The sequence below is a fragment of the Streptomyces sp. NBC_00080 genome (assembly GCF_045041255.1).
Lineage (GTDB): Bacteria > Actinomycetota > Actinomycetes > Streptomycetales > Streptomycetaceae > Streptomyces > Streptomyces coriariae.
In genome coordinates this window covers 400,015-515,357 of sequence record NZ_CP108235.1, presented here as the reverse complement: position 1 = coordinate 515,357, position 115,343 = coordinate 400,015, and the positions used below count along the sequence as shown (strand labels likewise).

The 115,343-nt window shown below is 71.2% G+C and carries 95 protein-coding genes, 1 tRNA gene and 1 pseudogene (2 of these 97 only partly in view); 45 read left to right on the top strand and 52 right to left on the bottom strand.

The genetic code is table 11. The features are described 5' to 3' along the window. From OHU34_RS02290 to OHU34_RS02265, 6 genes are all read right to left on the bottom strand, one after another. Positions 1-57 carry the 5' end (the start) of an SDR family oxidoreductase gene (locus OHU34_RS02290; protein ID WP_142270433.1) on the bottom strand. Its footprint begins 693 nt before the window's first position, so only the first 57 of its 750 coding nucleotides appear in the window; the start codon lies at positions 55-57; its stop codon lies off the left edge, out of view. Positions 58-111: 54 nt separating this feature from the next. Then, entirely contained in the window at positions 112-531 is a 420-nt protein-coding gene (locus tag OHU34_RS02285; protein WP_142270434.1) for a CBS domain-containing protein, read from the bottom strand. Positions 532-664: 133 nt separating this feature from the next. Beyond that, on the bottom strand, positions 665-3,325 hold the full coding sequence (locus OHU34_RS02280) for a cation-translocating P-type ATPase (protein ID WP_405764305.1): 2,661 nt from the start codon (positions 3,323-3,325) through the stop codon (positions 665-667). A gap of 123 nt (positions 3,326-3,448) precedes the next feature. After that, positions 3,449-4,327: a potassium channel family protein gene (locus tag OHU34_RS02275; RefSeq protein ID WP_142270436.1), complete on the bottom strand. Its 879-nt coding sequence runs from the start codon at positions 4,325-4,327 to the stop codon at positions 3,449-3,451. 308 nt (positions 4,328-4,635) lie between these two features. Beyond that, positions 4,636-5,535, bottom strand: a complete 900-nt coding sequence (locus tag OHU34_RS02270; RefSeq protein WP_230193781.1) for a universal stress protein — start codon at positions 5,533-5,535, stop codon at positions 4,636-4,638. Between the two features lie 527 nt (positions 5,536-6,062). Beyond that, positions 6,063-6,971: a DUF1918 domain-containing protein gene (locus OHU34_RS02265; protein ID WP_230193780.1), complete on the bottom strand. Its 909-nt coding sequence runs from the start codon at positions 6,969-6,971 to the stop codon at positions 6,063-6,065. A gap of 297 nt (positions 6,972-7,268) precedes the next feature. Between OHU34_RS02265 and OHU34_RS02260 the strand changes: the two genes are divergently transcribed. The 6 genes from OHU34_RS02260 to OHU34_RS02235 all read left to right on the top strand — a co-directional run bounded on the left by OHU34_RS02260 (position 7,269) and on the right by OHU34_RS02235 (position 13,863). Next, the gene (locus OHU34_RS02260; protein WP_142270439.1) at positions 7,269-8,297 is read left to right on the top strand and encodes an alcohol dehydrogenase catalytic domain-containing protein; all 1,029 of its coding nucleotides are present in this window, start codon (positions 7,269-7,271) and stop codon (positions 8,295-8,297) included. A 68-nt stretch (positions 8,298-8,365) separates the two neighbouring features. Beyond that, a complete protein-coding gene (acsA, locus tag OHU34_RS02255) occupies positions 8,366-10,156 on the top strand; it encodes an acetate--CoA ligase (RefSeq protein WP_142270440.1) in 1,791 nt (596 codons plus the stop codon). Beyond that, the gene (gene pdhA / locus OHU34_RS02250) at positions 10,153-11,235 is read left to right on the top strand and encodes a pyruvate dehydrogenase (acetyl-transferring) E1 component subunit alpha (RefSeq protein ID WP_142270441.1); all 1,083 of its coding nucleotides are present in this window, start codon (positions 10,153-10,155) and stop codon (positions 11,233-11,235) included. The genes acsA and pdhA overlap by 4 nt, the downstream gene beginning before the upstream one ends. Positions 11,236-11,237: 2 nt before the next feature. Beyond that, positions 11,238-12,236 (top strand): alpha-ketoacid dehydrogenase subunit beta, encoded by a 999-nt coding sequence (locus OHU34_RS02245; RefSeq protein WP_142270442.1) that lies wholly within the window; start codon positions 11,238-11,240, stop codon positions 12,234-12,236. Positions 12,237-12,238: 2 nt separating this feature from the next. Continuing rightward, positions 12,239-13,615 (top strand): dihydrolipoamide acetyltransferase family protein, encoded by a 1,377-nt coding sequence (locus OHU34_RS02240; RefSeq protein WP_142270443.1) that lies wholly within the window; start codon positions 12,239-12,241, stop codon positions 13,613-13,615. Continuing rightward, the gene (locus OHU34_RS02235) at positions 13,612-13,863 is read left to right on the top strand and encodes an acyl carrier protein (protein WP_230193775.1); all 252 of its coding nucleotides are present in this window, start codon (positions 13,612-13,614) and stop codon (positions 13,861-13,863) included. Before OHU34_RS02240 ends, OHU34_RS02235 begins: the two co-directional genes overlap by 4 nt. A 21-nt stretch (positions 13,864-13,884) precedes the next feature. Here the strand turns inward: OHU34_RS02235 and OHU34_RS02230 are convergent, their stop codons facing one another. Further along, positions 13,885-14,745, bottom strand: coding sequence for a CBS domain-containing protein (locus OHU34_RS02230; protein ID WP_142270444.1), 861 nt, complete (start codon positions 14,743-14,745; stop codon positions 13,885-13,887). A 175-nt stretch (positions 14,746-14,920) separates the two neighbouring features. Between OHU34_RS02230 and OHU34_RS02225 the strand changes: the two genes are divergently transcribed. The 9 genes from OHU34_RS02225 to OHU34_RS02185 are packed head-to-tail and all read left to right on the top strand — an operon-like array spanning position 14,921 to position 22,813. Beyond that, complete coding sequence (locus OHU34_RS02225) at positions 14,921-15,424, top strand: hypothetical protein (protein WP_142270445.1); 504 nt, start codon at positions 14,921-14,923, stop codon at positions 15,422-15,424. Then, a complete protein-coding gene (locus tag OHU34_RS02220) occupies positions 15,424-16,383 on the top strand; it encodes a hypothetical protein (protein WP_405764295.1) in 960 nt (319 codons plus the stop codon). The genes OHU34_RS02225 and OHU34_RS02220 overlap by 1 nt, the downstream gene beginning before the upstream one ends. Positions 16,384-16,402: 19 nt before the next feature. Further along, positions 16,403-17,869 carry a V-type ATPase 116kDa subunit family protein gene (locus OHU34_RS02215; protein ID WP_405764292.1) on the top strand — a complete coding sequence of 489 codons (1,467 nt, stop codon included), beginning with the start codon at positions 16,403-16,405 and terminating at the stop codon, positions 17,867-17,869. Further along, positions 17,866-18,282: an ATP synthase subunit C gene (locus OHU34_RS02210; RefSeq protein ID WP_142270448.1), complete on the top strand. Its 417-nt coding sequence runs from the start codon at positions 17,866-17,868 to the stop codon at positions 18,280-18,282. Before OHU34_RS02215 ends, OHU34_RS02210 begins: the two co-directional genes overlap by 4 nt. Beyond that, on the top strand, positions 18,279-18,512 hold the full coding sequence (locus OHU34_RS02205) for a hypothetical protein (protein ID WP_142270449.1): 234 nt from the start codon (positions 18,279-18,281) through the stop codon (positions 18,510-18,512). Before OHU34_RS02210 ends, OHU34_RS02205 begins: the two co-directional genes overlap by 4 nt. Then, on the top strand, positions 18,509-19,036 hold the full coding sequence (locus OHU34_RS02200) for a hypothetical protein (protein WP_405764289.1): 528 nt from the start codon (positions 18,509-18,511) through the stop codon (positions 19,034-19,036). The genes OHU34_RS02205 and OHU34_RS02200 overlap by 4 nt, the downstream gene beginning before the upstream one ends. Further along, positions 19,033-20,796 carry a V-type ATP synthase subunit A gene (locus tag OHU34_RS02195; RefSeq protein ID WP_405764286.1) on the top strand — a complete coding sequence of 588 codons (1,764 nt, stop codon included), beginning with the start codon at positions 19,033-19,035 and terminating at the stop codon, positions 20,794-20,796. Before OHU34_RS02200 ends, OHU34_RS02195 begins: the two co-directional genes overlap by 4 nt. Beyond that, complete coding sequence (locus tag OHU34_RS02190; protein ID WP_142270452.1) at positions 20,793-22,196, top strand: V-type ATP synthase subunit B; 1,404 nt, start codon at positions 20,793-20,795, stop codon at positions 22,194-22,196. The genes OHU34_RS02195 and OHU34_RS02190 overlap by 4 nt, the downstream gene beginning before the upstream one ends. Beyond that, the gene (locus OHU34_RS02185; protein ID WP_405764284.1) at positions 22,193-22,813 is read left to right on the top strand and encodes a V-type ATP synthase subunit D; all 621 of its coding nucleotides are present in this window, start codon (positions 22,193-22,195) and stop codon (positions 22,811-22,813) included. The genes OHU34_RS02190 and OHU34_RS02185 overlap by 4 nt, the downstream gene beginning before the upstream one ends. 4 nt (positions 22,814-22,817) lie before the next feature. Here the strand turns inward: OHU34_RS02185 and OHU34_RS02180 are convergent, their stop codons facing one another. From OHU34_RS02180 to OHU34_RS02165, 4 genes are all read right to left on the bottom strand, one after another. Then, positions 22,818-23,474, bottom strand: a complete 657-nt coding sequence (locus OHU34_RS02180; protein WP_142270453.1) for a TrkA family potassium uptake protein — start codon at positions 23,472-23,474, stop codon at positions 22,818-22,820. Then, on the bottom strand, positions 23,471-24,130 hold the full coding sequence (locus OHU34_RS02175) for a TrkA family potassium uptake protein (RefSeq protein WP_230196759.1): 660 nt from the start codon (positions 24,128-24,130) through the stop codon (positions 23,471-23,473). Before OHU34_RS02175 ends, OHU34_RS02180 begins: the two co-directional genes overlap by 4 nt. After that, on the bottom strand, positions 24,127-26,946 hold the full coding sequence (locus tag OHU34_RS02170) for a cation-transporting P-type ATPase (protein WP_308285942.1): 2,820 nt from the start codon (positions 26,944-26,946) through the stop codon (positions 24,127-24,129). Before OHU34_RS02170 ends, OHU34_RS02175 begins: the two co-directional genes overlap by 4 nt. A 215-nt stretch (positions 26,947-27,161) precedes the next feature. After that, positions 27,162-28,034, bottom strand: coding sequence for a universal stress protein (locus tag OHU34_RS02165; RefSeq protein WP_142270456.1), 873 nt, complete (start codon positions 28,032-28,034; stop codon positions 27,162-27,164). A gap of 267 nt (positions 28,035-28,301) precedes the next feature. Between OHU34_RS02165 and OHU34_RS02160 the strand changes: the two genes are divergently transcribed. Beyond that, positions 28,302-29,189, top strand: a complete 888-nt coding sequence (locus OHU34_RS02160; RefSeq protein ID WP_405764280.1) for a universal stress protein — start codon at positions 28,302-28,304, stop codon at positions 29,187-29,189. 389 nt (positions 29,190-29,578) lie between these two features. After that, on the top strand, positions 29,579-30,451 hold the full coding sequence (locus OHU34_RS02155; RefSeq protein WP_405764277.1) for a universal stress protein: 873 nt from the start codon (positions 29,579-29,581) through the stop codon (positions 30,449-30,451). 150 nt (positions 30,452-30,601) lie between these two features. Here OHU34_RS02155 and OHU34_RS02150 read toward each other — a convergent pair whose 3' ends face one another. Then, positions 30,602-31,477 (bottom strand): universal stress protein, encoded by an 876-nt coding sequence (locus tag OHU34_RS02150; protein ID WP_142270459.1) that lies wholly within the window; start codon positions 31,475-31,477, stop codon positions 30,602-30,604. Between the two features lie 265 nt (positions 31,478-31,742). Between OHU34_RS02150 and OHU34_RS02145 the strand changes: the two genes are divergently transcribed. Next, positions 31,743-32,561: a universal stress protein gene (locus tag OHU34_RS02145; protein WP_142270460.1), complete on the top strand. Its 819-nt coding sequence runs from the start codon at positions 31,743-31,745 to the stop codon at positions 32,559-32,561. Positions 32,562-32,693: 132 nt separating this feature from the next. On the opposite strand, the gene OHU34_RS02140 is transcribed toward OHU34_RS02145, so the two are convergent. Both OHU34_RS02140 and OHU34_RS02135 read right to left on the bottom strand, forming a co-directional pair. Next, positions 32,694-33,371, bottom strand: coding sequence for a CBS domain-containing protein (locus OHU34_RS02140; RefSeq protein WP_142270461.1), 678 nt, complete (start codon positions 33,369-33,371; stop codon positions 32,694-32,696). Between the two features lie 24 nt (positions 33,372-33,395). After that, entirely contained in the window at positions 33,396-33,797 is a 402-nt protein-coding gene (locus OHU34_RS02135; protein ID WP_142270600.1) for a Crp/Fnr family transcriptional regulator, read from the bottom strand. Between the two features lie 889 nt (positions 33,798-34,686). On the opposite strand from OHU34_RS02135, the gene OHU34_RS02130 reads away from it, so the two are divergent. Beyond that, positions 34,687-35,556 carry a universal stress protein gene (locus OHU34_RS02130; protein ID WP_142270463.1) on the top strand — a complete coding sequence of 290 codons (870 nt, stop codon included), beginning with the start codon at positions 34,687-34,689 and terminating at the stop codon, positions 35,554-35,556. Between the two features lie 312 nt (positions 35,557-35,868). Here the strand turns inward: OHU34_RS02130 and OHU34_RS02125 are convergent, their stop codons facing one another. The 4 genes from OHU34_RS02125 to OHU34_RS02110 form a co-directional block, all read right to left on the bottom strand. Then, positions 35,869-37,098: a right-handed parallel beta-helix repeat-containing protein gene (locus OHU34_RS02125; protein WP_142270464.1), complete on the bottom strand. Its 1,230-nt coding sequence runs from the start codon at positions 37,096-37,098 to the stop codon at positions 35,869-35,871. A 387-nt stretch (positions 37,099-37,485) separates the two neighbouring features. After that, on the bottom strand, positions 37,486-39,186 hold the full coding sequence (locus tag OHU34_RS02120) for a carboxylesterase/lipase family protein (RefSeq protein WP_405764271.1): 1,701 nt from the start codon (positions 39,184-39,186) through the stop codon (positions 37,486-37,488). A 640-nt stretch (positions 39,187-39,826) separates the two neighbouring features. After that, complete coding sequence (locus tag OHU34_RS02115) at positions 39,827-41,845, bottom strand: non-reducing end alpha-L-arabinofuranosidase family hydrolase (protein ID WP_405764269.1); 2,019 nt, start codon at positions 41,843-41,845, stop codon at positions 39,827-39,829. Between the two features lie 52 nt (positions 41,846-41,897). Further along, the gene (locus OHU34_RS02110) at positions 41,898-43,532 is read right to left on the bottom strand and encodes a glycoside hydrolase 43 family protein (RefSeq protein ID WP_405772125.1); all 1,635 of its coding nucleotides are present in this window, start codon (positions 43,530-43,532) and stop codon (positions 41,898-41,900) included. A gap of 647 nt (positions 43,533-44,179) precedes the next feature. On the opposite strand from OHU34_RS02110, the gene OHU34_RS02105 reads away from it, so the two are divergent. Together OHU34_RS02105 and OHU34_RS02100 are read left to right on the top strand one after the other, a co-directional pair. Then, complete coding sequence (locus OHU34_RS02105) at positions 44,180-44,326, top strand: hypothetical protein (RefSeq protein WP_160160079.1); 147 nt, start codon at positions 44,180-44,182, stop codon at positions 44,324-44,326. Further along, positions 44,323-45,033 (top strand): phosphatase PAP2 family protein, encoded by a 711-nt coding sequence (locus tag OHU34_RS02100; RefSeq protein ID WP_230196770.1) that lies wholly within the window; start codon positions 44,323-44,325, stop codon positions 45,031-45,033. Before OHU34_RS02105 ends, OHU34_RS02100 begins: the two co-directional genes overlap by 4 nt. A 12-nt stretch (positions 45,034-45,045) precedes the next feature. On the opposite strand, the gene OHU34_RS02095 is transcribed toward OHU34_RS02100, so the two are convergent. From OHU34_RS02095 to OHU34_RS01990, 22 genes are all read right to left on the bottom strand, one after another. After that, positions 45,046-46,380 carry a glutamate-1-semialdehyde 2,1-aminomutase gene (locus tag OHU34_RS02095; RefSeq protein ID WP_405764264.1) on the bottom strand — a complete coding sequence of 445 codons (1,335 nt, stop codon included), beginning with the start codon at positions 46,378-46,380 and terminating at the stop codon, positions 45,046-45,048. A 17-nt stretch (positions 46,381-46,397) separates the two neighbouring features. Further along, the gene (locus OHU34_RS02090; RefSeq protein ID WP_230196771.1) at positions 46,398-46,949 is read right to left on the bottom strand and encodes a dTDP-4-dehydrorhamnose 3,5-epimerase family protein; all 552 of its coding nucleotides are present in this window, start codon (positions 46,947-46,949) and stop codon (positions 46,398-46,400) included. After that, entirely contained in the window at positions 46,946-48,187 is a 1,242-nt protein-coding gene (locus OHU34_RS02085) for a polysaccharide pyruvyl transferase family protein (RefSeq protein WP_230196772.1), read from the bottom strand. Before OHU34_RS02085 ends, OHU34_RS02090 begins: the two co-directional genes overlap by 4 nt. Then, positions 48,184-49,131: a glycosyltransferase family 2 protein gene (locus OHU34_RS02080; RefSeq protein WP_142270470.1), complete on the bottom strand. Its 948-nt coding sequence runs from the start codon at positions 49,129-49,131 to the stop codon at positions 48,184-48,186. The genes OHU34_RS02085 and OHU34_RS02080 overlap by 4 nt, the downstream gene beginning before the upstream one ends. After that, positions 49,128-50,426, bottom strand: a complete 1,299-nt coding sequence (locus tag OHU34_RS02075; protein ID WP_230196773.1) for a hypothetical protein — start codon at positions 50,424-50,426, stop codon at positions 49,128-49,130. Before OHU34_RS02075 ends, OHU34_RS02080 begins: the two co-directional genes overlap by 4 nt. Beyond that, entirely contained in the window at positions 50,423-51,706 is a 1,284-nt protein-coding gene (locus OHU34_RS02070) for a DUF4910 domain-containing protein (RefSeq protein WP_230196774.1), read from the bottom strand. Before OHU34_RS02070 ends, OHU34_RS02075 begins: the two co-directional genes overlap by 4 nt. Continuing rightward, a complete protein-coding gene (locus OHU34_RS02065; protein WP_142270472.1) occupies positions 51,694-52,719 on the bottom strand; it encodes an NAD(P)-dependent oxidoreductase in 1,026 nt (341 codons plus the stop codon). The genes OHU34_RS02070 and OHU34_RS02065 overlap by 13 nt, the downstream gene beginning before the upstream one ends. Positions 52,720-52,722: 3 nt before the next feature. After that, positions 52,723-53,370 (bottom strand): PIG-L deacetylase family protein, encoded by a 648-nt coding sequence (locus OHU34_RS02060; protein WP_142270473.1) that lies wholly within the window; start codon positions 53,368-53,370, stop codon positions 52,723-52,725. Then, positions 53,367-54,185 carry a glucose-1-phosphate cytidylyltransferase gene (locus tag OHU34_RS02055; protein ID WP_142270474.1) on the bottom strand — a complete coding sequence of 273 codons (819 nt, stop codon included), beginning with the start codon at positions 54,183-54,185 and terminating at the stop codon, positions 53,367-53,369. The genes OHU34_RS02060 and OHU34_RS02055 overlap by 4 nt, the downstream gene beginning before the upstream one ends. Then, positions 54,182-55,417 (bottom strand): class I SAM-dependent methyltransferase, encoded by a 1,236-nt coding sequence (locus tag OHU34_RS02050; protein ID WP_230196775.1) that lies wholly within the window; start codon positions 55,415-55,417, stop codon positions 54,182-54,184. The genes OHU34_RS02055 and OHU34_RS02050 overlap by 4 nt, the downstream gene beginning before the upstream one ends. Beyond that, positions 55,414-56,688: a glycosyltransferase gene (locus tag OHU34_RS02045; protein ID WP_142270476.1), complete on the bottom strand. Its 1,275-nt coding sequence runs from the start codon at positions 56,686-56,688 to the stop codon at positions 55,414-55,416. The genes OHU34_RS02050 and OHU34_RS02045 overlap by 4 nt, the downstream gene beginning before the upstream one ends. A gap of 2 nt (positions 56,689-56,690) precedes the next feature. Next, a complete protein-coding gene (locus OHU34_RS02040) occupies positions 56,691-57,941 on the bottom strand; it encodes an O-antigen ligase domain-containing protein (RefSeq protein WP_142270477.1) in 1,251 nt (416 codons plus the stop codon). Between the two features lies 1 nt (position 57,942). Next, a complete protein-coding gene (locus tag OHU34_RS02035) occupies positions 57,943-59,463 on the bottom strand; it encodes a right-handed parallel beta-helix repeat-containing protein (RefSeq protein ID WP_405764258.1) in 1,521 nt (506 codons plus the stop codon). Positions 59,464-59,471: 8 nt separating this feature from the next. Further along, complete coding sequence (locus OHU34_RS02030; protein ID WP_405764256.1) at positions 59,472-61,475, bottom strand: alginate lyase family protein; 2,004 nt, start codon at positions 61,473-61,475, stop codon at positions 59,472-59,474. Further along, positions 61,472-63,667 carry a bi-domain-containing oxidoreductase gene (locus tag OHU34_RS02025; RefSeq protein ID WP_405764255.1) on the bottom strand — a complete coding sequence of 732 codons (2,196 nt, stop codon included), beginning with the start codon at positions 63,665-63,667 and terminating at the stop codon, positions 61,472-61,474. The genes OHU34_RS02030 and OHU34_RS02025 overlap by 4 nt, the downstream gene beginning before the upstream one ends. A gap of 33 nt (positions 63,668-63,700) precedes the next feature. Continuing rightward, the gene (asnB, locus tag OHU34_RS02020) at positions 63,701-65,626 is read right to left on the bottom strand and encodes an asparagine synthase (glutamine-hydrolyzing) (RefSeq protein ID WP_230196778.1); all 1,926 of its coding nucleotides are present in this window, start codon (positions 65,624-65,626) and stop codon (positions 63,701-63,703) included. 2 nt (positions 65,627-65,628) lie between these two features. After that, positions 65,629-67,182, bottom strand: coding sequence for a Wzz/FepE/Etk N-terminal domain-containing protein (locus OHU34_RS02015; protein WP_142270482.1), 1,554 nt, complete (start codon positions 67,180-67,182; stop codon positions 65,629-65,631). Further along, positions 67,179-68,543: a Wzz/FepE/Etk N-terminal domain-containing protein gene (locus OHU34_RS02010; protein ID WP_142270483.1), complete on the bottom strand. Its 1,365-nt coding sequence runs from the start codon at positions 68,541-68,543 to the stop codon at positions 67,179-67,181. Before OHU34_RS02010 ends, OHU34_RS02015 begins: the two co-directional genes overlap by 4 nt. After that, positions 68,540-69,820, bottom strand: a complete 1,281-nt coding sequence (locus OHU34_RS02005) for a glycosyltransferase family 4 protein (RefSeq protein ID WP_405764252.1) — start codon at positions 69,818-69,820, stop codon at positions 68,540-68,542. Before OHU34_RS02005 ends, OHU34_RS02010 begins: the two co-directional genes overlap by 4 nt. Continuing rightward, positions 69,810-71,126, bottom strand: a complete 1,317-nt coding sequence (locus tag OHU34_RS02000; RefSeq protein WP_142270485.1) for a nucleotide sugar dehydrogenase — start codon at positions 71,124-71,126, stop codon at positions 69,810-69,812. Before OHU34_RS02000 ends, OHU34_RS02005 begins: the two co-directional genes overlap by 11 nt. 82 nt (positions 71,127-71,208) lie before the next feature. After that, complete coding sequence (locus tag OHU34_RS01995) at positions 71,209-72,687, bottom strand: sugar transferase (protein WP_372481802.1); 1,479 nt, start codon at positions 72,685-72,687, stop codon at positions 71,209-71,211. 601 nt (positions 72,688-73,288) lie between these two features. Then, the gene (locus tag OHU34_RS01990; protein ID WP_405764249.1) at positions 73,289-74,752 is read right to left on the bottom strand and encodes an aldehyde dehydrogenase family protein; all 1,464 of its coding nucleotides are present in this window, start codon (positions 74,750-74,752) and stop codon (positions 73,289-73,291) included. A gap of 170 nt (positions 74,753-74,922) precedes the next feature. Between OHU34_RS01990 and OHU34_RS01985 the strand changes: the two genes are divergently transcribed. Then, positions 74,923-77,352: a SpoIIE family protein phosphatase gene (locus OHU34_RS01985; RefSeq protein ID WP_405764248.1), complete on the top strand. Its 2,430-nt coding sequence runs from the start codon at positions 74,923-74,925 to the stop codon at positions 77,350-77,352. Positions 77,353-77,498: 146 nt separating this feature from the next. Here the strand turns inward: OHU34_RS01985 and OHU34_RS01980 are convergent, their stop codons facing one another. From OHU34_RS01980 to OHU34_RS01970, 3 genes are all read right to left on the bottom strand, one after another. Further along, entirely contained in the window at positions 77,499-77,933 is a 435-nt protein-coding gene (locus OHU34_RS01980; RefSeq protein WP_142270489.1) for a VOC family protein, read from the bottom strand. Positions 77,934-77,963: 30 nt separating this feature from the next. Continuing rightward, on the bottom strand, positions 77,964-79,322 hold the full coding sequence (locus OHU34_RS01975; protein WP_405764246.1) for an MFS transporter: 1,359 nt from the start codon (positions 79,320-79,322) through the stop codon (positions 77,964-77,966). A gap of 593 nt (positions 79,323-79,915) precedes the next feature. Next, entirely contained in the window at positions 79,916-80,284 is a 369-nt protein-coding gene (locus OHU34_RS01970) for an STAS domain-containing protein (RefSeq protein WP_230196785.1), read from the bottom strand. 220 nt (positions 80,285-80,504) lie between these two features. On the opposite strand from OHU34_RS01970, the gene OHU34_RS01965 reads away from it, so the two are divergent. From OHU34_RS01965 to OHU34_RS01945, 5 genes are all read left to right on the top strand, one after another. Next, positions 80,505-80,927: an ATP-binding protein gene (locus OHU34_RS01965; RefSeq protein ID WP_230196786.1), complete on the top strand. Its 423-nt coding sequence runs from the start codon at positions 80,505-80,507 to the stop codon at positions 80,925-80,927. Between the two features lie 245 nt (positions 80,928-81,172). Continuing rightward, positions 81,173-81,508, top strand: coding sequence for a hypothetical protein (locus tag OHU34_RS01960; RefSeq protein ID WP_405764244.1), 336 nt, complete (start codon positions 81,173-81,175; stop codon positions 81,506-81,508). A 113-nt stretch (positions 81,509-81,621) separates the two neighbouring features. Beyond that, positions 81,622-82,905: an MFS transporter gene (locus OHU34_RS01955; protein WP_405764243.1), complete on the top strand. Its 1,284-nt coding sequence runs from the start codon at positions 81,622-81,624 to the stop codon at positions 82,903-82,905. Between the two features lie 226 nt (positions 82,906-83,131). Beyond that, positions 83,132-83,758 carry a bifunctional 2-polyprenyl-6-hydroxyphenol methylase/3-demethylubiquinol 3-O-methyltransferase UbiG gene (locus OHU34_RS01950; RefSeq protein ID WP_142270495.1) on the top strand — a complete coding sequence of 209 codons (627 nt, stop codon included), beginning with the start codon at positions 83,132-83,134 and terminating at the stop codon, positions 83,756-83,758. Positions 83,759-84,145: 387 nt separating this feature from the next. Then, positions 84,146-85,432 carry a phosphatase PAP2 family protein gene (locus tag OHU34_RS01945; protein ID WP_405772123.1) on the top strand — a complete coding sequence of 429 codons (1,287 nt, stop codon included), beginning with the start codon at positions 84,146-84,148 and terminating at the stop codon, positions 85,430-85,432. Positions 85,433-85,595: 163 nt separating this feature from the next. On the opposite strand, the gene OHU34_RS01940 is transcribed toward OHU34_RS01945, so the two are convergent. The 5 genes from OHU34_RS01940 to OHU34_RS01920 form a co-directional block, all read right to left on the bottom strand. Beyond that, positions 85,596-86,063, bottom strand: a complete 468-nt coding sequence (locus OHU34_RS01940) for an SRPBCC family protein (RefSeq protein WP_405764241.1) — start codon at positions 86,061-86,063, stop codon at positions 85,596-85,598. Between the two features lie 129 nt (positions 86,064-86,192). Next, a complete protein-coding gene (locus tag OHU34_RS01935; RefSeq protein WP_160160080.1) occupies positions 86,193-86,615 on the bottom strand; it encodes an SsgA family sporulation/cell division regulator in 423 nt (140 codons plus the stop codon). A 154-nt stretch (positions 86,616-86,769) separates the two neighbouring features. Beyond that, entirely contained in the window at positions 86,770-87,612 is an 843-nt protein-coding gene (locus OHU34_RS01930) for a hypothetical protein (RefSeq protein ID WP_405764239.1), read from the bottom strand. A 204-nt stretch (positions 87,613-87,816) separates the two neighbouring features. After that, on the bottom strand, positions 87,817-88,185 hold the full coding sequence (locus OHU34_RS01925; RefSeq protein WP_142270500.1) for a helix-turn-helix transcriptional regulator: 369 nt from the start codon (positions 88,183-88,185) through the stop codon (positions 87,817-87,819). After that, positions 88,182-88,628: an SRPBCC domain-containing protein gene (locus tag OHU34_RS01920; RefSeq protein ID WP_142270501.1), complete on the bottom strand. Its 447-nt coding sequence runs from the start codon at positions 88,626-88,628 to the stop codon at positions 88,182-88,184. Before OHU34_RS01920 ends, OHU34_RS01925 begins: the two co-directional genes overlap by 4 nt. 1,258 nt (positions 88,629-89,886) lie before the next feature. Between OHU34_RS01920 and OHU34_RS01915 the strand changes: the two genes are divergently transcribed. The 5 genes from OHU34_RS01915 to OHU34_RS01895 all read left to right on the top strand — a co-directional run bounded on the left by OHU34_RS01915 (position 89,887) and on the right by OHU34_RS01895 (position 97,776). Beyond that, positions 89,887-91,632, top strand: a complete 1,746-nt coding sequence (locus tag OHU34_RS01915; RefSeq protein WP_230196791.1) for a glycoside hydrolase family 6 protein — start codon at positions 89,887-89,889, stop codon at positions 91,630-91,632. Between the two features lie 511 nt (positions 91,633-92,143). Further along, positions 92,144-93,166 carry a LacI family DNA-binding transcriptional regulator gene (locus OHU34_RS01910; protein ID WP_405764237.1) on the top strand — a complete coding sequence of 341 codons (1,023 nt, stop codon included), beginning with the start codon at positions 92,144-92,146 and terminating at the stop codon, positions 93,164-93,166. A gap of 399 nt (positions 93,167-93,565) precedes the next feature. Continuing rightward, positions 93,566-94,699 (top strand): GH12 family glycosyl hydrolase domain-containing protein, encoded by a 1,134-nt coding sequence (locus OHU34_RS01905; RefSeq protein ID WP_405764235.1) that lies wholly within the window; start codon positions 93,566-93,568, stop codon positions 94,697-94,699. A 118-nt stretch (positions 94,700-94,817) separates the two neighbouring features. After that, the gene (locus OHU34_RS01900) at positions 94,818-97,025 is read left to right on the top strand and encodes a glycoside hydrolase family 3 N-terminal domain-containing protein (RefSeq protein WP_405764233.1); all 2,208 of its coding nucleotides are present in this window, start codon (positions 94,818-94,820) and stop codon (positions 97,023-97,025) included. A gap of 157 nt (positions 97,026-97,182) precedes the next feature. Further along, positions 97,183-97,776, top strand: coding sequence for a VOC family protein (locus tag OHU34_RS01895; RefSeq protein ID WP_142270506.1), 594 nt, complete (start codon positions 97,183-97,185; stop codon positions 97,774-97,776). A 145-nt stretch (positions 97,777-97,921) separates the two neighbouring features. Here the strand turns inward: OHU34_RS01895 and OHU34_RS01890 are convergent, their stop codons facing one another. Beyond that, positions 97,922-99,652: an acyltransferase gene (locus OHU34_RS01890; protein WP_405764230.1), complete on the bottom strand. Its 1,731-nt coding sequence runs from the start codon at positions 99,650-99,652 to the stop codon at positions 97,922-97,924. 197 nt (positions 99,653-99,849) lie between these two features. On the opposite strand from OHU34_RS01890, the gene OHU34_RS01885 reads away from it, so the two are divergent. From OHU34_RS01885 to OHU34_RS01875, 3 genes are all read left to right on the top strand, one after another. Then, a complete protein-coding gene (locus OHU34_RS01885; RefSeq protein WP_405764229.1) occupies positions 99,850-102,255 on the top strand; it encodes an Orn/Lys/Arg decarboxylase N-terminal domain-containing protein in 2,406 nt (801 codons plus the stop codon). A 163-nt stretch (positions 102,256-102,418) separates the two neighbouring features. Then, the gene (locus OHU34_RS01880) at positions 102,419-103,891 is read left to right on the top strand and encodes a sensor histidine kinase (protein WP_405772121.1); all 1,473 of its coding nucleotides are present in this window, start codon (positions 102,419-102,421) and stop codon (positions 103,889-103,891) included. A 7-nt stretch (positions 103,892-103,898) separates the two neighbouring features. Next, the gene (locus tag OHU34_RS01875; RefSeq protein ID WP_405764227.1) at positions 103,899-104,576 is read left to right on the top strand and encodes a response regulator; all 678 of its coding nucleotides are present in this window, start codon (positions 103,899-103,901) and stop codon (positions 104,574-104,576) included. Between the two features lie 39 nt (positions 104,577-104,615). On the opposite strand, the pseudogene OHU34_RS01870 reads toward OHU34_RS01875, so the two are convergent. Further along, positions 104,616-105,005: pseudogene (locus OHU34_RS01870) on the bottom strand (phosphatase PAP2 family protein); the annotation flags it as partial. 656 nt (positions 105,006-105,661) lie between these two features. On the opposite strand from OHU34_RS01870, the gene OHU34_RS01865 reads away from it, so the two are divergent. The 5 genes from OHU34_RS01865 to OHU34_RS01845 all read left to right on the top strand — a co-directional run bounded on the left by OHU34_RS01865 (position 105,662) and on the right by OHU34_RS01845 (position 110,077). Beyond that, a complete protein-coding gene (locus tag OHU34_RS01865; RefSeq protein ID WP_142270508.1) occupies positions 105,662-107,158 on the top strand; it encodes an IMP dehydrogenase in 1,497 nt (498 codons plus the stop codon). 124 nt (positions 107,159-107,282) lie between these two features. Continuing rightward, entirely contained in the window at positions 107,283-108,359 is a 1,077-nt protein-coding gene (locus OHU34_RS01860; RefSeq protein WP_405764226.1) for a hypothetical protein, read from the top strand. A gap of 172 nt (positions 108,360-108,531) precedes the next feature. After that, entirely contained in the window at positions 108,532-109,344 is an 813-nt protein-coding gene (locus tag OHU34_RS01855; RefSeq protein ID WP_405764224.1) for a hypothetical protein, read from the top strand. Between the two features lie 17 nt (positions 109,345-109,361). Next, a complete protein-coding gene (locus OHU34_RS01850) occupies positions 109,362-109,544 on the top strand; it encodes a hypothetical protein (RefSeq protein WP_235034810.1) in 183 nt (60 codons plus the stop codon). 59 nt (positions 109,545-109,603) lie between these two features. Further along, positions 109,604-110,077: a hypothetical protein gene (locus OHU34_RS01845; protein WP_405764222.1), complete on the top strand. Its 474-nt coding sequence runs from the start codon at positions 109,604-109,606 to the stop codon at positions 110,075-110,077. Between the two features lie 511 nt (positions 110,078-110,588). Here OHU34_RS01845 and OHU34_RS01840 read toward each other — a convergent pair. Beyond that, positions 110,589-111,233: a GAP family protein gene (locus OHU34_RS01840; RefSeq protein ID WP_142270510.1), complete on the bottom strand. Its 645-nt coding sequence runs from the start codon at positions 111,231-111,233 to the stop codon at positions 110,589-110,591. 307 nt (positions 111,234-111,540) lie between these two features. Between OHU34_RS01840 and OHU34_RS01835 the strand changes: the two genes are divergently transcribed. Continuing rightward, positions 111,541-112,206, top strand: coding sequence for a hypothetical protein (locus OHU34_RS01835; protein ID WP_142270511.1), 666 nt, complete (start codon positions 111,541-111,543; stop codon positions 112,204-112,206). 33 nt (positions 112,207-112,239) lie between these two features. Here the strand turns inward: OHU34_RS01835 and OHU34_RS01830 are convergent, their stop codons facing one another. Continuing rightward, positions 112,240-112,914, bottom strand: coding sequence for a LysE family translocator (locus OHU34_RS01830; protein WP_142270512.1), 675 nt, complete (start codon positions 112,912-112,914; stop codon positions 112,240-112,242). A gap of 140 nt (positions 112,915-113,054) precedes the next feature. Here OHU34_RS01830 and OHU34_RS01825 point away from each other — a divergent pair, with 140 nt between their 5' ends. The 4 genes from OHU34_RS01825 to OHU34_RS01810 form a co-directional block, all read left to right on the top strand. Continuing rightward, positions 113,055-113,555, top strand: a complete 501-nt coding sequence (locus OHU34_RS01825; protein ID WP_142270513.1) for a GNAT family N-acetyltransferase — start codon at positions 113,055-113,057, stop codon at positions 113,553-113,555. 222 nt (positions 113,556-113,777) lie between these two features. Then, entirely contained in the window at positions 113,778-114,248 is a 471-nt protein-coding gene (locus OHU34_RS01820; protein ID WP_160160081.1) for a hypothetical protein, read from the top strand. A 228-nt stretch (positions 114,249-114,476) separates the two neighbouring features. Further along, positions 114,477-114,550: transfer RNA gene (locus OHU34_RS01815), tRNA-Met, on the top strand. Between the two features lie 633 nt (positions 114,551-115,183). Continuing rightward, positions 115,184-115,343 carry the 5' end (the start) of a flavin-containing monooxygenase gene (locus OHU34_RS01810; RefSeq protein WP_405764219.1) on the top strand. Its footprint extends 1,373 nt past the window's final position, so 160 of the gene's 1,533 nt are visible here — the first part of the coding sequence; the start codon lies at positions 115,184-115,186; its stop codon lies beyond the right edge, outside the window.

Below are 115,343 nucleotides of genomic sequence, written 5' to 3'. Positions count from 1 at the left end.
GCCGATCCCTCTTGCTCCACCGGTGACGATCGCCACTTGCTCGTCGAGACGTCCCATCACGACCTCCTGAACCAATGGTCGACGAAGATTCGCCGGGGAACGACAGGTCGGTCAGGAGGTCGCGCAGACGACCTCGACGAAGTGGCCCACCTGGTCCTCGGGCAGGTGGCGCGCGAGGTCCGCCTCGCTGATCATGCCGACGAGGCGATGATTGTCGGTCACCGGCAGCCGACGGATCCTGTGCTCCTCCATGGTGTGCAGGACCTGGTAGGCATCGGCCTTGGCGTCGATCGTGATCGGTTTGCCCTGTTCCAGCTGGCCGGCGGTCATGGTCCGGGGGTCCTTGCCCCTGGCGAGACACTTCACCACGATGTCGCGGTCGGTGATGATCCCGTGGAGCCGGTCGTCCTCCCCGCAGATCGGCAGGGCACCCACGTCCAGTTCCTTCATCCTGCGCGCCGCGTCCTGAAGTGTTTCGCTCTCCTGTACGCAGGTGGCACCGGCGTGCATGATCTCCTGGGCAGTCGTCATGGTCGTGTCCTTCCGGCGTCGTTGTCGGCGCGGGAGGAACTCGTGGAGTGTGACCCGCCCCGGCCGGTCTCGTCCTCAAGACCAGTGTCGGCTGCTCACCTCTCCTGCGCATGCCGGGGAACAGGCGCTCACGTCACCGCGTGGCGGTGCGCTCGATGACGTCCCGGGCTGCCGGTGGGCTCCCGCGCGGCGGGCGTTCCGGTCTCAGCCGTGTCTGGAGCCGCATGACGACATGGCCGAGGCCGGACAGGGCACAGGCGATCACCAGATCGGTGGGAGACAGAGGCTCCGTACCCAGCAGGTCCTGGAGGGGCGGCAAGTAGACGCCGGCTGCCTGGAGACTCAGTGCCGTTCCTACCGCGATCAGCAGGAACGGGTTGGCCAGGCTGCCCGGGCGTGCCCGGGAGCCGAGTGCCACGCCGAGCTGGGTCGCCCCGAGCACCAGGAAAATCATGGACTGCCAGGGGCGTCCGGTCTCCCGTGCCCAGATGCCGGCCGCGAGCGTCACCGTGGCGATGAAGGCGCCCATGAACAGGATCCGCGGCCACAGGCCGGCGCCCAGCACGCTCTCCGCGGGCGGTCGAGGCGGGTGGCGCATCGTGTCCGGGGCGACGGGCTCCGCGCCGAGGGCGACGCCGGGCAGGCCGTGTGTGAGCAGGTTGATCCACAGGATCTGTGCGGGCAGGAGCGGCAGCGGCATCCCCAGGAAGGGGCCGAGGAGCATGACCAGGATCTCCGCCGTGCCACCGGCGAGTGCGTAGAGCAGGAACCGGCGTACGTTCGCGTAGACCCGGCGTCCCTCCTCGACGGCGGCCACGATCGTGGCCGGGTTGTCGTCGGCCAGCACCAGGTCGGCCGCCTGGCGTGCCACCTCGGTGCCGCGCCGCCCCATGGCGACACCGATGTCGGCCTGACGCAACGCCGGTCCGTCGTTGACGCCGTCACCCGTCATCGCCACCACGTGCCCGGCCTCGCGCCACGCCTGGACGATGTCCAGCTTCTGCTCGGGAGTGGTGCGGGCGTAGACCCGTACATCCGTCAGGTCGCCCGCGGTGCCCTCCCGGATCCGGTCCCCTGTGGTGACCTGCTCGTCCCGGGTGGCGATGCCGAGGCGATCGGCCACCGCCCGTGCGGTCATCGGGTGGTCACCGGTGATCAGTACGGGGATGATGCCGGCCCGTTTGCAGGCGGTGATGGTCGGTTCCGATGCGTTGCGGGGCGGGTCCAGGATGCCGACGAGGCCGAGGAGTGACAGGCCGGATTCCCAGGCCGGGGGTTGTGGTGCCGTGTCCTCGTGATCGGCCGCAGCGACGGCGAGCACGCGGTACCCGTGGCGGGCCAGTGTCTCCGCCCGTTCTGCCGCTCGGGCGACCGCCTCGGGATCGTCGGACAGAATGCGCGGCCGGAGCACGGATTCCGGCGCTCCCTTGCACACGACCCGCACTCCGCCCTCCGGCCGACGGTGCACGGTGGTCATGCGTTTGCGGTCGCTGTCGAACGGGATCTCCTCCACGCGCGGTAGCTCGCGGTCCAGTGCCGGCCGGTCCAGCCCGAGTCGGGCGCCCGCCACCAGCAGGGCGGCCTCGGTGGGATCGCCCAGCGCGCTCCATTCCGGGGAGTGGTCCGAAGGGGGCTGCAGCGCCGCGTCATTGCAGAGCATCGCGGCCCGCAGCAACGCCGCCAGGTCGGGAGCCTCGCCCGAAGTCATGGTCTCGCCGCCGCGTACGGCCCGGCCCTCGGGCGCGTAGCCGGTCCCCATGACGGTCGCCTCGCCGACGGACGTCGTCCACAGGTACTCGGCCGCCATCCGGCCCTCGGTCAGGGTGCCGGTCTTGTCGGTGGCGATCACGGTCACCGAGCCCAGCGTCTCCACCGCGGGCAGTCTGCGGACGATCGCGTGCCGGTCCGCCATGCGCCGCGCTCCCAGAGCGAGAGCGAGCGTCACCACGGCCGGGAGGGACTCCGGAACGGCAGCGACGGCAAGACTGATCGCCGCCACGATCATCAGCTCCACGGGCTGTCCGCGCACCAGCCCGAGGGCGAGCACGGCCGCGCACAGGGCGACGGTGACCATCGCGAGAGTACGGCCGAAGTTCGCCAACCGGTGCTGCAACGGGGTGAGACCGGGCGCGGCGCCCATGAGAGCGGCGATCCGGCCGAGGGCGCTGTCGGCACCGGTGGCGGTCACGAGGACCCGTCCGCGGCCCCGAACGATGACCGTCCCCGCCGACACCACCCCCTTCGTCCCGCCACTGTCGAGAGCCTTCTCCACCGGAGCGGACTCACCTGTCAGCGACGACTCGTCCGCCAGCAGCAGCGTCGCGGCGAGCACCTCTCCGTCCGCAGGGACGATGTCCCCCTCGGCCACCAGGACCAGGTCGCCCGGAACCACCTCGGCTGCCGGGACGGAGAGTTCCTCACCGTCCCGCACCACCCTGGCGGCCGGGGCGCTCATGGCGGACAGGGCCAGTACCGCCTCTTCCGCCCGCACCTCCTGCACGACTCCGACCACGGTGTTCACGGTGATCACGAGCAGGATGACGGAGGCGTCGGAGAGATCGCCGGTGGCGACCGTCAGGGCGGCCGCCACGAGCAGGACGAGGATGAGCGGGTCACGCAGTTGCTGCAGCACCCGCCGCCACACCGGGGTCCGCGGTTCCGAGGAGATTTCGTTGGGCCCATGGAGCGTCAGACGCCTTGCGGCCTCCTCCGACGACATTCCCGTCGAGGGAGTCGCCTCCGAGCGTCCGCTTGCCTCGGCAGCGGGCCGCCGGCTGTCTCCACGGCGGTTCACGGCCGTCGCTGAGGTGTGCCCGGACGGCTCCGCGTGCTGGGTGCCATGACCGCTCCCGTCCCTTTGTGACTGGCCGCCCCTCGAGGACGGAACCCCGTCTTTCAGAGTGCCATCCCTGCTCGTTCACGGCTGAGCGCCGTCGCGACCGTGGTCGGCGGCGTATGCGGCGAACACTTCCGTCGGCGGGCCGCCCGTGTGGAGGAAGCGCTGGTCGAGGATGGCGGCGAGATCCTTCAGCGCGCCGGCGAGCAGCGCGCCGGACAGTCGCACCTCCGGCCGTTCCGCCGCCTGCCCGCGCTGGGTGAGCACGGCGGCGTAGCCGACCATGGCCGCCAGCGACGAGTGGTCCTCCCCGTCGTGGAAGTAGTAGGCCTCGGCGTACTGGGTGAAGTCGATGCGGACGCGTGCGACGTCGGTGGCCAGGCTGTCCAGCAGAATTGCCCCCGACGTGTTGTCGAGTTGCCGGGTCGTCGGATCCGCGTCGCGCAGTAGAGCCAGCCGGACGGCCAGCACCCTCCTGCGGGTCAGCGCGGGATAGATCTCCAGCACCCAGGAGACGGTGGCCGTCAGGAGAGCGAAACCGATGAGGGCTTCGAGCGGTGAGACCAGACGGAGCCAGCCCTCGTCGGGCGCGATGTCACCCAGCCCCAGGGTGGCCACCGTGACGAGCGACAGGTACACGGAGTCGAGCAGTGCCGGCTGCTGTGCTGCCTGGGAGCCGGGGGAGAAGGTGAATGCCCCGGGCATGTGGGGCCAGTAGACGATCGCCCAGCCGAGTACGACGGTGACGGCCCACATGCTCACGACCGTGACCATGGCCAGCGGCCCGACGAGCCCGACCACGCGGCCGGGCGCACGGAAGCGCCGGGCGAGGCGCCACAGTGCTGTCATCACGAGGCGGCTCAGGCCACCGTGGCGTGTGGGGTGCCAGAGCGTGTGGAACAGATCCCGCAAGGTGACCATGACGAGCCCGGCACCGGCCATCGAGACCAACCACTTCATCCGCGTCTCCCACGGCTCTTTGGCATGAAACGGAAATCCGCCCTGGAGCCTAGGCCGTGTGCGGCGCGTGACGGCGCGGATGCGGGTACGCCACGCTCATTCGCTCGGATCATCCGCCTTCGGAACGAGCGTGCAGGTCTCCCCGGGCGCCACGGTCACGGTCCGGTCCGCCGGCGTCACGCGGATCGTTGACTCCGCCGAGTCGGGCACGCTGATCTACAGTCGTATCCCTTCCACTCCCAGGTCCACTTCGTCATCCGCCGCCCTCCTCGGTTGTGAGCCGTGGGAGCGGACCTGTACGGCGAACCTCAGACCCGATGCGGGACGACGGCGACCGGGCACGCGGAGTGGTGCAGCAGGGCGTGGGCGACGCTGCCGAGTTGCAGACCGAAGTGCCCGTGCCGGCGCAGAGCGCCGACGACGATCAGGTCGGCGTCGGCCGATGCCTCCAGCAGGACACGGTGGGCGGGGCCCTCGACCGCGCGGCGGCTGACATCGACCTCGGGGTGCTCCCGTACGACCTCGCGCAGTGCGTCGTCGAGGGTGGCCGAGACTTGCTCCTCGGGCGCCACGGCGGCGTCCGCCGCGAGCCGGGGGTCCCCCGGGACGGACTCTGCGGGAGGGGCGCCCGGCTCGTGAACCGGACTGAGCCAGGCCCGCACGGCGGAAAGGGCGCAGCCCCGCGCCTCGGCCTCGCGCGCGGCGAACCGCACGGCACCCGTGCCGCCGGTCGCGTCGCCCACTCCCACCACGACCCGGCCACGGGCCCCCCGAAGGTTGCGCTCCTCGCCTCGGACGACGATGACCGGGCACATGGCGCGAGCCGCCACCGTGAGGCTGACCGACCCCAGCAGCAGTCCGGTGACCTGGCCGCGCCCCCGGGCGCCCGTGACCAGGGCGAACGCCTCGGATCCGGCTCGCAGCAGGGTGGACACCGCATCGGCGGCCACGACCTCGCCCGACACCTTCACCTCGGGGTGGCGAAGCCGGGCGCGTTCCGCGCAGGCGGCGACGATGTTCTGCGCCATGACCTCTCCGGCGGGGCGATCGGTGCTGAAGGAAGGCCGGACTCTTTCGTAACGCTCCCAGAGGGAGGCATGGACGAGCCGCACCGGCAGGCCGTGGCGGGCCGCTTCGTCCACCGCCCAGTCGACCGCCAGCAGACTGGAGTCCGATCCGTCGACGCCCACGACCAGCGGGAGTTCCATCGGGGCCACCGCCTTCCGTCCCGTTGCTGACAGACCCCCTGTGAATACCGTCGCACCGCCCGCGCGCCGCCGCGACATTCGGGCGGGCGCTCGGACCGCGTGGCCGTCGCCGGGTTGCGGTGCGTCGGGTCGCGAAGACGCTGGAGACGTAAGGCCCGACCAACCACCGGGCGCTCCTCAAGCACCTGGCACATGCCTGAGACCGCGCACATCGTGAGGGGTGCGATGACCTTCCCGGCGGTGGCCGTCCGGCGCGCCACGCCCCGGATCAGCGTCTGTCCGAGCTCGCCGAGGAGGGGGCGGTGACCGCCGAGGAGCACATGACCGCTCCCAGGGTTGCCGGGTCACGAAGGAGCCGGCGAGGCCCTCCCGGGTGGCCGGACGGGGCGTCGATACGCGTCCACCGGGCCAGGTCCTGGTCGCTGCCGCGGTCGGTGATGCTGCGTGCCTCAACTTCCTGAACCAGGTCCGGTACTTCCCACAGATGCCATGACACGGAGCGCTCTTCAGTGGCCCGCGACCGCCTGTCATCCATCGGCCGGCGTGATGCGGCGGCCCGTGAGGTGTGCGGGCCGGATCGACACCCACATCTCGCGTTCACCGCCCGGCCATGGCGTGGTGTGAGCGTGTTCGGTGAGCCTGCGCACGGCGTCGGGCTCCGTCACGACGCTCGCGGGGCCGACGGCGAGGACGCTCCAGCCCTGGCTCAGGGCCTCGTCCATGTGATCGACCTCGAAGGCGACCTCGGTTCCGACGGCTGCCGCGGGTGTGAGGTTCGGCGCCGTCCGGAAGACGATCGCGTCATCGATGACGTCGTAGTTGACCGGCACGACCGCCGGGCGGCCGTCGGGCGCCGACACCGCGATGCGCCCCACGCCGTGGGTGGAGAGCAAGGTGCGGCATTCCTCCGGGCCGATGTTCCGCAGCTGAGGATGCAGTAGTGCCCGTCCGTGGCCGGGTGGCAGATCAAGTCCTCCTCCGCGCAGCGCGGTGACGGTGGTGCCCAGCGCGTCGGCCAGCCTGATGAGGGTCGCCATACTCGGGTCGGCAGGCCGCTCCTCCAGGTAATCCAGATAGCCGGAGGCCATGCCGGCGCGGCGGGCCGTCTCCTCTCGGCTGAGGTTCTGTCTCCGGCGTTCGAGGGCCACGCGTCGGCCGATGTCACCGCGGCCGGGTGCCTCGGGCGACCTGGCCTCGGTGACGGCCGTGTCCGGGCCGGAGGGGGCGTGGGGGCTCTCGGGTTGTCCGTGTTCGAGATGGCGGATGTGTGCGTCGGGCCCGGGGAACACGAGCGTCACTTCGTCCGTGTCCGACCAGCGCACGTCGTAAGGCGGCGTTCCGTCCTCGTGATGGAGTCCGACGATCTCGCCGTCGCGCTTGGCGGCGCCGGTCGTCGTGCGTTCGATGACGAGTTGGTCGCCGAGGTGAGCTCGCATGACGTCCGCCCTCTCCTCAGAATGGTGCTGTATCCAACGTGCCACGCGCGACGGGCGGCCGCACGGGACCGAACGGCTCCGCACGTCCGGCAGACCCGCGTCGTCAAGGATCGACCGGGCCCGTATCGCCGGATCCCCCAGGTGTCCACCAGCTTTTCCGCCGCCCCTGCATACATGGAGGCGGATACGTACATGGAGCCGGACCGAGGGCGGTCGCACGACGGCGCGGCGGTCCGTGTTGCCGGGGTGTGCCGCCGGGGTGACCGTGGAGGTGGGGGAGCGAGGGAGTGACCACCAGTGCGAGCGCTCGTCTACCACAGCCCGGGCCACATCTCCTGGGACACCGTCCTGGCCCCCACGATCGAGGAGGCGACCGACGCCGTCGTACGGGTCGACGCCACCTCCGTCTGCGGCACTGACCTGCACATCCTGCGAGGAGACCTGCCCGAGGTGAAGCCGGGGACGATCCTCGGCCACGAGGCCGTGGGCGAGGTCATGGACGTCGGCCCCGGTGTCCGGGGCCTGCGCCCCGGCCACCAGGTGATCGTGTCGTCCGTCTCGGCCTGCGGTCGCTGCCAGGCGTGTCGGGACACCAGGCGTGGGCAGTGCAGCGGGGGCGGTGGGTGGCTCCTGGGAAACCGGATCAACGGAACCCAGGCCGAGTTCGTGCGAGTCCCCTTCGCGGACCACTCCACCCTCCGACGGCCCCCCGCGGTCCCGCTCGACGAGGCTCTCCTGCTCGCCGAGGTGCTCCCCACCGCCTACGAGGTCGGGGTGCGGAACGGACACGTCGGCCCGGGGGACGTGGTCGTCGTGGTGGGCGCGGGACCCGTGGGTCTCGCCACGGTCGCCGTCGCGCGGCTCTACTCACCCCGCCGGATCATCGTGGTGGATCTCTCCCACGCCCGGCTGGCAGCCGCCGCCGGCGTGGGGGCCGATGCCGCCGAACTGCCGGGGAAGATGATCGCCGAGCTGTCCGAGGGACCGGGCGCCGACGTCGCCATCGAGGCATCGGGCGACCCGGACGGCTTCGCCCTGTGCACCCGGGCCGTCCGGGCGGGAGGGCACATCGCCAACGTCGGGACGCACGGCAGACCGGTCACGCTCCACCTCGAGTCCCTGTGGCGGAAGAACATGACCATCAGCACGGGCCAGGTGGACACCTCCTCCACACCGTGGCTGCTGGAGCTGCTGAGATTCGGACGCCTGCCCGTCTCCCAGCTGGTCACCCACACCTTCGGCCTCGACCGGATGGCGCACGCCTACGAGGTGTTCTCCCAGGGCGCCACCACAGGGGCCCTCAAGGTCGCGCTGCACCGGGAGTGAGAGAAGCCCGGAGCAGGAGCCCGAACGGGCCGGCCGGTCCATCGGACGCAGTGCCGGGAGGAGAACCGATGCACTGGGAAACCATCCGCAAGGACACCACATCGGTCGTCCCACCTCGTCTCGCCGACTACGACCGAGCCTGCTCGGACTTCGCCTGGGCACAAGCGCGCACCGAGCTGGCCGGGTTGCCCGGCGGGGGACTCAACATGGCCCACGAGGCGGTCGACCTGCACGCGGCGTCCGCCCACGCGGACAGGGCAGCCCTGCGATGCGTCGCCCGCGACGACTCGGTCTCCACCGTCACGTACGCGGAACTGGCCCGACGTACGGCGCGCTTCGCGAACGTTTTGTGGTCCCTCGGCGTCGGCCGTGGCGACCGGGTGTTCACCCTGCTCGGCCGCTGCCCCGAGCTGTACACCACGGTGCTGGGCACGCTGAAGAACACCAGCGTGCTGTGCCCGCTCTTCTCGGCATTCGGCCCCGACCCGGTCGAGCAGCGGCTACGGCTCGGCGACGCCCGTGTTCTGGTCACCACCGCGGCCCTGTACCGGCGCAAGGTCGCCGAACGGCGGCCCTCGGTTCCCGGACTGGAACACGTCCTGATCGTCGGGCCCGGCACCGCGGAACTGCCGGGCACCGTCTCCTTCGACGACGTGATGGCCACCGCCCCGGACACCTTCACCATCCCGCCGACCTCGCCCGAGGACATGGCCCTGCTGCACTTCACCAGCGGTACCACGGGCACCCCCAAGGGCGCGGTCCACGTCCACGAGGCCGTCGTCGCCCACTACGCCACGGCCGCGTACGCTCTCGACCTGCACCCCGACGACGTGTACTGGTGCACCGCCGATCCCGGCTGGGTCACCGGCATGTCGTACGGGATCATCGCCCCGCTCGTCCACGGCGTGACAGTGGTCGTCGACGAGGGGGACTACGACGCCCGGCGCTGGTACCGGATCCTCGGCGAACAGCGGGTCAGCGTCTGGTACACCGCCCCCACGGCCCTGCGCATGCTCATGCGCGCCACACCACGCCAGGGCCCGTACGACCTGCCGCGCTCCTACGACCTGTCGGCCCTGCGCTTCATCGCCTCCGTCGGCGAGCCCCTCAACCCGGAGGCAGTCCTGTGGGGGCGGGATGTGCTGGGCCTGCCGGTGCACGACAACTGGTGGCAGACGGAGACCGGCTGCATCATGATCGCGAACTTCGCCGCCTGTGAGATACGGCCCGGCTCGATGGGGCGGCCGATGCCCGGTGTCGAGGCGACCGTGCTGGAGCAGGGTGAGGACGGCCGGGCCCTGGTCACCGACGGCCGGGTCACAGAGGTGCGCAGGGCGGAGGTCGAGGGCGAGTTGGCGCTCCGGCCGGGCTGGCCGTCGATGTTCCGCGGCTATCTCCACGACAAGGATCGCTACGACGCCGCGTTCGCGGACGGCTGGTATCTGACCGGTGACCTGGTGCGCCGGGACGCGGACGGCTGGTACTGGTTCGTGGGGCGTGCCGACGACGTCATCAAGTCGGCGGGCCATCTGATCGGTCCGTTCGAGGTGGAGAGCGCGCTGATGGAGCACCCGTCGGTGGCCGAGGCCGGTGCGATCGGACGGCCGGACCCGGTCGCCGGGAACGTCGTCAAGGCGTTCGTGTCGCTGCGCCCCGGGGTCCCGCCGACTCCGGATCTGGAGCGGGAGCTGCTGGCCTTCGGTCGCCGCAAGCTGGGGCCCGCCGTCGCACCGAGGGAGATCGCGTTCGAACAGAACCTGCCCAAGACCCGGAGCGGGAAGGTGATGCGCCGGCTGCTGCGCGCACGCGAACTCGGCCTGCCCACGGGTGACGTGTCCACCCTGGAGGGATCCTCATGAGCCCGGCCCACCCCACCGGCGCACGCAAGGCCCCGGCACCCCGGAAGACCGGCAAGAAGGCCGCGAAGACCAGGCGGAGGACGGCCGCCGGATCTCCCTCCGTCCGTTCGGCCGACGGGCACCGGACGGACCTGCTGGAGGCCATGCTGCGCATCCGGCGCTTCGAGGAGCGGTGCGTCGAGCTGTACAGCGCGACGAAGATCCGCGGTTTCGTCCACCTGTACATCGGCGAGGAGGCCGTGGCCGTCGGCGTCAACGAGGCACTCACGTCCGAGGACGCGGTCGTCGCCACCTACCGCGAGCACGGCCACGCCCTGGCCCGCGGGATCACGGCCGAGGCCATCATGGCCGAGATGTACGGCAAGGCGACCGGGTGCAGCGGCGGCCGGGGCGGCTCCATGCACCTGTTCGACGCGAGCCGGCGCTTCTACGGCGGCAACGCGATCGTCGCCGGTGGACTCCCACTGGCCGCCGGCCTCGCCCTCGCCGACCGCATGCGCGGGCAGGACCGTGTCACCTGCTGCTTCTTCGGTGACGGAGCCTTTGCCGAAGGAGAGTTCCACGAAACGGCGAACCTCGCGGCCCTGTGGAGACTTCCCCTGCTGCTCATCTGCGAGAACAACCTCTACGCCATGGGCACGGCCCTGGCGCGGCACGAGGCGCAGACCGACCTGGCCATGCGGGCCGCTTCGTACGGGATGGTCGCGTGGGCCGTCGACGGCATGGACGTCGAGGCCGTGGAACAGACCGCACGACGGGCCGCCGGGGCCGTCAGGTCCGGTGCCGGGCCGCACTTCCTCGAACTGCGCACCTACCGGTTCCGCGCCCATTCCATGTACGACCCGGACCGGTACCGCGACAAGGCGGAGGTCGAGCGGTGGAAGGAGCGGGACCCGATCACCCGGCTCGTCGACCGCATGCGCAAGGACGGCGACCCGGTCGACGAGACGCTCGCCGGGATCGAGCGCCGGGTCGCCGCCGAGGTCGACCACGCCGTGGAGGCGGCCGAGCAGGCGCCCGAAGAACCGGTGGAGCATCTCCTGCACCACGTCACCAGCGCTTCGGCGGAGGCGAGCTGACCATGGACGACGGCGAGCCGCCGCAGGCGGCGAAGACGACCTACCGGGAAGCGCTGCGCGAGGCGCTGCGGGACGCCCTGCACGCCGACGACCGCGTCTTCCTGATGGGCGAGGACGTGGGCCGCTACGGCGGAGGCTTCGGCGTCAGCCTCGGCCTGCTGGAGGAGTTCGGTCCGGCACGCGTCCGCGACACCCCGCTGTCGGAGTCCGCGTTCGTGGGCGCCGGCATCGGCGCCGCCCTGGCCGGGCTGCGGCCGATCGTCGAGATCATGACCGTCAACTTCAGCCTGCTCGCCCTCGACCAGATCCTCAACAACGCCGCCACCCTGCTGCACATGTCGGGCGGCCAACTGGCCGTGCCCCTGGTCATCCGCATGACGACAGGCGCCGGACGGCAGCTCGGGGCCCAGCACTCGCACAGCCTCGAGGGCTGGTACGCGCACATCCCCGGCATCCGGGTCCTCGCCCCCGCCACTCTCGAGGACGCACGCCACATGCTGGCCCCGGCGCTCGCGGACCCCGACCCGGTCCTGATCTTCGAGCACGGAAGTCTCTACAGCGTCTCCGGCGAACTCCTCCCGGTCACCGCGCCCGTCGACCTGGACCACGCCGCGGTCCGCAGGCCCGGCACCGACATCTCGCTGATCACGTACGGAGGTTCGCTGCCCAAGACCCTTGCGGCGGCGGACGAGTTGGCCGCCGCCGGCATCAGCGCCGAAGTGATCGACCTGCGTACGCTCCGGCCCTTCGACGCCCGGACCGTCGCCGCTTCCGTGGCCCGTACCCACCGTGCGGTGGTCGTCGACGAGGCATGGCGGACGGGAAGCTTCGCCGCCGAGGTGTCCGCCCGTATCGCGGAGGAGTCGTTCTATGAACTGGACGCGCCCGTCGAGCGGGTGTGCAGCGCGGAGGTGCCCATGCCGTACGCCCGTCAGATGGAGGAGGCCGCCCTGCCGCAGACCCCCGACATCGTCGCGGCCGCCCACCGGGCGGTGGACTGACCATGGCCGAGTTCACCATGCCGTCCCTCGGCGCCGACATGGACGAGGGAACGCTTCTGGAGTGGCTGGTGGGACCCGGCGACCCCGTCCACAAGGGCGATCCCGTCGCGGTCGTCGAGACCGCGAAGTCGACCATCGAGGTGGAGTGCTTCGAGACCGGAACCATGGCCGAGCTGCTCGTCGAGCCCGGCGCGACGGTGCCGGTGGGCACACCGCTCGCGCTGATCGGGGCGTCGGCCAAGAAACCCGAGAAGGCGGAGAAGCGACGAGCGGCCCGTCGCGCACCGAAGAAGGGCGAGCCTGCCAAGCCCCCGTCCCCGCCTCCCGAACCCGCCACGGCCCAGGCCCCGGTACCGACCACCGCTCGACAGGGCGTCCACACCGAGGCAGGCCCCCTGGTCCGGCATCTGGCGGAGCAGAGCGGCGTAGGCCTGGAGACACTGCTCGGTTCCGGACCGGGAGGACGCGTCACCCGAACCGACGTCGAGGAAGCGGCGGCCGCCCGGCAACTGCGCCTGCGGGTAACCCCTCTCGCCCGGAGACTGGCGGCCGAGAGGGGCGTCGATCTGGCCACGGTGAGGGGGACGGGCAAGGACTCGGCCGTCCGTGCCGCGGACGTACGCCAGGCGGCCCCGGGGCCTGCGACCGAGGCCCCGTCCGCGCATGTCGGCGCCCCCACGGTACGTCCGTCCGCCGAGCGTCTCTCGGGAGACCGGGGAACCGCCAGGCGCCGGGCGATCGCCGGTCTGATGAGCCGCGCCAACCGGGACATTCCCCACTACTACCTGTCCACGACCGTGGACATGGCCGCCGCGATGGACTGGCTGCACGAGCACAACCGGCGCAGCCCGATCGGTGAACGGCTGCTCCCCGCTGCCCTGCTGCTCAAGGCGGCGGCTCGGGCGGCCCGGGATGTCCCCGAGCTCAACGGTTCCTGGACCGACGACCACTTCACGGCCGGCGAAGGCGTCCACCTCGGCGTGGCCGTCTCGCTGCGCGGCGGAGGGCTCGTCGCCCCCGCACTGCACCACGCCGACACCCTGCCACTGCCGCAGCTGATGACGGCCCTGAAGGACGTGGTCACCCGGGCCCGTACGGGCAGACTGCGCGGCTCCGAGGTGTCGGACGCCACGATCACGGTCACCAACCTCGGAGATCAGGGAGTGGAGACCGTGTTCGGAGTGATCTACCCGCCGCAGGTGGCCCTCGTCGGTTTCGGGCGGGTGGTCGACCGGCCGTGCGCCGTCGAAGGCATGCTGGGCGTGCGGCCCGTGGTCACTGCGACCCTCTCGGCCGACCACCGAGCGACGGACGGCGCTGTCGGCGCCCGCTACCTCACTGCGGTGACCCATCTCCTGCAGAACCCGGAGCAGCTGTGAACATCAACCGAACCGACGCGCTGCAAATGGTGAAGGAATCGATCTCCCGGGTCGTCCCGGACGCCGACGTCGCCGCACTGGGGCCCGACGACGCGTTCCGTGACGCGCTGGAGATGGACTCCCTGGACTTCCTGAGTTTCGTGGAGGTGCTCAGCGAACGGTCCGGTGTCCGCATCGAGGACGAGGACACACCCCGGCTGACCACGCTGTCCGGCAGTGCCGACTTTCTCGTCGCCCGCACGGGCTGATGTGCCGCGGACGTGAACGGCTCAAACCGCTTCGGTGTTGTCGATGACACCCACCACGTCATCGATGTCCCGCACCGGGGCCAGCAGTTCGGGGACGAGTCCTTCGTCCACTTTCCCCGACACCGTCACCACGCCGTTCTCCACGGTGACTTCGACAGCGCGCGGGTCCAGCAGGTGCCGGCCGACCAGTGACTCGACCTCGGCGAGGATCTCGGCGTCGTCGCGGACCAGGGCACGCAGCAGATCGTGTCGGCTCACCACACCGACGAGCCGACCGTGATGGTCGGTCACGGGGAGGCGCTTCAAACGGCCGTGCGCGGCGGTCCACGCCGCGTCGGCCACCCGCTGCTCCGGGTGGACGGTGACGGGCGGGAAGGTCATCAACGTGGCGGCCGTGTCGCCGTGGCTCTTGTCGTACAGGCGGTGCTGCCACAGCCTGCCGACAGCTCCGTGCCGACGCGGCTCCGCCATCACGGCAGCCTTGGCCAGCAGATCCGACTCCGAGACGACACCGACCACGTGGTCGTCCGAGTCGACCACAGGCAGGGCGCTCACCTGCTCACGGGCCAGCGTGTGAGCCACGTCCAGGAACGGCATGTCACCAGCCACGGAGGCCGCCGGCACCCGCATCACGTCCCGCACGCGGAGTACGGCCGGTTCCGGGACGGGCGGCCCGGGTGCGGCGGTGGGGGGCGGCTCGGCATCCTCCCCGCCGTGCGGGCGCTCGGACTCCTCGGTGCTCCTCGCCGACGCGGCGCCGGCGATGGCCCCGAGGTAGCGCCGCAGCGCGTCCTGGCGCGGTTTCTCCCCGGGTGTCCAGGGGCGGCCGGGCATGGTGCGGCGGGCTTCCTTCTCCGCCGAGGTGCGCTCGAAGTCGCTCACGGCTGCCTCCTGGGGACGCCGTTCACCTATGGGCTCAGTTTCGCATCGATCGGCCGGTGCGGCCTCTGGGCCGAACAGCCCCGCCGGGGGACAGGCGGGCAAGCGCGACGCGACAGGCCACCGTCCACCGGGGAGACTGGGAAAGAGGGGCCTCGGCCCACCTGGAGGAGTGCGTGTGACGGGATTCCGGGACTTTCTGACGCGGTTCCGGCCGGTGGCGTCCCCCGGCCGCGCCGCACCGGGTGGTGTGCCCGCGGACCGTTCCGCCGAACTCCGTGCGGAACTCACACCGCCCCTGGCCCTGCTCGAACAGACGGAGGCGGAGGCCCGGAACATACGCGAACGGGCCGACGCGGCCGCCGCATCGCGCCGCAGCGAAGCCGAAGGGCAGGCCGAGGCAATCGTGGCCGCGGCGCACGAGGAGGCCCGGCAGGTACGGGCGCGCACCGCCGAGCAGGTGCTGAGTGCGGCCGATGGCGAGGCCGCGGCACTGCTCGCCGAGGCGGAACGCGACGCGGTCGCCGTACGTGGCCGTGCCAGGAGCCGGACACCCGCGCTGGTCGACCGGGTGCTCGCCCTGGTGCTGGAGGACCTCGCGACGGACGAGGCGTCGACCGTGCCGCCGGGGGAAGGTCACCGGGCTCAGGACCCGGGGAGGCCACGGGGAGGTGGTTCCTGATGGGGGCCGGTCGGGTGGCGGGTGTGACCCGGGCACGGGCTCTGCGGACCAGGTGCCTGGGCGTCGAGGGCGCCGGGCAGGTGGCGGCGTCCCGCGAACTCGACGACGCCCTGCGCTACTTGGCGGCCACCCCGTACCGACGCGACGTCACTCCGGGCGTCACGCCGGCCGAAGCCCAGCGTGCGGTCTCGGCGACACTTCTGTGGCATCTCCGGGTCCTCGCCGGCTGGCAACCGGCCGGCGGCACGGACGCCGTCCGGGCACTGGCCGCGGGATTCGAGATCGCCAACACCGAACACCATGTGAGCGCACTCGCTGCCGACCCGCGGCAGCCGGGCACCGGACGCCTCCACCCCCCGCCCTACCGCCTGGGTGCGCTGGCGATCGCCTGGACGCGGGTCGCCCGCACCCGTTCGCCGTCGGAGCTGCGTACCGCGCTGGCGGCCTCCGCCTGGGGTGACCCCGGGGGTGACTCGCCGGCCGCGATCGCCACCGGTATGCGGGTCTCGGCCGCGGTGCGGCTCGCCACCGCCGTTCCGGACGCGGCACGCTGGGCGGCGGCCCGGCTCGCCCTGCTCTTCGGCCGCGAGGTCTTCGTCGTCGGCCGCCGGATGCCCGACGTCTCCGTCCACCGGGCGGCACGCCTGCTCGGCCCGCGAGCGGTGGGCGCGAGGTCGTACGCCGAATTCCGGCAGGTACTGCCGGCCGACGCCCGATGGCTGCTGACCGACGTCGAGGAGGCGGCGGACCTGTGGCGGGCGGAGGCACGCTGGTGGGACGCGGTCGAGCGAGACGGCCGTGAACTACTGCGCCGGGCCCGTTTCGGCCCCCAGCCGGTCGTGGGGGCCGTGGCGCTGCTGTCGGTCGACGCCTGGCGGATCCGTGGCGCGCTGGAGCTGGCCGCCCGCGGCGGAGGCCCAGGGGACTGGCTCGGGGGGGTGCTCGATGCCCCGGGCTGAGCCGGCGGTTCCGGTCAGGATGCGCAGGGTGGCCGTCGTGGCCCCCGAGAAGGCGTTGCGGGAGAGCCTGGTCCGCATCGCCGAAGCGGGCCGCGTGGAGATCGACCTGGCCGGGGACGGTGGGCCGGAAGCCCGAAGGCGCGTGGCGACGCGACTGCGGCGGCTGCGCACCGAGCCGGGGCCGGCGGTTCTCAGCGAGGCTCTCCCCGACCTGGACGCCCTGGAGCGCGAGGGCCGAACGGATCTGTTGGCGGGTGAGGCGCAGCTGGAGGAGCGCCTTGGCAGCGCGGTCCGGCAAGGCGAGGCCGCCGCACTGGCCGGCTGGTGCCCCGAGGCGGAGGTGGGTGCCACGGCGGCGCGCATCGCCGGCGCCGGGGGCGCGCTGGTGGTGTTGAGGACCCCGCGCGGCGTCGATCCGCCGACCTTGCTGAGCGGAGCGGACGCCGCAACCCCGGGGCACCCGGGGAGAACCGTGCGGCGCTCCTTCACACCGCTCGTCAGTACGTACGGCACTGTGCCCTACGCCGACCTCGATCCCACCCTGCCGGCCGGGATCGTGTACGCGGTGATGTTCGGCGTGATGTTCGGCGATGCCGGGCACGGGCTGCTCCTCGTCGCCCTCGCCCTTGTGCTGCGTACCGGCCGGCCGCGCCGACTGGCGCCGCTGCGCCCGCTGTGGCCGTTCGTCGCCGGGGCCGGACTGGCCGCCACCCTGGCGGGGGTGGCGTACGGCGAGTTCTTCGGCCCGACCGGCGTGCTGCCCGTGCTGTGGCTGGCACCGTTGGAGGAGCCCATGCGGCTGCTGGCCGCCGCCGTCGTGCTCGGCGCCGTGCTGCTGGCCTTCGCCTATGCCGTGGGCATCGTGAACCGGTGGCGGGAGGGCGGACCGGCTGCGGCCGTGTACTCGACGACCGGTGTCGCCGGGGCCGCGCTCTACCTCGGTCTCGCCGCCGTCGCCGGATGTGTGTGGCTCGGCGAGCCGGCGTTCGCCGCCGTGGGGGCCGCGATCGCCGTCGGCGGCCTGGCCCTGGCCGGGGCGGGGCTGTACGCGACCACGGCGGGCGGCCCGGGCGGAGCCGTACAGACCGGCATCCAGCTCCTCGACGCCATGGTCCGGATCGGCTCCAATGTCGTGTCCTTCGCGCGACTCGCGGCCTTCGGGCTGACCCATGCGGCGCTCGGCGCGATCGTCTGGGACGGCACGAAGGCCCTGGCGGACCGGGGCCCGGTGGGGGTCGCCGCCGCGCTGCTGGTGTTCCTCGCGGGCAACGCCCTGGCGTTCGTGCTGGAGGCACTGGTGGCCGGCGTCCAGGCTCTGCGCCTGGAGTACTACGAACTCTTCTCCCGGCTCTTCGAGGGAGAGGGACGTCCCTTCAGACCCTGGCATCTGCCCGTCGAGCACGTCCCGGACCCGGCCGCCGACATCGGGCCGCCCGCAGCGGGGGAGGCTGCCCGGCTCGGCCCGGCGAGGGAGGAGTACTCGTGATCACCTGGTTCTTGGCCCTGCCTGTCATCGCGGCGGGATTCGTCGCCGCACGCCTGGTGCTGCGGCGCTCGGGCCGGACGGCCCTGTGGTGGATGGTCGCCGCCGACGCCGTGCTCCTGGTGGCCGCCACCGTGGTGCTGACCCTGGCGTTCGGCGGCGGATCCGCCGAAGCCGCGACCGCGGCGGCCCAGGACTCGGGCTCCGGCTCCGCCGCTCTGATCGGAGCCGCGATCGCGGTGGCCGCCTCCACCATCGGCGCGGGCATCGCCGTCGCCTACACCGGAGCGGCAGCCCTCGCGGCGCTCAGCGAACGGCCCGAACTGTTCGGCCGGGCCATGGTCATCGTCGGCCTGGCCGAGGGCATCGCCATCTACGGGCTGGTCGTCGCGGTCATCCTCATCGGGAAGGCATGAGCATGGGACGCGTCGCCGCCCTCGGAGAGCGGGCCCGTGTGGCCGGTCTCGCCCTGGCCGGAGCCATCGTCCTCGTCGCCGACGACCCCGAGGCCGTGCGCCGGGGCTGGCGGAGCCTGCCGGACGGCGTCGACATGGTGATCCTCACCCCTGCAGCGGCCGAGGCCCTGGAGCGGGACCCCGGGTTGCCTGCGGGCAGCCGCAGACTCACCACCGTGATGCCGCCATGATGTCCCCGGCTCCCGATCAGACGACGGACGCGCTCGACCCGGTCCGGGCAGGGCTGCTGCGAGCCGCTCACGCCGATGCGGACGCGCTTGTGGCCCGCGCCGAGCGGGAGGCCGCCGCCCGGCTCGATCAGGCCCGGGCCGAGGCCCACGCGATCCTCGACGACGCCCGGCGGCAGGGCGAGGCCGACGGCGCGATCGCGGCCCGTGACCTACTGGTCAGGGCCCGGAGGGAGGCCAGGTCCCGCACGCTCTCCGCTCGGCGGAAGCCGTACGAGGACCTGCGCCGCAAGGCCGTCGAACGGGTCCGGGACCTGCGCCGGGCCGACGGCTACGCGTCTCTCCGGGAGCGGCTGGAGCAGCGCGCCCGGGTGCTCCTCGACCCCGGTGCCGAGGTGACCGAGCACGCCGACGGGGGAGTGGTGGCCCAGGTACCGGGCAGGCGGGTCGACCTGTCGCTGACCGCGTTGGCCGATCGCGCGCTGGACAGCATGGGAGCGGAGGTGCGCAGCCTGTGGGAGCCGTGACGACGTCCACCGGGACGGACCGCCCGCCTGTCGCCCGGCAGCCGGTCTCCAGGATCCTGCGCGTCACCGGACCGCTGGTCGAGATGGAGTACGCGGGCGGCACCGCGATGTACGACCTGGTCTCGATCGGCCCTGCCGGACTGCCCGGCGAGGTCGTGGCCATCAGCGGTGACGTCGTCACCGTCCAGGCGTACGAGTACACCGGCGGTCTCGCTCCAGGACAGACGGCGCTCGCTCAGGGTCGGCCGCTGTCGGTACGGCTCGGTCCGGAGCTGCTCGGCGGCATCTTCGACGGGCTGCTCCGCCCGCTGTCCGGCGCCGGCGACTGGCTGCTCCCGGACACACGGCGGACCGAGGCCGAGGAACGCACCTGGTTCTTCTCCCCTCTGGCAGCGGAGGGCGAGGACCTGGCCGAGGGCCAGGCACTCGGGGAGATCCACGACGCGGGGCCGGTGCGGGTGAAGGTACTGGTGCCACCCGGCCGCGGGGGCATCGTGACGGAGATCGCCGGTCCCGGGAGCCGCTCGCAGGACGCCGTGGTGGCCGTGGTGGGCGGTGCCCAAGTGGGGCTGGGCGCCCTGTGGCCGGTGCGCAGGCCCCGCCCCGTGCGGGAGCGCGTCGACACCCACGAGGCCCTCAACACCGGTCAGCGAGTGGTCGACCTCCTCTTTCCCGTGGCCCGGGGCAGCACGGTCGCGGTGCCCGGTGGCTTCGGCACCGGCAAGACGGTGCTGCTCCAGCAGATCGCCAAGTGGTGCGACGCTGACGTCATCGTCTACGTCGGTTGCGGAGAGCGCGGCAACGAGATGGCCGACGTCATCACCGAGTTGTCGGAGCTCGAGGACCCGCGCACCGGCGGACGCCTGGCCGACCGCACGGTGACGATCGCGAACACCTCCAACATGCCGATGATGGCGCGCGAGGCCAGTGTTCACACAGGGGTGACGGTCGCCGAGTACTTCCGTGACATGGGCCTGGACGTGGTGGTCATCGCCGACTCGACCTCCCGATGGGCCGAGGCGCTGCGCGAGTTCGCCTCCCGTACCGGCGCGCTGCCCGCCGAGGAGGGCTATCCGGCCGGACTGGCCTCGGCCATCGCGGCCTTCTACGAGCGGGCCGCCGCCGTGACCACGCTCGGCGGTGACCGGGGCTCGGTGACCGTGATCGGCGCGGTGTCCCCGCCGGGCGGGGACATGACCGAACCGGTCACGGCCCACACCGAACGCTTCGTCCGCTGCCTGTGGACCCTGGACCGCGACCTCGCCTACGCCCGTCACTACCCGGCGGTCTCCTGGGCTGGGTCCTTCTCCCGGGACGTCCCCGTGCTGGCCGCCGGACACCGGGCGGCCGGGGACCCGGCGTGGTCCCGGCACCGCGACCGGGTGGGTGCGGCACTGGCGGAGGCCGACCGACTGGCCGACCTGGTGGACCTGATCGGGATCGCCGCCCTTCCGGCGCGGGAGCGGATCAGCGTGCTCGCGGGCAGGCTGGTGCGGGAGGGCGTGCTGCAGCAGAGCGCGCTGTCGGAGCATGACGCGTACTGCGGGCCGGAGAAGACGGCCGCACTGGCCGATGCCGTCCTGGCGGTCGTCGACCGCTGCCGGGAGCTGGTGGACTCCGGTGTTCCGGCGGCGTCGGTCGAGGAGGTCGACTTCGGCCCGCTGCTGCGTGCCCGGGAGGACACGGGGCCGCACGACGCCACCGGGGTGGCGGCGCGGCGTGACGCCATGCTCGCGAGGCTGGGAGAAGTGCGGTCATGAGCCTGTCCGGCGGGATCGAGTACACGGCGGTGCGTGAACTCCGGGGGCCGCTCGCGGTCGTCGAGGGGGTCTCCGGGGTCGGCTGGGACGAGTACGCGCACATCACCCTCGCCTCGGGCGAACGGCGCCACGGCGTGGTGCTGGACGCCGACCGCGGCCTGGCGGTCGTCCAGGTGCTGGAGGGCACCGCGGGCATGGACCCGCAGGGCGTTCGCGCGGTCTTCACGGGCAGCCCCCTGCGCGTCCCGGTCGGGACGGACTGGCTCGGTCGCGTCTGCAACGGCCGCGGGGCCCCCGTCGACGACGGGCCACCGATATTCGGCTCCCACCAGGCGGAGGTGGGCGGCGCCCCCGTCAACCCGGTACGACGTGAGCCGCCGTCCGAACCCGTGCTCACCGGTGTCGGGGCCGTCGACGCCCTGACCACACTGGTACGGGGGCAGAAACTGCCGGTGTTCTCGGTGGCCGGGCTGCCGCATCTGGAACTGGCCGCCCAGATCGCCGCGCAGGCCACCGTCGGCGGAGAGGCGTTCAGCGTCGTCTTCGCGGGCATGGGGCTGACCCACGCCGACGCCTCCTTCGTACGCGACGTCCTGGAGGAACGCTCCGCCGCCGGGGAACTGGTCCTGCTGCTGAACACCGCCGACGACCCGGTGATCGAACGGATCCTCACCCCTCGCATCGCGCTCACCGTCGCCGAGCACCTCGCCTTCACCGAGGGACGGCACGTCCTGGTCGTGATGACCGACATGACGACGTACGCCGAAGCCCTGCGCGAGGTCTCCGCCGCCCGCGGGGAGATCCCCGCCCGCCGCGCCTACCCCGGCTACCTCTACAGCGACCTGGCCTCCCTGTACGAGCGCTGCGGACGCATTCGCGGGCGACCGGGCTCGGTCACCGTGCTGCCGGTGCTCACCATGCCCGCCGGTGACATCACCCATCCCGTGCCCGACCTGACCGGCTACATCACGGAGGGCCAGATCGTGTTGTCGCCGGAGACGCACGCGCGGGGCGTGTACCCGCCGTTGGACGCCCTGTCGTCCCTCTCCCGGCTGATGCGCAAGGGCGCCGGTCCGGGTCGTACCCGTGACGACCACCTCGACGTCGCCGCCCAGCTGCTGGCCGCCCTGGCCCGAGCCCGGCAGGTCCGTGACCTCGCGGACCTGGTCGGCCATGCGGCGCTGAGTTCCACCGACCGGCGGTACCTCGACTTCGAGGAGGCGTTCCTGAGGGACTTCGCCGACCAGCGCAGTGACGAGTCCCGCAGCCTCGATGCCTCGCTCGAACGCGGCTGGCGGGCCTTGCTCACGCTGCCCCGCAGCCAGCTCTCCATGCTCCCCACCGGGCTCCTCGACGCCCACGGGGCGAAGGACATCCCGGACACGGAGGTGTCCCGATGACCGGCGCCGGCCGTACACCGCTCGGTCGGGCGGGACGGCTGCGGCTGCGGCACAGCCTCGATGTCGCCGAACGCGGCGCCGACCTGCTGGAGCAGAAGCTCCGTATCCTGCGTGCCGAGCACGAGCGGCTGCTGAGCGCGGAGAGGTCAGCAGCCGGTGCCTGGCGGGACCTGCTGTCCGAGGCCGAGGACTGGCTGCTGAGGGGGCTCTTCCTGGGCGGGGAACAGGCCCTTGACGCGGCCGCCGAGGGTATCGGTCCCGCCGAGGTCACCCTGCGCTGGACCACCTCCATGGGGGTACGCCACCCCGCGGCGGCCGCTGTGTCCGTACCCGCCCGATCACCCACCACCGCCGCTCCCACGAACACCGCCCTCGTGCACGCCGAAGCGGCTTACGGCCGTGCCCTGCGCGCCGGCGTCGAGTACGCCGCCGCTCATGCCGCCGCCGAACTGCTGGGCGCCGAGGTCATCCGCACCCGGCACAGGGTCCGTGCCCTGCGGCGCCACTGGATTCCCCGCCTGCGGGAGGCACTCGACCGGGCCGACCTCGCCCTGGAGCAGGCCGAGCACGAGGACGGCGTCCGGCGGCGCTGGGCGGCTCGGAGCCCCGAGCGGTGACCGTTCACTGGAACGCCGCGTGGATCTCCTGCTCGGTCGCGGTGTGCGAGACGAGGAGGAGTTCGTCGCCGGGGCGGAGCCGCACCGCCGGATCCGGCACGGTCGGTTGTCCGTCGCGGACGATGGTGGCGACGACCGTCCCCTCGGGCAACGGGACGTCGCCCAGGGCACGGCCCGCCGTCCTGGACTGCGGTGTGATGGCCGTTTCGATGACGTCGACGCCGGCTTTGCTGAGCCGCAGGAGGGCGACCGTGTCGGTGGCCCCGGTGGCCTCCTCGATGAGGGAGATCAGCGGGGTGGCGGCGGGGACGGCGACGTCGACTCCCCAGCGCTCGTCGAACAGCCAGGCGTTGTCGGCGTCGTTGATCCGGGCGGCCACCCGGGACACCGAGAACTGCCGTTTGGCGAGCAGGCTGATGACGAGGTTGTCCTCGTCGTCCCCGGTGGTGGCGATGAGGAGGTCGGCGGTGAGAGCGCCGGCGTGTTCCAGCAGGGTGGGTTCGCACGCGTCCCCGGCGATGAGCCGCACCGGGACGCGCCCCTCCAGTTCGGCGACGCGGTCGTCGTCGACGTCGATCAGAGTGACCTCGTTGTGGGCGGCGGCGAGCACCTGGGCGATCTGGGTGCCGAGGCGTCCGGCACCGGCGATGATCACGTTCACGTCCCCAGCTCCTTGTCGAGAAAGCCGCGCAGCCTGCCCAGCGCGGTCGCGGCGACGGCGAAGGTGACCAGGTCGCCTACCAGCGCGGGCGTGCTGTGCGCGGGGATCAGGGAGCGGCCGGCGCGGGTGACCTCGACGACCCGGATCTCGCCGTCGACCTCGAACTCGGTCAGCGGCCGCCCGGTCAGATAGACCGGCAGTTCGGAGCGGTAGAGCAGGGTCTCGCCGTTGCCGAAGCTGATTTCGGGGGAGAGGTGGCGGTGCAGCAGCATCTGGTGGATCCGGTGGACCGTCCAGCGGACGCTGGTGATGGTGGGGATGCCGAGTTCGCGGTAGATGTCGGCGCGTCGGGGGTCGTAGATGCGGGCGAGGACGTTCGGTACCCGGTAGGTCTCCTTCGCCGTGCGCGCGCTGACGATGTTGCTGTTGTCCCCGGAGGTGACGGCGACGAAGGCGTCCGCGTGCTCGATACCGGCGGCCTCGAGCACGGCGCGGCTGTAGCCGTTGCCCTCGTGGAAGCGGATGCGGGGGCTGTCGGGCAGCCGCCGGGCCGCCTTGGGACGCCGGTCGACGACCTGCACGTCGTGCCCTTCGGAGGCGAGCAGACCGGCGAGGGTGGAGCCCACCCGTCCGCAGCCGACGACGATCACCTTCACTGTTGCGCTCCCTTCCGGTGGTCGGCGCGGCGGCGCAGCCACCACTTGCGGACCTCGTCCGCGATCAGGGGCAGGGTCCCGAGCCCGGCCAGGACCGCCCAGTCGGCGGCGTCGAGCGCGGCGGTGTTGAAGACGGCCTGCAGCAGCGGCACATAGCTGATGGCGGCCATGAGGGCGATGCCGAAGCCGCCGGCCGCCAGCAGGGCCGGATTGGACAGCAGCCCCACCTTCAGAATGCTCTGCCGGTCGGTGCGTACCGCGAGCGCGTTGAAGAACTGGCTGAGCACGATCCCGGCCTGGACCATGGTGATCGCCTCACGGTAGACGGGCGTGTCCTTGGTGAAGTCGTCGAACGGGATGCCCGAGGACCTGACGTGCCAGAAGAAGACGGCGGTGACGCACAGCGCCTGGATGCCGCCGAGGAACAGGATCCGCCCCACGACGGCGGCCGAGAACAGCCGTTCCCGGCGGGGGCGCGGCGGGCGCTCCATCACGTCGGGCTCGGGCGGCTCGGCGCCCAGGGCCAGGGCGGGCAGTACGTCGGAGCCCAGGTCGATCGCCAGGATCTGCACCGCGCTGATGGGCACCAGAGGGAAGCCGGCGAAGGTCGCCGCCAGGATCGGGACCAGCTCTCCGATGTTGTGGCTGAAGAGGTAGACGAGAAACTTGCGGATGTTCTGGTAGACCGCCCGGCCGAGCCGCACCGCCACCGCGATCGAGGCGAACGAGTCGTCGAGGAGCACCATCGAGGCCGCCTCACGGGCCACGTCGGTGCCCGACGCCCCCATCGCCACGCCGATGTCGGCGTGTTTGAGCGCGGGGGCGTCGTTCGCGCCGTCCCCGGTGACCGCCACCACCTCACCTCGCCGCTGGAAGGCGGTGACCACCCGCATCTTGTGCTCCGGGCTGACCCGGCACAGCAGCAGCTCGGACGGTTCGGCGATCAGTGCGTCGAGAGCCTCCTCGTCCATGGCGTCGAGCCGGGCGCCCGTCACCACGACGGGCTCCGGCCCCCGTACGATCCCCACCCGCCGCGCGACGGCCTCTCCGGTGAGCGGGTGATCGCCGGTGACCATGACGATGCGGATTCCCGCCCCGCGGCAGGCGGCGACCGCCTCGGCGACCTCCGGACGCGGCGGGTCCAGCATGCCGACCAGCCCCAGGAACGTGAGCCCCGACTCCGCCTCGTCCTGCGCGGGACGGGACCGGTCCAGCTCCCGCCGCGCGACGGCCAGCACCCGCAGCGCCTGCGAGGCCAGCTCGTCGCTCGCCGCGAGTGCCGTCGCTCGTTCCTCCTCGGTCAGTGGCCCGCGGTATTCCTCCCACTCCACGTCGGTGCAGCGCGCCAGCAGCTCCGCCGGCGCCCCCTTGACACACGCCTGGTAGCCCGCGCCGTTCTTGTGCACCGTGGTCATCAGCTTGCGGTCCGAGTCGAAGGGGAACTCGGTCACGCGCGGAGCAACCGACTCCTCCGCGCCCGGGTCGAGACCGGCCTTGACCGCGACGACGACCAGCGCGCCCTCCGTGGTGTCACCGAGCACCCGCCAGTGCTGCGCGTCCTCGGGCGGGATCAGACGGGCGTTGCAGCACAGGGCCGCCACCCGGAGCAGCTCGCGCACCGGCGCCGCGTCGGCGACCTCCCCGCCCGGGGCGTACCCCACCCCGGTCACCGCGTGCGCCGCACCCCCCGCCCACACCCGGGTGACGGTCATCTCGGCCTGTGTGAGTGTTCCGGTCTTGTCGGTGCACACCACGGTCGTCGACCCGAGCGCCTCCACCGCCAGCAGTTTCTTGATCAGAGCACGGCGGCGCGCCATCCGCCGTACGCCGATCGCCAGGGACACCGAGAGGGTGGCGGGCAGCCCTTCCGGCACCATCGCCACCATCACCCCCAGCGCGAACACGAACGCGGGCACCAGGGACTCCCCGGTGGGCAGCCGCACGGCGAACATCAGGGCGCCGATCGCCAGAGCCACCCCGGCCACCCGGCGCGCCATGGAGGCCACCTGGTGCTGGAGCGGGGTCTTCTGCTGCGGGGCCGCCGCGGCCAGCCGGTAGATCCGCCCGAACTCGGTCGTCACACCGGTGGCGTAGACCACGGCCCGTCCGGATCCGGCGACGACGTCGGTTCCCATGAACACGCAGTTGCGGGCTTCCAGCGGCGGCCCGGCCGCCACCGGGTCGGCCGTACGGCCCACGGCGTTGCTCTCGCCGGTCAACGGCGCGTTGTTCACCGTCAGCTCGTGCGCCTCGACCACCCGGCAGTCCGCCGGCACGGCGTCCCCGGCCTCCAGCACCACCACGTCGCCCGGCACCAGGTCCCGGGCGGGCACCTCCAGCCGCCTGCCGTCGCGCAGCACCCGACAGGCGTGGGGCACCATCGCCTCCAGCGCCTGGGCCGTCCGCTCGGCCGAGTACTCCTGCGCGAAACCGATGGCGGCGTTCAGCACCACGACGCCCAGGATCGCCACCGCGAGCTGAAGAGTGCCCACGTCACGCGGCTCTTCCAGCCAGTAGGCCAGGAAAGTGATCCCCGATGCGACCATCAGTACGACCGCGAAGAGGTCCGTGAACTGCGCCCCCAGCTGCCGCCACACGGGGCGGCGCCTCGTACGCGGCATCTCGTTGGCCCCGTACCGCTCCAGCCCCGCCCGTGCCCGATCCGCCGACAAGCCGCGCCGTGAGGTGCCCAGATCGGTGAACACCTCACCGGCGGCGAGTTCCCGTACCGGAGGACGCGGACCGGAACCGGACGTGGCGTCGACCGCCGCGTCTGTCCCCCCGCCCGGTACCAGCGGGTCCGTACCGGTACGCATCATCCGAACCCGTACGGCGCCGAGGCCCTCGGTTCCGGCGGAGCCGGTCGGATCGCGCGGAGGGCCTTGCGTGAGGCTTCCATCACGGACTCCAGTCGGTGCGGCGGCCGTTCCGCCGTCGTGGCGCGCCCGATCGGCGGCGCCCTCTCATCGTGGGACGGGGCGGCCGACACCACCAGGGCCGTATGGGGCAGGGAACCGGGCCGATCGCCGCCTCACACGGGGACCGTGATGACGGGGCAATGGGCGTGGTGCAGTACTCCCTGGCTCACCGAGCCCAGCAGCATGCCCGTGAAACCTCCGTGCCCGCGGGTTCCCACGACCAGGCCCAGCGCGTGTTCCGAGGCTTCCGTCAGGACCCGCACCGGGTGGCCGAGGACGACCTCGTGGTGCAGCTCCACTCCCGGATACCTCGCGGTCCGGCCCGCGACCGTCTCGGACAGCACCCGGCGGCACTCCCGCACAGCGGCGTCCTCGTCCAGGACACCGAGGAGCGGCGGATGCCACGCGTACAGGGCCCTCAGGGCCGCTCCGCGCAGGGCCGCCTCCTCGAACGCCAGGTCCACCGCCGCTGCCGCGTGCGGACTGCCGTCCACGCCGACGACGAAGTACGCGGGCTCCTGGGTGATGTGCTCCGGCTCCGGCACGACGACGACCGGGCAGGGAGCGTGGGCCGAGACAGGCAGCGCCACGGAGGCGGAGGTGAACATCTCGCGCCGGGTGCTCAGATGCCAGGAACCCACCACGACCAGCGAGGCGTTCCGTGCCTCCTCCCGCAGAACCCACGCCGGCTCTCCTTCCGCCAGCACCGTCGACACGTCCACCGTCGGCTGCCGGGACTCGACGAAGGCGACCGCCCCCTTGAGTACCTCGCCGCCCGCTTCGTGCAGCGTCCGGTTCCACTCCTCCCAGGACGGCAGTACCTCGCCCGACCGGTATCCGCCCGTCGGCACACCCTGGGCGTGGACGAGGCGCACCGGCAGGCGACGGCGTTCCGCCTCGTCGGCGGCCCAGGCGAGTGCCAGCCGCTTCGAGGGATCGGGGTCGACACCCACCACGATCGGCTCACGCCCGTGCGCACCGCTCATGCCACCTCCAGCGCTTTCCCGTGCCGCAGTTCCTTCACTGTTCCTTCCAGCGTGACCCCAGTCGTCGGGAGCCGCCACGGCACGGCCTCGCGGGGGCTGATCCGGCGGTTCGTGGCTTTGCGGTGCCAGGGCGAGTGGCCGTGGCGGCCGACGGCGCGATGTGCGGCCACCTGATGCGGGGCGTCGCAGCCTGGTGGAGCCTGGAAGGAGGGAGAGGGGGCGGTCGGCGGCAGGCCGGATCGGTCTGCGTCGGGTTGTGGAGGTGCCGTGATGGACCCGGTCGTCGTGGGAGTGGACGGCTCGCCGTCAAGCTTCGACGCGGTGCAGGTCGCGGCGGGTGAGGCCGGGATGCGAGGCGTGGGACTGCGGCTGGTGCACGCCTTCGGGTGGCCGTCGATGCATCTGCCGCCCGGCGGACCCCCGTGGAATCCGGCGATGGCGGGGGTACGGGAACTGGTGGACGGCACGCTGATCGAGGCTGAGGAGCGAGCCCGCAGAGCCGTGCCCCAGGTGGGTGTGGTGCGAGAGGTGGCCGTCGGCGAGCCGTTGATGGTGCTGGAGATCGAGTCGCGGACCGCCTCGCTCGTCGTGGTCGGCAGCCGGGGCCTGAGCGCGTTCGGCAGCCTGCTGCTCGGTTCCACCGCCGTGCATCTGGCCGCGCACGGCCGCTGCACGGTGCTGGTGGTGCGCGGTCGGCCCGACCCGAGCGGTCCCGTACTGCTGGCGGTCGACGGCTCACCGGCGGGCGAGGCAGCCGTCGGGTTCGCCTTCGCGGAGGCGTCGCTGCGCGGCGCGGACCTGGTGGCGCTGCACGTCTGGAACATCCGCAGCGAGCGGGCCCATGGGGTCCCCGGTGATCCGCTGAACGCGGTGGTGGACGTCGAGCTGCTCCGCCAGGAGGAGGAGCAGCAGTTGCTGGACGAGGCTTTGGCCCCGTGGCAGGAGAGTCATCCCCGGCTCGCCGTGGAGCGGCGTCTGATGCGTTCCCGTGTGCGCCCGGCCCTGATCGAGGCGACCCGCGACGCGCAGCTCGTCGTGGTCGGGGCCCGCGGCCATGGCGGCTTCACGGGCCTGCTCCTCGGCTCGGTCAGCCAGGCACTGCTGCACCACGCCCACTGCCCCGTCGCCGTCGTACGAGCCAGGGAGCGGCCATGACCGCAGGGCGGTTCGTGACGGATTCCGGGTGCCGCCGGGTCGCGGTGGCTGCAAGCTTGGTGGCCGCCGTGACCACGGCCAGGGCCGCGGCGGGCAGCACCGGCAGGTCACCGGAGCGGTCACTGATTGCAGTTGGGCAAGGGGGCGCCCGGCTCTTGAGCTGCTGGTGCACTTCCCTGGTGGACGGCAGCGGCGGTCTCGCTGCGGGATCGTCGGCAGCGCTCCGCCCGTCCGACGGATCCGGTCGGCGCTGGCGTCCTGGGGGCGGGGCAGGGAGGCTGGTACGGGAGCGTCGGCATCGCGACGACGTCGTCCGTAGGGGGAGGCGGCTTGCGACGTGCGGAACGCAGCCGGCTCCGATGACACCCCCATCGAAAGGGGAAGACCACATGAATCGGCGCGTCGTAGCAGCGATCGATGGTTCGCCGGCCGGCCTGGCGGCGGCGGACTGGGCGGCGCGGCAGGCTTTGTACCGCAATCTGCCGCTGTCCTTGGTTCATGTGAGTGCGGACCGTCCCTCCGGGGAGGCGACACGGGTCTCGACCGCCGCGCCGCGGGAAGGGGAGTCCTGGCTGATCTCTGAAGAGGCTCATCGGGACATGGTCCACAGCGAGCTGGACATCCTGGAGGTCCAGCTGGAGGGGGATCCGCGCAAGGTGCTTCTCCGTGAGGCGGCCGGTGCCGAAATGCTGGTACTCGGTTCGCGACCTCTCAGGAGTTCGGGAGGCTTTGTTCCCGGGGGCCTGGGGCTGCACCTGGCTGCTCATTCGGACGGGCCGGTGATCATCGTTCGGCAGCCTCAGGAGGCCGACGAGGGCCGTGTGAGGGAGCCCGTCCATGCCCCGATCATGGTGCTGGGCCTCGATACGGAGCATCGGGCCGACGACTTGGTTGACTTCGCCTTCCGCGCGGCACAGGCAGCCGGGGCCGGCCTCCGCATCGTCGGCGCGGCGGCTCCGCCGGTCTTCCCGCTTCACCATTTCGTGCCGGTGAGCCCCGAGGAGAGGGTGCGGCTGGAGGAGCACGCGCTCCCGGCGCTGGAACGAGCGCTTGAGGGATGGGCCGAGAAGTTCCCAGAGGTGCAGGTCGACACCGCGATCGTCTTGGGACACGCCGATGAAGTCCTCGTCGATGAGTCCCAGGGCGCGGACCTGATCATCGTGGGACGTCGGCGAACCGTTGGCCCTCATCGTCTCGGAGCGGTCGCGCACGCGGTGGTGCATCACGCGCCGTGCTCGGTCGCGGTGGTTCCGCACAACTGAATACGACACAGTTCCACTACCGACCCGAATTGCTGCGGCCGGACGCCGACGACTGCGGCGTCGAATCGGGCAAAGCCCAGCCAACGGACGGCAGCAGCGCGTCCGTGACGCCAGCGGTCCGACACCACCGGCGTCCTGTAGTGGCTCGGCTCACTCATGAGGGATGACGGCGACTGGGCAGCGCGCGTGGTGGACGGCGGCCTGGGCCACGGAGCCCAGGCGTGGTGCCGGGGCGTGGTGGCTGCGCCGGCCCACGATCAGGAGTTCGGCGCCCTCGGCGGCCGCTACGACGACCCTGGCGGGGCTTTCGAGGCGGATGCCGTCCGTCACGGCCACGCCCGGAAACTTCTCGCGCCAGGGGCGGAGGGCCTGGCTCAGGTGCTTCTGCACGTCCTGGATGATCTCCTGGGTCACGGTGTGGTCCACGCCCCACGGGGCGTACGCGTGGATCGGGATGGCGCGGCCGTGGACGGCGCGGAGGGGCACGCCCCGAGCTGCTGCGGTGGTGAATGCGAATTCGAGCAGGTCGTCGCACGGGCCGTGCAGTTTCAGCCCCACCACGACTTCGCCTGCCGCACCTGACTCAGGCGTCGAGGGCACTTCTGCACGCCTGTCGGCGCGTACGAGGACCACGGGCCGCTCGGCGCTTGCCACGACGGACATGCTGATGTCACCGAGGAAGTAGCTCTCCACCGTGGTCAGGCCGCGCGAGCCGAGCACGAGCATCTCCGACTCGGACGCCGCTTGGATCAGTGCGTCCTGCGCGTCGTCGGCGACCAGGCTGCTGACGACGGTGAGGCCCGGATGGCGCGCCTGGAGTTCCGTCCGGGCGTTGTGCACGAGCCGCTTCGCCCAGTAGTTCTGGTCGACTTCCGAGGCAACGGCGGTCGGTTCCGGCGCCAGTAGTGGCCACGCGTGCAGCAGGCGCAGGGTGAGTCTGCGCCGCTGGGCTTCGTCGGCGGCCCAGTGGGCAGCGGCGAGGCTCTCGGGTGAGCCGTCGAGGCCCACGGTGAGGACTCGTTCCATGGCGATTGCCTCCGTCTCGTACGAAGCTGGAGAGGACGGTGAGTGTGGCCGCTGTCCGCACTGCTGCGGTCTCGGTGAGTCTTCGGCCGTGCGGGCCGGCTGTGGGACGTAGTCGGCGCGGCGCGTGAGCATCTGTGCCGGCGTGTTGACCACGGCGCTTCTCCCTTGAGGAGTACCTCGGATCTCCTCGCGGCGCATGTGGTCCCGGAACGGCGGCGAACGGACGGACGGACGTGCAGTCCGGCATGAGGAGGAGGCGGAAGCAATGGCGGTGCCCCTGGTGGTCGGTATCGACGGGTCCGAGGCGAGCCTTGAGGCGGTGGACTGGGCGGCGGACGAGGCAGCTCGGCACGAGGTGCCGCTCCGTCTCCTGCACGCGGCGGCAGCGGGCCATGACGCGTCGGACCTGGTCGCCGCAGCCTCGGAGCGAGCCGCCAAGAGCGCTCCTGCTGTACGGCTGTCGAGTGAGGTGCTGTCCGAGGACGCGGCGTCCGCGCTGGTCGGCGAAGGACGCGACGCCCTCGCTCTGGTACTCGGGTCCAGAGGGCTCGGAGGTCTCGCCGGGCTGCTTCTGGGATCGGTCAGCCTGGCTGTGGCGGCCCGTGCCGACTGCCCGGTCGTCGTCGTGCGCGGCGGTGTGGAGCACCGGCACGGCCGGTTCGGGTGCGTCGTTGTCGGAGTCGAGGACGGGGAGGGCAGCGGTAGGGCCGTGGACTTCGCGTTCCGCGAGGCCCACGTGCGGGGCTGCCGGCTCCTGGCGGTGCACACCTGGAGTGTCCCGGTAGGGAATCCCGGGCCTCCGGGACTGTCCGGCTACGCTCTCCAAGCCCTCGATCGCCCGCCCGCCCAGGTGCTCGCCGACGCCTTGAGTGGCCCGGAACAGCGGTATCCGGACGTGCCGGTGAGCAGCGAGGTGGTCGAGGGCCCGGCACGACAGGCGCTCCTGAATGCCGCGTCGGCTGCTGATCTGCTCGTCGTCGGAGCCCGCAGACGGCATGGGCGTGTCGGTCTGCAGCTGGGCCTGGTCAACCATGCGGTGCTGCATCACGCGCCGTGTCCGATCGCGGTCGTTCCGCAGATATGACCAGGTGGGGCCCGGATGGGCTCAGTGCTACTCCGGTCGAGAGGCGGGTGAGAACCGTGCCCGACCACGTCGTGACCAGCGCCGACGCAGGCACCCGTCCACCCTTGTGGTCGGGCCGCACCGCGCTGACCGTTATCGCGCGCCCCCCGGTCCAGATGGAGTGGCGGACTCGCCGGTGAGTTGGGGCTCGACGTCCACGACGCCCTCCACCGCGCGCACGAGGCGCACCGCGACCGAGATGAGCGAGGTGTCGCGGATGTGTCCGCGGAGGGTGACGACTCCCTCGTGCACGTTCACGTGGATGGCGTGGCTGAGGGCCGGGAAGAGGTAGGACACCACGGTGCGGCGGACCTCCTCCTCGATGTCCTCGTCCGACCGAAGGAAGACCTTCAGCAGGTCGGCACGGCTGACGATGCCCTGGAGCATGCCGATGTCGTCGACCACGGGCAGACGTTTGACGTGCCGGACGGCCATGATCCTCGCGGCTTGGGCCAAGGTGGCACCGGGGTGGACCGTGACGGCGGGGGTGCTCATGAGCTCCCCGGCCGTCGACGCCCCGGCCTTGGCGACGTCGGACAGCCGTCGGCGTTGCTCGACGAGGCTCGGGTCGCTGTCACGGAACTCCTCCTTGGGCAGCAGGTCGGCCTCGGAGACCACACCGATCACGCGACCCTCGCCCTCCAGGACCGGCATGGCGCTGACGCTCCACTGCTCCATGGTCCGCACGATCTCCTTGAAGGGCGCGTCGCGTCCGACGGCCACGACCGTCTGGGTCATCACATCGCTCACGATGTGCGGAGTCTGCGGCACTTCGAAGCACCTCGTCTCGCTTCGTCAGGGAACCTCGCCCGCACCACGGGGCGCGTACAGGTCGAGCAGTCGCACCCGGGCGGACCTGAGCCGGCGCGCGAGCACGCCGGAGACATAGGTGCACAGTTCATGGTCCAGTCCCGGGTCCTGGGCGCACATCTCCCGCACGGGCGCCGCGTCGAACTCGTAGGCACGCACAGGGCTCGCGGCCTCGGCCCCCAGATGCCAGATATGGGGAGGGACCAGCCAGGACCAGCCCAGCAGCCTTCCGGCGCCGAGGCTCTCGACGACCACCGGCCGCCTCCCGGGCACCTGAAGGTCGAGAGCGACCATGCCTGTGTGGATGATCCAGAAGCGGTCGGCCTTGCCGCCCTCGTCGAAGATGCGCTCGCCTGCCGCGAACGACACCTCACGAGCGAGCGACATGAGCTGCTCGCGATGCTCCTTGGTCAGGGCGCCGAAAATGCCGGTCCTCGCAACCACGATGAACGTCCCTTCTCCGCGACCTCGAAGTGGAGACGGGCTCCTGTCCGGTCACGGACGTCTCATCATGCGGCCGATGCGAAAGCCATGGCGGGGGGTGGGACCCAGCGGCGTCCCGCTCCCAGCCGCATGACTCCACCATCGCCGCAAACCGGCGTGGCGCAACCCGGGCGGAAGCACCCCGAGAGCCGAAGCGCGTGTCGCGGTGGGTCCAGGCCGGTGCGACGCTATGCGCAGGGGACTCTCACAGTGGCTGGGAGGAAGGGCGGTGGGACGATGGAGCGCCCGCTGATCGTGGGGGTCGATGGATCGGATTCCAGCCTGGAGGCCGCGGACGAGTCGGCGCGCCGCCACGATGGCGGCCGACCGGGCCTGCGCCGTGCTGCACCTGGAGTCGTTCGGCAACCCGCGCTACGGGGAGTGGGACGAGGTTGCCCGCATGGCGTGTTCATCGTCGCCGAGGCCACCTGCTCGGCGGGCACCTGCTCGACGGGCACCGAGTTCGTCCTGGACGTCGGCGCGACCACCGGCACTCCGGCTGTTCCGCCGCCCGCCCGCTGGCGAGAACGCCGGGCTCCGCCGGCCCGGCCGCGTGGGACGGCGGGCGAGCCCGTCCAGGGAGAGAATGGCTTGGGACAGGCCACATGCAGACCCTTCGGTCCCCTGCACAACGGCTTCCTGGCCCTGGCTCTCGTGTGGCCGCGATGACAGCGTGAACGGTGCGGCCCGTCCAGCGTTACCGGAAGGGACATGGCCGAGGGCATTTGCAGCGATGCCGAGCCCACTCGTCGCAGCCCGTTACCCACGACGGCACGAGGCGGCAGGAGGAGCCATGAAGAACACCGCTGTAGGCAATGAGGTGATCGTCGGGATCGATCCGCGCCGGCAGTCCGTTCCGGCGCTCGCCTGGGCGGTCGACGAGGCTGTTCGCAGGAGGTTGCCCCTCCGTCTGGTCGTGGCGGTACCGCCCTTGCCCGGCGGGCAGCACATCGACGCACCCTGGCGTCGCACGATGCTCCAGGTCGAGGGCGAAGGCGCCCTTGCCGAGGCAGTCGCCACGGTACGGACGCTGCATTCGGAAGTGCCCCTGGCGACGGAACTGCTCGACGGCATGCCCTCGGTGACGCTCTGCCAGAAGGCGGCGCAGGCCAGGATGGTCGTCGTCGGTTCCCGTCGGCTCAGTCGACCGGAGGAGCTCTTCAGCGCGGGGTCGGTGGCCGTTCCGGTCAGTGCCCAAGCGGCCTGCCCGGTCGTCGTGGTCAGGGAGCCGGAGCACGCGGGGGAGCGGCATCCCCATCTCGTCGTGGGCGTCGACGGCAGCGAATCCTCCAGGATCGCCGTGGAGTTCGCCGTGGAAGAGGCCGCGCTGCATGGCGCTGCCCTGCGCGCCGTGTGGGTGTGGCGGCGGCCGGTGGTGTCTTTCGGCGACGAAGCGGTGGGGCTTGAGGAACGCCACCGGATCCTGTCCGAGACAGTAGCGGGATGGGCGGACAGGTACCCGGATGTGGAGATCACCCGTGAGGTACTGCGCGGCCATCCGGTGGAGGAACTGGCGCTCGCTTCGGGCGGCGCCCTTGTGGTCGTCGTCGGCAGACGCGGGCGCGGGGGGTACTCCGGGATGAGGCTGGGGTCGGTGGTTCATGGTCTGCTGCACCGGGCGGAGTGCCCGGTGATCACCGTGCCGGAGTCCCGGCACGGCTGAGCCGGGACTGGGCCGAAGAGTGAACCGGAGTCCAACGGAGAACTCACCTCATCCCGCGAGCCCGGCACCGCTCCGTTACCGGACGCCGGCGACACCGGCCTCAGCCACGGGGATGGAGCGCGTCGCCTGACTCGCTACGGTCCCGACGAAGTGGGCGCCGAAGGCGCCGTCCCCCTGTACGCACGAGTGACGGCCCAGCTCCCCGATCCGCTGATCACGATGCTGCCGGCCGCCATCGCCCTGGCGCCCGCCCGGGTGCCGCCCCGCCGCCCGGATCCCTCCGGGCAACCTGAAGCCGTCCGGGCGTGCCGCTCAGAACCGTGCGCCGACGTCAGCGCCGTTGCTGGGACGCAGGAAGGTGGAGGACGGGATGGCGCCGACGGCTGTCCTGGGGCCGGTGATCGTGCTCGCGTCGGTGCCGGCCAACGACCAGCTGCCGCCGAGGTTCCACGAGTTGCCGCTGCCGGTGGAGGCCGAGCCCAGCGAGGCGTTGGTGCCGTTGTCGGTCGCGAGGTTCTTCGTGAGCGTGCTGGAGGAACGGTCGAAGTCGAACCCGGTCTTCGTGTTGCGCCACGCGGTGCAGTGGTCGATCTTCATCGCGCCCGGGTTGCTGTTGTCGACGAAGCCGCCGGCGGAGTTGTCCCAGGCCATGCTGTTGCGCACGGTGTGGTTGGCGGCCACGCCGTTGCCGCCCATCTTGAAGCCGTTGCCGTCGCCCTGGTAGTCCGGCAGGTTCCACCGGTTGAAGCCATTGCCCCAGGCGAGGGTGTTCTCGACGAGGATCGGCGAGTTGTCGAACATCCAGAGGTCCAGGCCGTCGTCGGCGTTGTTCCACAGTCGGGCGCCGCGCACCACGTTGCCGCTGCCGGAACCTTCCTTGACGGCCAGGCCGTCGGCACTCTCGCCGTTCTTGCGCGGGTCGCGGTTGCCGTAACTGTCCAGGTTCAGGATCTGGTTGTTGCTGGAGGACCCTTGGAGATGGAACCCGGACTCGTAGTTGTCGCGGGTGACCAGGCGCTCGAAGACGTTGGAGCTGGTGTCCACGCCGAACACGCCGTAGGGGCCGTGGATGATTTCCAGGCCCGCCAGCCGCCAGTACTCCCCCTCGATATGGACTGCGCCGCGCTCGGGACGGGGGATGGTCGAGCCCACCGCGCCCGGCGTGTACGGCATGTTCTCGCCGTCGATGACCACGCGCTCGCTGTCGTAGTTGCGCAGAGTGATGGGCTGGCTTGCCGTGCCGCTCTTCAGCAGCTGGATGCTCGTGCCCGGTGCGTACGTTCCGCCCCGTATCCGGATCGTGGCCCCTGCCTGCGCCAGGTCCACCGCGCGCTGGATCGTCTTCAACGGGGCTGCGAGCGTCCCGGGGCCGCTGTCACTGCCGCTGGTTGACACGTAGAGGTCGGTCGCCTGCAGACGACTGCCTCTCTCGACGGCACGCTGTGCCGGACCGGCGTGCGCACCGGCACCCGAGGACAGGACGAGGAGGCCGGCCAGGAGTCCGGAGAGACCGGTGGACAGAGTGCTGGGTTTCAGGCGCATGGGTCGTCTCCTGGAGGTGGCGGCGCACGGGTGGCGGCAAGCGCTTGCTGCGGCGACGCTAGGAGTCCCGCTCTGGGCATGTCAACAGATGCGTACGTGATCCTTGTTCACATTCATGAATATATAACTGGCGTGGCTTGCCTGCGTCGCGTGTGGACCCGACTGGCCGGGGGATGCCGGAGACGATGCCTGCCCTCGTGAGACACGGATGTGCCAGGGCGGCAGGGAGATTCTGCGGAACGGGGCACGCAGGGCGACCCGACAAGGCAGAAGCCCATCAGGAGCCCGTCATGGCGCGCCGCCGAGCGGCCGGACGGCGGCGACCCCGTCCTCACCAACGCACGCGCAGAGGCACGCGGCCGCCGCTGACCTTGTGACCCAGCAGGATCAATAGGACGTCGTACGGGACTTCAGATAGTCCTTCAGGAAGGCGTACTTGGCGTCGCTGTCGGCCGCCGGGAGAGTCTCGAAGTGGTCGCCGAGTTCCATGGAGAGCGGCTTCGTCGTGCGCAGGGCGGGCCAGGCGGGCAGGGAAGGGCCGTTGGGGTTGCCGGTGGCCACGAAGTTCGCGACGTACGAGGATGTGGTGTCCGCGATCACGTGGTCCGCGTCGGTCCAGGGGCGGTCGGTGCCGTAGAGGTTGCCGAAGAGGTAGTACTTCTCCGCACCGTGGTAGGCCCCCGCGCCGTTCGCGGGCTCGATCGGGTTGGTGGTGTCGGAGCCCGGAGGGACGCGGGTCCACCAGTAGTTGTAGATCGGGCTGCGGTTCCCGGCGGCGTTGCGGAACTGGGTGCCCCACAGGTAGGTCGAGACGCGTTCCTCGTCCCGTGCGTAGTTGTTGTACTGCGCGGCAGCCTCGGTGTCGGTGCTCGCCGGGTAGAGCGCCAGGAACTCCGCCGCCCGGTCGCCGAAGGTGGTGTCCGCGTACGCGTGGTACTGGGCGACGGTCATCGCGAGGGTCGGTGAGGCGCCGTTCTCGTCCTTGTTGTTGCCGGTCAGGACCGGCACGTCCGCCTCGGCTCCGGACTCCATGGCGGCGGTGTAGGTGGTCGGCAGGACATAGCCGTCCAGGACGTTGCCGAAATCGGTGCCGGTGGCCGGCGCGCCGGGCGCGTACACCTTCGTCACGATCTCGTCGGCGGTCAGCGCTCGCAGGTCCGCCGCCGAGGACGCTCCCATGTAGTCGGCAAACGCGGTTCCGTTGGCCTCGGCCACCGCCAGCGTGTCGTAGCCGCCCGCCACCCGGCCGAGCGCCGGGTCCTTGGTGTACTGCACGCCGGCCGCGAGCAGCGCGCGGTGGTACAGGCCCCGGGCCAGCCGCGAGATCATCAGGATGTTGACGAACGACGAGCCGTGCGACCAGCCGGCGATGGTCACCCGGTCCGGGTCGCCGCCGAACGCGGCGATGTTGCTCCGGATCCATTTCAGTGCCGCGACCGTGTCCAGCACGCCCCAGTTGCCGGAGCCGCCGTGTCCACCCTCCGCGCTCAGCTCGGGGTGGGCGAGGTTGCCGAAGGCGCCGACGCGGTGGTTGTAGGTGACGACGACCGCGCCCTTGGCTGCGAGGTTGGCGCCGTCGTAGACCGGCTGTGAGGCCCACATGGCGGAGTTGCGGCCGCCGTAGATCCATACGAACACCGGGCGGCGCTCACTCGAACCGATCGCGCCCGTCCAGATGTTGAGGTTCAGACAGTCCTCGCTCAGCGGCGGCACCTTGTCGGCTGCGATGCCGGTGACCGGCTGGGGGCAGGCGGCGCCCCAGGCATCGGCGGCGCGTACGCCCTTCCAGGACGGCGCGGGCCGCGGCGCGCGCCAGCGGTTCGCGCCGGCGGTCGAGGCCGCGTAGGGGATGCCCTTGTAGACGGTGATTCCGTCCAGGGCGGCCGGGACACCGGTCACCAGGCCGGAGCGGGTACGTACCGGACGATCGGCGGCGACGTGGGAGGCGGCCGACGCCGGCTCGGCCGTCAGACCGCCCAGCAACGTGGCGCCGACCGCGGCGCCGACAGCGCTCCCGAGGAAACCGCGGCGGCCGATGCCCTCGGTGTCGTGGTCGGGGTGGGGGAGGGGGACGTCTCTCGGGCTCACAGGGGCTCCCTGACGGAATGGCGGAGTGGACGTCTCAGGTGCACGGCTCGACGTCCGTCCCGCCTGCGGTGGGGTCGCCTCATGCTGTTGGCGTTCAACAACCGAAACAAGCGGTGTCACTCGGACTCACAGCTTTCGCAGCGCACCCTCAAGTTGCACCCCGTGGGATTGACAGCGCCCGGCTCTGCTCGGCGAACGGCTCGCCGACGACGCGGTGCGGGTCGCCGAGCGGATCCGCACCACCTCCGCGGATCCGCGCCGCCGCCGCCGCGACCTTGCGTGTACTCCACGACCGGGTGACGGCCTCCGGCCGGGGACAAGGCCCGGCCCCCGTCGTCGTCACCCGCATCGGTGACACCGTCCTCGTCTGTGTACAGGCGGAGTCGAACGCCCTCGCCGGCCTGGCTGTCACGGCTGCCGCACCCGTGCCCCGCCACCTGTGGCGCCGCTGTGCCGAACGGTGCCGCCAAGTACAGGGCGGAGGCCATGAGTTACGGCCGGATCACCTATGGAGTCCGTCCCTCTGCTGTCGTCGTGCGCTCGGCCCCCCGGGACGCCGGCTGTGGCCGACTTCCAGGATCACGGCCGGCGGTGGGCGTGGGGAACGCTCCCTCGGGTGCGCTCCCCACGGTTCGGTCGGTCAGCAGGTCGAGTTGGTCTGGGTCAGGAGGCCGAGCCGCCAGGGGAGGAGGTTGTAGTCACCGCCGGCGTTGGGATTCAGGCCCTGGTAGAGGTACTGGAGCCGGCAGGCCGGAATGGTGAGTGTCTGGTCGTAGCCCGCGCGGATCATCTCGCCGTGGCTGATGTCCCGGGTCCAGGCGCCCGCGGGGAAACTGACGTTGTTCGCCCGGGCGAAGGGATTGCCCTCGGACGCGGCGAGCTGCGTCCAGGAGCCGGCGAGACCGGCGGCGGTCCAGGAACGGAAGTAGCGCCGTCCGTCGGAACCGATGGCCTCGACGAGGAGCAGATACTGGCTGCTGCCTTGCACCTTGTACACGTTGCTCGCTTCGAACAACGCGTTCTTCGAGTCCTGCAGTGCGATGACCGTGTTCGTGAAGCCGTTCGGGAACTGGCCGACGGTCGTCTGCGAGCGGTACAGGTGTCCGTTGTCGTCGGAGGAGAACAGGTAGCAGTTGGCGCTGTCGCAGATCACCCACATGTCGACCCAGTAGCCGTTGCCGATGTTCTGGCGGATGATGTCCGGCATCGACGAGTAGAAGTTGCGCGGGGCGCTCCACCCGTCGGGGTTGCTGATGTCGGGGTTGGTGGAGTACGACGCGTTGCCGGTCTGGTAGACGAGGTACCACAGGCGCTGCGGCGCGTTGTAGAACACCTGTGGCGCGGCACGGTATCCGGTGCCGATCGCGGTGCGGTCGAGGTAGTGATGGGTGGCCGAGCCGGCCTGCGACCAGTCCCCGAAGTTCAGGTAGACCAGGTTGTAGCCGGAGGAGCTCGCGGTACTGGCGAACACGTGGTACTTGCCGTTGTAGTGGACGACCGTCGGGTCCTTGATGCCGGCGATGTTGTGGGTCGAGTCCGACTTGGGCGCGATCAGCTGACCGCTGGAGCTCCACGAGTAACTGCCGGGCAGGGCTCGCGTGTCAGGGGTACCGCGCGTGGTGGTGGCGGGCGTGCCGCCCAGGGTCGTCAGCGCCGAGTTGTACGCCGGCTTCTTGTTGCCGTTGCGGTCGAACAGCAACGGGTTCTCCCCGCTGCGCCAGGAGTCGCTGTCGCGGATGCCCCAGACCGTGATGCCGGTGCAGCGCGTGACGTTCATACAGGCCCTGACCGTGTTCGCGTACGCGGTCGGTGACGCCTGCGCGATGTCCAGTTCGGTGATCTGGACGTCCACGCCGAGGGCGGCGAAGCTCGACAGCGTCGTCTGGAAGCTGCCGGGGGGACCGCCGGCGCCGAAGTGGGCCTGGAGGCCGACGCAGTCGATGGGCACGCCGCGTGCCTTGAAGTCGCGCACCATGCGGTAGACGCCCTGGGTCTTGGCGGCGTTCCAGTCCTCGATGTTGTAGTCGTTGTAGCAGAGCTTGGCCGCCGGGTCGGCCGCACGGGCCGTGCGGAACGCCTGCTCCAGGAAGCCGTCGCCCAGCACGTCCCGGAAGACCGAGCTGCGCAGCCCGCCGCTGGAGCCGTCGGCGAAGGCCTCGTTGACCACGTCCCAGGAGTGGATCCGGCCCTTGTAGTGAGTCATCACGGTGGTGATGTGGTTGTTCATCACGCCGCGCAGGGTGCCCGCGTCCCTGATCGAGCTCACCCAGCCGGGCAGTTGGGAGTGCCACACCAGGGTGTGGCCGCGCATGCGCTGACCGTGGGACGTCGCGCGGTTGACGATCTGGTCCCCAGGGCCGAAGTTGAACGAGCCGCGGGACGGCTCGATCGTGTCCCACTTCATCTCGTTCTCGGGTGTGACCGAGTTGAACTCACGGTCCAGGATGCCGGTGTACGTTCCGTCGCCGAGCCGTCCCGCGGCCACGGCGGTTCCGAAGTACCGTCCGGACTGGGCCGCCTGGGCGCCCAGGGTGGAGGCCCGAACGGCCTCGGGCGCGTCGGGCGCGCCGGTCGCGGTCCCGGGTGTCGCCAGGACGGTCGCGGCCAGCAGGCCCAGGACCGAGGCCCGGCGACAACCGAGCCGTTTCAACGGATTCATGGTTCTCCTCGTGGGGTGGTGGGGGGTTGCGTGGTGCGATCGGTGGACCTCGTCAGGGCGTGGTCAGCTCGAACCGTGTGAAGCGGACCGCGCCGCCGAGTACCTGGGTGGCGTGGTGGAAGAGGGCGAATCGGTAGCCCATGAAGAACCGCCAGTCGTTGCCGAGGGAGAAGGCCGGTCCGAGGCGGGTGAAGGTGGTGCCGTCGGTGCTGTAGGAGAAGGTGCCGAGGCGTCCGGTGCCGGGACGGATGTCCGCGCTCGCGCGCAGCCAGACGCGGCTGCCCGAGACGGCCGCGCTCGCGGCCTCGGTGCCGGTGCCGGTGGTGTTCCAGTCGGTGTCCATGGTCAGCCCGTTGACCATGGACACCCGCGTCCCGGCGGCGTCGCGCTTGACGCCGATCCACGCGGAGGAGTCACGCAGCAGGGCGAGTCCGGCCCGGTCGCCGTTGCGCATCCCGGAGTGGTCGAGCTGGACCGTGGCGGTGGAGGTGGGGCCCTGGATGCGGTGCGTGAGGGTGTTGCGGGCCCGGTAGAGGTCGTCGGTGACGGTCGCGGTCCGCAGGGTCAGCCCGTTGTTCACCGACCATCTGGTGTTGTCCGGGTTGTGGTTCCACTCCCATCTCGGCTTGAGGACCGTGCCGTCGAAGGTGTCGACGCCGGTCATGGGCGTGACCTGGCGGGGCGGAGGCGGCACGATCGGGCCGGGATACGAGGTACCCCACGCGCCGTTGACGAGTTGCACGACCGGCCAGCCGTCCGCGGTCCAGGTGACCGGCGCCAGGGCGGGCATCCGGCCACCGGGGTACGCGTCGACGAACGCCAGGTAGTACCAGGCGCCGCCCTGCGTCTGCACCAGCCCGCCCTGGTGGGGGACCCCACCGCCGGCGATCGGCCCGGGCAGGTCGAGGAGGACCTGCCGCAGCGTGTAGGGACCGAAGGGGCCGCTCGACGATTTGAGGATGTACTGGCCGTTCGCGGGGCGGGTCAGGAAGATGTAGTACTGCCCGTTGATCTTGTAGAAGCGGGAGCCCTCAAGGGTGCCGACGCTCGACGGAGCGGTGAACACCTGCTGCGTGCGGACCTGGTTGCGGCCGTCGGGCGACAACTGGGCCACGCTGATCGTGGTGTTCCCGTACGCCACGTACAGGGTGTCGTCACCGTCGACGAGCAGCCCCGCGTCGTAGTACGGCGTGCTGATCGTCGTGAGCCGGCTCCACGGCCCCTCGGCGGCGGTCGCCGTGTAGACGTACGTCCTGGCGAAGTCGATCTGGCCGATCCAGTAGAACGTCCTGTTGCTCGGCCGGTAGGCCAGCGACGAAGCCCAGATGCCCCGTACGTAGCCGCGGGCACCGTTCAGGTCGTACTTGGCGCCGAAGTCGAGCACGGGCACCGAGTGACCGGCGATCTCCCAGTCGACCAGGTCGTACGACCGCAGGACGGGCGCGCCCGGCGAGTAGTGCATGGTCGAGGCCGAGGCGTAGAAGGTGTCGCCGACGCGGATGACGTCGATGTCCGCGAAGTCCTGCCAGATCACCGGGTTCGTGAAGGCCGCCGCGGTCGCGAGGGCCGGCCCCTGGGCGGAGCCGGTTCCGTGCGCCGCTGCGGGAGGAAGCAGGGCACCGACGGTCAGGCCGGTGGCGGTCGTCAGTGCGCGGCGACGGGACAGGATGTGATGAGTCCATGACATCTGCACGGGTGGCGTTCTCCTTCTGTGGCCCAGCCGTTGAGGGTGGGAGTTGCCCGGAGGTGCCCTGCTGGTGCGCGCGAGCGGCCGCTCTGTATACGAGATTTCGAACGAGGATCGGCTTGTCGAGCATTCTGGATGATAGGAGGCCGGGGAATCCCGTCAATACCTCGCGCATGAATCGTCAGAATTCTCGAAACATTCGGAACTTCTGATGCGGTGTCACCGCTGGTCAATTGCCCGGATGGTGCAGATGCGCCACCTTCCGCGTGTCTGTATGGCCAGATCGTTGAGGGGGTTCGACGATGAGGTTGACATCCTCGATCGCCTCCCTGACGTTCGAGAGGTCGTCAGTTTCCGAATGGCCAACGAAATTTCGAACCGACCTTCCCTCTCCGGTGGTGTCATGGACGTGACGTAGATGTTCATGTCGGGCCGTCGCGACCACATTGTTGGTTAAGGTGACGAGAAGTGACGGAATCCGATGCCCTTGACCAGGCGACGGACAGACCGACGAGCTCGGTCCAGCAGTGCGCGGCCCGTACATCCGACGATCCGGCCGAGTGGGCGGACGGCAGCGGGCAGGGCTCGGGGACGGGGCATCGCGATAGCGGCGGGCGGCACGGGGTCCGCCCCGACGGGAGGGCGCGGTGCATCGCATCTGCCGGATGGACAGCGACGGCGTGCGGCGGGTGGCGCACGCACGCGTCGGCTCGGGCGGTGGCGGCCGCGACGAGGGCCTGGCGCAGGGGAATCAGGAAGCCGACGCAGGTCGACCGGACGAGGTGGCCGGGTGACCGGCCGTGCGGCGCCCGCGGTGCTGCCTCCGGCGCTGCGCGGGTGGCTCGGGCTGATCGGGGCCCTCGCCGCGCTGGTGGTCGTCGCCCTCGGGGTCCGGTACGCCGGCCACGGCGAGCCCGGCAGGGTGGACACGTGGATCATCCGGCCGACGGCGGACAGCGTGCGGCCGCCGTGGCGGCACGTCGCTCTGGCCACGGACTTCCTGGGAGAGCCCGCCGGAGCGGCGATGCTGGTCGTGGCCGCCGTGACGGGCTGCCTGCTGCTTCGGCGACCTCGCGCAGCGGTGCTCGTCGTTGCCGGCGTCGGCACGGCCGTGGTGACGGCGACGCTGCTCAAGTCCCTGGTGGGACGCACCATCCACGGCGAAGGCAACCTGTCCTACCCCAGCGGGCACACCGCGTTCCTCACCGCGCTCGCCCTCGTGATGGCGCTGCTCACGACCGGCCGGCTCGACCTCGGCAGGACGGCCGGCACGGTGCTCGTGCTGGCCGCGGCGCTGGTCGCCGGCGCCGCCATGGGCTGGGCGCAGGTCGCCCTGGGCGCGCACTACCCGACCGACGTCCTAGGGGGATGGTGCACCGCGCTGGCGGTGGTGCCGACGACCGCGTGGCTGGTCGACCGGACGGCCGACCGGCTGGGCGACGGGCCGGCCGACCGGACTGTCGACCGCATGGCCGACGCCGGTCGGCGGGAGCGCCGCTGACGTCACGTCACGTCACGCCAAGCGGCGGAATACGGGTTTCACCGGTCGTCCCGCCAGCCAGGGAGCGGGGTCGGCGGCGTCCAGCGCCTTCCGGTACACCGCACATGCCTGGGCCACCACGTCGACGGTGCGATCGATGTCGGCTTCGTCGAGCGCGCTGCTCACCACGAACGACGGGGCCAGCACCCCGCCCGCGAGGAGCCGGCGCAGGAACAGGGTGCGGTACTGCTGCGACGGCTGCCCGTGCTCGTCGAGGGTGGCGAAGACCAGGTTGCTCGGCCGGCCCCGGACGACGATGTGCTCGCCCACTCCCATGCCGGCCGCGACGTCGCGGACACCGGCGGCCAGCCGCTCGCCGAGGGCGTGCAGCCGCGCGGTGACGCCCTCCTCGACGTAGGTGGTCTGCACGGCCATGGCGGCTGCCAGGGAGTGCGTTTCGGCACCGTGGGTGGTGGACAGGAGGAACACCCGGTCGCCGGAGTGGCGCAGTCCGCCGAGCTCCATCAGATCGCGGCGCCCGGCCAGCGCGGAGACGGCGAATCCGTTGCCCAGCGCCTTGCCGAACGTGGAGAGGTCGGGGACGACGCCGTACAGGCCCTGGGCGCCCGCCTCGGACCAGCGGAAGCCGGTGATCATCTCGTCGAAGATCAGTACGCAGCCGTGCCGGTCGGCCAGCTCGCGCAGTCCGGCGAGGTACCCGGGCGGCGGCTCGGTGTGGGTGGCCGGTTCGAGGATCAGACAGGCGACCTCGTCCTGGTACCGGGTGAGCAGTTCCTCCGTGGCGGCCAGGTCCCCGTAAGGGAACGCCACCGTGAGCTCGGTGGTCGCCGCCGGAATACCGGCGGACATCGGCGTGGTGCCGATGAACCAGTCGTCGACGGAGAAGAACGGATGGTCGGCGCAGAGGGCCACCCGCGGGCGCCCGGTGGCGGCGCGGGCGAGGCGCACCGCGGCGGTGGTGGCGTCGGAGCCGTTCTTCGCGAACTTCACCATCTCGGCGGTCGGCACCGTGGCCAGGAAGCGCTCCGCGGCTTCGACCTCCATGATGGACGGCCGGACGAAGTTGCTGCCGCGGTCGAGTTCGCGTCGCACCGCCTCGATGACGCGTGGGTGGGCGTGGCCGAGACTGACCGACCGCAGGCCTGAGCCGTACTCGATGTAGCGGTTGCCGTCGATGTCCCACACGTGGGCGCCGCGGCCGTGGCTGATGACCGGGGCCAGGTTCTCGGGGTACTGGTCGTCGCCCTTGGCGTAGGTGTGCGCGCCCCCCGGGATCAGGGCGTGCAGCCGCTCGTTCGCCGTCAGCGACCGGGGCAGGAGAAGCTCTGCGGTGTGTTGGGTGTCCACGCCGACCTCATCTTTCTTTACGTTTCTCTGTGCTTCAGGACCTCGGCGAGGCTCGGTGCCTCCCGGTCCCGCTGGGACATCGAAGTGGCCGGCAGCGGCCAGGGAATGGCGAGCTCCGGGTCGTCGAAGGCGATCGTCACGTCCTCGGCCGGATCGTGCGGGCGGTCGATCCGGTACGAGGTGTCGGTGGTCTCGGTCAGCGCCTGGAAGCCGTGCGCGCACCCCGCCGGGATGTAAAGGGTCACCTGCGTATCGCCGGACAGCTCGAACCAGGCCCGGTTGCGGTACGTCGGCGAGTCCGGCCGCAGGTCCACGACGACGTCGAAGATCCTCCCGTACGAGCACCGCACCAGCTTGGCCTCGCCGGCGCCGGAGCGCAGGTGCAGACCGCGCAGTACGCCCCGGACCGAGCGGGACAGGCTGTCCTGGACGAAGGCGTTCGGGTCGAGGCCCACCGAGCGGACGACGTCGGCGTCGAAGGTGCGGCAGAAGAAGCCGCGCTCGTCGGCGTACGGCGTCGGCTCGAAAAGGTACGCGCCGGATATCTCCGGGACTTCGGTCGCCTTCATGACGCCTTCCGTGGGGTGGGGGAGGGGTCGGCCGTGGGGAACAGGGCCGCGGTCAAGGAGTCGAACTGGCGGTCGAGTTGCCGGGAGACGGCCAGGTTCCGCTCGGTGAGGGTCCGCCGCAGCTCCGCCGAACGCTTCTCCAGCGCGCGGAACTGCTCGAGCAGCCGGTCGGCGTCGACCTCGCGCGCCGGGTGGCAGTACGCGCCGAGGCCCATCTCCGTCATGAGCGCGTCGCTCTTCGCCGCATAGCACAGAGCGAGCACCGGCGTACCGGTCTTCAGCGCGCAGATCAGGTTGTGGTAGCGGATCGCCACCACGCTGTCGGCAGCCGCCATCTCCTTCATCAGGTCGGCCAGTGAGGACGGCTCGGCAGCGCTGACCAGCGCGGAGTCCACCGCGTCGAGGATCGCGGCGACCACCGACGCGTCGCACTCGTCACCGGTGAGCAGCCGGACCGCCCTGCCCTCCTCGACCAGCGTGCGGACGAACCGGACCGTCCCGTCGAGGTAGCGCCGGTATATCTCATCGGCCCGGGCGCGGTCGTCGTTGCCGCCGTGGAAGTCCATGACGCCGAGGCAGACCGGGCCCGGCGGGGCCGACGGGTCCGAGGGCACGCTCGCCCGCGGCGTCGGCAGGGCGAACGCGAGGTCCGGGTGGACCTCGTCGCGCGCGGTGTCCACGCCCATCGCCCGCATCGCGTCGCGGGACTGCGCGTCCCGGTACGACCGGTACGCGGCCAGCCGCGCCGACCAGCGCACCAGAGCCCGGGTCGGCCGGTCGCCGATCGTCGCGGCGCCGACGCCGACCAGCGCCACCCTCGTGCGCAGCAGCCGGCCACTCGCACAGAGCAGGAACAGCGAGTACGGGAAGCCCCAGGGCCGCAGCGGCAGTGTCGCCTCCAGGACGCCCATGCCCGGCACGATCACCACGTCGTGCCGGCGCACCCAGGCAGCGGTGCGGAAGACGTCGACGAACTTGCCCAGACCCTTCGCCGCGATCGCGCCCGCACGCGACGCGGTGCGGTACTCCCCGCGGTACCAGTGCAGCCGCGTCGCGGGGATCCCGAACCGGGTCGTCACGGCCTCGGGTCCGCCGCACAGCGCGTCCACGACCGCCTCCGGGTGCGCGGCCCGAAGGTACCCGAGCACGGCTTCGAGCGATCCGTCGTTACCGAGGTTGCCGGAGCCGAGCAGGCCGAACACCCCCACGCGCACCGGGGTCCCGTCCGCGGCCGTCATGTCCGCCTCCCCTCACGGCCGGCGACGAGCGCGTCGACGGAGACCGTGAGCAGGGCCGGATCGACCGGGGCGCGGTCCTCGATCCGCTCACCGGCGCCCGGCCGGACCCGGCTGGTCATCCAAGCCGCCAGGTGGCGATAGCAGGCGCGCCGGTCGGCCGGGGACAACGGCGCCCGCCGGATCGCCGAGGCGAAGCCCCAGACGTACTCGGCGAGCAGCCGGGGCGTCGGGTGCAGCGGTCCCGCCCGGCGCGGGTCCAGGTTGACGCACCGGGAGCGCTTGGAAGGGTTCGCACGCTCGGCCCGGGTGGGGTGGTCGCGGCGGAAGTACAACAGCTCCGGCACCTGGTGGAAGGGCCCGTGCAGAGTGATCTCGGCGACGTACGTGCGGTCCGCGTGGTGGTAACTGTCCATCGGTTTCACCCGGCGCAGCACGTCGGCCCGCATCACCCCGTAGAAGTCGTCGCCACCCGGCTCGAACAACAGACTGCGGAAGCGCTCCGGCGCGTGCGCAGAGTCGGTGGCGAGCCCGTACTCGTAGGGGACCGTCACCCGGCCGTCGCCGTCGATGACCGCCTGGCCGGTGTGCGCGAGGATCATGTCCGGACGCTCGTCCAGTGCCTGGACGCAGAGCCGCAGCAGGTCGCGGCCGTACAGGTCGTCGTGCGAGGCCCACTTGAACAGTTCGCCGCGGGACTCGGCGAGCACATGGTTGTGGTTCGGCGTGGCGCCGATGTTCCGGGGCAGCCGGAGGTACCGGATGCGCGAGTCCCGCGCGGCGTACTTGCGGCAGATCTCCTGCGTCCCGTCGGTCGAGGCGTTGTCGGAGACGACCAGCTCGAAGTCCTCGTAGGTCTGGCCGAGCAGGGCGTCGAGCGACTCGGCCAGGTACTCCTCGCCGTTGTACACGGGCAGGCCGATGCTCAGCCTGGGTCGGTCGGTCATGAGGTCCTCACTTCGGGAATGGGATCGCGGTGGCGCTCGCGAAGGGCTGACCGCAGTTGCAGCCACCACACGGCAGAGCCGCTGACGGTCGCGGCGGCGACGCCCCAGGCCGAACCGACCGTGCCGGCGGCGGCCGCCCCGCCGAGCCCACCGCCGACATAGCAGGCGGAGGCGAACAGCTGGCAGCGCAGGCTGCGCCGGGCCGCGCCGAGCGCGCGCAGCCCCGCCGCGGCGCCGGTGCCGAGGCCCGCGCCCGCGACGCCGAGGGTGATCGGCACGATGAGCTCCGAGGCGGAGTGCCAGACACCGCCGAGCACCAACTCGCCGAGCCGGCCGGGCATCAGCAGCAGCGCCGCGCCCCACATCAGCGCGCCCGCGGCCTGCCCTCCGCCGAGGAGGAGGCAGAATCTGCCCAGTTGATGCGGGGCCTGCCGCAGCACTCGTGCCGCCTCCGGGACGGTGACCAGCGAAAGCCCCATGAGTACCGCCAGGAACGGACCGAGCAGGAGCTCGGCGCCCCGCACCGCACCCACCGCGCCGACCCCGACGATCGCGCCGAGCCCGTACGCCCGCAGCTGGCTCGCGCCACTGAGGCTGACGTTCTCGACCAGGTAGCGGTAGCCGAGATCGCGCTGCTCGCGCAGCCACCCGCGCGCCCCGGACGTCCGGGGCCGGATGCCGGACTGGACGCAGCCGTACCCCGCCGCCACCGTGGCGGACGCCCCCCAGGCGAGCACGAAAGCGGCCACGCTGCCCACACGGGCCGCCACCACCAGGGCCGGGACGAGCGCGACACCCCACACGACGTCGTTGACGAACGCCTTCCGCCCGGCGCCGGCGGCGAAGAACGAGAACCGCCAGGCGTCCTGGAGCAGCAGCCCCGGCAACATGGCACCAAGAGCGGCGAACGCGGGCCCCAGGCGGCCGCCGAGGCCGAGCCCGGCCACCAGACACACCGCGCCGATGGCCGTACCGACGCCGAGTGCGGTTCCCGTCGACCGGGCCGTCGCTCCGCGCCAGGACCCGTCCGGCACGCCGCTGAAGCGGACCACGAGCGGATCGGTGGCCAGCCCGCGGGAGACGTTGAGCACCACGCCGTACGTCACCCAGGCGAGGCTGAACACGCCGAACGCGGTCACCCCCAGTGAGCGGGCCACGTAGATGCCCACGGCGAAGTTGCTCACGCTGGAGGCCGCCTGGTCGGCCAGTCCCCAGGACAGCCGACCGGCGAGGGCCCGCCTGGCGGATCCGGCCGGTGCCGTCGGTTTCTCCCCCTCGGTGGTCATCGGCGTCATGCCTTGATCAGCCCGGCGCCGTGCAGGGCGTCGGCCGCGGCGGCGACGGCGCCGAACGGCAGCCCGGACCGCTCGGCGACGTCCAGCAGACTGTGCTCGCCGTCGGAGAGGTTGAGCACCCAGAGCATGGCCATCTGGGCCTGCTGGGTGTCGCTGCGGCCGCCGAGCGCGTCGTACAACCCGCGTCGGCCCAACTGCGGCTCGCCGTAGGGGCTGAGATTGACGTACCGCCGGTTGCGGTCGAGGACGGCGAAGGCCTCGCGGCACAGGGCGAGCGTGTCCGCCATCGCCTCCGGGGAGACGAGGTCCAGGTTGTCCGCCGAGGTGTGGTACTCGGGATAGCCGGCGTACGGGGTCCGGCTGAGGGAGCCCACGCCGAGATCGAACCCGGGGGAGCAGTACTGCCGCTCGTCGTAGCCGTACGGCGTGAACTCGGTGATGTGGTGCGGGCGTTCGGAGGCGGGCAGTACGTGTCGCATCACCCGGTCGATCTCCGCGTCGCCGCGCCTGCTCTGCTTGTACGTCAGCCGGCCCGGGTCGCCGGCGCAGGCCAGCACCAGACCGTGCTTGACCCGCTCCACCCGCTCGGCGTTGCGGGCGAGCCAGGTGATCGCCCCGATGGTGCCGGGCGCGAAGACGAACCGGTAGGTGTAGTACGGCGTCTGCTCGGCCAGCGCCCGGGCCAGGAAGGCCGCCACCGCGATGCCGGCCAGGTTGTCGTTGGCCAGCGACGGGTGGCAGACGTGGCTGGAGACGATCACCTCGTCGGGGACCTGCCCGGGGACCACGTGCTCGGCGTACGTGAGGTGGCCGTCCGCGAGGGTGGAGTCGATGCGCACCTCGTAGTCGCCGTCCGGCAGCGCGTCCAAGGTCTCCTGGGCCAGGCAGAACCCCCATTCCGGCTTGTAGTAGCTGGTGCGGTACGGCACCCAACCCGGGTGGTCGGGCAGGGTGTGCAGATGTCCACGCAGTTCGGCCAGCGGCATGGTCGCCGACACCGGCACGCTGTAGCCGAGCACGTGCAGGCTGGACGCGGCGAAGTCGACGACCCGGTGGCCGGTGGCGTCGGCGACGTAGGCGTCGCGGATGTTCCACTCCTGCGGCACCGTCCAGTCGAGCACCTGAGTCCCGGTCGGCACCTCGTGCACCTGCAGCGGGACGTACTCGTCGACGATCTCCAGGGTGGCGCGCACACCGTCGCCCGTGATGCTCCGGCACAGCGGGTACAGCCGCTCCACCAGCGCGTACATCTGCTCGCCGGCCGCGGTCATCGGCGCCACCGCAGGGTGTCGTCGACGGCGCCGGCGTCGGACGCGGCCCGCAGCACGGCGAGCCGGGTGAAGCGCTGCTCGAAGTCCTCCCGGGTCAGCCCGTGTTCCCGGTAGGCGTCGGCGAGTTCGAGCGCGCCCTGCTTCACCGTCCACTCGCAGTCGAAGCCGGGCACCGCGGCGCGGAACCGGGAGAAGTCCACCCGGTACGAGCGCGGATCGGCACCGTTCTCGCCGGTGATCACCACCTTCGCGCCGGACACCGCCTCGGCGACCTGGTCGGCGATCTCGGCGACCGTGACGTTGTTGATCTCGCTGCCGATGTTGAACGCCCGGTCGTGCACCGCCTCGCGCGGCGCGGTCAGTGCGGCCGTGAAGGCGCGCGCGATGTCGGCGGCGTGCACCAGCGGGCGCCAGGGGGTGCCGTCGGAGAGCACCAGGACCTCGCCGGACAGAAGCGCGTGGCCCACCAGGTTGTTGAGGACGATGTCGGCGCGCAGCCGGGGCGAGTAGCCGAAGGCGGTGGCGTTGCGCATGAACACCGGGCTGAAGTCGCCGTCGGAGAGCGCGTGCAGGTCGTCCTCCACCCGCACCTTGGACTCCGCGTACGGCGTCACCGGGCGCAGCGGGGCGTCCTCGGTCACCAGGTCGCTGCCGCCGGCGGCGCCGTAGACGGAGCAGGTCGACGCGTAGAGGAAGCGCCGCACGCCGGCCTCGCGGGCCAGCCGGGCCAGCCGTACGGAGGCGTGGTGGTTGATGTCGTAGGTGAGGTCCGGCGCCAGCGATCCCAGCGGGTCGTTGGACAGCGCGGCCAGGTGGATCACGGCGTCCACCCCGGCCACGTGCTCGGCCGTGACGTCGCGCAGGTCCACCCGATGCCCCTGCGGGTCCGCGGGCGGCGGGCCGAGGACACAGTCGGCGAACAGGCCGGCGTCGAGACCGACGACCTCGTGCCCGGCGGCCGCGAGGACCGGGGCCATCACGGTGCCCAGGTAGCCCTGATGTCCGGTCAGCAGTACACGCAAGGTTCATTCCCCCAGGTCGAGAGTGAGTTTGTTGACGGTGAACGCCTCGGCGTAGCGCGCGTGGCATTCGATACCGCGGATCCGGGCCAGACCGAGGAAGGCCTCCCGGTCGTACCAGGGCCGGTGCCGCTGCGAGGGGTAGTGCTCCTGCAGCAGCCGCACCTTCTGTTCGGCGATCTCCGGCGACAGCGGCTGGTACGCCGTCGGACGGCCGAGATCGCCGTCCCACTTGACGATCTCGTAGCCGAGCACGAGGTGGTCACGGAACGCGGTCGGTATCAACTTCGCCAGACCGCGGTGGTCCTGGTGCGCGTCATCGGTGCGCGGGGCCAGCACGAGATCCGGCTCGGTCTGCCCGCGCAGTTCCTCGACCGCCGCCTTGGCCTCCTCCCAGCGCGCGGGCAGCCGGCCGTCCGGCAGCTTGTGCACCGTCAGCCGCAGGTCGGCGCCCGGACAGAAGGCGGTGAGCGCGGCCTGCTCCTCCAGCTCGCGCTCACCGCCACCGCCGGAGAGCACCAACGCGTCGACCCGGACACCCGGGTGCGCGAGGCACAGCGTCAGCAGCGTGCCGCCGGCGCCGATGGCGATGTCGTCGCAGTGCGCGCCCACCGCGACGATCCGGTCCAGGCGCCCGGCCCCGAGCCGGATCACGCCCTCGCTCCGGAGCCGCCGGTCGCGCTCGCCCCCGCGCCGTCGCGTTCCCACACGGCCCACGGCCGGTCGCCCCGGGCGTAGGCGTCGTCGAGCGCGGCCCGCTCCTTCACGGTGTCGGTCGGCTTCCAGAAGCCGCGGTGCTGGTGCGCCACCAGCCGCCCGCGCTTGGCCAGTTGGCCGCATCCGTCGGCGACCAGGTCCCCGTTCTCCGGGATGTGGTCGAAAATCTCCTGGCGGAGCACGAAGTAGCCGCCGTTCTCCCACAGCGGCAGTTCGCTCACCGCGGTGATGCCCCCCACCAGGCCGTCCTCGCCCAGGTCCACGCAGTGGAACGAGGACTGCGGCGGCACCACCATCATCGACGCACCGGCGTCGCGCCGGGCGAACCGGTCGATCATCTCCGGCAGCGGGGCATCGGTGAGCACGTCGGCGTAGTTGGCGAGGAACATCTCGTCGCCGTCCAGGTGGTGCCGCACCCGGCGCAGCCGCTCGCCGATCGGCGACTCGATGCCGGTCTGCGCGAACGTGATCGTCCAGGAGGCGATGTCGGTGGACAGCAACTCGGTCTGCCCCTTGCGCAGCACGAAGTCGTTGGACGTCGTCTCCTCGTAGTTGAGGAAGAAGTTCTTGATGTGGTGAGCCCCGTACCCGAGGCACAGGATGAACTCCGTGTGCCCGAAGTGCGCGTAGTAGCGCATGACATGCCAGATCAGCGGTCGCGGGCCGACCATCGCCATCGGCTTGGGCACGTCGTCGGAGGCACCGTTGCGCATCCGCATCCCGTAGCCGCCGCAGAAGAGAACGACCTTCATGCCTTGACCTCGACAATGCTCAGTTCCGGTATGGGAAAGACCAGTCGGCCGCCCCAGTCGTGCACGAAGGACAACTGCTCGACCAGCTCGGCCCGCAGGTTCCACGGCAGGACGAGGACGTAGTCCGGTTCGTCGGCGGCTATCTGCTCGGGCGACAGGATCGGGATGCGGGTGCCCGGGGTGAACCTGCCGTGCTTGTAGGGGTTGCGGTCGACCGTGTACGGGAGCAGGTCGGGCCGGATGCCGCAGTGGTTGAGCAGGGTGTTGCCCTTGCCCGGGGCGCCGTAGCCGACGACCGTCTCGCCGCGCTCGGCCGCCTCGATGAGGAACCGCAGCAGATCCCGGCGCACCTTGGCCACCCGAGCGGAGAACTCGGTGTACCCGGACAGCTCCTGCAGCCCGGCGGCCTTCTCCCGGGCCAGCACGTCGGCCACCCGCCCGGTCGGCTCGCCGGCCACCTCGGCCGGCCGGGCCCACAGCCGGATGGAGCCGCCGTGCGTGGGCAGCAGCTCGACGTCCACGAGCGTGAGTCCGCCGCTCGCCAGCGCCCGGGCCGCGGACGCGACCGTGTAGTACTGGAAGTGCTCGTGGTAGATCGTGTCGTACTGGTTCTCCTCGATCAGGGTCAGCAGGTGCTGCACCTCGATGGAGACCCAGCCGTCGTCGGCGACCAGGGCGCGCAGCCCCTGGGTGAACCCGACGACGTCGGGGATGTGCGCGTACACGTTGTTGGCCACGACCAGGTCCGCCGGGCCGTGTTCGGCGCGGACGTCGGCGCCGGTGGCCGGGTCCAGGAAGTCCGTGCGCGTGGGCACACCGGCGTCCCGCGCCGCCGCCCCGACGTTCACCGAGGGCTCGATGCCGAGGCAGCGGATCCCGCGGTCCACCACATGCCTCAGCAGGTACCCGTCGTTGCTCGCGACCTCGACCACGAAGGCGTCGGTGCCCAGACCCAGCCGCCGCAGGGTGTCGGTGACGAACGTGCGCGCGTGCTCCACCCAGGAGGTCGAGTAGGAGGAGAAGTACGCGTACTGCGTGAAGGTCTCCTCCGGCGTGATGAGCGGAGGTATCTGCGCGAGCCAGCAGTCGGTGCAGACCCGCAGGTGCAGCGGGTACGTCGGCTCCGGCCGGTCCAGTTGGTCCGCGGCGAGAAAGCTCTCGCACGGCGGAGTCGCCCCGAGATCGACGACGCTCTCCAGCGCCGCCGAGCCGCAGAGTCGGCATCGTGTCATCTACTGCCCCCATCCCGCTCGCGCGGGTGACCCCACCGCGAGCCAGTGATCTTTTCCCCTGTCGGCGGCGGGCTGTCCCCGCCGCCGGACCGACCCGCGATCGCGGAGCGGTACCCCTCCACCAGGCGCTCGAGGCCGACGGCTGGGCTGAACCCCTGCTCGTAACGGCGCCGGGCCGCCTGGCCCATCTCCCGGTTGCGGTCCTGTCCGGCCGCGATCCGGCGTATGCAGGACGCGAGCGACGCGGACTCGCCCGGCCGGTGCAACAGTCCGGTCACCCCGTCCTCGACGAGTTCGACGAAGGCGCCGTGACCGGCGGCGACGACCGGGACCCCCGCCGCCATCGCCTCCACGACCACCAGGCCGAACGCCTCCAGCCAGGTGGAGGGCGCCACCACGGCGACCGAGCGCGCGATGGCCTTCTGGCACTCCGCCGCGTCATAGAGGCCGACGTACCGCACGTCGTCCCGGTCCGCCGCCCATGCGGCCACCTCTGTCTCCAGTGGCCCCGTTCCGGCGATCACGAGCGGGACGCCCACACCGCCGCCGGCGGCGATCTCGTCCCACGCGGCCATGAGCAGCCGCACGCCCTTGGCCTCCGCGAGCCGGCCGAGATAGAGCAGATGCTCGCCGGTGTCCGACCGGCGGGCGTCCGGGTCGGGCACGAAGTTGTGCTTCACCGCCAGCCGCTCGGCCGGCAGACCGGACCGCACGAGGACGTCGCGTTGTGCCGCGGAGATGCAGAAGAACCGCTCCACACCGGACCACCACCGCCGCCGGTTGACGGACAGGCTGACCGCGAGCGGCACCGTCGCCAGCCGGGAGCCGCGGTAGCAGCCGTGCCGGACGGCGGGCAGCGGCGACGACCCGACGCACTCGGTGCACGGCCGGCCGTCCCGCTGCAGCGTGCCGGGCGGGCAGACCTGGGTGTAGTTGTGCAGCGTGGCGACGGCGGGCACGCCCGCGTCGGCGCAGGCGGCCAGCACCGCCGGCGACAGGAGCGGAAAGACGTTGTGGACGTGCACCACGTCCGGCCGTTCGGTGCGAAGCCGGGCGGCGAGCTCCGCGCGGACCGCCGGGTTCCACGGCACGAGGAGCGGTATCGCGGCCTTTCCCAGCAGGGACCGGGCGGCGATGTCGTCGCTGCGCCGCTCGAACATATCGACCCGGTGGCCGGCCCCTCGCAGCAGCGCCACCTCCTGGTCGACGACCTTGTTCTCCCCGCTCGGCTGCGCCGAGGCGTAGCGGTTGTGCACCACGAGGACGTGCATGCTCAGGTCACCTCCGATCTTCGGGCCCCTCGCGGGATGCGTCGTCCGGGGACTTCGGGCGCCGTGAGGGGAGCGGCCGCGGCAGGCGCCGCCAGCAGCGAGGCGGCCACGGCCAGATGCAGCAGATACGGCGAGGCGTCGCCCAGCCCGGCCTCGGTGTACGACGCGATCGCGCAGTAGCTGATCAGAAAGATCGCGCAGGCCCTCGACAGCGACGGTGGCTGGAGCAACGCGACGCCGCCCAGCACGATGATGATCGCCGCCACCAGGGCGACGCCGGTCATGCCCTGCTCGTGGTAGACGGCCAGCCAGCTGTTGTCGATCGGCAGCCCGCCGAACGACTTGTCGCCCAGGCCCTCGCCGAACAGGTACTCCGAGGTCGAGCGGGGTGCCGCCAGCAGGGCGTGCCAGACCTTGGCCCGGCCGGTGAGGCTGGTGAAGTTCTCCTGGCTCTGACCGCGCAGGAACCACGCCTGCAGCGCGGAGCCGAACCCCACCGCGGCCACGGCGGCGCACAGCACCGCCCAGGCGAAGAACCGGCGGGCGGCGGCGCTGGTCAGGACGAGCGAGGCGATCGCCAACGCCAAGCCGATGAGCAGGCCGAGCGTGGCCGTCCGGGTGTGGGTCAGCGCGAGCAGGACGAGTGCCGGCACGATGACCACGGCCGCGCTGGTCCTGTCGGTCCGGCGGCCCAGAACGAGCAGCACGCCGAGCCCGATGATCACCGCCGCGTACTGTCCGATCTGCGGCGGGGTGAGCGGCCACAACGCGCCCACCAGCCGCCCGCCGTACAGCTCGGGCATGGCGGCGCCCGGTGAGATGATCGCACCGGCGGCCACCGACCCGAGGACCACGAAGTACATCCTGATGTGGTGCCGGACGAACGTCAGGCCGCCGTCCCACCAGCGGCTGAGCAGCCACAGCGTGCCGACGAAGAGAGCCAGCCGGGCGCAGCGGAACAGCGCGCCGAACCCGGACTCGAGGTCCGCGCTGGAGATCACGCTCGGTACCAGCAGCAGGGTGAGCAGGAACCCGAAGGCGCTGGCCCGGATGCGCAGCCGGAGATTGACCGCGAGCGCCAGTGCGAACGCGGCGACGAGCGCGCCCATGGTGACCATCTGGATGAGCGAGCGCGGCAGCGGGACGATGGTCTTCGCCCCGGCGGAGCCGAGCGTGTTGAGGATCAGCAGCCCCCAGACAGTCCCGACGATCTTCGACGTGTGGTCCGTGTGGTCCGTGTGGTCCGGGCTCATCTCAACCACCGTCCCGCGCGCGGAAGGTGCTGCCCGTGTCCTGCTGGTACGGCGTGCCCTGCCACTGCACCGAGTCGAGTATCCGGCTCGGGTCGTGGGCGACGAATTTCCATGGCCCGAGGTAGACGTTGTCGTGCCAGCGGTTGTGCTGCTCGCGGGTGATCGCCTCGGCCACCCGCTCGCCCTGGTACGGCGACCAGTCCGGATAGGTGCCGTAGTTGGCCAGGACCGCCATGCGGTCGCACTTCACCGTGCAGTCCAAGACGGACTTGTCCAGCACGAAGCGGTTGCCGTGGATGACCACCCGCTGGGTCTTCCACCGGCAGTCGGCGTAGAGCGGTGCGGCGGCGATCGCCGGCTGTGCGCAGCGGTCGGTGCTCTTCACCAGCAACGTGCAGTCACCGGAGGAGGTGTTGGCGGGGCTGTTGCAGAACCGGTCGGCGTTTTCCCACAGGGTGATCCCGGACCAGTTGTTCTCCAGCACGTTCCGGTAGATGTCGATCTTGTCCGTGCGCGCTCGGATCCGTGGTTCGCCGCCGGACTCCGACAGGTAGATGGTCGCGAACGGGAAGTTGTCGCCCCGGTCGGCGTACCTGCGGCCCTCGACCCAGTTGTTCCGCCGGATCGTGTTCTTCCTGATGACCGCGTTGTAGCTGGTCTCGTAGATCAGCGCGGCGCCGTCGTTGGCCTCGATCAGGTTGTCCTCGATGCGGAAGTCGTTGTTATTGGTGTCCGCCCACAACCCGGCTCCGCGGTTGTCGTGCACCCAGTTGCCGCGTATGTCGGCGCCGTCGACGGCCCAGAACTTGACGCCTCCGGTACAGCCGCAGCCCGGCCGCCGCCGCTCCCAGTCGTCCCTGTTGTTGCCCACGATCTCGTTGCCCTCGACCACCAGGCCGCTGATACGCCCGGAGGCCTTGTACGCGTTCATGCCGTACTGACCGTTGTTGCGCAGGCAGCTGGCGCCGACCCGCTGGCGGGCACCGGCCATCAGCCCGGCACCGGAGTTGTTCTGGATCGTCGCGTGCTCGATCACCCACCCGTCGGCCGAGTCGTGGTTGACCACGCCCTCGTCGTGCGGCGCGACGAAACCCTGCACGGTCAGGTAGCGGATGGTGACGTCGGGAGCGGTGCCGCCGAACGCGTACTGGTTGGTCTTGCGGCCGTCGAGCACCGCGCCCGGCGCGCCGAGGTAGCTGTCCCCCTTCTTGGGGATGACCTGGGCGTAGCGGTCCGGCCCGAGCCTGTGCGTGCCCGGTCGCAGCCAGAACGTGGTGTTCGGGGGGCTGCTCTTGGTCTTCGCAGCCAGGTCACCGGCCACCGCGGGGTCGACCGTGACCGCGCCCGCCGGCGCCTTCGTCGGCCCGGCCGCGGGCTCGGCACACACCCGGGCCACGGACGTGGCCGGCGCCGAGGTCGGCTTCGGCCGCGCGCCCGACGTGCTCTCACAGCCGGTGGCCGCCAACAGGGCCAGCGCCAGCGGTGCCGCCGCCAACGCCCAGTGCCGCCTCTTGATCCCCACCCGCCCCCCTAGCCGCGGAACCTGAGCACGGTGGTGAACCCCGCCGCGCCGTCGGCGAAGCCGGTGCCGACCAGCGTGGTGGTGGGTTCCTTGCGCCCGAAGCCGGGGGAGTACCAGCCCAGCGGCGGGTCGCTCTCGCCGCGATGCGCCCGCCAGCTCAGCTGCCCGGGCAGGTCGAGCGCCGCGGAGCGGTCCTCGCCGTCCCGGATCCAGGTGAGCTGGGCCCGGTTCCCCACCAGGTCCGCGGCGATCGCCGGGCCGAGGTGGAACGCCAGCCGCACGGCGCGGCGCGGGCCGCGCACCTCGTCGACCACCCTCAACTCCTGGCTCGCGGCCGTCAGTTCCACCCGGCGGCGGTGTACGGAGCGCTGGTAACCGTCGTGCTCGGCGCACCAGCGGACCGTCCCCCTGTCGGAGGTGTCGGAGGTGTCGGAGGTAGGGGAGGTGCCGGAGGTGTCCACGGCCAGGACGCGGCTGCGGGCATGCCGGGTCCACAGGAACGGGCCGCCGGAGACGGACTGGTCACCGCCGTCCAGTTGCAGGGTGTTGTGGCCGAGGGTCGAGCGGAAGTACTGCCGCCACTCGGGCTGCCCGTGGTAGCAGTACGTCCCCGGGTCGGCGAGCACGTCGACCCCGTCGTGCCGGACCTCCACCGACAGCGCGTCCGCGTGGGCATGCGCGGCGATGGACAGGAAGCCGTGCGGACCACCGTCGCAGCGGCACCAGATCTCGCCCGGACCACGCAGGATGGTCATGCCCGCGTCGGCGAAATGAGCCGGCCGGCTTTCCGGGCGGGACACGTCCGGAGCGGTTCCGTTCTCCGCGTACGGCCGGATGAGCGCGGCCAGCAGCGGGGTGCGCACATCGGTGCCGGTCACCGCCGGCCACCAGGCGAGCCGACCGAACACGGCGTCCCCGGTGGCCAGCAGCGAGGCCCAGCGGTCGGTGCCCTCGCCGTCCACGACCAGACCGTGCCCGTCGTCCGCGTCCCCCTGGCGCGGCGGCCGTAACCGGTTGTCCACGACCGCCGCGAGCGCGTCGGTCATCCGCAGCAGTACCTGCCGGATCGACGCGGGCACCGGCACACCGGCGGCATCCGCCTCGGCCACCGCGGCCAGGCCGAGCTCCAGCACCAGTCCGTGGTACTCGGTGGCCAGCTCGCGGTTGAGGCCGGAGTCGAAGGTGTTGTTGCGCAGCTGCACCTCCAGCGACCGCAACGAGTCGGCTCGCCAACGCGCCGAGGAGGGGAACCACCCGAACGCGCAGGCCGCGGCGAACTGCCCTGCGGCCTCGGCGACGACGTGGTTGTTCGCCGAAGACCCCCGGCTGGGAAAGGCGGCCAGCCAGCGCTGGTGGTGCCAGATCTGGCGCAGTGCCACCGGGTTGTCCTCGAACAGAGCGGCCGCCCCCGGCCAGCCGTCGAGCAGCCGGCGGATCCACACCCAGGACAGCAGCCGGATCCCCAGCTCGATGCCGCTCGTCCAGTGCACCCCGCGCAGCGGCGCGTTGCCCGCCCACCACGACCGCAGGTGCTCGGCCACCCGCTCGGCGTACCGCTCGTTGCCGGTGACCGCGTAGGCGGCGGCGAGCACCGTGAGGTACTGATGCCGGGACAGCTCCCAGATCTGCTTGATGTCCCCGACCGCGTCCTCGTTCCGGTACGGCACGTCGAAGGCGTAGCCCCACGGGGCCCGGCGTCCGGTCTTCGGGTCGTACCACCAGTCCGGGTCGGCCAGGTCGTCGCGGTCCACCCCGAAGTACTCGGCGTGCCCGGCCAGCAGCCGGTCCGCCTCGGCGACGAGACGTTTCGCGGCGTCCGATGGCACAGCGCCGATCGTCCCCGCGGGCAGTAGCGCGGTGAACCGGGCGCCGGTGACGCTCGGACCGTCCGGCCGCGCCGACCGCCACCGGCGCCTGCGCACCGCGTCGCCCGCCCGGCCGCCGACCTCCCGCGGTCCCATCCGGGACAGCCGCCGCAGGTACCAGCCCGGACTCCCCGAGTTCACGGTCATCGCGCTCTCGCCAACGTCACCGGCGCGCCGCCGGCCAGGCCGGCCTGCACGGCGAGGGTGGCCGCCGTGGTGGCGACCAGCGACTCCAGCGGGACCGGCATCGGCCCGCCGGTCCGCACGGCCTTGACGAACGCGGCCAGCTCGGCGTTCTGGCCCTTGTCCCGGGCCTTGGGCAGCCGCGAGCTGACCCACCGCTTGCGGCTGCTGTCGTAGACGGCGGCACGGACGAAGTCGTCGAGTCGCAGCACCTTGCCGTCCGCGACCAGGTCCAGCGTCTCCTTGGGGAAGCCGGGGGAGCCGGTGGTGACGTAGCTGATGGTGGCGGTGGACCCGTCCGGGTAGCGCAGCACGACCTGCAGGTCCTCGTTGCCGGAGGCGGCGACCGCGTACACCGAGACCGGGTCGGCCTGGAGCAGCCAGCTCGCCGTGTCGATGAAGTGTCCGCCCTCACCGGCGAACCGCGAGCCCTCGGTGCCCTGTTGGAGGTACCAGCTGCCGTGCTGCAGCCGGCCCGCATTGACCAGGTAGCGAAGGCTCGCCGGGCCGGTCCGGGTGCCGAACCGCTTGCCGGCCTCCCGCAACAGCGGCGAGAACCGCCGGTTGAAGCCCACCTGCAGCCGGTCGTTGCCGGACTCCTCCACCGCCGCGAGCACACCGGCCAGCTCGTCCTCGGTGAGGGCCAGGGGCTTCTCGACGAACACCGCCTTGCCGGCCAGCAGTGCCATGCGGGTCAGTTCGGCGTGCGAGCTGTGCCGGGTGACCACGAACACCGCGTCGATGGACTTGTCGCCGAGCACGGCGTCGAGATCGGTGGTCGCCTCGGCGAAGCCGAACTTTCGCTGCGCGTTGGCCGCGGACAGCGCCGTCGTGGTGACGACGGTCGACAACGCGACGCCCTCACGCTGTGCCAGGTGCGGCAGCAGCATCGACGTCGCGTAGTTCCCCGCCCCGACGAACGCCAGCCGCACCGGCGCCTTGGCGGCTCGGACCGGGGCGGAGGCCCTGCCGCCGCGCGGCACCGCGGGCACCGTCACCGCGGGGGCCTCCGCCCGCCCCGCCTCCTCCTTCTGCTCGGGGTACCGGAACAGCACGGCCACGGCCTTCAGATCGCCGTCCTTCAGGCTCTGGTACGTCTCGACGGCGTCGTCGAAGTCGGCGACGTGGGAGACCAGGGGCTCCACGTCGACGCTGCCGCGGGCCACGAGATCGAGGAAGCACGCCAGGTTGCGGCGCTCGGTCCAGCGCACATAGCCGATCGGGTAGTCCCGCCCCTCGAGCTCGTACTCCGGGTCGTAGCGCCCGGGGCCGTAACTGCGCGAGAACCGGACGTCGAGTTCCTTCTCGTAGTACGCGTTCCACGGCAGGTCCAGGCGGCACTTGCCGATGTCGACGACCCGGCCGCGGTCCCGGCAGAGCCGGGCGGCCAGCTCGACGGGCTGGTTGCTGCCGCCGCCGGCGGCCAGGTACACCTGATCCACGCCGTGCCCGCCGGTGAGTTCGGCGACGGCGGCCTCCACGGCCGCGGACGCGGGATCCCCGCAGGCCGCGGCCCCCAGGCGCTCGGCGAGCTCGCAGCGCACCGGGTCGGGGTCGACCCCGACGACGCGGACTCCCGAGGCGGCCAGCAACTGCACCACCAGCTGCCCGATCAGCCCGAGGCCGATGACCAGCGCCACCTCGCCGAGTTGCGGCTCGCCGCGGCGGACACCCTGCATCGCGATCGACCCGACGGTGCCGAAGGCCGCGTGCCGCGGCGCGAGGCCGTCCGGCACCGGGGCGTAGAGGTTCTTCGGGACCCAGTTCAGCTCGGCGTGCAACGCGTGCTCGTTGCCGGCGCAGGCCACGAGGTCGCCGACCTTCACATCGTCGATCCCGCTGCCGACCTGCTCGACCACCCCGCACAGCGAGTAGCCCAGCGGCGTGTAGGAGTCCAGCTTGCCCATCACCTTGCGGTAGGTGGCGGGCACCCCGTTGGTGGCCACGCTCTGCACCACCTTGGCGACCTGGTCAGGCCGGGAGCGGGCCTTGCCGAGCATCGACATGCCGGCCTCGGACACCTTCATGAGCTCGGTCCCGGTGGATATCAGCGAGTAGGCGCTGCGGACCAGCACCCCGCCCGGCTTGCATCCCGGCACCGGCACGTCGAGCACCGCCAGCTCGCCGCTTTTGTAGTTCTGAACAACCTGTTTCACCCGAAGTCCTCTGTCTCTACTGTCTCTACGCCGTCAGTGAGAGTTCTGGCCGGCCCGTGAGGTCGCGTCGCGGTACCAGTACTCGAGGGTCAGCACGTGCCACAGATGCTTGGAGAAGTCCCGCTGCCCGGCGGCGTCCTCGGCGACCATGCGCGCCAGCGCGTCGCGGCGCAGGAGCCCGGAACCGACGAGCACGCCGTCGTTCACCACCTCGCGCACCAGCGGCGCCAGATCCCGGCTCATCCAGGCGCGCAGCGGGGCACTGAACAGGCCCTTGGGCCGGTACACGATCTCCCGGGGCAGGACCGAGGCGGCCGCCTCCTTGAGGACGGCCTTGCCCTGCCGTCCGACGATCTTGCGATCGCCGGGGAAGGCGAACGCCGCCTTGACCACCTCTACGTCCACGTACGGCACCCGCACCTCGGTCGAGGCGGCCATGCTCGACCGGTCGGTGTAGGCGAGGTTCAGACCCGGCAGGAACATCCGGGCGTCGCCCAGGCACATGCGGTTGACGAAGTCGTCGAGCTCGTTGTCCTGGTAGGTGTCCGCATGCTCGGTCAGCACGTCGTCGACCGTCCCGGCCAGGTCGGGATCGACCAGGGCGAGCAGCTCGTCCTGGTCGTACATGGTGTAGCTGCGCCGGAACGCGGTCTCCTCCGGCAGATCGGCGAAGGAGAGGAACCGCTTCGCGAAGCGCACCGACCGGTACCCCCGGCGGGCCGTGGCGACCGGCAGCCGGTCCACGGCCCGGGACAGGCCGCGCCGCAGGGGCCGCGGGACGCGCTGGTAGCGCAGCGCGAGCAGGTTGGCCAGGTGCTTGCGGTACCCGGCGAACAGTTCGTCGGCCCCCATCCCCGAGAGCATCACCTTGACCCCGGCCTCCCGGGCGGCCGAGCAGATGAGGAACGTGTTGATCGCGGCGGGGTCGCCGATCGGTTCGTCCAGGGCGTACGTCATCTGCGGCAGCAGGTCGAGCACGTTCGGGGCGATCTCGATCTCGTGCAGGTCGACACCGAACCGCTCGGCCACCTGCCGGGCATAGCGCAGGTCGTCCGGCATCGCCTCGAACCTGGCGTCCTCGGCACGGAACCCGATCGTGTAGGCGGAGATCCCGGGTCGGTCGCGGGCCGCGAGCGCGGTCAGGTAGCTGGAGTCCAGCCCGCCGGAGAGGAAGGTCGCCACGGGCACGTCGGAGAGCAGGTGGCGGCGCGTCGACTCCTCGACGACGGCAGCCAGATCCGGCTGTTCGCCGCTGCGGGCCCGCTCCTGCCCCTCGGCGGCGACGTCCTTCAGCTGCCAGAACCGGCCACGCTCCACCCGGCCGTCAGGCCGGCACCGGAGCCAGCTCCCCGGCGGCAGCTTCTCCGCTTCGCGGTACGCGCACCGCGAGTCCGGCACCCAGTAGTACAACAGCGAGGCCACCAGCGCAGCGTGGTCCACCTCCAGCGACCCGCCGGTCGCGGCGGCGAGCGCCTTCAGCTCGGAGGCGAACATCAGGCCCTCGCCGCGGCGGAGCAGGAACAGCGGCTTGATGCCGAGCTGGTCGCGGGCGAGCACCAGCTCACCGGTTCGCTCGTCGAAGATCCCGAACGCGAACATGCCGCGCAGCCGGGGCAGGCAGTCCGTGCCCCAGCGCCGCCAGGCCTCCAGCAGCACCTCGGTGTCGGAGGTACCACGGAAGCGCACCCCGGCGGCTGCCAGCTCGGCCCTCAGCTCGGGAGCGTTGTACAGCTCGCCGTTGTACGTCAGGACGAGGCCGCCCGAGACCATCGGCTGGGCGCCGGTCTCGGACAGGTCGATGATGGCCAGCCGGCGGTGTCCGAGGTGCACTTCGCCATCACCGAGGGGGTGGCCGTACCGGCCGGCCCCGTCCGGACCGCGATGGGCGAGGGTTTCGGTGAGCCGGTCGGTCACGATCTTCCCGTCCGGCCATCGGTAGGTTCCTGCGATGCCGCACATGTCTAGCGCGCCTCCTGGTCGCTGTCCGGGACGCGTGCCGCCCACATCGGTTGTCGTTCGGTCCGCCGAGGGCCCTCCCCCACTGCCTGAACGGCGTGGGAGGCACCCCCACCGTTGTGTCGGGCCGGCAGTTCGTTCTGGCCGCGCGGCGCGGTGTGCGGCCCGTCCCACAGCGTGCCGTCGGTCCGGTCACGCGGATCGGGGTCGATCAGCACCACACCGATCACCGCAATGCGCTGGTCGGCGAGCTGCCGCGCCACGGTGTGGAGCCATGCGGCGCTGCCGTGCCCGGCACGCACGACGAGCACGGTCCGGGTGCCGAGGTACTGGAGGTCGGTCCACGCCGTGCCCGGCGCCACCGAGCCGACGCCGAGCCGGCGCTCCTGAGGCGACACGGTCGCGGCCCGCTCGCCGCCGACCACGGTCGGGTCTCCCGGTTTCGGGCGGCGGCCTGCGAGCCGCAGGCCGGGCGAACCGTCGACGACGACCACGGGCCCCTCCGCCGCCAGAGCCCCGGCGAGGTCCAGGGCGAGCGCGCTCGTACTGCGCGCACAGCCCAGTTCCAGCAGCGACACCGGTTCCGCGGAACCGCGCACGGTGCGGGCGAGGGACGTGGTCAGCCGTTCGCGTGCCGCCCGGATCCGTCGGCGCCGCCACAACTTGGCCGACCGGTAGGGCAGTTCCGCGATGACCGAGGCGCCGAGGTTCGCCGCGACGTCCCGGCGCAGCACCGGGCGGTCCGCCACCACGGTGCGGACCGCGGCCACCGCGAGCCCGAGGGCGAGTCCGAGGACGAGCCCGACCGCGCCGTTGGTGGCAGCGCTCCTGGGCAGGGAGTGCCGCACCGCGCGAGGGGCGTCCACGATCTGTGTGCCGGCGATGAGCTGAGGGGTGCCGATGCGCGCCTCCGCGGCGCGCTGGTCGAAATCGGAGATCCGTGAGGTGAGTTCGGCCCGGCGGGCGAAGAGCGACTCCAGGTTCGCGGCCGCCTTCGGCCCGCTGTCCGGTGATGCCTCGCCGATCTCCTTGTTGACCTGGGCGAGTTCGTCCCGTATCCGGTCACGCTGGTCGAGCAGGGCCTTGGCCTCGGCGTTCGCGGCCTGCTGGATCCGCCTCACGTGGTCCGAGACGAACGCATCGGCCAGCGCCTTGGCGCGGGCCACCGCTTCCGCGTCGCTGTCACCTGTCACATCGATCTGCAGCAGGTTGTTGGTCAAGCCGATACCCCCGTAGTCCTTCATGAAGTCCTCCGGTTTCTCCGGGGACTCGAGGGACCGCAGGGCCATATCGGCGATCCGCGTGGTCTGCAGCAGCGCGACGTCGGTGCGGATCAGCGTTCCGGGGTCGTTCGGCTGGTCCTCCTGATGCGCGACCAGCACCTTGGTCACCGCGGTCGGCGGCGGCGGCATCAGGACCGCCACCGCCACGCCGACGAGCAGCCCCAGCAGCGCCAGGGAGCACCAGAAGCGGCGCCGCCTGCGCACCGACACCACCAGCGCCTGCAGGTCCAGCAGCGGAGCGGCGGCCGACGGGTCAGAAGTCGTATGCGTTGTCACTGTGAACCTCCTGTCGCGGCATCGCCGGCCGCGAGGGCCGGTGTGGCGGCATGGCGGGGTTGGCCGGCAGAGCGCTTCGGAGGCGCCCAGACCGTGCCGGCGAGGATGATCCCGACGACCTCGTGCTTGGCGTCCGCACACGCGTCGGCGATGCCGGCGAGCTCCCCCGCGGTCCAGCTGCCCGCGCTGAGCACGACCAGGGCGCCGGACTCGTTGTCGTGGTCCGGCACCATCGGCTGGGACACCGAGACCTCCACCACCCGCAGCAGCGGATCGCTCCCGGCCTCGGCGACGAGCTGCCCGGCGGCCAGGCGGGCGATCTCGTCGCCGTCCGGGACGATGACCAGCAGCCGCCGGGGGGCGGGCAGTCGGTCCCGGACGCGGGCGCACACCCGCCGGTAGCGGATCTGCCTGCTGGCCTCGTCGCCGGACGTCCGCGGGGCGGGTACGTCCCACCGGACGTCGATGCCCAGCAGCCGGCGGATCCGGGCCCGCGAGCCTCGGCTCTCCGGCCGGTGCGCGGGCCGTTCACCGGGGACGTCGACGGTACCCAGCAGCGTCGAGCCCAGCGCGGCGGCGATCTCCGGTTCGGTGCGCAGCCGGCGACTCATCCGTGCGGCGGTGAGATGACCGATGACCGCGAGCAGGAAGAACAGCAGCGCCCCGGCGACGATGAGCTGGATCCTCGTCGGCGGTGCCTCGCCGGCCGGCCGGGCGGCCGGCCCCATGACGACCATGTTGGCCTGGGTGGCCGCCGGATCGGTCTGGTCCAGCTTGTTGATGGCTTCCTGCAACGCGGTGCGCAGCTTCGAGAGCTCGGTGCGGGTCTGCACGCTCTCCACGGTCTGCCCCGGACCGGCCTCGTCGGCCAGCTCGGTGATGCGGCGGCTGGTCTGCACCACCATCTGCCGCAGTGCCTCGGGCGCAGCCGCTTCGGGGTCGGTGCTGTCGCCCGTGATCTGCGCGGCGAACGTGACGAACTGCTGGGCCACCTGGTCGGAGAGCCGCTGTGCGCGCTCGGGGGTGTCGGCCGTGCCCGAGATCTTGATGATGTTCCCGTCGGCGGCCTTGGCGCTCACCCGGTCCCGCAGCTCGCTGCCGCTGACCCCGGTCCAGTCGAGCGTGGCGGCCACGCGGTCGACCACGACCGAACTGGTCGCGATCTCCGCCTGGGTCACCAGCTCGCGTTCCTCCCACGCCCCCGGCAGCAGTACCGACGCCGACGTCGTGTATCGCGGCGGAAACAGCAAAGAGGTGCCGTAGCCGACGAGCGCGCCCACCACGACGAGGAGGGCGAGAAGCCGTCGGCGCCGACGGATGATCCGCCCGATCGTGACCAGGCGTATGGTGTCATCGCTCAACGGCGCGGCCTCTTCCATGCCCGGTGCGGTTCGCCCGCCGACAGCGGGGCGTGGTCACGGCAGGCGGCGGCGTAGGCGGCCAGCAGTGATCGCTGCGAGTTCCGCCAGGACAGCGGCCCGCTGATCCGCTCCTGGCCGATCTTGCCCATCCGATCCCGCATCTCCGGATCGTCCAGCAGCAGCGTGATGAGCTTGGCGAACTCGGCCTCGTCGTTCGCGGGTGCGTAGACGGCGGCGTCACCGGCCGAGACCCGCGCCTCCCGGAGGTCGAACGAGACGATCGGTCGGCCCATCGCCATGTACTCCAGGACCTTGTTCATGGTCGACACGTCGTTGAGCGGATTGCGCGGGTCGGGGGAGAGGCACACGTCCGCGGTGGACAGGTAGCGCACCAGGTCCGCGTCCGGAATGCGCCCGGTGAACTCCACCTGCTCGGAGAGCCCGAGCTGCCTGGAGAGCTCCACCATCGCGTCGAAGGCGTCGCCCGCACCGACGAACACCGCATGCCAGTCCGTCCGTCCGACCTCGTCGCGCAGCTTCGCAAGGGCCCGCAGCGCGTAGTCGACGCCGTCCTGCGGGCCCATGACGCCCAGATAGCACAGCAGATGAGGCTTGCCGCGCTTCAACTCGGGCTCCGGCGGCACCGGTTGGAACCGGTCGATCTGCGGCGCGCTGCGCACCACGAACACGTCCGCCGGCCGTCGGCCGCCACGGCGCACCGCGACGTCCCGGTAGCTCTCGTTCGTGGCGAGCACGATGTCCGCGGCCCGGTAGGTCAGCCGTTCCAGCGCGCACACGGCGCGGTAGAGCAGGTCTTCGCCGCGGTCGAAACGGGAGAGGTACAGCTCGGGGACCAGGTCGTGCTGGTCGAAGACGAACCGCGCTCCGCTTCGCTTCAGCCACAGCGCCGGCAGGAACAGCAGGTCGGGCGGATTGCAGGCGTGGACCACGTCGACCGGGCCGACCTTCCGGGCCAGCCGGACCGTGTGCCACAACGCCGATCCGTACTCCCGCAGGTAGCCGGCCGGTCCTCCGGTGGCCGCGCGCAACGGGTAGCGATGGATCCGCACTCCGTCGATCTCCGCCTCCGGCTCCGTGTCCCGCTTGCTCCCCTGGGGACAGATGACGTGCACCTTCCAGCCCGCGTCGCGCAGCGTCGTGCACTCCTGCCACACCCGTCGGTCGAACGGCACCGACAGGTTCTCCACCAGGATCAGCGCGCGCCGGTCCGGCCGTTCGTCGTCGGCTCTGTCACCGAACGATCTGTCACCAAGCAAGGCCCACGTACCCCGGTTCGGCCCGGCGCGCATCGGCGTCGGGAAGGTGGATGAGGTCGACGATCACCGTGCCGTCGCCATGGGGCAGCGCCGCCAGTACGGCCGGATCCCTGGTCCCGACCAGGCACACCTCGGCGTGCTCGAGCACCTCCTCGACGGAATCCGCGAGCAGTTGCGCGAGGTGCGGCAGCCGGGTCTCGATGTACTCGCGGTTCGCGCCGAGCAGCCGGGAGAGGCTCACGTTGGCGTCGTAGATCTTCAGGTCGTACCCCTTGCCGAAGAGTCTCTCCGCCAGTTCGACGAGCGGGCTCTCGCGGAGGTCGTCGGTGCCGGGTTTGAAGGACAGCCCGAACAGGCCCGCCCGGCGCTTGCCGGTGCGCTCGACCAGCTCCACCGCGCGCTGCAGGTGGTCGGAGTTGGAGGGCAGGACGTGGGAGAGGATGGGCACCGAGACGTCGGCGCGCTGTGCCGCGTGGACCAGGCTGCGCAGGTCCTTGGGCAGGCAGGAGCCACCGAAGGCGAAGCCGGGCCGCAGGTAGGCGGGGCTGATGTTCAGTTTGCGGTCGGCCAGGAACACGTCCATGACCTGGTGCGAGTCCACTCCGAGCGCCCGGTACACCGCGCCCAGTTCGTTCGCGAAGCCGATCTTGAGGCCGTGGAACGCGTTGTCCGCGTACTTGATCGCCTCGGCCGTCGGGACCGGCACCCGGAACACCTCGCCGGGCAAGCCGTCGTACAGCGCCAGCACCGCGTCGCCGCTTGCCGGGTCGAGCTCGCCGATGACGGTCTTGGGCGGGTCGAAGAAGTCCCGCACGCTCGTACCCTCGCGCAGGAACTCCGGGTTGACCGCGACCCCGATGTCCACCCCGGCCGTGCCGCCGACGTACTTCTCCAGGATCGGGACCAGCAGGTTCAGGCAGGTGCCCGGGAGCATGGTGCTGCGGAACACGACGGTGTGCCGCCCGCCCCGCTCGGCCAGCGCGGCGCCGATCTGCTCGGTGACCCGCTCCAAGTACGTGGTGCACAGGCTGCCGTTGGGCTCCGAAGGGGTGCCCACGCAGACCAGCGATATCTCGCTGCCCATGACCGCCTCGCGGACGTCGTCGGTGGCGCGTAATGCCCCGGTCCGCACGACGTCGGCGATGAGCTCGCCGATCCGCTCCTCGACGACCGGGGCGTTGCCGTCGTTGACCAGGTCGACCTTCACCTGGTTCACGTCCACCCCGATGACCTCGTGGCCCATGCTGGCCAAGCACGCGGCCGACACGCAGCCCACGTAGCCGAGCCCGAAAACGCTGACCCTCATGTCCCGTTCCTCCCCCCAGGCAGGCCCTTGCGGCCTGCGGTCCCCGCGCCGGCGGGACCGTCCATTTGCAGACTCCCGCGCATCAGTAGGCCCCCTGCCCGTAGAGCACCGCACGCAGCGTCTTCCACAAGATCACCGTGTCCAGGGCGAGCGACCAGTCCTCCACGTACCGCAGGTCCAGCCGGACCGCCTCCTCCCACGACAGGTCGCTGCGTCCGCTGATCTGCCACAGGCCGGTGAGTCCGGGCTTGACCAGCAGCCGCCGCCGGATGTCCGGGCCGTACGCGGCGGACTCCTCCGGCAACGGAGGCCGCGGACCGACGAGCGACATCGATCCGGTGAGCACGTTGAAAAGCTGCGGGAGCTCGTCGATCGAGTACCGGCGCAGCACTGCTCCCACCCGGGTCACCCGCGGATCCCGGCGGAGCTTGAACAGCAGGCCGGCACCCTCGTTGAGCCCGGCCAGCTCGGCACGTGCCCCGTCGGCTCCGACGACCATGGTGCGGAACTTGAGAATGGTGAACTCGCGGCCGTCCTTGCCGACCCTGCGCTGGCGGTAGAGCGCCCCACCCCGGCTGTCCAGCAGCACGAGCAGCCCGACGAACACCATGAGCGGCGCGAACAGCATCAGCAGAATCGTTGCGCCTATCCGGTCGACGACTCCTTTCACCGCCCGGCGGCCCCCGGTGAAGGTCGGCATGCTGACCCGCAGCAGCGGGATCCCGAGCACCGCGTCGATGTGCAGCCGCGGGCCGGCCACCTCCATCAGCACCGGGGCCACGACCATTTCGGCGTCGCTGCCTTCGAGGTTCCAGGCCAGCCGTTGCAGCCGGTCCGGTGTCCAGTGCGGGTCCGGGGTGACCGCGACGACGCGGTAGCCGTCGCGCTGGACGTGGCCCGCGACGTCCGCCAGTCGGCCGACGACCGGCACTCCGTCCAGTTCGTCACCGTCGGGCCCGAGACCGTCCGTCGTGCACACCCCGTCCACCCGCCAGCCGAGATGCGGGAACTTGCGGGTCCGGGTGATCAGGTCGCGCACGGTGGCCGGGCTGCCGGCGGCGAGCACCGGTCGCAGGCACTGGCCTTCCTTGCGCTGTTTGTGCAGCCAGAGGCGCAGCAGATACCGCGCGGTCATGGTGACGAGCGCGATCGCGGGGATCGCGACGAAGATCCAGAGCTTGATGTTGCGCGAGGTGAGAGCGATCCCGCCGAGGGCCAGTACGACGGTCGCCGTGAACAGCGAGCGGCCGAGCCGGCGGAATTCCTCGGCGCCCTGGCCGAGTACGGCCGGCGCCCACGACCGGCTCACCGCGAGCGCCCCCAGCACCAGCAGCTCGGTGCCGAAGGCGAGGATCCCCCATTTCTCGTGCCAGTTGGCCGCGTCCCGGGCCCCGAAGAAGTTGCCGATCGCCGCCACCACGAAGGCGGTGGCCACGGTGTCACTGGTGATCACGGAACGGCGGTAGCGCTGCTCCCAGTCGGTCGCGGGCTGTCTGATCATGCCGTTCGGCAGACGCCCGTCCGTCGACGGAAACGGGCTGACTAATCCCCCTTGCCGCACAGAACCCCCCAAGGTCCCCAGTGGTTCGACGTGTTCGCCTAACACTGTTCCTCCCCCCGGGAGGCCCCCGCCCCCCCGTACTGTCCCTCCCCTCGGGAGGCCCCCGCCTCCCGCACTGTTGCTCCCCCGGGAGGCCCCCGCCTCCCGCGCTGTTCCTCCCCTCCGAACGGCCCCCGCCTCCGCGCACGACGTTCCGGCTGTTTCAGAGGTACGTGAACAACCCGCCCTGGCGGCAGTGGACTTGCATGTCCTGCTGGACTATCGAGGTGCGCGCAAACCTGTCGAAACCTCGGGTGCTCCCCGCACCCGATGCCCTCTCGGGCTCTACGAATCGATCACCCCGACGTCGGGCGCCGGGGACGCGACTGCTGGCTCTACGTAGCGTCGGACCTATAGATGATTACGGGTCGCCTCATGTCCGAACAGCTGAAGCACGGTCAATCTAGACCATCCGGGCCGGTATGAAGAGAGGGTGTGTGTAATTTGTGTTCAAGCTTTGGGACTTGATCCATCGATCGGTGACCACCTACGAATGCTTTGCGCCACCGCGCGTTCCGGTGGCTCGCCCGGCCCTCGGGCGCGGCATCCGTCCAGCAGTGGATCAGGTCCGTCCGGGCATGGTCATCCAGCGCCACTGGGTGAACAGTTCGAGGCTGGCGGTGCCGCCGATGCGGGAGCCGTTTCCGGAGATGCCCATGCCCCCGAAGGGGGCGTTCGCGGCGTCCTTGGCGGTGACGTCGTTGATATGGGCCATGCCGGTGCGCAGTTGCTCGGCGACGGCGGTCGCTCGGGGTACGGAGTGGGAGTGCACGGCGGCCGTCAGGCCGTAGGCGGTGTCATTGGCGAGTTCGATCGCTTCTGCCTCGCTGTGGAAGGGGACGACCGGGGCCACGGGCCCGAAGATTTCCTCCGTGAAGGCCGGCGCGGTGCGTTTCACGCGGTCCAGGACGGTGGGCGGGTAGAAGAGCCCGTCACGTCGGCCGCCGGTGAGCAGCCGTGCCCCGGCGGCCAGACTCTCGTCGACGATGCGCTCGATCCGTGCCGCCTGCCGTTCGCTGATGACGGGACCGATCGTGACGCCCTCCGTGCGGGGGTCGCCGAGGCGCATGGCCTTCGCGTGCCCGACCAGTGCGTCGGTGTAGGCCTCGACCAGGTCGGCGTGGACGAGATGGCGACCGGCGGCGACGCAGGCCTGACCCTGGTAGCCGAATGAGCTGGCGGCTCCGGCCGTGGCGGCAGCCTCGACGTCCGCGTCCTCGAGCACGATGATCGAGTTCTTGCCGCCGAGTTCGAGGGAGACCCGCTTCAGTCCTTCGCCCGCCACGCGGGCCACCGCACGGCCGGCCTCGGTGGAGCCGGTGAAGGAGACCATGGCGATGTGGGGATCGGCCGCGACCGCCTGCCCCGTCTCGACGCCTCCGGGAAGGACGTGCAGCACCCCGTCCGGCAGCCCCGCCTCCTCGAACATCTGTGCTACGAGAAGGCCCCCGGACACGGGCGTGAGCGGGTCGGGCTTGAGCAGTACGGCATTGCCCAGTGCGAGGGCGGGCGCCAGCGCGCGCATCGCGAAGAGCAGAGGAGCGTTCCAGGGGGTGATCACGCCGACGACCCCCAGCGGCACCCGCCACGCCAGACTCCCGCCGCCGGAGATCTGCGGTGTCAGCACCTCACCCTGGGGCAGGGACGCGAGTGCGACGGCGTGCGTCAGCTGGGCGAGGGCGGCGGCGATCTCGTAGTCACCCTTGGCGGGGACGCCGGCCGATTCGCGGACGATCCAGTCGCGGACCGTCGCACTGTGCTCCCGCAGGGCGGCGCAGACGCGCAGCAGGATCTCGATCCGTCGGGAAGGAGTCGCCGCGGCCCAGTCCCCGGCCGCGTGCGCTGCCCTCGCACCGGCCTGCGCGACGTCCGCGGGGCTTGCCACGCCTACTTCGGCAAGCGTTCGCCCCGTGGCCGGTTCGATCACCTGTCGTGTACCGCCCTCGGGGTCGCGCCAGCCCCCGCTGTAGATCTTCCCGGCCCACCCGGCCGGAGCCGGCCACGTCTCATCGCCGATGACAGCCATGGATGCCGCCCTCCGTCCGGGGTCGGTGTTGCCGTCCTGCCGCGAAGACCGATTCACGGGCATCTGTCACTGTTGTTGTCTAGTGTCGTGATAAATGCGGGTGTGGCGCACCTGGGCCCGGATCGATTCCGGCGGACGGCCCCCAGGTGTGCGGGAGGCGAGATGAAGTCATGACCGGAACCGCGTCCGCCGGGGACGAGGGCCGCGGCGCTTCGTCGCGGGAGATCTTCGACGAGGCGTCCACGGCGAGTGTCATCGTGGACGGGCACGGCATCGTCACTGCCTGGAACGAGGGGGCACGACGACTGCTCGGCTACCGGGCCGCCGAGATCACCGGCCGGAGCGTGGCCGCGCTTCTCCCGGACCCGGCTCCCACCGAGCTGCCACGGTCCGTGACGGGCCTGCGCAGATGGAGCGGGACGGTGACGCTGCTGCACCGTGACGGCCGTCCGCTCACGGTCGGTCTGCTGGCTCACCGCCGGGAGAGCGACGGCGGCGGATGGCTCCTGGTGTCACCGGTGAACCGCCCGGCGCCGCTGCCCGAGGACGACGCGTTCGTCCGGCGGAGTTTCACCCAGGCCCCCTGCACCATGGCCCTGTACGACACCGGACTGCGGCTGCGCCGGGCGAACGCGGACATGGAGCGTGTGATGGGCCTGTCCGAGGAGGCGATGCGCGGACTGCGGGTGACGGAGCTCGTCCGCGATCCGGAGAGCGAACGGACCGAAGCGGGTATGAGACGGGTCCTGGAGACCGGTCGGCGGCAGGAGATCGCGGCCGCTCTGCACCTCGTCGGCCAGGAGCGCCAGAGCGTGTGGTCGATGTCCTTCGCCCCCGTGCGGGACGCCGAGGGACGGATGGAGGGGGTTCTGCTCACGGCACACGACGTGACGGAACAGCATGTGGCGCAGCGGCGGTTGGTCCTGGTGAACGACGCCAGCGTGCGCATCGGCAGCACCCTGGACCTGGCGCGTACGGCTCAGGAACTGGCCGACGTCGCCGTCCCGTGGTTCGCGGACTTCGTCACCGTCGATCTCCTGCCGGCGATCGAGGGCGGTGATGATCCCCCGCAGGGGCCGCCGCACGGCCCGGTGATGCTGCGCCGGGTGGCCTGCCAGTCCGTCCTGGACGGCTGTCCCGAAGCCGTGGTGCGGCTCGGGGCGGTTGCCGCGTATCCGGCCGGGTCGACCGCCGCCGAGTGCCTGGCCGCGGGCCGGCCGCTCATCGAGCACGTGACACCCGAAGCCTTGGACGAGGTGGCGCGGCACACCCCGCAGCGCGCCGAACGCATGCGGAGATTCGGATTCCACTCGGTGCTCGCGGTGCCGATGCGGGCCCGTGGGCTCACCCTGGGGGTGGCCACGTTCTCCCGTCACCGGCAGCCCAAGCTCTTCGAACAGGACGATCTGCTGCTGGGGGAGGAGATCACCGCCCGTGCCGCCGTCTGTATCGACAACGCCCGCCGCTACGCCCGGGAGCGTTCCATCTCCCTCACGCTGCAGAGCAGCCTGCTGCCCCAGGGACTCCCCGAGCAGGCAGCCCTGGACGTCGCCTCCCGCTATCTGCCCGCCGGCAGCCGGGCCGGAGTCGGCGGAGACTGGTTCGACGTCATCCCGCTGTCCGGCGCCCGGGTGGCGCTCGTCGTCGGAGACGTCGTCGGCCACGGCATCCAGGCTTCGGCCACCATGGGACGGCTCCGCACCGCCGTACGCACGCTCGCCGACGTCGACCTGCCGCCCGACGAGCTGCTGACCCACCTCGACGACCTGGTCAACCGTCTCGCCGCCGGGGCCGACAGCGCGGCCGTGACCGCCGGTGACATCGGGGCCACCTGTCTGTACGCCGTCTACGATCCCGTCTCCCGGCACTGCACCATCGCCCGCGCGGGCCACCCCGTGCCCGCCCTCGTGACGCCGGGCGGCGGGGTCGAGTTCCTGGACGTCCCGGCGGGCCCTCCGCTGGGCCTGGGCGGCCTGCCCTTCGAGTCGACCGAACTGGAGTTGGCGGAGGGCAGCCTGCTCGTCCTCTACACGAACGGGCTCATCGAGGCCCGCGGTCGCGACATCGACGAGGGCATCGACGCGCTGAGCGAAGTGCTGCGCGGGCCGACCGAGGATCTGGAAGGGACCTGCGACGCCCTGCTGCGGACCATGCTCACGGACCACCCTTCCGACGACGTCGCACTGCTCGTCGCCCGCACCCACGCCCTCGACGCCTCCCACGTGGCCACCTGGCAGGTACCGCCCGACCCCGCCATGGTGGCCGATGCGCGGAAGAACGCCTCCCGCCAACTGTCCGAGTGGGGCCTGGACGAGGCCGCGTTCGTCACCGAACTGGTCGTCACCGAACTGGTCACCAACGCCATCCGGCACGCCCGGCCCCCCATCCAGCTCAGACTGATTCACGACCGCACCCTTGTCTGCGAAGTCTCCGACGGCAGCAGCACCGCCCCCCACTTGCGTCGGGCTCGCACCTTCGACGAGGGAGGCCGCGGGCTGCTCCTGGTCGCCCAGCTCACCCAGGCCTGGGGCACCCGCCAGACCGCCGACGGCAAGATCATCTGGGCCGAGCAGGAACTTCCCCCCGACGGGAGCGGATGAACGTCGGCGGCGGCGCGTGAACCATGGAGGCCGCCGAGGCGCGCGGGGTGGCCGTGATGCGATCAGGCAGGGATGCGTCGGACGTCGCGATTCCCTCGCGGGAGGCCCAGCGCGAAGGCTCCCCGCCCTACTGTCCCGCGGGACGCTCAGTCGAGACAGAACTCGTTGCCTTCGATGTCCTGCATCGCGATGCAGGACTCGTTCTTGTCATCGGCAAGCAGCAGTTGCACGCGTACCGCGCCGAGCGCGACCAGTCGTGCGCATTCGGCCTCCAGCGTGGCCAGGCGTTCCGCACCCACGAGTCCGGTGCCGACCCGTACGTCGAGGTGCACCCGATTCTTGACGACCCTGCCCTCCGGAACGCGCTGGAAGTACAGTCGCGGCCCCACACCTGAGGGATCAACGCAGGCGAACCACGCTCCCTGCTCCTCCGGAGGCAGGGAGCGGTCGAAATCATCCCAAGTCGCGAACCCCTGTGGGGGCGGCGGGACCACGTACCCCAGCACCTCGCACCAAAAGCGAGCGACACGCTCGGGTTCCGCGCAGTCGAAGGTGACCTGGAACTGCTTGATCGATGACATCGGCGCACCATAGCAGGACGGATCCGTTGCTCATTTCCCTTTGGGAATCCGCATGTTGAACGGAGGACGGCCGCCTTCGACGCGACCGCGGGCACCTCCGGGGGCAGGAAGCTCCCGTCCCAGACGAGCCAGCGGGGACAGAGCCATCAGCACCGGGGACGACATCATGCCCGCGGCCGTCGCCAGGAGGCTGGTGCGCAACCCCCACTCCGCTGCGAGAAATCCGCCGAGCAGAGAGCCGAGCGGGGTCAGCCCCATGCCCACAAACGTGATCGTCGCGGCCGCGCGGCCCTGCATCCCGTCCGGAGTGACGGCCTGCCGGACGGCCATGACCGTGACGTTCACCAACTGACCGCCCGCGCCGAACACGAAGTTGACCGCCAGGAGCACGGGAAGCGTCACGGCGGCGGAGCCGTGCAGGGCGGGCACACACAGAAACGCGCCGTCGCCGAGAGCCGCCGCGGACATGAGCACCACGCCATGGCCGAACCGGCTGGGCAGGCGGGCGGCCAGCACAGAGCCCAGGAGCGCGCCGGGCCCCATGGCGGCGATCGCCAGGCCGACGGCGGTGCCCGACAGGTGCAACTCCCTTGGCAGGAAGAGCAGATAGACGGTCATCGTGGCGGCGAAGGAGAACTGGAAGGCGGCCGAGGCGAGGCACACGGTTCGCAACGAGGCCTCGCCGACGACGAAACGGAGGCCCTCATGGATCCGCCGCCCTACAGGAGGGGGACGATCCGAGTGCTCCGGGACCGACTCGATCCGACGGATCCGCCGGATCGACAGGAACGACAGCGCGAAGAACAGCGCACCGGAGGCGGCAGCGATCGGCGCCGACAGCAGTGACACCAGTGCGCCACCGAGGGCGGGACCGCCGATCTGCGCCGCGGACCGGCTGCCCTCGAGCGCGCTGTTGCCCCGCACCAACTGATCAGGCGTCACCAGCCGTACGACAGACACCTGGTAGGCCACGTCGAAGAACACGGACAGGCCGCCGACGACGAAGGCAACCACAAGCAGTCCCGACAGACCGAGCCCATCGAGGAGGCCGGCCATGGCGGCGGCGCCCAGAGCCAGAGTCCGTCCGACATCCGTGAGCACCATCACCGTGCGGGTCCGCCACCTGTCCACCCACGCGCCGACGAAGAGCGAGAGCAACAGGATCGGAACCTGCCCCACCGCGCGCAGGACGCCCAGCTCGCCGGCACCGGCTTCGAGCGTCAGGACGGCGAAGAGCGGCAGAACCACCAGACTTGCGTGTTCGCCGAGTTGGGAGACCGTCTGACCCACCCAGAGCCTGCGGAAGTCGCCGTCCCGCCACAAACCCGACGGAACAGGCCGCCCGGAATCGGACACCGAGGATGAAGAGGAAGAGGAGGAGGACGGCACAGGGGCCCCTTGGACTACCGACGACGAGGTCCGCCACCTGGCGCACGTCAGGCGCACTCACGGTTCAGGCGGGAAAGGCTCGCTGTGCCGCACCATGGGGGGCAGCACGCGATGACAGGCCGATCACGGCCCACAGCGTCAACGCGCGCTCTGACGACCGATCATGTCTTCGCTCCTCGTGGGTCACCCGTCGTATCCGAAGACTAGCCCCTGGCGGCCCGTACTTGGCGCCTGCGGAGCCAACACGCGGTGAGCATCGGACAGAAGGGCACGCCCGGTTCCCCGCAGGCCGCGCGCAACGGTGGTACGGCCGGTCGGTCGGAGGCAGCTCCCACGGCCACGGTGCCACCTGAAGCGCGACGGATCCCCGCTCCTCGACCGCTCACCGCAGCTCCCGCACCGGCCGGGTCAGATCGGCGCCGTGGTGAATCCGGCCTCGGCCGCGGCCTGTTCACTGCCTTCTCGGCCGCCGGATCGTCGCGGAACGAGTGTGAGCGTGGAGGTGAGGGCGACTCGGCAGCGGGGGGGAAAAGACAGCCTCTCGGCTCTTCGCCGGCCACGGACGGCGAAGAGTCTTCTAGGCGAAGGGTCTTCTAGTTGTTCAGGGCCTGCTCGATGGTCGGGTGACAGGGAATGAGGGCGTCGATGCCGACCAGTCGCAGGACGTGCAGCACGGGTTCCTGAGCGGCGGCGATACGCAGCCACCCCTCGGTGGCGCTGACCGCCCGGTGGGCGGCGACGAAGACGTTGATACCGCTGGAGTCCATGAAGGTCACGCCGCTGAGGTCCACCACGATGCGCGACGGCTGCGCCGCGCCGACCCCGATCAGCAGGGCATGATCGAGGACGTTCTTGACGTCGTGGTCGATCTCGCCCTGAACCGTCACGACACGGACGCCGTCCACCATGCGATGCTCGACGGAGAGCCTGCCTGGCCGGCCCGCTTGTTCGATGTCGGTCACCGTCTCCTCGACTGTGCTCGGCCCTGCCCCGATTCACGGCGTGCACGGAGGATTCTGCCCCACCGCCCGGGCCAAATACACTCGGGCGGCCGTGCCGAACAACATGCCTCTGACATGTATGACGGAATCGGGGGTAGCGCGCGTAAAACGGGGAATGAGGGCGAGGCCAGTGGGATCCCATGCCGATGGTGACGGTTGTACGGCGCCGGATGAACATCTGATGCGCGTCGGCCACGCACTGGGCGGAGGCGACGGCTGTATCGCCGACGCCCGGCACCACGCCGCCGCCTTCCTCGATCAAGCCGGCGCCGACCACGACCTGACCGTATCCGCGCGGGTCAAGGACCTGACCCAGCTGGTGGTCAGCGAGCTGGTCACCAACGCCCGCAAATACGCCCCCGGGCCCGTTCTGATGGAACTGCGCATCACCACCCGCGCCGTCGACGTCGTCGTGTGGGACAGCGACCCCGTCGTTCCCGCGGCCCGACCCGCCGATCCCGACAGAATCGGCCAGCACGGCCTGGAGATCGTCAAGGCCGTCACCGAGGGCCTCTTCATCGAGCAGAGGCCGGTCGGCAAACGCATCACGGCCCGCATCACCCTGCTCGACCCCCTGGCAGCGACACCGCCGTCCGCGGTCTGACATAGCGGCCGCTCCGGCCCGGTACCGCGCGATGCGTGCCGAGGCTTCGGCGGACGACCATGGCCCCTGCGGCCTTCGCCGTGCGACGATGAGCGGACACGAGACTGGCCGGCCCCCGGATGCCGACCTCCGGGTCCTGGACATCGCCCCCTTCACGGGCATCCACCTCCCGCCATCGCCGGCCGCCTCCCGTCGGGGCGCCTCGCCTTTGGGCTCACCACCCCCCGAAAGGGGGCTCGCCCAAGATGCACATCACCACGATGATCGTCGGCACCGCCGCCCGGATCGCTCCGCACGGAGCGATCGACTACGACACCCTGCCCGCACTGCGCGCTGCCGCCGCGGCGTTGCCGCCGAACGTGAACGTGGTGACCTGGGATCTCCACGACACCCCCTTCATGGACATCGCCGGCCTCCACCTGCTCACGGACCGGCGCCTGCAGGACGGCCCGCCCCGGCAGACGGCAGTGACCGGCCTGGCGCCCCAGCCCCTGCGGCTGCTGCGTCTGGCCGCAGAGCTGTTCCCCGCCCTGGAGTTCACCCGCCTGCTCTCCGACATGCCCCCGGTCCAGGCCCCTTGACGGCCGACAACCCCCCGGGCAGCCTCCGGGTCTGCTTCCCCGGGCGTCGTCGGCCGGGCGTGGCGGGGCGGTCGGGGTCACTACGCTGAGTCCTTCACACGGGGGAGGGTTCATTGGGGCGGCAGATCCCACTCGGGGAGGACTTCCGGCGGTTGTGGGGTGCCTACGGGGTCAGTGCCGCGGGCAGCGCCGTCGCGATGGGGGCACTACCGCTGGTCGCCCTCCTGGTGCTGCATTCCTCGGCGTTCCAGGTCTCCCTGCTCACCGCTCTGTCCGCCGTGGCCAGTGCGGCGATCGCCCTGCCGCTCGGTGTCCGTATCGAGCACCGGTACAAGCGGCCCGTCATGATCACCGCAGATCTGGCCCGCTGTGCGGTGCTGGTGAGCGTGCCCGTCGCCGCGGCTCTCGGTGTGCTCACCTTCGCTCAGCTGTGTGTCGTGGGCATCCTCCAGACGGCAGCGTCCGTCGCGTTCGACGCGGCGAGCGGCGCACACCTCAAGGCCCTGGTCCTGCCCGAGCACCGTCTCCGGGCCAACAGCCTGTTCGAGACCACCAACTGGATCAGCGTCAGCGCCGGGCCGCCGGTCGGCGGGCTCCTGGTCGGTGTCCTGGGCCCCACCGCCACGATGGCGGTCGACGCCGCGTCCTTCCTCGGATCCGCCGTTGGTGTCCGCCGCATCAGGCGGCCCGAACCCGCGCCACCGACACCCTGCGCCACCGCGCGGCCGGGCCACGACATCGTCGCCGGCTGGCAGTACCTCCTGCGGCATCCGGGACTGCGCCCGCTGTTCTACAACTCTCTGCTCTTCGGCGGCTCCATCATGATGACGTCGCCGCTGATGGCCGTCCTGATGCTGCGTGACCTCGGCCTCGCGCCGTGGCAGTACGGCCTCGCTCTGGGGCTGCCGTGTCTGGGCGGAGTGCTGGGTTCACGCCTGGCCCCGCCGCTGACCCGCCGGTTCGGGCAGCGCCGGACCCTGCTGCTGTCCGGTGTCGCACGGACAGTCTGGACGATCCTGCTGCCGCTGGCGCCCGCCGGTGCCCTCGGAGTGTTCATCATCGTGGCCGTCGACTTCTGCCTGCTCTTCGCCGCCGGCGTCTTCAACCCGTCCTTCACCACCTACCGCATGGAGGCCACACAGGACGCGTTCATGTCCCGCGTCGGCGTCTCCTGGTCGGTCAGCTCGAAGACGTGCCAGGCAGTCTTCATGATCGCCGGCGGCCTCCTCGCCGATGCGGCGGGCGTGCGCGGCACGCTGCTCATCGCCGGTGTGCTGTGTCTGGCGAGCGCGATCCTCCTGCCGTGGCGGAAGGCGCGCACTTCCACCGGAGGCGTTCCAGGACCCGCGGGGGAAGCGGTCCCGGCCCCGTCCCCGTCCCAGGCCGACTCGACCTGACCAAGGCTGCGTGGCGGGTGGGCAGCCTTGGACAGGGGGCTGGAGGTCACCGGCGTAGACCCGGTCACCGAGCCCGGTGATCACGGGCGTCGAGCCGGTCACGGATCCGGGTGGCAGCAGGGCGGACGCTCCGCATTCCTGAGCGGCCGCGAGGTCCGTACCTACGATAGGAAAAGCGCGCGATGGCATCGGTCCTCGCCCCTGATCACCGGGAGGAACGCGGACCATGAGCAGCCAACGCGACCGCTGGGCGGAACTGACAGGCGGACAGGCCGGCGAGGAGTACGCCCTGCGGTTCGCGCGGCTCGCGGAATCGGGCCACGACATCCACGGCGAGGCCACCTTCTGCGACGCGCTGCTGAAACCTGCCGGGCGGGTACTCGACGCCGGCTGTGGCACCGGGCGGATCGCGATCCGACTCGCCACGCTGGGCCACCTCTGCACGGGCGTGGACCTCGACCGCTCCATGCTCGCCGTCGCGCGCCGCACCGCCCCCGACCTGGAATGGCTCCACGGTGACCTGACCCGCCTGGACGCTCTCGGTCTGGAACCCGGCTTCGACCTGGCGCTCGCCGCCGGAAACGTCATCCCCTTGCTGGCCCCCGGTACCGGACCGGCCGTGATCCGGCAGCTGGCCGCCGGACTGCGCGTCGGCGGACTGCTGGTCACCGGCATGGGCCTGGACGCGGAACACCTGCCGCTGCCGGAACCGACAGTGACACTGACGGAGTTCGATCACTGGTGCACGCAGGCCGGACTGACCCTGCGGCAGCGCTTCGCCACCTGGGACGGCGACCCGTACGTCCCGGACGGCGGCTACGCCGTCAGCGTGCACTCCCGCTCCACCGACTGAACGCGAGAGCGCCCTCCGGGGGTCCCGCACAGGGCGTCACGTCGGCCGAAGCGGCGGCAGGCGATGGGAAAGCTCCGGCACGTCACTCTCCCTACCTGTGGCCCAGCTTTGCCGGTGCACATTTCGCCGTAACCCACCCGCACCACTCCGTTAACATGTTCGAACTCGCGACGAACGCCCCCCATGCCCGTCCTTCGCCAGGAAAGCGCGCCATTCGGCGTGCTGAGTAAACGTGGTCAGTCAAAATCGAGCAAATTGGTTAAGTAATTGATATACATAGCATTGCGGGCATTTTCGCGAATAAAAGGTAGAACTGCCCGTTCCGTGGGGCGTCATCCCCGGGCGATCCTGTGGACCGCGGTGGGTGTGGTCGCCCTCGTATTCCTCATGGCGCTGGAAGTCGCGGCGCGTCGCTGCGGCCTGCCGGGGCCGATCAGCAATCAGGTGGGGGAGCTGATATTTCCTCCCAAATCGGGTTTCCTGCTGTACGCCAGCCTGGCGTTGATGATGGTGGTTCTCACCTGGCGGCAACGGTTCATCGCGACCGGTGCCGCGATCGGCATCGACGTCGTCTTCTTCCTGGTCCGGCGGGCGGTCGACGCCAAGGTGCCCGAAGGCCACCCCTTCGGCAACGGCGCGTTGTGGGTGATGCTGGGCTGTGCGGTCATCGCGGTCACGCGCCGCACCGGCCAGGAACGCGCCCTGCTGCTGAAGGGCGTCGGGCTGGGCCTGCTGCTGGTGGCCGGCCGAAAGACCGGCGACATCTGGCTGATCATCACCTCGAAGACCCGCCCCATGGTGCTCGACCAGTACGTGGCGACCGCCGACCACGCGCTGGGCGAACCGTCGTGGCTGGCAGGCCGGATCATCACCGCCACCGGCTCGATCGGCTTCAACTTCCTCGACATCGTCTACGGCCAGCTCGCGGTGGCCGCGGTCGTCGTCGCGCTGTACCAACTGCGCAACGTCGCGGTCGAGCGTCGCTTCCCGGGGCACCATCTGGTGCGCACCTTTTTGGTGATCGGCCTCCTCGGGCCGGCCATCTACATGATCTTCCCGGTCGTCGGACCGGTCTTCGCCTACGGCACCGGCGCCGAGCACTGGGCATCGGTCAGCCTGTGGGCGCACACGCCGCCCAGCGAGCAGTGGGCGGTGGCCGACCTGTGGCCGGTGACTCCGTCGCCGATCGCCGACCCGCGCCACATGCCGTTCGACGAGATCACCCCACGCAACTGCATGCCCAGCCTGCACACGGCGTGGGCCACCACGATCTTCATCCATTCCCGGAAGGGCCCGCGATTCCTGCGATTCGCGGGCACGTTCTGGCTGGTGGCCACACTCGCCGCAACGCTGGGATTCGGCTACCACTACGGAGTGGATCTCATCGCCGGCGTGGTGTTCGCGGTCACGATCGAGGCAGGTCTGCGCTCGCTCGACCGCGGCTGGGACAGATCGGGAATCCAGCTGGTGGCCTACGGTGCCACGGTCTTCGTTGCGCTCCTGGTGTCATACCGCTACCTGCCGCTGCGGATGGCGGAGCATCCGTGGGTGTCCGGACCGCTTCTCCTGCTGGCGATGACCTCGGTGATCTACGGCTACGTACGGACCACCGCGCTGTGGGAACCGAAGACCGCACCGGCCCGGCAACCGGAACCGCAGCCCGAACTCATCTGAATCGTGTTCCGCCTGGCTGCGGCCCGAGCGCAGCTCGGGTGGGCCGCGATGCCGAGGTCCGGCGGAGGCGGCGGCCCAGCTCAGGACGGGCGGCCCGCCCCGGCGGACTCGCGAGCAGGTCGCCGCCCTTCCAGCCGCTCGCCGGCCGGGTGGCGGACGTGGCTCAGAGTTGCCGGTCGCCTTGCGAGGGCGGAGTGCCCAGTGCGTGGTCGACCGCCTGCGGCAGACGCTCGGCCACCTGGTCGCCGAGCCGTTCGAACTCGCGCTGCAGGAGGGGACCGGCCAGTCGAGCCAGGCCGTGGAAGTCGACATGTGCCCGATAGGTCAGCCGGGTGACTCCCGCGTGTTCCTCGAAGCGCATGTCGTCGGTGGAGGTGGCCGTCTTGTTCCGCCCCACGAAGGTGAGGCGGTCCGGCTCCCACCGGACGAGCCGGTACCGCAGCTCCGTGCGACGCCCGCGGAACTCCGACACGTTCCGCCACTCCGCCCCCACGGACACCGTGCCGTCGCCCAGCCGTTCACAGGTGACCGTGCCCGGATCCCACATCTCGGCGTGCGAGAAGTCCGCGAGGTACCGCACGACCTCGCCCAACGCATGGCGGACGGTCAGGACACGCTCGACTTCGACCACGATTGCCTCTCTTCGCTCGCTGAACCGGTGGCGCTGACGGGTCCCGTCATTGTCTGTTTCCGTGGTCGGACGGCCCACGGATGCACGATATGCCCGGGTCGCCGTGTCGGCTTGTCGACCGCACCGCGATCACCCGGGACGCAGCAGACGCTCCAGGGGCCCCTCCCAGCTCATGCGGGCGGATTCCTGCCCCGCAGGCACCGACGCGAAGGTATCCTCCAGCCAGTCACGAAGCTCGTCGGCCGGCACGAAGAGCACCGCCGCGGCGAAGCTGCTCCGCAACAGGATCCGGACGCTGCCCAGGCCATGGCAGGGGCAGGGCGGCCAGACCCGGACGTCGCCCTCACCGGACGGCACGCGCAGACCGGCGTACAGCAGATCTCGCGAGAATGTCCAGGGCACGATCTCGTCGGGTGAGCCGGGGAATTCCATGCGCACGGCGAGCGGATCGGCGGGGTCGTGGACGAAGCAGACTCTCAGCTGAACGGCCTCGTCGGCGCTGAGGAGCACCCGGATGGACAGAGTGCGTCGCAGCACTTCGGGCTCGCGCACGGAGCGGCAAACGTTCGTCGGGTCGGTCGGACGGTGCATGACGCCTCCCGGAATGGGTGAGGCCACCTCTGCCGACTCGCCCGGACCACCGCCGGGCGAGCCTCTCACTCTCCCTTCGGCGCGACCGGGCAGAGCAGATGCGCTGGGTGGAGCACTACGGGTGTTCGCGAAGTTGCAGGAGTCCGGCGACGGAGAAGCACAGGGCACCGGCGAGGGTGCCGCCGTTGGCGATGTCGGCGTTGACCAGGCTGCCCGTGGCGGGGCGGGTGTAGGCGGCGAGCGCCGAGACCATGAACAGGACGGAGCCGAGTTGGTTCACGGCGACGATCCACCAGCCGAGACTCCGCGGGCGCACGCAAGGCCGTCCGTGGCAGATCTCGACGAAGCCCAGATGCCCGGAGACCAGGAAGAGCAGGCAGCCGATCACGTCGGGCGCCCAGATCAGCCGGTTGACCTGGTGGACGTTCAGGCCCTGGAGGAAGGAGTCCAGCAGGTCGACGGCGAAGACGAGTGTGCCCGCGAAGAGGACGAAGGCGCTCAGCCAGTCCACTCGCATCGGCTCGTAGCTCCACCACCGCCAGGGGTGGGTGACCAGCGGACCTTCGCCGCCGACGACATGGCGAGGTGCGTTGATCACCTGGAGCAGTGAGACGTAGCCTCCGGTGTTGAAGAAGAGGCCGCCCGCGAAGTAGATCGAGGCGCACTGCGTGGCATTGCCGGAGCCGAACTGCGCAAAGCCGGCGCCGGTCGCGAAAAGTGCCCCGCCGATGACGAACGCGACCGCCGAGACGGCGTTGAGTCTGCGCAGCCTGGCGATACCCACCGCGTCCGCATGGGCGTGCCGAGCGGTCGCCGCGCCCGGAGGACGGAGGGCGAGCAGTCCGCGCCGCCGCGCGAGCCGTGAATCCCACACCGCGGTGCCGCCGCCGGGAAGGCGCCAGGTGAGCCGGGTGGTGAACGGTCCCGCGCCCTCGGCGCGCTGCTCAGGCTGCCCCACGGGCCGAGCCTAGACCGGGGGCGGGTTCTCGACGCGGGCGCAACGCCGTGACGCCCGGGCTCGCGGCACCCCTGACCGGATTCCGTTCGCCGAGGCAAATCCCGAGAACGGGCCCAGGAAGACCGGAAGGATCGCGTGACCCGCAGGGACCCGTCCCGCCCTGAACCCAGGCGCGCCGTGGGGACGGTCGCAGCATCGAGCCGTTCAGTCGGGGTGTGCCGAACCCGGATCGCGTTCCGCCGCCTCGGCGACGCGTTTGATGTTCGCCAACCGCCGGTCCCAGTCGGCCGCGAGGGAGGCCATCCACCGGGCCGTCGTGTCCAGTGCCGCGGGACGCACCGCGTAGCGCACCTCGCGTCCGACCCGGCCGCCGGAAACCAGCCCGGCGGCGTCCAGGACGGCGAGGTGTTTGACCACTGCCTGCCGCGAGACGGGCAGTCGTTCGGCGAGGGTCGTGGCAGTGGCCTCGCCCTGTGCGGCGAGAAGGTCGAGCAGTTGGCGTCGCGTCGGGTCGGCCAACGCGCCGAGGACGCTGTCGACGGCCTCGGCGGCTCCGGAACGTTCCTCCGTCACGTGGCCGACTGTTCGGCACGTGCCTTGAGCGCGTCGAGCTCCAGAGGCCAGCCCGCGCTGTGGTCCTTGAGGTTCTGACTGCGCAGCTCCTCGGAACCCGCCAGTGCCGCGAACCCGCTCTCGACGACGCGGAGTCGGGTCTGGTCGCCCTCCTGGCTCAACGTGAACTCCACGAGGGTGCTGTTGTCCTCGCGCAGTTCCTCCCCGGGGAAGGCGCTGGTCCAGCGATACGACAGGTAGGTAGGCGGCTCGACCTTCTCCACACGCACCGGGAAGTCGCCGTGCTCGGGGTTCTTCGCCACCATCGACTCGCCCTCCCTGGCCACGGTGCCGGGCAGGCTCGCCTTGTCGGCCACCCAGAAACCGGGCTGGGCCACCAGCGACCAGACCCGCTCCAGGGGTGCTGCGATCAGGGTTTCGCGTTCGATCCGGTCCTCGCTCATGAGGGACTCCTTCGTCGTCACCGTCTAATGCAACTCCAGGGTTGCACATCGACTCCCAAGGTGCAACTGAAGGGTTGCGCCTTGATGTGCCGCCCCACCGCTCCCCGTCTCGCCACCTCGTCGGTGTCGGGAAACGTGGGGGAGGACCGGGCGGCCCCGTGTGTTGGTGGGGCCGCCCGGCAGGTTGGTCCCGACGTCAGGTGTCAGGACCGCGCGCGCGGAGCACGGGCGGGGACTGTTCGAGGAGCTCCGCGTGCGAGCCCACGGCCGGGGCGATCAGGCCGGGTCGTTCTTGCGGTCGTTGCTGTAGTCGGTGACGGCGACGTGAAGTCCCTTGTCGGAGCCGGGGCTTGACGCGTTCTGGTAGTCGGGTCGGCGCGACACCCGGGGGGTGGATCCATGTGCTGGTTCCTCCTTGCGGCGTACGGCGCGGGGAGAAGTCAGTTCTGAACCAGTGGGAGCGCTCCCATTAATGGGGGCGATCCTGTGGGCGGTCAAGGTGTTTGAACGCCCGAAGTGGTTTGCGGGTGTCGTGGAGTTCAACTCCTGACGTGGGACTGGGCATTGAGGCGAGTTGCCGCTATGTTCCTTCCCACCAGTGGGAGCGGTTCCATTCAGTCGACGCGCCTGTCACGGCGCGCCAAGCTGCGAGGAGTCGCTCATGCGACACCCCCCATGTTCAGCAGACGTACCGTCGCCGGCCACGTCGGGCCTTTTCGGCTTGGTGGCCGTGCCCGCAGTGGCGGCCGAGGGAGCGCCTGCGGCCTGCACGGTGGAGTGTTCGGACCCCGGCCGGTCGGACACCGGTCGCCGGAGCTCCGTGGTTGAGGATCGCAACAGCCAGGCGCCACCGGGCATTTGGGAGCTGTACTTCGGCCTGCCGGGCGACCAGGAGGTCACCCGGGGCTGGGACGCCCGGTGCTCAGAGTCCGGCGCCACCGTGACCGCCGCCGACGAGGGTGGGGCGGCGGGCGCGGTTCCGGCTCGAGCATCCGTACCTGATCGCCTACCGCCCGGGCCGGCCACTCACCCCGCATCGACCGTCGCCGACTACGGCGGGACGCCACGTGCGACGGGACGGCCTGGGACATCGACGCGGCGCCGGCTCCCCTGACCGGTCCGCCCCCGACCACTCCTCCGAACGGCGCGCCGACCTCCGCGTACGACGGGACACCCCCCACGTACGGCAACGGACCGCGCGACCACACGCGCGCCGTCAACCCGTAATCCCCACGGAAAACAAAGGAAACCACCACAGATGAGTCGCACTCGAACATCGCTGCTCGCTGCCCTGGCGCTGGTCGCCGGGGCGTCCGGAACCGCCCTCAGCATCCAATCGGCCGGTGCTGCGGTGACGGCCACCCCCTGCACCGTCGACTACAAGGTGCAGAGCCACTGGGACACCGGCTTCACCGCCGCCGTGACCATCACCAACAACGCCGCCGCGAAGTCGAGTTGGTCGGTGAAGTGGGCGTATGCCGGCAACCAGCAGGTGACCAACGGCTGGAGCGCGAAGATCAGCCAGAGCGGCACAGCCGTCACCGCCGCCAACGAGAGCTACAACGGCGCGCTGGCCAACGGCGGTTCCGTGAGCTTCGGCTTCAACGCCTCCTACAGCGGTACCAATGCCATACCCGGCACGTTCACGCTCGACGGCGTCACCTGCAACGTCGACGGCGGCAGCGGTGGCGGCGATGGCGATGGCGATGGCGATGGCGGCGGCGGCGGTGACAACGGCGGCGGCAACGGCAGCCGGGTCGAGAACCCGTACGTCGGCGCCAAGGCGTACGTCAACCCGGAGTGGTCGGCGAAGGCCGCCGCCGAACCGGGGGGCAGCCGCATCGCCAACCAGCCCACCGCCGTCTGGCTCGACCGGATCGCCGCCATCAACGGCGTGAGCGGCGGCATGGGACTGCGCGCCCATCTGGACGAGGCACTGAAGCAGAAGGGCGCCGGCGAGCTCGTCGTCCAGCTGGTCATCTACGACCTGCCCGGCCGCGACTGTGCCGCCCTCGCCTCCAACGGCGAACTCGGCCCGAACGACCTCGACAAGTACAAGTCCCAGTACATCGACCCGATCGCCTCGATCCTCTCCGAGGCGAAGTACGCGGGTCTCCGGATCGCCACCGTCATCGAGCCCGACTCACTGCCCAACCTGGTCACCAACGCCGGCGGCACCAACACCAGCACCGATGCCTGCGTGACCATGAAGGGCAACGGCAACTACGAGAAGGGCGTCAGCTACGCCCTGGACAAGCTCGGCGCCGTCCCGAACGTCTACAACTACATCGACGCCGCCCACCACGGCTGGCTCGGCTGGGACAGCAACCTCGGTCCGGCCGCGCAGGAGTTCGCCAAGGTCGCCACCACCAACGGCGCGAGCGTGGACGACGTGGCCGGCTTCATCGTCAACACCGCCAACTACAGCCCCGTGAAGGAGCCGTACCTCAAGGTCACCGACAGCGTCAACGGGCAGACGGTGCGCCAGTCCAAGTGGCTGGACTGGAACCAGTACGCGGACGAGCAGTCCTACGCCCAGGCGCTGCGTGACAAGCTGGTCGCGGCCGGCTTCAAGTCCGGCATCGGCATGCTGATCGACACCTCCCGCAACGGCTGGGGCGGCGCGGCCCGGCCCGCCGGTCCGGGTACGCAGACCTCCGTGGACGGCTATGTCGACAGCAGCCGCACAGACCGGCGCATCCACGCCGGCAACTGGTGCAACCAGAGCGGCGCCGGAATCGGCGAACGGCCCACCGCGGCCCCGGCGGCCGGAATCGACGCCTATGTGTGGGTGAAGCCCCCGGGGGAGTCGGACGGGTCCAGCTCGGCCGTCTCCAACGACGAGGGCAAGGGCTTCGACCGGATGTGCGACCCCACCTACGGCGGCAACGCCCGTAACGGCAACAACCCCACCGGCGCTCTGTCGAACTCGCCGCTGGCCGGGCACTGGTTCTCCGCCCAGTTCCAGCAGCTGATGCAGAACGCCTTCCCGCCCCTGTCGTAGTCGGATGAGTGGACCCGCCGGGGCCGGTCCTGCCGAAGGATCGGCAGGACCGGCCCCGGCGGGTCGCCCGTTCCACGCGCTTGATCCCCGAGCAGTGTGGCCAGGCCTTGAACGACGAAGTCGAGCGCCAAGCCCACCGGTCGGCTCTGCCCCCTGGCCGGAGCGCGATGCCGGCGTACTACCGGTATCGAGGCCGAGGCCGACCCGAGGCCGACGTGCCAGGGGCTCTCTCTCGCCCCCTCGTAGGTGCTGCCCAACCCACTCGCGCGGAACGGCACCAGCCGCGCCCCCCTCGACCACGCCGTTGGCGGCCGTCCGGCCGCTGACCCGCCCCGCGCCGCCGCCGGCGCCTCCCGGACACCGAGCGGGGCGTACACGGATCCCCGCTCCTTCCGTGGTCCGCCACGCCTCGCGGCGTCCGGTTGCCCGTGGTTCGGCCGTGCCGCCGGGAAGTCTGTGTCCCGGATTGGGTCGGGCCGTAGGATTTGGTGATCTCGTGGGGGAGGTGGTCATGGGCAGGCGACGTCCTGGGGGGCCGACGCTGGAGGAGGTGGCCGTCCGCGCGGGGGTGGGGCGGGGCACGGTGTCTCGCGTCATCAACAACGCGGCCGGAGTGAAGGCGTCGACGCGCCGGGCTGTGCAGCGTGCTGTCGAGGAACTCGGGTACGTGCCCAATCTCGCCGCGCGGTCTCTGGCAGGGCGACGGGCCGATGCCGTGGCGCTGGTCCTGACGGAGCCGGACTGGAGGCAGTTCGCGGAGCCGTTCTTCTCCGAGATCGTCCGCTCGCTGGGGGATGCGCTGGCGGACACCGGGATGCAGTTGCTGCTGACCCTGGTCCGTTCTGATGCGGAGCGGCAGCGTTTCCTGGAGTACGCGCGGGGCGGCCGGGTCGACGGGGCGCTGCTGGTGTCCGTGCATGCCGGGGACCCGCTGCCGGACATGCTCGCCGAGGCGCGGTTGCCGACGGTGATGCTGGGACGCCGTTCGGGCGACGAGCACGTCAGCTACGTCGACGCGGACAACGTCGGCGGTGCCCGCAGCGCTGTCGCCCACCTGCTGAAACGGGGCCGTAGGGAGATCGCCACCATTACCGGGCCGCTCGACATGTACGTCGCCCAGTGCCGATTGCGCGGCTATCGGGAGGCCATGGCCGCGGCGGGCCAGGGGGGCGGGCGGTCCTGGGTCGCCGAGAGCGACTTCACGCAGGAGAGTGGGCGCCGTGCCATGGCCGAACTCCTCGAACGGCATCCGGAGATCGACGGGGTCCTCGCCGCGTCCGACACCACGGCGGTGGGTGCTCTGGAGGCGCTGCGCGCGGCGGGACGGCGTGTGCCGGAGGACGTCGCCGTGATCGGTTTCGACGACTTTCCGCTGGCCGAGCAGACCGAGCCGCGGTTGACCACGGTCCGTCAGCCGCTGGAGGAGATCGGTCGGGCCATGATCCGGTTGCTCCTGGAGGAGATGGACGAGCCCGCCGTCGCCTGGCGCCACGTCATCCTCCGCACGGAACTGGTGGTCCGCGAGTCGTCCTGACCGCCGCCACTCGGTCGTGTCCTGACCGTCCCCGGCCGGTCGTCCTGACCTGACCATCGCGAGCCGGTCGTCCTGCCCACGGCCGGACGGTCGTCCTGACCACGGCCGGTCGATCCGGAAACACCCGTCCAGTGGGACGCCCCCGACCGCGGGAACCTCGGGAGCGCTCCCAACAGGCGCGTGACGGCAGACCGCACGCCCCCTCCGACCTGGCATCCTCGAAAACTCCGGCCAGGCCTCCTCGAAGACATTCGACGGGTTCCTGCCCACAGTCTTGTCAGGAACATGGAGCCTCCCTAGAGTCCCTGCCGAACCGAGGGAATGGGAGCGCTCCCATTGTCGTAGTCGTGGGAGCGCTCCCCGCACCTACTTCCCCCACTCCCTTCGGAGAGGATCCGCATGCGACCGTCAACGCACCATGCCCGCAGGGCGCGTGGCCTGTTCGGCGCCCTGCTCACCTCGCTCGTCTCGCTGGCCGCGCTGCTGACCACCGCTTCGGCGGCGCAGGCCGACACCACCATCTGTGAGCAGTTCGGGTCGACCACGATCCAGGGCCGCTACGTCGTCCAGAACAACCGCTGGGGCACCAGCGAGACACAGTGCATCAGCGTGAGCGACTCGGGATTCCGGATCACCCAGGCCGACGGCTCGGTCCCCACGAACGGCGCCCCGAAGTCCTACCCGTCCGTCTACAACGGCTGCCACTACACCAACTGCTCGCCAGGAACCAACCTTCCCGCCCAGCTCGGCACCATCTCCAGCGCGCCCACCAGCATCTCCTACAGCTACGTCGGCAACGCGGCGTACGACGCCGCCTACGACATCTGGCTCGACCCCACGCCCCGCACCGACGGCGTCAACCGGACCGAGATCATGATCTGGTTCGACAGGGTCGGATCCGTCCAGCCCGTGGGCTCCGCGGTCGGCACGGCCACCGTGGCCGGGCGCCAGTGGCAGGTGTGGTCCGGCAACAACGGCTCCAACGACGTGCTGTCCTTCGTCGCACCCTCGGCGATCAGCAGCTGGAACTTCGACGTCATGGACTTCGCCCGGCAGGCCGTCTCCCGCGGACTGGCCCAGAACAACTGGTACCTGACCAGCGTCCAGGCCGGCTTCGAGCCCTGGCAGAACGGCGCCGGCCTCGCCGTGACCTCGTTCTCCTCCACGGTCAACACCGGCGGCGGCTCCGGTGACCCCGGTACCCCCGGCGGCTCCACCGCCTGCAAGGTGGCCTACGCGACGAACGTCTGGCAGGGCGGTTTCACCGCCGACGTCACCGTCACCAACACCGCCACCTCGCCGGTCAACGGCTGGAAGCTCGGTTTCACCCTGCCCGCCGGACAGCAGATCACCAGCAGCTGGAGCGCCGGCGTCTCCCCGTCGTCCGGAGCGGTCACGGCAAGCAGCCTGGCCTACAACGCGCAGATCGCGCCCGGCGGTCAGGTGTCCTTCGGCTTCCAGGGCAGCTACGGCGGCTCCTTCACCAAGCCCTCGGGCTTCAGCCTCAACGGCACCTCCTGCACCACCGCCTGACACCTCCGTTCATTCCGGGACCCGCCCGCCCACCGGCCCTCGCCGTGGGGCGGGCGGGCCCCGGCCCACGCACCGCGCCGCCCCCACCCTCCCGGCCCCCACCGGAAAGGCCCCACCCATGCGCCTTCTGACCGACTGTCGCGGTCCGGCGACGGCCGCTCTGGCCCTGTGCGTCGCCGCCCTGACCCTCATCGGACCGGCCGCCGCCGTCCCGGAACCCGCACCCCGAGCGTCCGCCGCCGGCCTTCCCTACCAGGACGCCTCCTTACCGGTCGCCGACCGCGTCGACGACCTGATGTCACGTATGACGCTGGACGACAAGCTCGGCCAGATGACGCAGATCGAGAAGGACGCCCTCGTCCCGCAGTCCGACCTCGCCACCTACCGCATCGGGTCCGTGCTGTCCGGAGGCGACTCCACGGTCAGTCCCAACAACGCGCAGACCTGGGCCGACACCTACGACAGCATCCAGCGCACCGCTCTGACCACCCCGCTCGGCATTCCGATGATCTACGGGATCGACGCCGTGCACGGCCACAACGCGGTGCGCGGTGCCACCCTCTTCCCGCACAACATCGGACTGGGCGCCACCCGTGACCCCGCCCTCGTCCAGCGCGTCGGACGCGCGGTCGCCGAGGAGGTGTCCGGCACCGGCATCGACTGGGACTTCGCCCCCTGCCTGTGCGTGGCCCGCAACGACCGCTGGGGCCGTACGTACGAGTCGTACGGCGAGACAGCGGAACTGCCCTCCGCCATGACGACCTTCGTCACCGGACTCCAGGGCGGCACCCTGGGGGCCGGCCCCGCCTCGGTGCTCGCCACCGCCAAGCACTACCTCGGCGACGGCGGCACCACCGGCGGCGTGGACCAGGGCAACACCGAGGTGTCCGAGGCCGAGCTGCGGGCGATCCACCTGCCGCCGTTCAAGGAGGCCGTGCGCCGCGGCGTGGGGTCGGTGATGCTGTCGTACAGCAGCTGGAACGGCGTCAGGTCCCACGCGAACAGGTATCTGGTGGCCGATGTCCTCAAGGGGGAGCTGGGATTCACCGGGTTCGTCGTCTCCGACTGGGCAGCCGTCGACCAGCTGGACGGGCAGAGCGGCTTCACCGGCGCCGAGATCAGCACGGCCGTCAACGCGGGCGTCGACATGGTGATGGTCCCGCACGACTACAAGAAGTTCCTCACCCTGCTGCGCGGTGAGGTCACCGGGGGCCGCGTCGCGCAGTCCCGGATCGACGACGCCAACCGCCGCGTCCTGACGAAGAAGTTCCAACTCGGCCTCTTCGAAAGGCCGTTCACCGACCGGTCGTACACCGCCACGGTCGGCTCGGCCGCGCACCGCGACCTGGCCCGGCAGGCGGTACGCGAGTCCCAGGTGCTGGTGAAGAACGACGGCGGGATCCTGCCGCTGGCCAAGTCCGCGAAGCTCTTCGTCGCCGGTAAATCCGCGGACGACATCGGCAACCAGAGCGGGGGCTGGACCGTGGGCTGGCAGGGCGGCAGCGGCCCCGTCACCGAAGGCACCACCGTCCTGCGGGGCATCCGCGCCGCCGTCACCGACGCGTCCCGGGTCACCTACGACCGCTATGGCAACGGCATCGACGCGAGCTACGGCGCCGCTGTCGCCGTCGTCGGCGAGACACCGTACGCCGAAGGCAAGGGCGACCGGCCGAACGGCATGGGGCTGGACCAGGAGGATCTGCAGACCCTCGCCCGGCTGAAGGCGAGCGGGGTGCCGGTCGTGGTGGTGCTGGTCTCCGGTCGGCCGCTCGACATCTCCGCCCAGTTGCCCGTCTGGAAGGCGCTTCTCGCCTCCTGGCTGCCCGGCACCGAGGGCGCCGGAGTCTCCGACGTCCTGTTCGGGGATTACGCGCCCACCGGCAAGCTGCCGGTGACCTGGATGAAGAGCGCCTCGCAGCAGCCGATCAACGAGGGCGACGGCAAGGCCGCGCTCTTCCCGTACGGGTACGGGCTGACGTACGACGCCACGGATCCGGACCCCGACCCGGAGCCCACACCGACCCCGACGCAGGGCGCGTGCACCGCGCAGTTCCGCACCGTTTCCTCCTGGCAGGGCGGCTACCAGGCGGAGGTCACGGTCAAGAACACCGGCTCTGCCGCGCTGACGGGCTGGTCGGTGGCCTGGGACCCGGCGGGCTCGACGGTCACCAGCCTGTGGAACGGTTTGCTGACCACCGCTCAGGACCGGGCCACCGTGCGCAACGCGGTCTTCAACGGCTCCCTGCTCCCCGGCGCCACCACCTCGTTCGGCTTCACCGCGAACGGCACTGCGGGCACACCGGCCCCGCAGTGCACGGCCGGCTGACCGCACGCAGGGCGGCCGACGAGCGACCGACAGCTCCCTGGTCACCCGGTGACCCGGTGGGACCGGTCGGCGGTTCCGACCCGGGGCCCCGGCGTCGACGCCGAGAGCGACGGCGACAATGAGCCGCGACGGGTTTTCGACGGCTTGGGGGAGCGGGATGCTGACCGGGATCGTGATCGACGCGCTGGATGTCGGGCGTATGGACGACTTCTGGCGGGACGCGACGCAGGGCCGGACCGGCGGCATACAGCTGCGGTTCGTGCCGACCGCGAAGCCGAAAGCGGCGCAGAAGAACCGACTCCACCTCGACCTGGCCGGGGGCCCGGACCGGGAGGTCGAGGTGGCACGCCTGATCGCCCTCGGTGCGACGCGGGTCGACATCGGACAGGGTGATGTCCCGTGGGACGTCCTGGCCGATCCGGAGGGCAACGAGTTCTGCGTGCTGCGTCCCGGTCACCCCGGAGTGCTCGCCGACTCCGGCCTCGTCGCGATCTGCCTCGATGTCGCCGAGGAGGACCGCTACGCCCAGAGGGCCTTCTGGGAGTCCCGGGCGGACTGGCGCGCGGTCGAGTCCCACCACTGGGGCGTCCGGCTGCGCCGGGAGCCCACCAGCACGGTCTCGCTGGTCATGGGGCCTCCCGCGGCGCCGAAGACGGGGCGGAACAGGTTGCGCCTGGAGGTCACCCGACGCGACGGGGAACCCGGCGAGTTCCCCGACGCCGGCGGAAACGAGTTCCACGTCACGCGCTGACTCCTGGCTGCCACTGGCCGGCGCCTGTGGGAACCGACCCTTTCAGAGCGCGTCGCGCGGTACGTGCCGAGGCCGGTATCGCCCGGCGTGACGTTCAGGCGAACACCGTGGCCGCCCTTACAGCGCGCACGCGGGAAACCGACCCTCACGACAGACCGTGGTGGGACCTCATGAACATGGGGGAGCGGGCCGGCTCGGGGCGGTGCACACCCCGCGGCCGGTATCCCAGCCGATCCGCCACCCCCACCAGATCGGCCAGCAGCCAGATGATGGCCAACCACATTTCGGTGCCTTGCAGCCCCGGCTCCCGGCCGGGACCCGAGCCGCCCTCTCCCGCCGGACCGAAGCCGAAACCCGCCCCGTCACGCCAGTGCCCCAGCGCCTGCACCAACTGCTCCTCGGCCCATGCCCGCACCTCATCCTCTCGATGACGGCTCTGGCGTCCCGCAAGCCACAACGGATGTGCCACGTCCAGGACATTGCACGCGTTCTGACGGCCCGCCGCGAACCAGCGAGGATCGCGCGCATGAGCCAGCACGGTGTCCACCACCCGCTCCGCGTACGGCACAGGAAGCCCGAACTGGGCGAACGAGCCACGGGCCAGCCGGTAGTAGCCGTTGACCAGTTGGAGTCGGCCGTCGGCCGGCGACGGTGCCGCACCCCACATTCCCGTCCACGGATCGACCCGAGTCGCCAGCCAGCCGAACAGCGCCTCCAGCGCGCCCGGTTCGCCGCACGCCGCACCCCGCGACTCGCGATTGCGATATGCGCCGGTCGCCCAGCAGTCCACCCACGCGCCCGCCGACCACGCCTGAGTCCGCCATGGCAACGCCTCCAGCCGGGCCACCAGCTGACGGGCCGTCATGCGGGCCACGACATGCACCGGGTGAGCGAACCGGGAGCCCAGCAACTCCAGCGCACAGCCCACCGACAGCACGTGGTACTCGGCCGCGCCGTCCTCGATCCACCCGTCGCGGGCCGGCGCGGGAAGCGCTCCGGGCCCGCCTCCGGGAGCGAGTTCGGGCACCAACCCGCTCACCGGATCCTGCAGTACACGCAGCCGCTCGGCGTGCTCGGCCGCGGCCATCTGCCCGGGGGGCGCGCCCAGCAGCAGATCGGCGATCTCCACAGCGTCACAGTGCGCCCGCACCGTCGGCGAAACGCCCGGTCGGTCGCTGTAGCGGCCGGTGTCGTCGTTCCAGCAACGGGCCAGGACATCCGCGGTCTGCGCCCGGACCCGCTCGGCGAACTCGGCCACGGCAGCGCCCAGGCCGGCTTCCGGCGGGACTGCCCCCGGTCCGCCGGGCCCGCGGCGGTCACGCAGCGGGCGGGCCGGGTTGCCGGCGGCGATCGTCCACGGCGCCAGATCCTTGGTGACGACGGCCCCCGCCCCCACCACACAGTGGTCGCCGATCGTCACCCCGTCCAGGACGACGACATGCGAGCCGATCCACACGTCATCCCCGATGACGACACCCTCGCTCGTCAGCGGCTGCCGGTGCACGGGCCGGTCCGGCGCGAAACCGTGGTTGAAGCCGAGCAGGGAAGCGTGCGCGCCGATACGCACCCCGTCCCCGAGCGTCACGCGCCCCCGCACCGTCGCATACGGGTTGACGGAGCAGTCCCGCCCGGCCCGCACCTCACCCGTGACACAGGCGTATCCCGCGATGTAGGAATCGGCGCCCAGACACAGGACATCGGCGAACACGGCGGCGGCCGGGGAGACGAAACATCGGGGCCCGAGACTCGCCCCGGCTTCGGCCAACGTCTCCTGGTGCGCGGCCTGAGCCGCTCGCTGCGCGGAGGAGGCCCTGGGTACGAAGTCCCAGGGACAGTAGTCGAAATAGGAGTTCTCGACGCCGCCTTCTTGATCCACGCCCGTCAGCTTAGATAGCGCTTACTGGCCGGGCAATCCTCCTCAGCCGCACGCACCGGAGCGATCCACGGCCGGAGGGTAAAGCTCGAGCCCACCGGTTCCGTCCTGCGGGCGGTTTACGGCTGTGCGGCTGCGGGCTCGGCCGGCCCGCTCGGAAACTGACCCGGAACGCGGCACTGGCCGCCGGAAGGGGTCTCATGGCGGACAGCAGGATCTTGGTCGCGGTACGGGAACGTCCACGGGACGAGGGCGCCGGCGCCGAGCAGTTGGTGCGCATCGGTGAGGCCATCGCGTCGCGGGGATTCGACCTCCGGTGGGCGGCAGGTGTCGCGGACGCCGAGGCGGTGCTGCGGACGGAGGCGGGGCTGACCGCGGCACTCGTCGCCTGGGACCTACCGGGCGGAGGGAGCGCGGACGGCGAGCCGGGCGGCGCCGCCGTGCTGCGCTCCATCGGGCGCCGTTTCCAGGATCTTCCGGTCTTCCTGGTCATGACCGACGACGGCGTACGGGACCTGCCGCTGTGGGTGTCGGAGTCGGTCGTCGGCTACGTGTGGCCGCTGGAGGACACGCCCGGGTTCATCGCGGGCCGGATCACCACCGCCGCGCGCACCTACCAGGAGGCCGTTCTGCCGCCGTTCTTCCGGGCGCTGCGCCGCTTCGACGACGCGCACGAGTACTCCTGGCACACCCCGGCCCACTCCGGCGGTGTCGCGTTGCTGAAGTCGCCCGCGGGCCGGGCCTTCCACGACTACTTCGGCGAACGCCTGTTGCGCAGTGACCTGTCGATCTCCGTGGGGGAGCTCGGCTCGCTGTTCGAGCACACCGGCCCGATCGGCGAGGCGGAGCGCAACGCCGCCCGGGTCTTCGGCGCCGGCCTCACGTACTTCGTGCTGCACGGCGATTCCACCTGCAACCGCGTGGTCGGCCACTTCAGCGTCACCCGCGACGAGATCGCGCTGGTGGACCGCAACTGCCACAAGTCGGTGCTGCACGGGCTGGTCGTCTCAGGCGCCCGTCCCGTCTACCTGATCCCCACCCGCAACGGTTATGGCCTGGCGGGGCCGTTGCCGCCGGCGGAACTCGCGGCGGACTCCGTCGCGGCCCGGATCGCCGCGAACCCGCTGACCCGGGACGCGGTCTCGCCCCACCCCCAGTACGCCGTCTTCACCAACTCCACGTACGACGGCCTGTGCTACGACGCCCCGGCGGCGGCACAGGCGCTCGCCACGAGCACGCCCCGGCTGCACTTCGACGAGGCATGGTTCGCGTACGCCCGCTTCCACCCGCTCTACGCGGGCCGGTACGGGATGTCGGTGGACGAGGTCACCTTCCCCGGTCCGGACCGGCCGACGGTTTTCGCCACCCAGTCCACCCACAAACTGCTGGCCGCGCTCTCGCAGAGCGCCATGATCCACGTCAAGCCCGCCCCCAGGGCGCCCGTCGGGCACGACCGGTTCAACGAGGCGCTGATGATGCACGGCACCACCTCCCCGCTCTATCCGATGATCGCCTCGCTCGACGTGGCGACGGCGATGATGGACGGGCCGCAGGGCCGTTGGCTGATCGACGAGGCCGTGACCGAGGCGGTCCGGTTCCGCCAGGAGATGGTCCGCATCGGGCGCCGTATCGAGGAGGCCGGCGACCGACCCCCATGGTTCTTCGGCGTATGGCAACCCGAGACGGTCACCGAACCGGGCACCGGCACCCGGGTGCCGTTCGAGGAGGCTCCGGCCGACCTCCTGCGCACGGAGCCGGCCTGCTGGCACCTCGAACCCGGAGCCGCCTGGCACGGTTTCCCGGGGCTGGCCGACGGCTACTGCATGCTCGACCCGATCAAAGTCACCCTGACCTGCCCGGGCATCGACGCGACCGGTACGACCGGCGAGTGGGGCATCCCGGCACGCGTGCTCACCGCGTATCTGGCCACCCGTCACATCGTCGTGGAGAAGACGGACAGCTATACGACGCTCGTCCTGTTCTCCATGGGCATCACCAAGGGCAAGTGGGGCACCCTCCTCGACGCCCTGATGGACTTCAAGGCCCTCTACGACCAGGACGCCTCCCTCGACCGGGCCCTGCCCGCACTGGTCGCCGAGCATCCCGGGCGATACGCCGGCCGAACTCTGCGCGAACTGTGCCAGGACATGCACGACCACCTGCGCTCTGTCCGTCTCGTCGAACTGCTGGACGCCGCCTTCCAGCAGTTGCCGGAACCGGTCACTCCACCACAGCTGTGTTATCAGCGCCTGATCCGTGGCGGTACCCACCGCGTACGGTTGACGGAGGCGCCGGGCCAGGTGGCCGCCGCCATGATCACCGTCACGCCGCCCGGCATTCCCGTCCTGATGCCCGGCGAGAACGTTGGCGCACCCGACGGCCCGCTGCTGCGTTACCTCTCCGCCCTCGAATCCTTCGACCGCCGTTTTCCCGGATTCCGCAGCGAGACCCACGGCGTGACCCTCGACCCCGACACAGGCGACTACCTCATCGAATGCCTGCGACCGCTGGCCGACGAGGAACCGCGCTCCGACGCCCGGGAATCCCGCACCGTGACACCGGCCCAACGCAGCCACCCGGAGGAATCGCACGTCGAGGGCGGGTAGACCGGTCCGGGATCGACTCCTGAGGCCCTCGTACGACAAGCCGACGGGATGGCCGAAGGCCGTCTGCACCAGCGGTCTTTGGGGCGTCGGCCACCGGCGCAGACGGGACTTTCGGCAGTGTCGGACGGCTCCCGATGTCCGTACCGTCGCTTCCGTGGACAGCATGGTGATCAACAGCGGAACTGCGACTACGACTCAGACTACGACTGCGGCCGGGACGGCTGATCGCCTGCGGGCTCTCGATCCAGGGGGTCTTCTGACGGCCGGCGCGCTGACGGCCGCCGGGCTGAGCATGGTGACCCTCTGGTGGGTCGTCCCGACTGTCGTCGCCGCGTTATCGGCCGGACGACGGCCTGGACGGACGGCGCCGACCGCGCTCGCTCTGCTCGGGCTTCTCTCGGCCGGCGTGGTGGCCCTGTCCGTCGTGCCCGCCTGGCTGCCGTTGGCCGGCCGGTTTGTGGCGGTCGTAGTGGTCGCCACGATGCTGCCCTGGTTCGCGGGCCGCTTCTGGTGCCACTATCAGCAACTCGTCCAGGCCGGTTGGGAGCGCGCCGGGCAACTGCAACGCGAGCAGGAGCTGGTCGCCGAGCAGGCCAGGCTGCGCGAGCGGGCGCGTATCGCGCAGGACATGCATGACGTACTGGGCCACGACCTCAGCCTGATCGCCCTGTCGGCCGGCGCCCTGAAGCTCGCGCCGGACCTCGCGGAGCATCACCGAAGGGCCGCAGGTGACATCAGGGCCAAGGCGGCGGCCGCGGTGGAGCGCCTCGGCGAGGTGATCGGTGTTCTGCGCGAGGAGTTCGGTGAGGCGCCGACGGACCCTGACGGCGCCGGACTCGCGGGCCTGATCGCGCAGGCATCGGCGGCCGGGCTCGCCGTGGAGTTCCGGGCCGACGGCAAGGCCGACGACCTGCCACCGGTGGTCGAGCGGGCGGTTCATCGGGTCGTGCAGGAAGCGCTGACCAATGTGGTCAAGCACGCGCCCGGCGCGACGGCGACCGTCCAAGTGACGCATGCGGCAACGGCGTCGGAAGTCCTCGTGGAGAACGGCCCGCCCCCGTCCGCGGTCAACCTGCCGCCCCGGCCCCGGAGTGGGGGGCATGGCCTCATCGGTCTCGAAGAACGCGTGCGGTTGGCCGGCGGTTCGTTCGATCATGGTCCGCGCGACGGGGGCTTCGCGGTCACCGCACGCATCCCGCACGCGCCTTCGGCACCGTCGTCACGGCTCCTCGCGCCCGCGGCCTCCCGGGCAGGTGACGCGTTGCCGCCAGAACATCGCCGTGCCCGGCGCGGCGTCGGCCGGGCCCTGGTGGCTGCGGTCATGGTGCCCCTGGTGACCGGAGCGGCGCTGAGCGGGGCGCTCCTGGGGTGGGAGATGCTGTCGGCGTCCCGAGCGGTCCTGGAACCTGATGACTTCGCCCGCCTGCGAGTGGGGCAAGATCGTTCCGAGGTGGAGCGTTTCCTGCCGGACCGGCAGACGAACCACCGACCGCTGACGCCCGAGCCGACAGGAGACGGCACGACGTGCGAGTACTACGCGATAACGGCCGACCGGTTCGACGACCGGTCCGGCGACGCGTACCGGCTCTGCTTCCGGGACGGCATCCTGGTGTCCCGGGACACGCTCACCCCGTGAGGGCCCGATGATCCGGGTGCTGATCGCCGACGACGAGCCGATGATCCGGGCGGGAGTACGCGCCGTTCTCGCCTCGGATCCGGGTATCGAGGTCGTCGCCGAGGCCTGTGACGGGCGCGAGGCCGTGGAATCGGTTCGGCGTCACCGCCCCGCGGTGGTGGTGCTGGACATCCGTATGCCGGGGATGAACGGTATCGACGCGGCAGCGGAGATCCGCAGCACCGCGCCCGGCACGGGCGTCGTCATGCTGACGACGTTCGGTGAGGACGACTACATCCTGCGGGCACTCGGTGGTGGCGCGGCCGGCTTCCTGATCAAGTCGGGCGAACCCGAGGAACTGATCACGGGGGTCCGGGCGGTGGCCGGCGGCGCCGCCTACCTGTCACCGAAGGTCGCGGCCCGGGTCGTCGCGCACCTCGCCGCCACCGGCGCGGGCGCTCTGGCCGGTCGGCGCTCCGCGGCCCGCGCCCGAGTCGACTCCCTGACCACCCGGGAACGGGAGGTACTGGCCTTCCTCGGCGGGGGGTTGTCCAACGGGCAGATCGCCCGGCGGTTGCATGTGGTGGAGGGGACGGTGAAGGCCCATGTGAGTTCCATCCTGGCGAGGCTCGGCGTGGACAACCGGGCCGCTGCGGCGGTCGTCGCTCACGAGGCCGGGATCGTTCCGCCGCCCTCCCAGCCGTGATACCGCCCGCTGAGCCGGCGGCGAGAACGTGAGCAGTACGGCCACCACCACCGTGCCACCGAGGATGGCGCCGGCGAGCACATCGTGCGGATAATGGACCCCTGTCGACACGCGCAGCAGCGCGGCGGCCCCGGCCAACGGCAGCGTGACTGCGGCAAGGCGCGGCCGAAGCACGGCCAGACCGACGGCCATTCCGGCGGCGAGGGTGGCGTGGTTGCTGGGGAAGGACCAGTCTCCCGCGCCGGGGCACTCCACGACGAGGTCGGCTCCCGTGCGCAGTGCGCGGCAAGGTCGCTCCTCGTCCACCACCAGCTTCACCGCTTCGCTCACCGCGTAGGCCGCGACGATGCCGAGACCGGTCAACACGGGCTCGACGACCCCTCGCAGGTCTGTGTGACGGACTGCTGTCCACCACGTCCAGGCCAGCATCACGGCGAGAGCCACCAGAGTGCCCTCGGTGGCCACTTCCAGCAGCGAGCCCAGCCACGACGGCCCATCCGCCACCGTGCGGGTCACCGACCGGTACGCGGACGCCGACGCTCCTCCGGTGACCTGGACGGGACCGGCTTCGCCCAGCCCACCCGGGGAAAGCCGGACGACCGCTCCCGCCCCCACACCCAGGATGCCCGTGACAGCAAGCAGCCGACCAGCTCTGATCTTCTCTCGTGGTTCCTGTTCCATGGGGCCCGAACGTAGAAGCGGGGACAGCCAGGAACCCGAGCCGAACGGCAACGACGGCCCCTGACGATCGTCAGGGTTGACGGCCATGGAAACCCTCGCCAGTGAGCCCGACCGTCGTCCGCGCTGTGACCGCCGCGGCCACGGCCAGGTCTCGGCGGCACTCACCCGGGCGAAGTGGAGCGGTGTCCTGTACGGCTCGGACACGATTCGTGCTGCGGCCGGCCGATCGATAGGGTGCCAGGTCACGACCGCACCCGTTCGATCCACGGGCCGGTCAGGGCTCTGCCGCGGTCCGTGGCACCTCCACGGCTGCCTTGCCGACCCCTGCCTGCCCGGGCCCTGGAACACGGGGACGATCTTCACGGCGGGGCAGTCGGGCCCGGCCGACGGGCCAGGAGGAACGAGTGGCACAGATCATCGCCGAGGTCTCACGGACGTTCAACGAGTTTCTGCTCCTGCCCAACCGGACCCGAACCGACTGCTCGCCCGCGACGGTCGAGCTGCGCACGGCCCTCGTGCGGCACGTCGTGGGCGAGCAGTCGGCGATCGAGCTGCACGCCCCGTTCACGTCCGCGATCATGCAGGCCGTCAGCACACCGGAACTCGCGATCGCGCTCGCTCGCAACGGCGGTCTGAGTTTCCTGCACCACAACCAGTCGATCCAGGACCAGGTCGCGGCGGTCCGTCAGGTGAAGAACTTCAAGGCCGGATTCGTCACCAGCGATACGAATGTGCGGCCCGACGACAGCCTGGGTCTTCTGGTCGACGTGATGCGCCGCACAGGTCACAGCACCGCCGCGGTCACCCACGACGGGACCGCCACCGGACGCCTGCTCGGCCTGGTGACCTCCCGCGATTTCCATCCGCAACGCCACGACCTGGCCGAGCCGGTCAGTGAGCGGATGACCGCCATCGGCGACCTGCCCCACGCCGGGCCCGACGCCACGCTTACCGAGGCCAACGCCAGGCTGTGGGACGAACGGCTGGACTGCCTCCCCGTGCTGGACGGCGAGGGCAACCTGCAGTACCTGGTGTTCCGGTCCGACTACACCGACAACAAGCGGTTCCCGAACCAGGTCGTGGACGCCGCCAAGCGCCTGCGCGTGGGCGCGGGCGTCAACACGCACGACTACCAGGAGCGCATCCCGGCCCTGGTGGAGGCGGGCGCGGACGCGTTGTGCTTCGACTCGTCAGACGGCTACAGCGACTGGCAGGCACAGGCCCTGACCTGGGTGAAGAAGCACTATCCCGAGATCCCGGTCGGCGGCGGCAACGTGGTCGACGGCGAGGCTTTCACCTTCCTCGCCGAGGCGGGGGCGGACTTCGTCAAGGTCGGTGTGGGCGGCGGTTCCATCTGCATCACTCGCGACCAGAAGGGCATCGGCCGCGGTCAGGCCAGCGCCGTGCTGGACGTCGCGAGGGCCCGAGACGCCTTCCGCGAGCGCACCGGCGAGCATGTACCGATCTGCTCCGACGGCGGTCTCGTCCACGACTACCACGTGGCCCTGGCGCTGGCGATGGGGGCCGACTTCGTCATGATGGGGCGCTACTTCGCGCGCTTCGACCAAGCGGCCGGCGCGAAACTGCCCACCCGCGACGGCTTCGTGAAGGAGTACTGGGGTGAGGGCTCGAACCGTGCCCGTAACTGGCAGCGCTACGGTCAGGGCGGCCAGGGGCTGGTCTTCGAGGAAGGCGTGGACGGCTACGTCCCCTACGCGGGCGACCTCGACGAAGGGCTCGCCCTGACCGTCGCCAAACTCAGGACCACGATGGTCTCCTGCGGTTCCGCCACCCTGCCGGAGTTCCGGTCCACGGCCCGCCTCACGCTCGTCTCCGACCAGAGCTTCCAGGAGAGCCACGCCAGCGTCACCCTGCGGGACACCCCTACGACGGTCTCCTGACGAGCCGCCCGGTCCGTCGGGGACCACTGACCGCAGGGGCCGGCGCACGGCCGGAACAGCTCCTTCCCACCGGTGGAGGCCTGGCCCGATGACGCCGCGCCGACCTCGGGCCTAAGGTGTGCTGGTGATCTTCAAGAGGAAGCGGGAAGCTACGAGCTTCGCCGCCATCGTGACCGAGCTGGAGGGAGCGGTGGCCGCGCGCGACGGCGACCGCACCGGGCCTGCCTTCACCGCCATGATGCACGGCGTGCAGTCGGCGTCGGACGCCGAATGCCGCCTGGCAGGGCCCCGGTTGGCCGCGCTGCTCCCCGCCTTCCCGCCCACCGGCCCGCGGCCGATGCTGGCGATGGCGGCCGGCTTCTGCGTCGAGCGCGGGGCCGATCCGGTGGCCTGCGCCGAGCCGATCCTCGGCGGTGTCCGGCAGGACCTGCTCGACGCCATGGAGTTCGCCCGCCGCTGGACCGCCACCGGCGCGGCCGAGGACGAACTGCCGGAGCCGGACGAGAAGATCATCGACGACGCACTGACGACCCGCCTCGGCGGCGACGCGTACGAGGCCACGCGGCTGGCGCTGGCCTGGTGCTCGATCGAGGAGTGGCAGCCGCCCGCGCTGGCCGTGCTGTGCCGCAGCGCCGAGGTGCGCCGCAGGCACGCCTCGGCGATCCTCCCCGCCTGCCGTGACCTGGCGGCCCTGGAGCGGCACGACCTCAAGTGCCTGGCCTACGCGCTGGCGGTTCTGGAAGAGCCCCTTGTGGTGCTGCACAGGCCCACGGGCACCGGTTTCGAGATACGCATCGGCGGCATCGGGGACAACTTCCAGTTGCACACGCTGCTTGCCCACGTCCTCGTCGGCGGCGGCCACCTACCCGGCACGGCCCCTTCGGCGGAGAGCGTCCGCCTGGCCACGGACCCCGAGCCCGCCCAGGGACGCACCCCGACCATCGCGACCGGAGCCTTCGAACTCCTCGCGCCGAACGGAGAGCGGATCTGGAACGAGGGGCTGCCCGACGACATCCCCGTGGTGGAGGGACGCCGCCTGCTCGTGCTCGACGAACCGATGTACCAGCGCAGTTGGAACGCCGACCGGTTCTTCCCGCATCTTCCCGGCTCGGCCGAACTGACCCGCGTCCTGACCGCGGACGAGACGCGCACCTGGTTCGCCCACACGTCGCCCGGCAACGAAATCCGCCGGCCTTCCTGACCGGTGGAACCGGGTGGGACCAGGCGGAATTCGGGTGGAACCGGGTGGGACCGGTCCGTCACCGCTGCGGGCCGGCGGCGGGTGGGGCCGGCGAGAGGTCGGAGCGGGCCGAGGCGGCGGTGAGCCAGGCCCGGTGCGCCCGTTGTCAGTGCCGCGCGCTTCACTGTCCGTCATGGTGCTCACCCAATTGATGCTCAACGACCTGCTGAATCGGCTCACCGCCCCGAGCGGGTCTCTGTACCTGCCTCCCGACATCGACCCGCACACCCTCGTCGAGTCGCTGGCCGACCGTCACGGGGCCCCACGCACCCTCGTCCTGGAGGGCTTCACGGACCCGACCGTGGACGATTCCTGCGGCGCGGTTCTCCTCGGCCTTCTCGAAGGCCGAGGCGTGACGCTACGGGCATGGGCGTACGGGGATCAGTGGATCGGCGCCGGGACCGCGCGGGACGCGGAAGGGGTCGTCCGGCCGGTGCTGGTGACCGCGCCGCGGCGGACGCAGGCGCCCCGGGCGGAGGCACTCGTGGGGATGTCCGGAAGCGGGGACGAGGACTGGGTCGAGCGGCTCATCGGCATCACCGGCTGGACGCTGCCCCCTCGACGGCCGGACGTCGACTGGGGGCAGACCGAGGCGCGCCTGGGCACGCGTCTTCCCGGCGACTACAAACGCATGGTGCAGACGTTCGGTGAGGGCGCCTTCGACGCATACCTCGCCCTGAACCAGGAGCCCTGGACCGACCTCAAGGAGGACGGCCTGCTCGTCTGGGCGGGCACCGAGCACGAGGACCTGTACTGCTGGCGGATGGACGACGGCGATCCCGACCGCTGGCACGTCGCCGTCCAGACCTTCGACGGCAAGGTCGTGCCCTTCGGCTGCTCGGCCGCGGAGTTCGTGTGCCGCATCCTCCTCGACCCGCACCACCCGTTCACGATGGCTCACTACTTCGACACCCACTGGTTCATGAACTACCGGGCGAGCGAGTGACCGCACCCCGCCGAACCATGGACATCGCAAAGGCCGAAGTGCCGCTGTCCGGAGGGCGGATCACTCAGGGCGTCGTCCGTGTCGGCGACACCGTCCGGCAGCCCGCCACAGCCAGGTCGGCCTTCAGGTGGGCCTGCTCCGGGCGTGAGTGGGACTGGGTGACCGCCAACCGCAACGTCTTCGCGCGCGCTTTGAGCTGACTGCGGCTCCGGTCCACATCGTGTCGGCGTGTCAGACGCGGCCAGTAGCCTCAGGCGCCATGGGCATTCAGCTGGACGTAGTGGTGGGCTACCCGGTCAACGACGAGATGGAGAGGGTGCTCGGGCTGGCCGAGGCGGTCGGCGAGCCCGTCACCGTCACGTTCCTGTGGGAGGGAGTCGAAGAGGCGGAGTGCGCCGTGCTGGTGCCCGCGGCCACGCTGGCCCTCTGGGAGCACTGGGCCCCCACCACCTACCCGCCGGGTGCCGCCGAGGACGAGAACCGGGCTGAGGCGGAGAAGCCGGAACTGGCCCACCCAAGGGAATTCGGCGCCTTCACGCTCTTTCGTCGTCGCGCAGGGGGACGCACGGCGGTCGCTCGCGGAGGCGTGGTGGTCGCCGAGCTACTGGACCCCGGCGAGGCGCACTGGCTCCAGGAACAGGCCCGCTCTGTCCGCCAAGGCTTCATGGATCCGAAGCAGAAGGCGGCGTTCGAGGAGTTTCTTGCCCGGCAGTCATCCCTCGACGAGCAGTGATACGTCAGGCGGGTGGCCAGCTCTGCAGGGCCATGTCGGCCACCTGCTGGAGTTGGGTACGAGCGTGGTGTTCCCGACTGCCGGCGGCGTACCCGGCAGCCGGTACACGCCGGGCAGACGCGCCGGACGCGAGCGCCGCAACCAGCGAAGAGCTCCGCGAGGTCCTCCAGGCCCGGGCGCCGGAAGTCGGCGTCGCGTTGGCCGGCCCACTCGACGGGCAGGCCACTGCTGTCGATGATGGTGTACGACGCCCGATCCGAGTCCGGAACCCGCACCCGCTGCACTCGCACAGCTCTCCGTCCTGCGTCGACGACACGACCGCACCGAGTGTCCACGACGGGCCTCCGGCGCTGTCCGCTTCAATGACGCAGACGGCACACAGCGAGCTGTTCATAACCACCGGTTGCTGGAACCGACCCGTGGCACTGGCCGGTCGACGGTCCGGGTGAGAACGGCGCGGCTTTGGCTCCTCGTCCTCGGTGGCCCTCTCGGGACGCCTGTGGAGGGCGTGTCAGGCGACGAGCTCGGCGATGCTCCGGGCCGTCAGCCCCAGGCCGAGGAGCAGGGAGAGCGTGACGATCAGCTGCTCCTGGTGCTGCTCCAGCCAGGTCCGCAGGGCGTTCAACCGGGCGTTCGCGATCGCGGGTGCCCAGACCACGTACAACTCCATGACGATCAGGCTGAGTGTGGCCAGCAGGCAGTAGCCGGTCAGTGCGAGCCAGTCGGTGACGGTGGAGAGGTTTGCGTCGACGGCGGTCGCGGCGCCGGCGCCGACCAGTGCCCAGGGCTGCAACAGCCATGCCAGGCCGGCTGCCGTGACCGGGGAGGCGTTGTCGATCCGGGCGGTCCAGCGTGGCGGGCCGTGCGGGCGGGGCGGCCGGCGGTGCCGGTATGCGCCGTACAGCACCAGTGCCAGGCCGATCGCGAGCTTCACAGCGATCGCGGCAGTCGAGGGCGCGCTGTGACTGGCCGGTGGCTGACCGCCGGTCAGCAGCACCACACAGGCGATCACCACCACCAGGTTGGCCAGCCACGACAACAGGAACGCCAGACCCTGGCGAACGCCACGCCGTGACGAGAGCAGCAGGATGAAGGCGCTGTTGTGCAAAGGCCCCAGGCTGATGGCCGTACCGATCACAACCAGGTCGAGGACCATCGGAACAGCCGCTCCCGGGTGTCAGGGCCGCCTGCCACCTGGGGAGGGGCGGACCGGTCGGCAGAGTGAGGCGGTGGTGCTGCGGTGCCGCATCCCGACTTTGCAGGCGGCGGCCGGGCAGGTCAAGCAGGCCACGCCCGCAGGGCGGCACCGGCCTTCCGGCGGGCTCCCGGGCGGCGCCCGGCCTCGACCGCGAGAGCCGCCTTCGATCCAGCCCCTGAGGCTTCGGGCGGCGGCGCTCATGGAAACATGCCTCGGGCGGGGCGGTGCCGACTGCCTCGTACGAACCAGTCGAAGGGGTGCTCACGTGGGGGACATATCGGCCGAGCGGCGTCGCATCCTGCAGTCGCCTCCGCCCGAGCTGGTCGCGGAGGCGGCCGCGAACCCGGGCGGGTCGGTCGCGGTGATCGACCCTGACCTCATCGGTGACCCCGACGGATACGTCCCGGGGGAAGCCGTCCAGGGTGTCTGGCGGGTCGGCGAGGACGGGAAGCTGACCGGCGAGTTCGTGGAGAATCCGAACTACGGCCCGCCCAAGGACGACTTTGCCAAGCTCACGGATTCCGAGCACTGGCTGGGCTGGCTCGGTGGACAGCCGGGCGTTGCCGTGCGCGACTCCATCGCGGGGATCCTGGACGAACAGGTCCCTGGAGCGGTCCTGGAGTGGATGAAGGTGCTCGACGTGCCGCGCTACCTCACCGGAGGCCGCCCCCAACCGGACGACGAGAGCAACATGATCGTCACCCGGGCCGGCCTCGCCCTGTCCTTCGCGCTCTCCGTGACCAGCCCAGGACGCAGACGGGAGATCCTCCAGGGCGTGTTCTCCTGGGTCGCCGTCAGACTCGACCAGCCCGGCAGGCGCAAGGACCAGGTGTGGCTCGACCTACGAGCCGACCTGGACTGGGCGGAGACGGAACTGCGCAACCGGATCTACCGCGTCGGCCAGGCCCCGGCCCCCGGCACCGCCACCTGAAACCCGCCCCGTCCGCATCCCGGAGCAGTGCTTTCAGGCTGCCGCGGCGACGCCGATGCCGATGGTGATGAACAGCCAGCCGGTCGTCAGCTCCCAGCGGTGGCGGACCTTCGGGCGGGCGAGGAACGCCCGTAGCCGCGCGGCCACGGCGACCAGGGCGAACCAGTAGGCGACACCGATGATGATGTCCAGGGTGCCCAGGAAGAAGATCTGCCGCGATGCCGAGCCGCCGCCGTCGACGAACTGCGGCAGGATGCTGAGGAAGTACAGCGCCGCCTTGGGGTTCAGCACATTGGTGAGGAAGCCCTGGGTGAAGCCGGACCGCCACCGGCCGTTGGTCGGTCCGTCCTCCGCCGGAGTTCGCGGGCCGGCGCCGCCCGCCGGGCCCCCGGCTGCCTCTCGCCCGGCGGCCCGCTCACGGGCGGCCCGTCGCGCGGCCCGCAGGGCGCGGACTCCCAGGTGGACGAGGTAGGCCGCGCCCAGCGGCTTGATGGTGTCGTAGACCGCGGGTGAGCGGGCGGCGATCAGCGACAGTCCGACCGCGGCGGCGAGCATGTGCACGCACAGTCCGGTCTGGGCGCCCAGGGCCGCGGCGCGCCCTTTGGCGGGATGCTCGGTGGCGGCTCTCACCACCACGAGGAAGTCCGGGCCGGGGACCACATACGCGACCAGTACTACGCCGAGGAAGCCGACGAGGTCGACCGACATCCGTTCTCCCTTTTCGTTGGCCCCGTGGCCGGACACCTGGTAATCCAGTGGCAGATCGTCATATGCCGCGATCTTGGGGTCTGTCCGTGCTGGGCGGAATCTCGGGTGGCCTCGGCGCGCCATCTGGGTAGGGTCGGGCGGTGCCCGAGTTGAAACGGCTGCATGCCGGCCATGCCCCGGCGGTCCTGGCCTTCGAGCTGGCGAACCGCGCCTACTTCGCGGCCTCGGTCTCCGACCGCGGCGACGAGTTCTACGACCAGTTCACCGACCGGTTCAGCGCCTTGCTGGCTGAGCAGGAGGCGGGCATCTGCGCCTTCTACGTGCTCGTCGGCGAGGATGGCTCGGTTCTGGGCCGGTTCAACCTGTACGACTTGAAGGACGGCACCGCCGAGCTCGGCTACCGGGTCGCGCAGCACGTCGCCGGCCGCGGCGTGGCGACCGCGACCGTCCGGGAGCTGTGTCGGCTGGCGGCCGGGCGGCACGGGCTGCGCACACTGCGGGCGGGCACCTCGCGCGAGAACGTCGCCTCCCAGAAGGTGCTGACCAAGGCCGGCTTCGTCCCGGCCGCCCCGGCCGGCCCGGCCGACCTCGGTAGTAAGCCGGGCACTTGGTATCGGCGTGACCTGACAGTCCAGCCGTAGAGCGCGATTGATCTGGTCGGTGGGACTCGCCGCAGGTGACAGCGGAGATCCTACCCGCCGGTAGGAGCCGTTCGGTGTCGTGGCAGGCCGAATGCGGGCAGATGGAGGGCGGGTTCGCACGGGTGGAACCCCGGTGCCGGGTACGGGACTTGATGCTGAGCACGGGGTCGGTGGTGACGACTCACCGACCTGCGCGAGACCCTCGTCCAGAACGAGCTGGCCGTGGCACTCCTCGGCCGGGGGCCGGAACACCGTGGCTCCACGACCGGCTTCGCGTACGGTGGTTCACCGATCCGGCTGCCCGCGCGATCTCCCGCCCGAGGACCGTGCACACCACTCACGGGTCCTCGTCGCCGACCTGCAGGCAGTCGCCGCCCGCCGGAGCCGCGACACCGAAGTCGTCGGAATGACGGCCGCCCGGCGGCGGAGCGCGTTCGTTGGCCTGTGGGACACCCCGACGTAGGCCTGCGCCGCACCGATCACAAACGCATCGTGCACCCCACGCTGGGCGCCATCGAGCTTGACTGCCACCGTCTGTTCAGCGAGGACGGCCGCCGGCGCCTCCTGCGGTTCACGGCCCCGCCCGGTACCGAGGGCGCCGCTCAGCTCGAGCTGCTGCGCGTCATCGGCACGCAGGACGTGGCGGCGACCGAGGACGCCTCCCGCACCGAAGGCGGCATCCACGCGGGCTGAGAGCCTCTGGCCGCCCCGGAACCGCCCGTGGGACAGCCCCCCTCTCGTGACCATCGCCACACCCGCGCCCGCGGGGCGTAACTCTTCGCGGCCATCGACCTCGGGTTCATCGCCCAGGACGGCGGCGCACCGGACGTTTTCGCGCGCTCCTCCAAAGTCTCCGGCAACGGCTACCGGGAGCCGCCCGACGCAGCGCCCCGTGGATCACGTGTAGGGTGGCATTACCGACGCGGGGTGGAGCAGCTCGGTAGCTCGCTGGGCTCATAACCCAGAGGTCGCAGGTTCAAATCCTGTCCCCGCTACGAAAGGAAGGGGCCCGGCATTGCCGGGCCCCTTCCGCATGCCGCCGAGCCCCTGTCCATCCGACCGGCAGGCCTGCACCCCTTGCAGCCGAAGTCCGGCAGTGCCCCGACCTCAGCTCGCCTTCCATGCCTGGTCCTGCACGTTCCCTCGGTCGGCCTGACGGCTCTACTGCGGTCCGCGGCCATCGAGAAGAGCGTCGTCACGATCGGTCTTCGCGACGGAGATGACCACCCGTACGCAGCAGAACGCGGTCGGCACCGCGGGGAAGCCGGACGATGCGCTGGTGAGTGTGGAGTGCTCCCCTCATTCCAGCGTCCGGGTGGCCGCAGTCGAAACCTCCCCGAGGCGCGACCGCGGTCACCCGAGCGACGGCTCCGTAGCCCAAGCCCGGCGACAGGGGGGTGACGCCGCGGGCGTCAGGGTCGTTGTCGGTGCGTGATCACACCATGCGAGCGGGGTTCGGCCCCGATGGTTCCTCTGCCCCGCGCTGCCGCTCGGACCGTTGCCCGACGGGCCCGGCTGCTGGGGCCGGCCCGCCCGACGGCCCCGCGGGGGCTCCGCGCGGGCGATGGCCTGTGCGCAGGCCGCACGGCTGGAGCGTTGCTGTGATTCCGGCGCAGAGTGAGCGGATCGTGAGGGACGTGCGGGCCGTCGTCGTCGGAGCGGGGTTCTCCGGGATCGGGGCCGCCGTCCGGCTTCGCGAGGCAGGATGTGACGACGTCCTCGTGCTGGAGAAGGGGACACATCTCGGCGGCACCTGGAGGGAGAACACGTACCCGGGCTGCGCCTGTG

Bases quoted from the DNA above. Each gene is read 5' to 3' on its own strand.
- OHU34_RS02045 (WP_142270476.1), bottom strand. From the start codon at position 56,688: ATGCACGTCCTCGTGGTGCACAACCGCTACGCCTCGGCGCAGCCGAGC.
- OHU34_RS02190 (WP_142270452.1), top strand. From the start codon at position 20,793: ATGAGCCTGTCCGGCGGGATCGAGTACACGGCGGTGCGTGAACTCCGG.
- OHU34_RS01905 (WP_405764235.1), top strand. From the start codon at position 93,566: ATGCGACCGTCAACGCACCATGCCCGCAGGGCGCGTGGCCTGTTCGGC.
- OHU34_RS01990 (WP_405764249.1), bottom strand. From the start codon at position 74,752: ATGGCTGTCATCGGCGATGAGACGTGGCCGGCTCCGGCCGGGTGGGCC.
- OHU34_RS02115 (WP_405764269.1), bottom strand. From the start codon at position 41,845: ATGAATCCGTTGAAACGGCTCGGTTGTCGCCGGGCCTCGGTCCTGGGC.
- OHU34_RS02050 (WP_230196775.1), bottom strand. From the start codon at position 55,417: ATGACACGATGCCGACTCTGCGGCTCGGCGGCGCTGGAGAGCGTCGTC.
- OHU34_RS01855 (WP_405764224.1), top strand. From the start codon at position 108,532: ATGGTGCTCACCCAATTGATGCTCAACGACCTGCTGAATCGGCTCACC.
- OHU34_RS02075 (WP_230196773.1), bottom strand. From the start codon at position 50,426: ATGACGCCGATGACCACCGAGGGGGAGAAACCGACGGCACCGGCCGGA.
- OHU34_RS02150 (WP_142270459.1), bottom strand. From the start codon at position 31,477: ATGGAACGAGTCCTCACCGTGGGCCTCGACGGCTCACCCGAGAGCCTC.
- OHU34_RS02285 (WP_142270434.1), bottom strand. From the start codon at position 531: ATGACGACTGCCCAGGAGATCATGCACGCCGGTGCCACCTGCGTACAG.
- OHU34_RS01830 (WP_142270512.1), bottom strand. From the start codon at position 112,914: ATGTCGGTCGACCTCGTCGGCTTCCTCGGCGTAGTACTGGTCGCGTAT.
- OHU34_RS02110 (WP_405772125.1), bottom strand. From the start codon at position 43,532: ATGTCATGGACTCATCACATCCTGTCCCGTCGCCGCGCACTGACGACC.
- OHU34_RS02275 (WP_142270436.1), bottom strand. From the start codon at position 4,327: ATGAAGTGGTTGGTCTCGATGGCCGGTGCCGGGCTCGTCATGGTCACC.
- OHU34_RS02000 (WP_142270485.1), bottom strand. From the start codon at position 71,126: ATGAGGGTCAGCGTTTTCGGGCTCGGCTACGTGGGCTGCGTGTCGGCC.
- OHU34_RS01840 (WP_142270510.1), bottom strand. From the start codon at position 111,233: ATGGTCCTCGACCTGGTTGTGATCGGTACGGCCATCAGCCTGGGGCCT.
- OHU34_RS01960 (WP_405764244.1), top strand. From the start codon at position 81,173: ATGCACATCACCACGATGATCGTCGGCACCGCCGCCCGGATCGCTCCG.
- OHU34_RS02155 (WP_405764277.1), top strand. From the start codon at position 29,579: ATGAATCGGCGCGTCGTAGCAGCGATCGATGGTTCGCCGGCCGGCCTG.
- OHU34_RS02185 (WP_405764284.1), top strand. From the start codon at position 22,193: ATGACCGGCGCCGGCCGTACACCGCTCGGTCGGGCGGGACGGCTGCGG.
- OHU34_RS02085 (WP_230196772.1), bottom strand. From the start codon at position 48,187: ATGACGGCCGCGGACGGGACCCCGGTGCGCGTGGGGGTGTTCGGCCTG.
- OHU34_RS01880 (WP_405772121.1), top strand. From the start codon at position 102,419: ATGGTGATCAACAGCGGAACTGCGACTACGACTCAGACTACGACTGCG.
- OHU34_RS02145 (WP_142270460.1), top strand. From the start codon at position 31,743: ATGGCGGTGCCCCTGGTGGTCGGTATCGACGGGTCCGAGGCGAGCCTT.
- OHU34_RS01910 (WP_405764237.1), top strand. From the start codon at position 92,144: ATGGGCAGGCGACGTCCTGGGGGGCCGACGCTGGAGGAGGTGGCCGTC.
- OHU34_RS01950 (WP_142270495.1), top strand. From the start codon at position 83,132: ATGAGCAGCCAACGCGACCGCTGGGCGGAACTGACAGGCGGACAGGCC.
- OHU34_RS01980 (WP_142270489.1), bottom strand. From the start codon at position 77,933: ATGTCATCGATCAAGCAGTTCCAGGTCACCTTCGACTGCGCGGAACCC.
- OHU34_RS01895 (WP_142270506.1), top strand. From the start codon at position 97,183: ATGCTGACCGGGATCGTGATCGACGCGCTGGATGTCGGGCGTATGGAC.
- OHU34_RS01945 (WP_405772123.1), top strand. From the start codon at position 84,146: ATGGCGCTGGAAGTCGCGGCGCGTCGCTGCGGCCTGCCGGGGCCGATC.
- OHU34_RS02080 (WP_142270470.1), bottom strand. From the start codon at position 49,131: ATGACCGACCGACCCAGGCTGAGCATCGGCCTGCCCGTGTACAACGGC.
- OHU34_RS02030 (WP_405764256.1), bottom strand. From the start codon at position 61,475: ATGACCGTGAACTCGGGGAGTCCGGGCTGGTACCTGCGGCGGCTGTCC.
- OHU34_RS01985 (WP_405764248.1), top strand. From the start codon at position 74,923: ATGACCGGAACCGCGTCCGCCGGGGACGAGGGCCGCGGCGCTTCGTCG.
- OHU34_RS02245 (WP_142270442.1), top strand. From the start codon at position 11,238: ATGGACGACGGCGAGCCGCCGCAGGCGGCGAAGACGACCTACCGGGAA.
- OHU34_RS02135 (WP_142270600.1), bottom strand. From the start codon at position 33,797: ATGTCGCTCGCTCGTGAGGTGTCGTTCGCGGCAGGCGAGCGCATCTTC.
- OHU34_RS01875 (WP_405764227.1), top strand. From the start codon at position 103,899: ATGATCCGGGTGCTGATCGCCGACGACGAGCCGATGATCCGGGCGGGA.
- OHU34_RS01915 (WP_230196791.1), top strand. From the start codon at position 89,887: ATGAGTCGCACTCGAACATCGCTGCTCGCTGCCCTGGCGCTGGTCGCC.
- OHU34_RS02165 (WP_142270456.1), bottom strand. From the start codon at position 28,034: ATGAGCGGTGCGCACGGGCGTGAGCCGATCGTGGTGGGTGTCGACCCC.
- OHU34_RS02200 (WP_405764289.1), top strand. From the start codon at position 18,509: ATGATGTCCCCGGCTCCCGATCAGACGACGGACGCGCTCGACCCGGTC.
- OHU34_RS02205 (WP_142270449.1), top strand. From the start codon at position 18,279: ATGAGCATGGGACGCGTCGCCGCCCTCGGAGAGCGGGCCCGTGTGGCC.
- OHU34_RS02125 (WP_142270464.1), bottom strand. From the start codon at position 37,098: ATGCGCCTGAAACCCAGCACTCTGTCCACCGGTCTCTCCGGACTCCTG.
- OHU34_RS02270 (WP_230193781.1), bottom strand. From the start codon at position 5,535: ATGGAACTCCCGCTGGTCGTGGGCGTCGACGGATCGGACTCCAGTCTG.
- OHU34_RS02265 (WP_230193780.1), bottom strand. From the start codon at position 6,971: ATGCGAGCTCACCTCGGCGACCAACTCGTCATCGAACGCACGACGACC.
- OHU34_RS01920 (WP_142270501.1), bottom strand. From the start codon at position 88,628: ATGAGCGAGGACCGGATCGAACGCGAAACCCTGATCGCAGCACCCCTG.
- asnB (WP_230196778.1), bottom strand. From the start codon at position 65,626: ATGTGCGGCATCGCAGGAACCTACCGATGGCCGGACGGGAAGATCGTG.
- OHU34_RS01845 (WP_405764222.1), top strand. From the start codon at position 109,604: ATGGGCATTCAGCTGGACGTAGTGGTGGGCTACCCGGTCAACGACGAG.
- acsA (WP_142270440.1), top strand. From the start codon at position 8,366: ATGCACTGGGAAACCATCCGCAAGGACACCACATCGGTCGTCCCACCT.
- OHU34_RS01850 (WP_235034810.1), top strand. From the start codon at position 109,362: ATGGACATCGCAAAGGCCGAAGTGCCGCTGTCCGGAGGGCGGATCACT.
- OHU34_RS02170 (WP_308285942.1), bottom strand. From the start codon at position 26,946: ATGCGTACCGGTACGGACCCGCTGGTACCGGGCGGGGGGACAGACGCG.
- OHU34_RS01965 (WP_230196786.1), top strand. From the start codon at position 80,505: ATGCGCGTCGGCCACGCACTGGGCGGAGGCGACGGCTGTATCGCCGAC.
- OHU34_RS02130 (WP_142270463.1), top strand. From the start codon at position 34,687: ATGAAGAACACCGCTGTAGGCAATGAGGTGATCGTCGGGATCGATCCG.
- pdhA (WP_142270441.1), top strand. From the start codon at position 10,153: ATGAGCCCGGCCCACCCCACCGGCGCACGCAAGGCCCCGGCACCCCGG.
- OHU34_RS02090 (WP_230196771.1), bottom strand. From the start codon at position 46,949: ATGAAGGCGACCGAAGTCCCGGAGATATCCGGCGCGTACCTTTTCGAG.
- OHU34_RS02215 (WP_405764292.1), top strand. From the start codon at position 16,403: ATGCGCAGGGTGGCCGTCGTGGCCCCCGAGAAGGCGTTGCGGGAGAGC.
- OHU34_RS02040 (WP_142270477.1), bottom strand. From the start codon at position 57,941: ATGAGCCCGGACCACACGGACCACACGGACCACACGTCGAAGATCGTC.
- OHU34_RS02055 (WP_142270474.1), bottom strand. From the start codon at position 54,185: ATGAAGGTCGTTCTCTTCTGCGGCGGCTACGGGATGCGGATGCGCAAC.
- OHU34_RS02240 (WP_142270443.1), top strand. From the start codon at position 12,239: ATGGCCGAGTTCACCATGCCGTCCCTCGGCGCCGACATGGACGAGGGA.
- OHU34_RS02220 (WP_405764295.1), top strand. From the start codon at position 15,424: ATGGGGGCCGGTCGGGTGGCGGGTGTGACCCGGGCACGGGCTCTGCGG.
- OHU34_RS01885 (WP_405764229.1), top strand. From the start codon at position 99,850: ATGGCGGACAGCAGGATCTTGGTCGCGGTACGGGAACGTCCACGGGAC.
- OHU34_RS01900 (WP_405764233.1), top strand. From the start codon at position 94,818: ATGCGCCTTCTGACCGACTGTCGCGGTCCGGCGACGGCCGCTCTGGCC.